This is a genomic window from Paenibacillus ehimensis NBRC 15659, from assembly GCF_004000785.1.
Taxonomy (GTDB): Bacteria; Bacillota; Bacilli; order Paenibacillales; family NBRC-103111; genus Paenibacillus_G; species Paenibacillus_G ehimensis.
In genome coordinates, this window is the sequence record NZ_BILX01000004.1 from 54,137 (window position 1) to 169,479 (window position 115,343).

107 protein-coding genes and 2 riboswitches (2 of these 109 running past the window's edge) are annotated in these 115,343 nt (G+C 56.9%); of the genes, 76 read left to right on the plus strand and 31 right to left on the minus strand.

All coding sequences use genetic code 11. The annotated features are described in order from the left end of the window. The 3 genes from PEH01S_RS03480 to hisC all read right to left on the minus strand — a co-directional run. Nucleotides 1-237, minus strand: partial view of a hypothetical protein gene (locus PEH01S_RS03480; RefSeq protein ID WP_127483974.1) — the beginning only. 276 nt of this gene lie to the left of the window's left edge; only the first 237 of its 513 coding nucleotides appear in the window; its start codon is at nt 235-237; its stop codon lies off the left edge, out of view. Between the two features lie 48 nt (nt 238-285). Then, entirely contained in the window at nt 286-621 is a 336-nt protein-coding gene (locus PEH01S_RS03485) for a hypothetical protein (RefSeq protein ID WP_127483975.1), read from the minus strand. Between the two features lie 132 nt (nt 622-753). Next, on the minus strand, nt 754-1,821 hold the full coding sequence (gene hisC, locus PEH01S_RS03490) for a histidinol-phosphate transaminase (RefSeq protein WP_127483976.1): 1,068 nt from the start codon (nt 1,819-1,821) through the stop codon (nt 754-756). A gap of 194 nt (nt 1,822-2,015) precedes the next feature. Between hisC and pdxR the strand changes: the two genes are divergently transcribed. The 18 genes from pdxR to PEH01S_RS03580 all read left to right on the plus strand — a co-directional run bounded on the left by pdxR (nt 2,016) and on the right by PEH01S_RS03580 (nt 22,164). Beyond that, entirely contained in the window at nt 2,016-3,473 is a 1,458-nt protein-coding gene (gene pdxR / locus PEH01S_RS03495) for a MocR-like pyridoxine biosynthesis transcription factor PdxR (RefSeq protein ID WP_127483977.1), read from the plus strand. 64 nt (nt 3,474-3,537) lie between these two features. After that, entirely contained in the window at nt 3,538-4,392 is an 855-nt protein-coding gene (locus PEH01S_RS03500; protein WP_127483978.1) for a hypothetical protein, read from the plus strand. 61 nt (nt 4,393-4,453) lie between these two features. Beyond that, nucleotides 4,454-4,645: a hypothetical protein gene (locus PEH01S_RS03505; RefSeq protein WP_127483979.1), complete on the plus strand. Its 192-nt coding sequence runs from the start codon at nt 4,454-4,456 to the stop codon at nt 4,643-4,645. Nucleotides 4,646-4,899: 254 nt separating this feature from the next. After that, complete coding sequence (locus PEH01S_RS03510) at nt 4,900-5,898, plus strand: asparaginase (protein ID WP_127483980.1); 999 nt, start codon at nt 4,900-4,902, stop codon at nt 5,896-5,898. Nucleotides 5,899-6,007: 109 nt separating this feature from the next. Next, nucleotides 6,008-7,591 (plus strand): glutathione ABC transporter substrate-binding protein, encoded by a 1,584-nt coding sequence (locus tag PEH01S_RS03515; RefSeq protein WP_025850972.1) that lies wholly within the window; start codon nt 6,008-6,010, stop codon nt 7,589-7,591. A gap of 95 nt (nt 7,592-7,686) precedes the next feature. Continuing rightward, a complete protein-coding gene (gene nikB, locus PEH01S_RS03520) occupies nt 7,687-8,616 on the plus strand; it encodes a nickel ABC transporter permease (RefSeq protein ID WP_025850971.1) in 930 nt (309 codons plus the stop codon). An 11-nt stretch (nt 8,617-8,627) separates the two neighbouring features. Beyond that, the gene (locus tag PEH01S_RS03525; protein ID WP_025850970.1) at nt 8,628-9,524 is read left to right on the plus strand and encodes an ABC transporter permease subunit; all 897 of its coding nucleotides are present in this window, start codon (nt 8,628-8,630) and stop codon (nt 9,522-9,524) included. 16 nt (nt 9,525-9,540) lie between these two features. Then, complete coding sequence (locus tag PEH01S_RS03530; protein WP_025850969.1) at nt 9,541-10,539, plus strand: ABC transporter ATP-binding protein; 999 nt, start codon at nt 9,541-9,543, stop codon at nt 10,537-10,539. Continuing rightward, complete coding sequence (locus tag PEH01S_RS03535) at nt 10,536-11,513, plus strand: ABC transporter ATP-binding protein (RefSeq protein ID WP_127483981.1); 978 nt, start codon at nt 10,536-10,538, stop codon at nt 11,511-11,513. The genes PEH01S_RS03530 and PEH01S_RS03535 overlap by 4 nt, the downstream gene beginning before the upstream one ends. Then, nucleotides 11,510-12,985, plus strand: coding sequence for a leucyl aminopeptidase family protein (locus PEH01S_RS03540; RefSeq protein WP_127483982.1), 1,476 nt, complete (start codon nt 11,510-11,512; stop codon nt 12,983-12,985). Before PEH01S_RS03535 ends, PEH01S_RS03540 begins: the two co-directional genes overlap by 4 nt. Before the next feature lie 515 nt (nt 12,986-13,500). Next, entirely contained in the window at nt 13,501-14,214 is a 714-nt protein-coding gene (locus PEH01S_RS03545; protein ID WP_025850966.1) for a 2OG-Fe(II) oxygenase, read from the plus strand. 304 nt (nt 14,215-14,518) lie between these two features. Continuing rightward, a complete protein-coding gene (locus PEH01S_RS03550) occupies nt 14,519-15,568 on the plus strand; it encodes a serine hydrolase domain-containing protein (RefSeq protein ID WP_036714647.1) in 1,050 nt (349 codons plus the stop codon). Between the two features lie 30 nt (nt 15,569-15,598). Then, the gene (locus PEH01S_RS03555; RefSeq protein ID WP_127483983.1) at nt 15,599-16,912 is read left to right on the plus strand and encodes an ABC transporter substrate-binding protein; all 1,314 of its coding nucleotides are present in this window, start codon (nt 15,599-15,601) and stop codon (nt 16,910-16,912) included. Between the two features lie 42 nt (nt 16,913-16,954). Further along, nucleotides 16,955-17,911, plus strand: a complete 957-nt coding sequence (locus PEH01S_RS03560; protein ID WP_246062778.1) for a carbohydrate ABC transporter permease — start codon at nt 16,955-16,957, stop codon at nt 17,909-17,911. A gap of 18 nt (nt 17,912-17,929) precedes the next feature. Further along, nucleotides 17,930-18,754 carry a carbohydrate ABC transporter permease gene (locus tag PEH01S_RS03565; protein WP_025850962.1) on the plus strand — a complete coding sequence of 275 codons (825 nt, stop codon included), beginning with the start codon at nt 17,930-17,932 and terminating at the stop codon, nt 18,752-18,754. A gap of 57 nt (nt 18,755-18,811) precedes the next feature. Then, nucleotides 18,812-19,732, plus strand: a complete 921-nt coding sequence (gene murQ / locus PEH01S_RS03570) for an N-acetylmuramic acid 6-phosphate etherase (protein ID WP_025850961.1) — start codon at nt 18,812-18,814, stop codon at nt 19,730-19,732. Between the two features lie 145 nt (nt 19,733-19,877). Next, on the plus strand, nt 19,878-20,909 hold the full coding sequence (locus PEH01S_RS03575; RefSeq protein ID WP_036714645.1) for an ROK family transcriptional regulator: 1,032 nt from the start codon (nt 19,878-19,880) through the stop codon (nt 20,907-20,909). A 31-nt stretch (nt 20,910-20,940) separates the two neighbouring features. Then, nucleotides 20,941-22,164: an MFS transporter gene (locus PEH01S_RS03580; protein ID WP_127483984.1), complete on the plus strand. Its 1,224-nt coding sequence runs from the start codon at nt 20,941-20,943 to the stop codon at nt 22,162-22,164. A 39-nt stretch (nt 22,165-22,203) separates the two neighbouring features. Here the strand turns inward: PEH01S_RS03580 and PEH01S_RS03585 are convergent, their stop codons facing one another. Beyond that, complete coding sequence (locus PEH01S_RS03585; protein ID WP_127483985.1) at nt 22,204-23,457, minus strand: MFS transporter; 1,254 nt, start codon at nt 23,455-23,457, stop codon at nt 22,204-22,206. Nucleotides 23,458-23,599: 142 nt separating this feature from the next. Between PEH01S_RS03585 and PEH01S_RS03590 the strand changes: the two genes are divergently transcribed. The 3 genes from PEH01S_RS03590 (at nt 23,600) to PEH01S_RS03600 (ending at nt 26,772) form a co-directional block, all read left to right on the plus strand. After that, nucleotides 23,600-24,502, plus strand: coding sequence for a LysR family transcriptional regulator (locus PEH01S_RS03590; protein WP_127483986.1), 903 nt, complete (start codon nt 23,600-23,602; stop codon nt 24,500-24,502). Between the two features lie 192 nt (nt 24,503-24,694). Continuing rightward, on the plus strand, nt 24,695-26,149 hold the full coding sequence (locus tag PEH01S_RS03595) for an FAD-dependent oxidoreductase (RefSeq protein WP_127483987.1): 1,455 nt from the start codon (nt 24,695-24,697) through the stop codon (nt 26,147-26,149). A 23-nt stretch (nt 26,150-26,172) separates the two neighbouring features. Further along, entirely contained in the window at nt 26,173-26,772 is a 600-nt protein-coding gene (locus PEH01S_RS03600) for an acyl-CoA-like ligand-binding transcription factor (protein WP_456320084.1), read from the plus strand. A 20-nt stretch (nt 26,773-26,792) separates the two neighbouring features. Here PEH01S_RS03600 and PEH01S_RS03605 read toward each other — a convergent pair whose 3' ends face one another. After that, nucleotides 26,793-27,542, minus strand: coding sequence for a response regulator transcription factor (locus PEH01S_RS03605; RefSeq protein ID WP_025850955.1), 750 nt, complete (start codon nt 27,540-27,542; stop codon nt 26,793-26,795). 206 nt (nt 27,543-27,748) lie between these two features. Between PEH01S_RS03605 and PEH01S_RS03610 the strand changes: the two genes are divergently transcribed. Further along, the gene (locus PEH01S_RS03610; RefSeq protein WP_246062779.1) at nt 27,749-28,609 is read left to right on the plus strand and encodes a cytochrome c oxidase assembly protein; all 861 of its coding nucleotides are present in this window, start codon (nt 27,749-27,751) and stop codon (nt 28,607-28,609) included. A 3-nt stretch (nt 28,610-28,612) separates the two neighbouring features. Here PEH01S_RS03610 and PEH01S_RS03615 read toward each other — a convergent pair whose 3' ends face one another. Beyond that, entirely contained in the window at nt 28,613-29,224 is a 612-nt protein-coding gene (locus tag PEH01S_RS03615; protein WP_025850953.1) for an SCO family protein, read from the minus strand. Between the two features lie 44 nt (nt 29,225-29,268). Continuing rightward, nucleotides 29,269-29,634 carry a c-type cytochrome gene (locus PEH01S_RS03620; RefSeq protein ID WP_025850952.1) on the minus strand — a complete coding sequence of 122 codons (366 nt, stop codon included), beginning with the start codon at nt 29,632-29,634 and terminating at the stop codon, nt 29,269-29,271. 258 nt (nt 29,635-29,892) lie between these two features. On the opposite strand from PEH01S_RS03620, the gene PEH01S_RS03625 reads away from it, so the two are divergent. The 3 genes from PEH01S_RS03625 to PEH01S_RS03635 all read left to right on the plus strand — a co-directional run bounded on the left by PEH01S_RS03625 (nt 29,893) and on the right by PEH01S_RS03635 (nt 33,968). Next, entirely contained in the window at nt 29,893-30,540 is a 648-nt protein-coding gene (locus tag PEH01S_RS03625) for a response regulator (protein ID WP_025850951.1), read from the plus strand. Nucleotides 30,541-30,743: 203 nt separating this feature from the next. Next, nucleotides 30,744-32,468, plus strand: coding sequence for an ABC transporter ATP-binding protein (locus tag PEH01S_RS03630; protein WP_127483989.1), 1,725 nt, complete (start codon nt 30,744-30,746; stop codon nt 32,466-32,468). 267 nt (nt 32,469-32,735) lie between these two features. Continuing rightward, entirely contained in the window at nt 32,736-33,968 is a 1,233-nt protein-coding gene (locus PEH01S_RS03635; RefSeq protein ID WP_127483990.1) for an RICIN domain-containing protein, read from the plus strand. A 187-nt stretch (nt 33,969-34,155) separates the two neighbouring features. On the opposite strand, the gene metE is transcribed toward PEH01S_RS03635, so the two are convergent. The 6 genes from metE to ahlS all read right to left on the minus strand — a co-directional run bounded on the left by metE (nt 34,156) and on the right by ahlS (nt 40,820). Continuing rightward, nucleotides 34,156-36,450, minus strand: a complete 2,295-nt coding sequence (gene metE, locus PEH01S_RS03640; protein ID WP_127483991.1) for a 5-methyltetrahydropteroyltriglutamate--homocysteine S-methyltransferase — start codon at nt 36,448-36,450, stop codon at nt 34,156-34,158. Between the two features lie 158 nt (nt 36,451-36,608). Further along, nucleotides 36,609-36,806, minus strand: a riboswitch (cobalamin riboswitch). A 53-nt stretch (nt 36,807-36,859) separates the two neighbouring features. Next, nucleotides 36,860-37,711, minus strand: a complete 852-nt coding sequence (locus PEH01S_RS03645) for an energy-coupling factor ABC transporter ATP-binding protein (protein ID WP_127483992.1) — start codon at nt 37,709-37,711, stop codon at nt 36,860-36,862. After that, entirely contained in the window at nt 37,708-38,511 is an 804-nt protein-coding gene (gene cbiQ / locus PEH01S_RS03650) for a cobalt ECF transporter T component CbiQ (RefSeq protein ID WP_127483993.1), read from the minus strand. Before cbiQ ends, PEH01S_RS03645 begins: the two co-directional genes overlap by 4 nt. Continuing rightward, nucleotides 38,508-38,792: an energy-coupling factor ABC transporter substrate-binding protein gene (locus PEH01S_RS03655; RefSeq protein ID WP_054973892.1), complete on the minus strand. Its 285-nt coding sequence runs from the start codon at nt 38,790-38,792 to the stop codon at nt 38,508-38,510. The genes cbiQ and PEH01S_RS03655 overlap by 4 nt, the downstream gene beginning before the upstream one ends. Beyond that, nucleotides 38,789-39,556, minus strand: a complete 768-nt coding sequence (locus PEH01S_RS03660; RefSeq protein WP_127483994.1) for an energy-coupling factor ABC transporter permease — start codon at nt 39,554-39,556, stop codon at nt 38,789-38,791. The genes PEH01S_RS03655 and PEH01S_RS03660 overlap by 4 nt, the downstream gene beginning before the upstream one ends. 141 nt (nt 39,557-39,697) lie before the next feature. Further along, a riboswitch (cobalamin riboswitch) is annotated at nt 39,698-39,889 on the minus strand. Nucleotides 39,890-39,971: 82 nt separating this feature from the next. Then, nucleotides 39,972-40,820, minus strand: coding sequence for an AhlS family quorum-quenching N-acyl homoserine lactonase (gene ahlS / locus PEH01S_RS03665; RefSeq protein ID WP_127483995.1), 849 nt, complete (start codon nt 40,818-40,820; stop codon nt 39,972-39,974). Nucleotides 40,821-41,011: 191 nt separating this feature from the next. Here ahlS and PEH01S_RS03670 point away from each other — a divergent pair, with 191 nt between their 5' ends. From PEH01S_RS03670 to PEH01S_RS03695, 6 genes are all read left to right on the plus strand, one after another. Next, nucleotides 41,012-41,893 carry a helix-turn-helix transcriptional regulator gene (locus tag PEH01S_RS03670; RefSeq protein ID WP_127483996.1) on the plus strand — a complete coding sequence of 294 codons (882 nt, stop codon included), beginning with the start codon at nt 41,012-41,014 and terminating at the stop codon, nt 41,891-41,893. A 91-nt stretch (nt 41,894-41,984) separates the two neighbouring features. Then, a complete protein-coding gene (locus PEH01S_RS03675; RefSeq protein ID WP_127483997.1) occupies nt 41,985-44,318 on the plus strand; it encodes a X2-like carbohydrate binding domain-containing protein in 2,334 nt (777 codons plus the stop codon). A gap of 242 nt (nt 44,319-44,560) precedes the next feature. Further along, complete coding sequence (locus PEH01S_RS03680; RefSeq protein WP_025850941.1) at nt 44,561-45,514, plus strand: ABC transporter permease; 954 nt, start codon at nt 44,561-44,563, stop codon at nt 45,512-45,514. Beyond that, complete coding sequence (locus tag PEH01S_RS03685) at nt 45,504-46,454, plus strand: iron chelate uptake ABC transporter family permease subunit (RefSeq protein ID WP_127483998.1); 951 nt, start codon at nt 45,504-45,506, stop codon at nt 46,452-46,454. Before PEH01S_RS03680 ends, PEH01S_RS03685 begins: the two co-directional genes overlap by 11 nt. Continuing rightward, a complete protein-coding gene (locus PEH01S_RS03690; RefSeq protein ID WP_127483999.1) occupies nt 46,448-47,206 on the plus strand; it encodes an iron ABC transporter ATP-binding protein in 759 nt (252 codons plus the stop codon). The genes PEH01S_RS03685 and PEH01S_RS03690 overlap by 7 nt, the downstream gene beginning before the upstream one ends. A gap of 67 nt (nt 47,207-47,273) precedes the next feature. Then, nucleotides 47,274-48,245, plus strand: a complete 972-nt coding sequence (locus tag PEH01S_RS03695) for a siderophore ABC transporter substrate-binding protein (protein ID WP_127484000.1) — start codon at nt 47,274-47,276, stop codon at nt 48,243-48,245. Between the two features lie 82 nt (nt 48,246-48,327). On the opposite strand, the gene PEH01S_RS03700 is transcribed toward PEH01S_RS03695, so the two are convergent. After that, on the minus strand, nt 48,328-50,559 hold the full coding sequence (locus tag PEH01S_RS03700) for a helix-turn-helix transcriptional regulator (RefSeq protein ID WP_164827663.1): 2,232 nt from the start codon (nt 50,557-50,559) through the stop codon (nt 48,328-48,330). Nucleotides 50,560-50,897: 338 nt separating this feature from the next. On the opposite strand from PEH01S_RS03700, the gene PEH01S_RS03705 reads away from it, so the two are divergent. The 8 genes from PEH01S_RS03705 to yhfH all read left to right on the plus strand — a co-directional run bounded on the left by PEH01S_RS03705 (nt 50,898) and on the right by yhfH (nt 58,238). Continuing rightward, nucleotides 50,898-51,827 carry an ABC transporter permease gene (locus tag PEH01S_RS03705; protein ID WP_246062785.1) on the plus strand — a complete coding sequence of 310 codons (930 nt, stop codon included), beginning with the start codon at nt 50,898-50,900 and terminating at the stop codon, nt 51,825-51,827. 12 nt (nt 51,828-51,839) lie between these two features. Then, on the plus strand, nt 51,840-52,721 hold the full coding sequence (locus PEH01S_RS03710; protein WP_025848879.1) for a carbohydrate ABC transporter permease: 882 nt from the start codon (nt 51,840-51,842) through the stop codon (nt 52,719-52,721). A gap of 53 nt (nt 52,722-52,774) precedes the next feature. Beyond that, a complete protein-coding gene (locus PEH01S_RS03715; RefSeq protein ID WP_127484002.1) occupies nt 52,775-54,409 on the plus strand; it encodes an extracellular solute-binding protein in 1,635 nt (544 codons plus the stop codon). 57 nt (nt 54,410-54,466) lie between these two features. Continuing rightward, a complete protein-coding gene (locus PEH01S_RS03720) occupies nt 54,467-54,649 on the plus strand; it encodes a hypothetical protein (protein WP_025848877.1) in 183 nt (60 codons plus the stop codon). Between the two features lie 234 nt (nt 54,650-54,883). Further along, on the plus strand, nt 54,884-55,057 hold the full coding sequence (locus PEH01S_RS34455) for a hypothetical protein (RefSeq protein ID WP_161782235.1): 174 nt from the start codon (nt 54,884-54,886) through the stop codon (nt 55,055-55,057). Nucleotides 55,058-55,134: 77 nt separating this feature from the next. Next, a complete protein-coding gene (gene aceA / locus PEH01S_RS03725) occupies nt 55,135-56,421 on the plus strand; it encodes an isocitrate lyase (RefSeq protein WP_025848876.1) in 1,287 nt (428 codons plus the stop codon). 13 nt (nt 56,422-56,434) lie between these two features. Beyond that, on the plus strand, nt 56,435-58,036 hold the full coding sequence (gene aceB / locus PEH01S_RS03730) for a malate synthase A (protein WP_025848875.1): 1,602 nt from the start codon (nt 56,435-56,437) through the stop codon (nt 58,034-58,036). A 19-nt stretch (nt 58,037-58,055) separates the two neighbouring features. Beyond that, entirely contained in the window at nt 58,056-58,238 is a 183-nt protein-coding gene (gene yhfH / locus PEH01S_RS03735) for a protein YhfH (protein ID WP_025848873.1), read from the plus strand. Between the two features lie 60 nt (nt 58,239-58,298). Here yhfH and PEH01S_RS03740 read toward each other — a convergent pair whose 3' ends face one another. Beyond that, complete coding sequence (locus PEH01S_RS03740; RefSeq protein WP_025848872.1) at nt 58,299-59,054, minus strand: MerR family transcriptional regulator; 756 nt, start codon at nt 59,052-59,054, stop codon at nt 58,299-58,301. 446 nt (nt 59,055-59,500) lie between these two features. On the opposite strand from PEH01S_RS03740, the gene PEH01S_RS03750 reads away from it, so the two are divergent. The 3 genes from PEH01S_RS03750 (at nt 59,501) to PEH01S_RS03760 (ending at nt 62,804) form a co-directional block, all read left to right on the plus strand. Then, nucleotides 59,501-60,118, plus strand: a complete 618-nt coding sequence (locus PEH01S_RS03750; RefSeq protein WP_127484003.1) for a PadR family transcriptional regulator — start codon at nt 59,501-59,503, stop codon at nt 60,116-60,118. 45 nt (nt 60,119-60,163) lie between these two features. Beyond that, nucleotides 60,164-61,372 (plus strand): FAD-dependent oxidoreductase, encoded by a 1,209-nt coding sequence (locus PEH01S_RS03755; RefSeq protein ID WP_025848870.1) that lies wholly within the window; start codon nt 60,164-60,166, stop codon nt 61,370-61,372. 109 nt (nt 61,373-61,481) lie between these two features. Further along, entirely contained in the window at nt 61,482-62,804 is a 1,323-nt protein-coding gene (locus PEH01S_RS03760) for a DRTGG domain-containing protein (RefSeq protein ID WP_127484004.1), read from the plus strand. A gap of 79 nt (nt 62,805-62,883) precedes the next feature. On the opposite strand, the gene PEH01S_RS03765 is transcribed toward PEH01S_RS03760, so the two are convergent. From PEH01S_RS03765 to PEH01S_RS03780, 4 genes are all read right to left on the minus strand, one after another. Continuing rightward, entirely contained in the window at nt 62,884-63,135 is a 252-nt protein-coding gene (locus PEH01S_RS03765; protein ID WP_127484005.1) for a hypothetical protein, read from the minus strand. A 98-nt stretch (nt 63,136-63,233) separates the two neighbouring features. Beyond that, nucleotides 63,234-64,211, minus strand: coding sequence for an electron transfer flavoprotein subunit alpha/FixB family protein (locus PEH01S_RS03770; RefSeq protein ID WP_025848866.1), 978 nt, complete (start codon nt 64,209-64,211; stop codon nt 63,234-63,236). Nucleotides 64,212-64,232: 21 nt separating this feature from the next. After that, nucleotides 64,233-65,000, minus strand: coding sequence for an electron transfer flavoprotein subunit beta/FixA family protein (locus PEH01S_RS03775; protein ID WP_025848865.1), 768 nt, complete (start codon nt 64,998-65,000; stop codon nt 64,233-64,235). A gap of 44 nt (nt 65,001-65,044) precedes the next feature. Next, on the minus strand, nt 65,045-65,629 hold the full coding sequence (locus PEH01S_RS03780; protein ID WP_127484006.1) for a TetR/AcrR family transcriptional regulator: 585 nt from the start codon (nt 65,627-65,629) through the stop codon (nt 65,045-65,047). A gap of 193 nt (nt 65,630-65,822) precedes the next feature. On the opposite strand from PEH01S_RS03780, the gene PEH01S_RS03785 reads away from it, so the two are divergent. The 7 genes from PEH01S_RS03785 (at nt 65,823) to PEH01S_RS03815 (ending at nt 76,300) form a co-directional block, all read left to right on the plus strand. Then, nucleotides 65,823-68,006 (plus strand): (Fe-S)-binding protein, encoded by a 2,184-nt coding sequence (locus PEH01S_RS03785; protein ID WP_174807094.1) that lies wholly within the window; start codon nt 65,823-65,825, stop codon nt 68,004-68,006. A 170-nt stretch (nt 68,007-68,176) separates the two neighbouring features. Further along, complete coding sequence (locus PEH01S_RS03790; protein ID WP_127484007.1) at nt 68,177-70,573, plus strand: 3-hydroxyacyl-CoA dehydrogenase/enoyl-CoA hydratase family protein; 2,397 nt, start codon at nt 68,177-68,179, stop codon at nt 70,571-70,573. Between the two features lie 23 nt (nt 70,574-70,596). Beyond that, entirely contained in the window at nt 70,597-71,781 is a 1,185-nt protein-coding gene (locus tag PEH01S_RS03795; protein WP_127484008.1) for an acetyl-CoA C-acyltransferase, read from the plus strand. Nucleotides 71,782-71,973: 192 nt separating this feature from the next. Next, nucleotides 71,974-73,755, plus strand: a complete 1,782-nt coding sequence (locus PEH01S_RS03800) for an acyl-CoA dehydrogenase family protein (protein ID WP_025848858.1) — start codon at nt 71,974-71,976, stop codon at nt 73,753-73,755. Nucleotides 73,756-73,771: 16 nt separating this feature from the next. Then, complete coding sequence (locus tag PEH01S_RS03805) at nt 73,772-75,469, plus strand: AMP-binding protein (RefSeq protein ID WP_127484009.1); 1,698 nt, start codon at nt 73,772-73,774, stop codon at nt 75,467-75,469. A 33-nt stretch (nt 75,470-75,502) separates the two neighbouring features. After that, nucleotides 75,503-75,928, plus strand: coding sequence for a PaaI family thioesterase (locus PEH01S_RS03810; protein ID WP_025848855.1), 426 nt, complete (start codon nt 75,503-75,505; stop codon nt 75,926-75,928). Between the two features lie 51 nt (nt 75,929-75,979). Next, entirely contained in the window at nt 75,980-76,300 is a 321-nt protein-coding gene (locus PEH01S_RS03815; RefSeq protein WP_025848854.1) for an SCP2 sterol-binding domain-containing protein, read from the plus strand. 61 nt (nt 76,301-76,361) lie between these two features. Here PEH01S_RS03815 and PEH01S_RS03820 read toward each other — a convergent pair whose 3' ends face one another. From PEH01S_RS03820 to PEH01S_RS03855, 8 genes are all read right to left on the minus strand, one after another. Further along, a complete protein-coding gene (locus tag PEH01S_RS03820; RefSeq protein ID WP_127484010.1) occupies nt 76,362-78,281 on the minus strand; it encodes an FtsX-like permease family protein in 1,920 nt (639 codons plus the stop codon). After that, entirely contained in the window at nt 78,256-79,026 is a 771-nt protein-coding gene (locus PEH01S_RS03825) for an ABC transporter ATP-binding protein (RefSeq protein WP_025848849.1), read from the minus strand. The genes PEH01S_RS03820 and PEH01S_RS03825 overlap by 26 nt, the downstream gene beginning before the upstream one ends. A gap of 28 nt (nt 79,027-79,054) precedes the next feature. Continuing rightward, the gene (locus PEH01S_RS03830; RefSeq protein ID WP_127484011.1) at nt 79,055-79,819 is read right to left on the minus strand and encodes an ABC transporter permease; all 765 of its coding nucleotides are present in this window, start codon (nt 79,817-79,819) and stop codon (nt 79,055-79,057) included. Nucleotides 79,820-79,836: 17 nt separating this feature from the next. Further along, nucleotides 79,837-80,628, minus strand: coding sequence for an ABC transporter permease (locus PEH01S_RS03835; protein WP_127484012.1), 792 nt, complete (start codon nt 80,626-80,628; stop codon nt 79,837-79,839). Further along, complete coding sequence (locus tag PEH01S_RS03840; RefSeq protein ID WP_127484013.1) at nt 80,625-81,353, minus strand: ABC transporter ATP-binding protein; 729 nt, start codon at nt 81,351-81,353, stop codon at nt 80,625-80,627. Before PEH01S_RS03840 ends, PEH01S_RS03835 begins: the two co-directional genes overlap by 4 nt. Nucleotides 81,354-81,521: 168 nt before the next feature. Continuing rightward, nucleotides 81,522-82,520 carry a sensor histidine kinase gene (locus tag PEH01S_RS03845; RefSeq protein ID WP_127484014.1) on the minus strand — a complete coding sequence of 333 codons (999 nt, stop codon included), beginning with the start codon at nt 82,518-82,520 and terminating at the stop codon, nt 81,522-81,524. Beyond that, complete coding sequence (locus tag PEH01S_RS03850; protein WP_127484015.1) at nt 82,517-83,227, minus strand: response regulator transcription factor; 711 nt, start codon at nt 83,225-83,227, stop codon at nt 82,517-82,519. The genes PEH01S_RS03845 and PEH01S_RS03850 overlap by 4 nt, the downstream gene beginning before the upstream one ends. A 178-nt stretch (nt 83,228-83,405) precedes the next feature. Beyond that, complete coding sequence (locus PEH01S_RS03855) at nt 83,406-83,885, minus strand: Lrp/AsnC family transcriptional regulator (protein ID WP_025848837.1); 480 nt, start codon at nt 83,883-83,885, stop codon at nt 83,406-83,408. A 243-nt stretch (nt 83,886-84,128) separates the two neighbouring features. Between PEH01S_RS03855 and PEH01S_RS03860 the strand changes: the two genes are divergently transcribed. The 21 genes from PEH01S_RS03860 (at nt 84,129) to PEH01S_RS03955 (ending at nt 103,593) form a co-directional block, all read left to right on the plus strand. Continuing rightward, nucleotides 84,129-85,040, plus strand: a complete 912-nt coding sequence (locus PEH01S_RS03860; protein ID WP_127484016.1) for a DMT family transporter — start codon at nt 84,129-84,131, stop codon at nt 85,038-85,040. A 37-nt stretch (nt 85,041-85,077) separates the two neighbouring features. Beyond that, a complete protein-coding gene (locus PEH01S_RS03865; protein ID WP_025848835.1) occupies nt 85,078-85,776 on the plus strand; it encodes an aspartate/glutamate racemase family protein in 699 nt (232 codons plus the stop codon). Nucleotides 85,777-86,147: 371 nt separating this feature from the next. Then, nucleotides 86,148-87,314 (plus strand): ROK family transcriptional regulator, encoded by a 1,167-nt coding sequence (locus PEH01S_RS03870; protein WP_051570347.1) that lies wholly within the window; start codon nt 86,148-86,150, stop codon nt 87,312-87,314. Between the two features lie 258 nt (nt 87,315-87,572). Beyond that, a complete protein-coding gene (locus PEH01S_RS03875; RefSeq protein WP_025848831.1) occupies nt 87,573-89,315 on the plus strand; it encodes a methyl-accepting chemotaxis protein in 1,743 nt (580 codons plus the stop codon). A 103-nt stretch (nt 89,316-89,418) separates the two neighbouring features. Beyond that, nucleotides 89,419-89,652 (plus strand): hypothetical protein, encoded by a 234-nt coding sequence (locus PEH01S_RS03880; RefSeq protein ID WP_127484017.1) that lies wholly within the window; start codon nt 89,419-89,421, stop codon nt 89,650-89,652. Nucleotides 89,653-89,845: 193 nt separating this feature from the next. After that, entirely contained in the window at nt 89,846-90,490 is a 645-nt protein-coding gene (eutL, locus tag PEH01S_RS03885; protein ID WP_025848828.1) for an ethanolamine utilization microcompartment protein EutL, read from the plus strand. A gap of 27 nt (nt 90,491-90,517) precedes the next feature. After that, the gene (locus PEH01S_RS03890) at nt 90,518-91,039 is read left to right on the plus strand and encodes a BMC domain-containing protein (RefSeq protein ID WP_127484018.1); all 522 of its coding nucleotides are present in this window, start codon (nt 90,518-90,520) and stop codon (nt 91,037-91,039) included. A gap of 18 nt (nt 91,040-91,057) precedes the next feature. Next, the gene (locus PEH01S_RS03895) at nt 91,058-92,554 is read left to right on the plus strand and encodes an acetaldehyde dehydrogenase (acetylating) (protein WP_025848825.1); all 1,497 of its coding nucleotides are present in this window, start codon (nt 91,058-91,060) and stop codon (nt 92,552-92,554) included. A gap of 73 nt (nt 92,555-92,627) precedes the next feature. Next, a complete protein-coding gene (gene eutM, locus PEH01S_RS03900; RefSeq protein WP_010499900.1) occupies nt 92,628-92,915 on the plus strand; it encodes an ethanolamine utilization microcompartment protein EutM in 288 nt (95 codons plus the stop codon). A 5-nt stretch (nt 92,916-92,920) separates the two neighbouring features. After that, complete coding sequence (pduL, locus tag PEH01S_RS03905; protein WP_127484019.1) at nt 92,921-93,709, plus strand: phosphate propanoyltransferase; 789 nt, start codon at nt 92,921-92,923, stop codon at nt 93,707-93,709. A gap of 6 nt (nt 93,710-93,715) precedes the next feature. Then, nucleotides 93,716-94,582, plus strand: a complete 867-nt coding sequence (locus tag PEH01S_RS03910; RefSeq protein ID WP_127484020.1) for a hypothetical protein — start codon at nt 93,716-93,718, stop codon at nt 94,580-94,582. Nucleotides 94,583-94,588: 6 nt separating this feature from the next. Next, on the plus strand, nt 94,589-94,870 hold the full coding sequence (locus PEH01S_RS03915) for a EutN/CcmL family microcompartment protein (protein WP_025848820.1): 282 nt from the start codon (nt 94,589-94,591) through the stop codon (nt 94,868-94,870). A 10-nt stretch (nt 94,871-94,880) separates the two neighbouring features. Beyond that, nucleotides 94,881-95,222 (plus strand): ethanolamine utilization microcompartment protein EutS, encoded by a 342-nt coding sequence (gene eutS / locus PEH01S_RS03920; RefSeq protein ID WP_010499896.1) that lies wholly within the window; start codon nt 94,881-94,883, stop codon nt 95,220-95,222. 3 nt (nt 95,223-95,225) lie between these two features. Further along, complete coding sequence (locus PEH01S_RS03925) at nt 95,226-95,666, plus strand: EutP/PduV family microcompartment system protein (protein ID WP_025848817.1); 441 nt, start codon at nt 95,226-95,228, stop codon at nt 95,664-95,666. A gap of 108 nt (nt 95,667-95,774) precedes the next feature. Next, entirely contained in the window at nt 95,775-97,217 is a 1,443-nt protein-coding gene (locus tag PEH01S_RS03930) for a sensor histidine kinase (RefSeq protein ID WP_025848816.1), read from the plus strand. 53 nt (nt 97,218-97,270) lie between these two features. Beyond that, nucleotides 97,271-97,864 (plus strand): ANTAR domain-containing response regulator, encoded by a 594-nt coding sequence (locus PEH01S_RS03935; RefSeq protein ID WP_025848815.1) that lies wholly within the window; start codon nt 97,271-97,273, stop codon nt 97,862-97,864. A 19-nt stretch (nt 97,865-97,883) separates the two neighbouring features. Beyond that, a complete protein-coding gene (locus tag PEH01S_RS03940) occupies nt 97,884-99,362 on the plus strand; it encodes an ethanolamine ammonia-lyase reactivating factor EutA (RefSeq protein WP_127484021.1) in 1,479 nt (492 codons plus the stop codon). Then, nucleotides 99,359-100,720, plus strand: coding sequence for an ethanolamine ammonia-lyase subunit EutB (locus PEH01S_RS03945; protein ID WP_025848811.1), 1,362 nt, complete (start codon nt 99,359-99,361; stop codon nt 100,718-100,720). Before PEH01S_RS03940 ends, PEH01S_RS03945 begins: the two co-directional genes overlap by 4 nt. Before the next feature lie 36 nt (nt 100,721-100,756). Then, nucleotides 100,757-101,734, plus strand: a complete 978-nt coding sequence (gene eutC, locus PEH01S_RS03950; RefSeq protein ID WP_025848810.1) for an ethanolamine ammonia-lyase subunit EutC — start codon at nt 100,757-100,759, stop codon at nt 101,732-101,734. Nucleotides 101,735-101,834: 100 nt separating this feature from the next. Then, entirely contained in the window at nt 101,835-101,963 is a 129-nt protein-coding gene (locus tag PEH01S_RS35760; protein ID WP_275452150.1) for a hypothetical protein, read from the plus strand. A gap of 58 nt (nt 101,964-102,021) precedes the next feature. Further along, complete coding sequence (locus tag PEH01S_RS03955; RefSeq protein ID WP_025848809.1) at nt 102,022-103,593, plus strand: amino acid permease; 1,572 nt, start codon at nt 102,022-102,024, stop codon at nt 103,591-103,593. Between the two features lie 73 nt (nt 103,594-103,666). Here the strand turns inward: PEH01S_RS03955 and PEH01S_RS03960 are convergent, their stop codons facing one another. Then, complete coding sequence (locus PEH01S_RS03960) at nt 103,667-104,578, minus strand: LysR family transcriptional regulator (RefSeq protein WP_127484022.1); 912 nt, start codon at nt 104,576-104,578, stop codon at nt 103,667-103,669. A gap of 164 nt (nt 104,579-104,742) precedes the next feature. Here PEH01S_RS03960 and PEH01S_RS03965 point away from each other — a divergent pair, with 164 nt between their 5' ends. After that, a complete protein-coding gene (locus tag PEH01S_RS03965; protein ID WP_127484023.1) occupies nt 104,743-106,017 on the plus strand; it encodes an MFS transporter in 1,275 nt (424 codons plus the stop codon). A gap of 43 nt (nt 106,018-106,060) precedes the next feature. On the opposite strand, the gene PEH01S_RS03970 is transcribed toward PEH01S_RS03965, so the two are convergent. From PEH01S_RS03970 to PEH01S_RS03980, 3 genes are all read right to left on the minus strand, one after another. Further along, the gene (locus PEH01S_RS03970) at nt 106,061-106,618 is read right to left on the minus strand and encodes a PadR family transcriptional regulator (RefSeq protein ID WP_164827665.1); all 558 of its coding nucleotides are present in this window, start codon (nt 106,616-106,618) and stop codon (nt 106,061-106,063) included. A 385-nt stretch (nt 106,619-107,003) separates the two neighbouring features. After that, nucleotides 107,004-108,305, minus strand: a complete 1,302-nt coding sequence (locus PEH01S_RS03975) for a hypothetical protein (RefSeq protein ID WP_127484025.1) — start codon at nt 108,303-108,305, stop codon at nt 107,004-107,006. Between the two features lie 292 nt (nt 108,306-108,597). Next, the gene (locus PEH01S_RS03980) at nt 108,598-109,284 is read right to left on the minus strand and encodes a DUF3995 domain-containing protein (protein WP_127484026.1); all 687 of its coding nucleotides are present in this window, start codon (nt 109,282-109,284) and stop codon (nt 108,598-108,600) included. A gap of 423 nt (nt 109,285-109,707) precedes the next feature. Here PEH01S_RS03980 and PEH01S_RS03985 point away from each other — a divergent pair, with 423 nt between their 5' ends. The 5 genes in view from PEH01S_RS03985 to PEH01S_RS04005 are tightly spaced (at most 57 nt apart) and all read left to right on the plus strand, a layout consistent with a single transcriptional unit that may run on beyond the window. Beyond that, nucleotides 109,708-110,706, plus strand: coding sequence for a P1 family peptidase (locus PEH01S_RS03985; RefSeq protein ID WP_127484027.1), 999 nt, complete (start codon nt 109,708-109,710; stop codon nt 110,704-110,706). Then, nucleotides 110,703-112,445, plus strand: a complete 1,743-nt coding sequence (locus PEH01S_RS03990; protein ID WP_246062780.1) for a CocE/NonD family hydrolase — start codon at nt 110,703-110,705, stop codon at nt 112,443-112,445. Before PEH01S_RS03985 ends, PEH01S_RS03990 begins: the two co-directional genes overlap by 4 nt. Before the next feature lie 20 nt (nt 112,446-112,465). Next, the gene (locus PEH01S_RS03995) at nt 112,466-113,158 is read left to right on the plus strand and encodes an HAD family hydrolase (RefSeq protein WP_127484028.1); all 693 of its coding nucleotides are present in this window, start codon (nt 112,466-112,468) and stop codon (nt 113,156-113,158) included. Between the two features lie 57 nt (nt 113,159-113,215). Further along, on the plus strand, nt 113,216-114,790 hold the full coding sequence (locus tag PEH01S_RS04000) for an ABC transporter substrate-binding protein (RefSeq protein ID WP_246062782.1): 1,575 nt from the start codon (nt 113,216-113,218) through the stop codon (nt 114,788-114,790). A gap of 15 nt (nt 114,791-114,805) precedes the next feature. After that, a protein-coding gene (locus PEH01S_RS04005) for an ABC transporter permease (protein ID WP_127484029.1) crosses the window boundary here: on the plus strand, nt 114,806-115,343 show its 5' portion. Its footprint extends 410 nt past the window's final position; only the first 538 of its 948 coding nucleotides appear in the window; the start codon lies at nt 114,806-114,808; its stop codon lies beyond the right edge, outside the window.

The window sequence follows — 115,343 nt, forward strand, 5'->3', positions numbered from 1 at the left end:
CCTAACGGCGGCCCATAAGGCTAAAAGCGAATAATGAACGAGCCCGCTCGTCTCCCCGTTTTTGAAAACCGTCACAAGCGAAGGAATCGCACCGGATATATTGACGCCGCTGTCCGCCAGCCTCCAGTGAATGCTGCAAATATATTGTTCCGTTGCCTTATCCTTTACATAGCGCTTGCCCGCAACCAGGATAAGCCGTACCGCTTCGTCCGGAAAAGGGACTTCTGCGGCCAGCAAGGCATCGAGCAGGGCGGCGGCGCGGTATTGAAGATAAAGCTCGGTATCTTATTTCGCCGATTCCTTCCGGTCGAGATGATGAAGCCGTGCAATTGAGGTTATGCATCCGGATAAATCCCCGCCTGCTTTAAGGCAGCGGTGAAGGATTTCGATCAGCGCGACAACCCATTCCGGATCGCTGACGTGCAGATAGGTGCCCAACTCGCCGGTCTGGTGATCCTTTAATGCGTTTTCCAAGCTGTCTTTAGCTAGGGAGAAGGCTATTGACGACGTTTCGGGAGTCGTTATTTCTTCGATGATTTCCTTTGCCGTGCGTCTGCGTTCGGTCAAATCCGTTGCTGCGTTAAGCTGCTGCATCATGTGTTCCATACTGCTGGCGTTCATAGGAAGCTTCCTCCGTTATCCGTAACTATCGGCAAAATCATAATATGAATAGTAAGATTATAGCATCGAATCCGCTTCGATCGCGAAAAAAGCTCCCGATCCCCTGCGAAAAGGGGCGGGAGCTTCATGACTTTAAGCGAGCAGTGCGCGCAGCACAGCGGTAACGGCAGCCATTTCTTCGTCCGTACCGATGGAAATGCGCAGCTTGTCGGCCAGACGGGGATGCTCGAAATGACGGACGTAGATGTTTCGTTCCAGCAGGCTCTGATACCATGCGCGGGCATCGGGCTGTCCCGCTCCCGCCGGAGGCGTGCACAAGACGAAGTTGGTTTGCGAAGGGATGACATCAAATCCGAGGCTGCGAAGCTCGGCGATGAAGCCGTCCCGCGTCGCCTTGACTGCCGCTACGGTGCGCATCGTGTATTCGCGGTCTTCCAGAGCCGCTAAGGCAAGCTTCCGGCTGATGGCGTTGATGTTGTAGATGTCCTTGCTCTTCTCCAGCGCGGCGATGAGCGGCTCGGCAGCGATGCAGTAGCCGACCCGCGCTCCGCACAGGGCGTACGCCTTGGAGAACGTCCGGACGACGATCACGTTAGGATAGCGGTCCACCAGCGGGATGGCCGTTGCGTTGGGATCGGCGAAGTCGATGTAGGCTTCGTCGATGACGACCAGCCCCGGGAAGCGGTTGACCAGCCGTTCCACTTCTTCGAGCGGCATCAGGTGTCCGGTAGGCGCATTCGGATTGACCAGCACGATTGCGTCCGCTCCGCTGTCCATCAGCAGCCCCGGATCGACGGTATAGTCGTTTCGCGTCGGGACTGCGATGGAAGAAGCCTGATAAGATGCGGCCACCGTGTGATACAGCGAGAACGACGGATCAGGCAGGGCCAGCCGACGGTTCGGGCCTATGAAGCCTTTGACGATCAAGGAAATGATCTCGCTCGAGCCGTTCCCGCAAAAGATTTGCTCGTCCTTGACGCCATGCAGCTGCGAAAGCGCAGCGCGCAGCTGCATGCAGCGGGCGTCGGGGTAACGGCGAAGCTCTTCTTCGCCAAGCGTACGCAGCGCCTCCAGCACGAGCGGAGAGGGCGGGTACGGGCTTTCGTTCTGATTCAGCTTGATTGCGGCGCTTCCTTCCGGAGGGAGGTCGCCCAAGGCGTATGGGGTGAGCCGTTCGATATGAGGCAGAATAAGGGTCATCGGTTTGCTTCCTCCTGACATCCGGCTGACGGGGTCAGCCCGTGATTTTTTGATGTACGGAACGTCTTCCGCTTTGCGCAATGGGATGATAAGATGAGCATAATCGCATTTTGACATTAGTAAAATAGTCAGTTTCATAATTTTTCGAGTGACAGTTTGAAGGAACGAACATTTCACGAAAAGGGAGAGCCGGGATGATCGATTTGATGCCGAGGCTCGACGAAACGTCGGGCGAAGCGCTGTATATGCAGCTGTACCGCTATATCCGCGACGAAATCGCCGCCGGCCGCATTCCGGCGAACGAGCGGCTGCCGTCTATCCGTACGCTGTCGGCTTACCTCGGCGTGAGCCGGTCGCCTGTCGCTCTTGCCTACGAGCAGCTGCTCGCCGAAGGCTATGTAAACAGCAGGCCGCGCAGCGGGCTTTATGCCGCCGAGCTGGACACGTCCGCCACCTTGCTGCGGGTGCAGACCGAAGCGGCAGCGGAACGTTCCGCCGTTTCACCGTCGCCGAAGCGCGCGTACCACGCTTCCCAGGATGAGCCGGTCCGTTACGACTTCGGCTACGGCAGCGTCGATATTACCGGCTTCCCGCTGGCGAAATGGCGCCGGCTGATGAACCGGTGCCTCCTGCCGGAAAACAGCCGTCTGCTGCTGTACGGCGATTTGCAGGGCGAGCCGGAGCTGCGCGCCGAAATTGCCGCCTACCTGCATCACATGCGCGGGGTGCGCTGCCAGCCGGAGCAGATCGTCGTCGGTGCGGGCACGTACCACTCGCTCGATTTGCTGTTTCAATTGCTGCGCGAGGACGTCGTCCGCATCGCTTCCGAAGAAGCGGTCAACGACGGGGTGAAAGCGCTGTTCGGGCAGTTCCGGTTCGATTGCCGGCCCCTCCGGCTGGAAAGCGACGGCATCTGCCTCGAAGAGCTGCAGGCCAGCGGCGCGCAGGCCGTTTATGTGACCCCGTCGCATCAGTTTCCGTACGGCATGACGCTGTCGGCGGGCAAGCGGATCAAGCTGCTCCAATGGGCGAAGGAACGGCGCGCCTACATCGTTGAGAACGACTACGACGGCGAGTTCCGCTACAGCGGCCGGCCCATTCCTTCGCTGCAAAGCCTCGACGACGACGGCCGGGTCATCTACGTCGGCACGTTTTCCCGGGCGCTGACACCGGCGTTCCGGCTCAGCTATCTCGTGCTCCCTCCGGCGCTGCTGGAGAGGTTTCGCGACCGCCGGCACAGCTACGACCAGCTCGCTTCGCCGATCTTCCAGAAGACGCAGCAGTTGTTCATGCAATCCGGCGACTTCGGGAGGCACGTGCGCAAAATGCGCAGCGTCTACCACAAAAAGCGCGATGCGCTGCTGCACGCGGTGCGCGATGCTTTTCCGGCGGGCGTCGAGATGATCGGCGCGGACTCCGGGCTGCACCTGCTGCTTCGGGTCCGCTGCGGAATGGACGAAACCGGGCTTGTGTGCGCGGCCGCCCGGGAAGGGGTCGGCGTCTATCCGGCTTCGGCTTACCGGCTGCGGCCGGAGGCGGACGAGGCTCCGACCGTGCTGCTCGGCTTCGGCGGCCTGTCCGAAACAGATATCCGGGAAGGAATCGGACTGCTGACGCGGGCGTGGAAAATGGAAGCTTTTCTAAAGAAATGAAAGAATATGGACGATAAATCCAGTAGGATGTCAATTTTCTTTTATTTTGAAGAGGAGGGGTAGCATGAAAGTTTCCGGCGGAGGAAGCAGCGTCTTGAACCTGTACGCGCTTCGGGATCAGGAGGGCAAGCCCGGCCTGAGACCGGGATCGATGGCCGGCTTGAAGCATGATACGGTCGAAATTAGCCCGACCGGCCGGCAATTGGCCGAAGGCGCAATCAAGCACCGCGTGGGCAAAGTGTTCGTATCGGCCCAAATCGGCGAATCGCTGAACCGGCTGCTCGAAGGAAAGCCGCAGGAGGTAAGCGATGCGGTGCATACGATCATCGGGTCCAATCTGCTGCCGGGCGGCTCCGTCTCGGACGAAGGGGAGCGATCCGTACTGCGGGAGGCGGGATTAGCGCAGGCAAATTATGTGGCGGACCATTATATGTCGGGCGGCGAAGCGTCCGAGTTGATGGCGGTCATGAATCAAATTGCCGTCATCGGCGCGAAGGGAACGGTAGATCCGGCCACGGGAAGCGTCTCCTACCAGATGCCGCCGTCCCGGCCGATTGGGGCGCCCGAAGACTATGTGGACATCAACGAGCTGATGAAGCGATTCGAACCGGATACCTACAAAAAGCTGCGCGAAGCGGTAGCCGGTGGCGGCGACTGGGGCAGTATTTTGTTTTCGTTTGTTGAAAAAATCCCGCAAAACGGGCAGTGGGTGACTAAGTATCGCGAGGAAACGGGGCAGCTGATGCAGGAGCTGAAGACGACGAAGCTTGACAACCGGTTCGCAGGCGCTAATACGACCGGTATGGCCTCTTTCCTGCTGGACATGAACCGTAAGCTGGACCAGGCGCCGCTTGCAAAGACCGACGCCCTGATGCGAAATATGGCTAATTTTGCACGGCTATTCGGGCATCGGGTCTAAGGAGACGTCGGTGAGCCGCCGGATAAAGGCAATCGGTCAAGCCCGGGAGAACGCACAACGCATGGATAACGGCAATCTGATTGAAATCCGGGAAGACGCTCGACGCACGAATGGCGGCCATCCGCTCGAAACTCGAAAGACCGTACGCCTCCCGGCCAAATGGCTTGGGGGGAGGGACGGTCTTTTTGCTGTACAGAGGACAAAAACGACAGGAGATGAAATTAATACCGTCACTGGAATAAATGAAACTTAAATTCTTCCATCCCCTCCCGGAAATCGCAGTTTTTCTTCACAATTTATTCAAATATTTATTGACAAGCGAAAAAAACAGCTGTTATTATTAACATCAGTGGTGAAAATAAACGAATTAAACTTGTTCGAGGAATCATGTTAAGCGGTTCCGGACCCGACGAACCCAACTTGAAAGCGTTAGCAATCAGGGGACTTGGACCGTTAACCGCAGCGGAACCTCTTGAACTTCACATGCCGAAAGGAAATGAGCTACTTATGGGCTTCGAACGATTGGTGGAAGAATACCGCGGAGGCGTGCTGGAAAATGTACATATGGGCCTCGTCTGCGGAATGGACGAGAACGGCCGGATCGTATATTCGGTCGGCGACGAACAGCATATGACGTTTTTGCGTTCGGCGGCGAAGCCGTTTCAGGCGATCCCGGTCATCAAGCACGGCATCGACGAAAAATTCAAGCTGAGCCCGAAGGAAGCGGCTCTGTTCGCCGCCTCGCACCGGGGAGAAAAGTATCATATCGAGGCGCTTGAGTCGATTTTGCAGAAAACCGGGCTGAAGGAAGAAGACATCCTGTGCTGTCCGACTTATCCGCTCAACGAAGCGCCCCGGGCGGCCTGTCACTGGGAGCATCTGGAGAAGCGCAAGCTGTATCATAACTGCTCCGGCAAGCATTCCGGCTTTCTCGCGCTGTCCAAGGAGCTCGGCTACGACCTCGGAACCTATTGGAGCATCGATCACCCGGCACAGCAGCTCAGTCTGGAAGCGATGGCCGAAATGGCCGACTACCCGAAGGAAGACATCCGCATCGGGGTGGACGGCTGCGGCTTTCCGGTTTATGCGATGCCGCTGCACCGAATCGCCCGCGCCTATCTGAAGCTGGCCTGCCCGGATCTGATAGCGGATGCCGGTACGAGAGCGGCGGTGACGAAAATCGCCGGTTATATGAACGCGAACCCGGAGATGATCGCCAGCCACGACTTTATCTGCACCGCGCTGCTGACCGATCCGAACATTGTCGCCAAGGGCGGCGCCAAAGGGGTATACGGCTTCGGGCTCAAAAAGGAGCGCATGAGCTTCGCCTTAAAAGTTCTTGACGGCTCGGAGCTCGTGTGGCCGATTATCGCCGCTTCGATTCTGGAGCAGATCGGCTACGACAACCGCGATACGATCGACCGGTTGTATGCGCTCGCTCCGAAGGAGATCAAGAACGATAACCACATCGTCGTAGGCGAGCGAAAAACCGTATTCCGGTTCTAAGCGAGCGCATCACCGAACCAGGGTAACGATCTTCCCTCTTTTGGACGAACGGCTCGTTCGTTCCGCAGGAAGATTTAGCATAAATCAATGAAAAACGGGGGGATTTTCCATGAAAAAACGTTTCGCAGCTTTTACGGCAATGGTGCTCGCAGGCGCGATGTTTGCAGGCTGTAGCGGCGGCGCGGGCAAACCGCAGCAGCAAGGCGCGGCCGAGCAGCCGACGGCCAAGAAGGAAGGCAACGGCATCACGATCGCGGTCAATGCCAACTTCGTGACGCTGGACCCGCACAACGCGGCCGATACGCTGTCCATTTCCGGCTACCGCACGATGTATCAAGGTCTGCTCGGCTTCGATCAGGATATGAAGGTCGTGCCTGTGCTGGCTGAATCGTACGAAGTGAGCCCGGACGCCAAGGTATACACGTTCAAGCTGAAAGAGAACATCAAGTTCCACGACGGCACGCCGTTCAACGCCGAAGCGGTCAAAGTCAACCTCGACCGGGTGAAAAACAAGGACAACAACCTGAAAATGGCGCGCAGCTTCGCCGCCGTAGAGAAAACCGAAGTCGTCGACGCCAAAACGGTAAAAATCACGCTGTCCCAGCCTTACTCGGCGATGCTGAACAAGCTGGCCATGCTGATGATCATCAGCCCGCAGGCGCTGGAGAAGTACGGCAAAGATATCGGCCAGCACCCGGTAGGCACCGGTCCGTTCAAGTATAAGGAATGGGTGCAGGGCGACCGGATGACGATCGAGAAGAACGCCGATTATTGGGAAAAAGGGCTGCCGAAGGTAGATACCGTCACCTTCAAGCCGGTACCGGAGAACGGTTCCCGCGTCGCGATGCTGAAAACGGGCGAAGCCGACTTCGTCTATCCGCTGCCGACCGAGCAGGTGGAGCAGGTGAACGGGAAGAACGGCATCGTCGTGGACAAAACGCCTTCGACGATTGCGCGCTACATCACGATGAACATGACGAAGAAGCCGTTCGACGACGTCCGCGTCCGTCAGGCGATCAACTATGCGATCAACAAAGACGCTTATATCAAAGTCGTCAAATCGGGCTTTGCCGAAAAGCTGGACTCGACCATGTCGTCCAAAACGCAATTTTATGCGAAGCAAACGCCGTATGACGGCAACGTGGAGAAAGCGAAAGCGCTCCTGAAGGAAGCCGGCCTCGAAAACGGCTTTAAAGCCGAAATCTGGGGCAGCTCCGACTCCGAGACGGTGAAAGGCATGCAGTTCGTTCAGCAGCAGCTGGCAGCCGTAGGCATTACGCTCGACGTGAAGCCGATGGAGGAAGGCACGCTCTCCAACGAGATCAACTCGGCCAAAACGCCGCAGGAATCCAAGGTGCAAATGTGGTACGTCAGCTGGTCCCCGTCCTCGGCTGACGCCGACGCGGCGACGCGTCCGCTCTTCGCGAGCGAAATGTTCCCTCCGAACGGAGCGAACACCGCCTACTACAAAAACGATAAAGTAGACGAACTGATCGCAAAAGCGAACAAGCTGTCGAATGCCGACGAGCAAAAAGCCGTTTACGCCGATATTCAAGCGCAAATCTACAAAGACGCTCCATGGGTGTTCCTTGCCGTCGACCAGATCGTATCCGGCAAGAAAAACTACCTCGAAGGCGTGAAAGTATATCCGGACGGCTCGATCAACGTCCGCGAAGCCGAAATCAAGAAGTAAGTCCTGACCTGATGCTGTGTTGACCCGCCCTCCGGTGCGGTGCTCACCACAGCATCTCGCCTAATGGCAGGTTTTCAGAGGAGGAGTGTAAAAGCTTGGCTCAGTATGTGCTTAAACGATTGGTTGCCGTCATTCCGATTCTTTTCATCGTTTCCGTCTTGATCTTTCTGTTCATTCACCTGATTCCCGGCGATCCGGCGCGGCTTGTGGCCGGCAAGGAAGCCACGCTCGAAGACATTCAGCGCATTCAGGCCGAGCTCGGCCTCGACAAGCCGCTCTGGGAGCAATATTTCATCTATATGTCGCATCTGCTGCAGGGAGATTTGGGTCAATCGCTCAAAACCGGCCAGCCGGTGACGGAGATGCTCGCCTCGCGCATGATGCCGACGATCTGGCTGACGATTTTCAGCATGGGCTGGGCGCTTCTGTTCGGGATCGTGATCGGCGTCATCTCCGCGACGAAGCGCAACCGCTGGCCGGACTATTTGAGCATGCTGACCGCGGTCTCAGGCATTTCGGTGCCGCCGTTCTGGCTCGGCCTGCTGCTCATCCAGCTGTTCTCTGTGCAGCTCGGCTGGCTGCCGACCGGAGGCGTCGATACGTGGCAGGGCTACGTGCTTCCTTCGATTACGCTCGGCGCGGGCATCATGTCGATGCTGGCGCGCTTCTCCCGGGCATCCCTGCTGGAGTCGCTGAAGCAGGACTATATTCGGACCGGCCGGGCCAAAGGCTTGAACGAGCGCACGGTCGTCTGGGGGCATGCGATGAAAAATTCGATGATCTCCGTCGTTACCGTAGCCGGGCTTCAGTTCGGCTTTCTGCTCGGCGGCTCGGTCATTGTCGAGACCGTGTTCAGTATCCCGGGGCTCGGGCGGCTGCTGATCGATTCGATCGCCTTCCGCGATTATACGGTCATTCAAGCGGAGCTGCTGCTGTTCGCCGTCGAATTCATTCTGGTCAACTTGCTCGTTGACGTCCTGTATGGCGTTCTTAATCCTAAAATTCGCCTGTCGGGCCAGAACTGAGGAGGACCACCATGAGTCAAAACATCGTCATCGACCATTCCGCGGACTCGGCTATTCCGTTAACGAAAAGCAGTCCGCTCCGCGATTTCTGGATCAAAATGAAAAAGCAAAAGCTCGCGTTCGCCGCAGGCCTGTTTATCGCGCTGCTCGTCGTCGTCGCGGTGATCGGTCCCGCGCTTGCGCCTTACGATCCGTCCGTGCCGGACTACGACAACATTTTGTCCGGCCCGTCGGCGAAGCATTGGGCCGGTACGGACGAGTACGGCCGCGATATTTTCAGCCGCATTCTCGTCGGCACCCGGCTGTCGCTGTCCGTCGGCCTCAGCGCCGTTCTGATCGGCGCGGCCATCGGCACGCTGCTCGGGCTGGTCAGCGGCTATTACGGCGGCTGGCTTGACCGGCTGATCATGCGGAGCAGCGACGTCATGTTCTCGTTCCCCGATCTGCTGCTGGCGATCGGCATCGTTGCGATCCTTGGGCCGGGGCTGATGAACGTCGTCGTCGCCGTTGCGATCTTCGGCATTCCGTCGTTCGCAAGGCTGATCCGCAGCGCCACCCTGGAAACGAAGGAATCGCTGTATGTGGAAGCGGCCCGTTCCATCGGGGCGAACAACGTGCGGATCATTGCCCGTCACATTTTTCCCGAAACCGTTCCGAGTCTGATCGTTTACTTCACGATGCGGATCGGGACGACGATTTTGGCCGCATCGGGCCTGAGCTTTCTCGGCCTCGGCGCGAAGCCTTCGGACCCGGACTGGGGGGCCATGCTGAGCATGGGCCGCGATTACCTCAGCATTGCGCCGCATGTCGTTTATTTTCCGGGCGCCGCCATTTTCCTGACGGTTCTCGCCTTCAACATACTGGGAGACGGTTTGAGAGACGCGCTCGATCCGAAGATCAAGAATTAGAACAGGAGTAACGCGAATGACTCAAAAACTACTTGACGTGAAAGGCCTCAAGACACAGTTCACCCGGGATCAAGGCAAGGTCAACGCGATCGACGGCGTCGATTTTCATGTGAACAAAGGCGAAGTGCTCGGTCTGGTCGGAGAATCCGGCTGCGGCAAAAGCGTCACGTCCTTGTCCGTCATGCGGCTGCTGCACGGCACTCCGGGGAGCATTGTCGGGGGAACGGTCCGTTTTCAGGAGAAGGATCTGGTCGCGCTGTCCGAAAGCGACATGCGCCGTATCCGGGGCAAAGACATCGCGATGATTTTCCAGGAGCCGATGACGTCGCTCAATCCGGTGCTCAAGATCGGCAAGCAGCTCGTGGAGGCGATCCGTCTGCACTTGAAATACGACAAAAGCAAGGCGCGGGAGCACGCCGTTCATATGCTCAAGCTGGTCGGCATTCCGCGCGCCGAGGATGTCATCGACGAATATCCGCACCAGCTGTCGGGCGGCATGCGGCAGCGGGTCATGATCGCTATGGCGATGTCCTGTAACCCGCAGCTCCTCATTGCCGACGAGCCGACCACCGCGCTGGACGTGACGATCCAGGCGCAAATTTTGGACCTGATGAAGAAGCTGAAGGACGAGAACGACATGTCCATCATGCTGATCACCCACGATTTGGGCGTGGTGGCCGAAATGTGCGACCGCGTCATCGTCATGTACGCCGGACGCGTCGTCGAGGAAGGGAATGTGCTGGACATCTTCGACGACCCGCAGCATCCGTATACGAAGGGGCTTATTCATTCGGTGCCGAAGCTGCGCCAGAATCACCGGCGGCTCGAATCGATTCCCGGCAACGTGCCGGACTTGACGAACATGCCGGCTGGCTGCAAGTTCGCTCCCCGCTGCTCGGCGGTGATGGATATTTGCCGCGAACGGGAGCCGGAGCTGGTGCAGACCGCCGGCGGCCGCAAGTGCCGCTGCTGGCTCTATGAGAACGATAGCGCGAAGGGAGAAGGGGAAGCGTGACGAAACCGCTGGTGGAAGTGAAAAACCTGCGCAAAGTGTTTCCGATCAAGAAAGGGTGGTTCGCGAAGCCGGCTTTGCTGCAGGCGGTGGATAACGTATCTTTCTCCATCCGCAGGGGCGAGACGTTCAGCATCGTCGGCGAGAGCGGCTGCGGCAAGTCGACGACAGGCCGCCTGATAACGCGGCTGCTGGCGCCGAGCGAGGGCGAAATCTGGTTCGACGGGCAGGAGATCGGGAAGCTGGACGAAGCCCGCATCCGTCCGCTGCGCCGTCAGATGCAGATGGTGTTCCAGGACCCGTATGCGTCGCTTAATCCGCGCATGAAGATCAAGGACATCATCGCCGAGCCGCTGCTCATTCACGAGAAGATGTCGGCGGCGGAGCGGGCGAAGGACGTGCAGCGGCTGCTTGAGGTCGTCGGCTTAAGCTCGTTCCACGGCGAGCGCTACCCGCACGAGTTCAGCGGCGGCCAGCGCCAGCGCGTCGGCATCGCCCGCGCTTTGGCCGTGAAGCCGAGTCTGATCGTAGCCGACGAGCCGGTTTCCGCGCTCGACGTGTCCATCCAGTCGCAGGTGCTGAACCTGCTGCAGGATTTGCAGGAGGAGTTCGGGCTGACGTACTTGTTTATTTCCCACGATCTGAGCGTCGTCGAGCATATCAGCGACCGCATCGGCGTCATGTATCTCGGCTCGATGGTCGAGCTGGCGGATAAGGACGCGATGTACGAAAAGCCGCTGCACCCGTATACGCAGGCGCTCTTTTCTTCCGTGCCGGTCCCGGACCCGCGGCTGAAGCGCGAGAAAATCGTGCTGAAGGGCGACCTGCCCAGCCCGGTCAACCCGCCGTCCGGATGCCGGTTTCATACCCGCTGCCCGGCGGCAATGGACGTCTGCCGGACGAAGGCGCCCGTGTTCCAGGAGCAGGAGCCGGGCCATTACGTGGCTTGCCACTTATATGGGGAGAGCAAAGGATGAAGATCACGACAGGATTCGTTCAAACGGCGGATGTCACGGTTTATCTGTGTCCGGAGAATGCCGGACAGCCGGTTCCGCGGCTGGAGCTGCGGCCGGCGATGAAAGCCCGCGGCGCGGTCACTTGGTTTTACGGCCGGGGCGAAGAGGCGCATGTGCTGATCGTCGGACTCGGACCGGAAGCGAAGGTCAATGCGGAACGGGTGCGCGAAGCGGCCGGGAATGCGGCCAGAGCGGTTCATAAGGAGGAAGGCTTCGCGACGACGGTGTCTGTCATGCTGGAATCGTTCGTCCGGGCGCTGAGTGGCGCGCTATCCGAGGAAGAGGCGGTACGGGCTTGGACGGAGGGCTGGTTGCTTGGCTCGTATGCGTTCGACAAATACAAGTCCCGCAAGGAAGCCCGTACGGTAGAGCGTCTGCACCTTGTATGCGCCGAGGCCGGGGAAGCTTCCTATGAGCAAGTGCTGCAGCAAACGGCCATTCGCGCAGAAGGGGCAATGTTTGCGCGCGACCTGTGCAACGAGCCTCCGAACGTGCTGCACCCGGAATCGCTTGTCGAGATCGTTCGGGAGCGGTTTGCGGAGCGGCCGGTGGACGTTCGTGTCTACGGGGAGCGGGAGCTCGCGGACCTGGGCATGAACGGGTTATTGACCGTCGCGCAGGGAAGCCGGTACAAGCCCGCGCTCATCGAGCTGACGTTCTGCACCGACCCGTCGCAGCCGCTGCTGGCGCTCGTGGGCAAAGGCATTACGTTCGATATGGGCGGCATGAACGTCAAGTCCGGACGGGATATCAGCGACGCGCGGTTCGATATGGGCGGCGCCTGCGCCGTGCTTGGTGCGATGGATATGATCAGCCGGTCGGAGCTGCAAGCGAACATCGTCGCGCTGGTCGCGGTCGCAGACAATATGCCCGATGCGGCGGCATTCGTCCCGTCCACGGTAATCGCGTACCCGAACGGTCTCTCCGTGCAGGTCGGCAACACCGACGCGGAAGGCCGCCTCGTACTGGCCGATGCGCTGCTGCACGCCGGGCGTCTCGGCGCCCGGGAAGTGGTCGACATCGCGACGCTGACGGGCAACGTCGGCGAAGCGCTTGGGCTGGGCGTCGCCGGGGCGTGGGGCGACCGCAAGCTGGTCGAGACGCTGGCGGGCATCGGCGAGCATTGCGGAGACCGGCTGTGGCCGATGCCGCTGGTCGACGACTACGAGGAGCTGCTGCGCAGCGATTACGCCGATATGAACAACATTCCGCCGATTTCGTACGGCGGAGCCATTGTAGCGGCGCTGTTCCTGCGCCGCTTCGTGGCCGATGCGATGCGCTGGGTGCACATCGACATGGCGAACACGGTGCAGGCCAAGGCCGCGCGCGGCTATTACCCGGCCGGAGCGACCGGCTACGGCGCGCGGTTGCTGGCCGATTTTGCGGTGAGCCGGGCCGAAGCGAACCGGAACGCCGGGGGCGGCGAGGGTTGAGGCCAGCCGCCGGCTGGGCGCGGACAGCGCAGGCTTGATGCGAGATGAGCGGGTTACTGATAAGGGATCGTCCCATGGCAGACATTTTGCCGAGGGGCGGTCTTTTTTTTGGGGGAGGGTGCGAGGATTGGCGCGAATTGAAGCCGTTGAACGACTCGGCTTGAAAATAAAGGAACGATAGTAAGCTAATGAGGCTTTTGACGCGCATTTTCGCGAATAGAGGAACTGAGGTGACTAAATCGTGTCGAAAAAAATTCATTCCCCCTGATTCGGAGGCGTTTACGCACCACAGGTTCGCTATTTTGCGGAGATGGGCCTATTGGGCGGAAATAGATGCGGTTTCGTTCCGCTAATTTTAGCGAATCCTAAGAGGATGATTTGTACCGCGTTTGTACCGTGTCTGTACCGTGTCTGCCGTCGCCCCAAATAGGTAAGCATGATATGGAAAGACGCTGCCCGGGCTTTTTGGTTATGATGAAGGCAGCCGCTAAACCATCACGGAAGGAGCCTTTGATATGACGGATTCAATAACGAAGCGCGTCGCAGGGTTGGATTGGCCTTCGATCCAACAAGCGTTGGACGAGCAGGGCTTTGCGGCGCTTCCGCCTTTGCTGCGGAATGACGAATGCCGCGAGCTCATAAGCATGTATGAGGTGGAGTCGCATTTCCGGACCAAGATCGACATGGCCCGCTACCGGTTCGGCATCGGAGAATACCAATATTTTCAGGCTCCGCTGCCGCCGCTGCTGCAGGAGCTGCGCGTCGCGTTTTATCCCCGGTTGGCCGAAGCGGCGAATCGCTGGCAGACGCAGCTTGGTCAGGATGCCGACTACCCTCCCGAACTGGAGCAATTTCTGGAACGCTGCCATGAGCAGGGGCAGACCCGCCCGACGCCGCTGCTTTTGAAGTACGGGACAGGGGGCTATAACTGCTTGCATCAAGATATGTATGGGGATGTGTTTTTCCCGTTCCAGGTCGTCTTTGTCTTGAATCAGCGGGAAAAGGAGTATGCGGGAGGCGAATTTTTGCTGGTCGAGCAGAGGCCGAGAGCGCAATCCAGAGGCCATGCGGTTGCGCTGGACCAAGGAGCCGGGCTTATCTTTCCGACGCAGCATCGTCCGGTGCAGGGCACGCGCGGGATATACCGGACGACGCTTCGTCACGGCGTAAGCACAATTACGTCGGGGACGCGATACAGTTTGGGGCTTATTTTTCATGATGCGAAATGATCAAGTTCCTTACCTTTACTTGAGGTGGCGGATACCGCTCCAGCGGATGCCCTTTCCCGGAAAAACGAGGCAACTCTTCGAAACGGGTGCCGACCCATCCCGGGGACCTTATATTCATCCCTAATCAGCGATTAACACTTCATCCTTGCGCTTCAGGTGCAGGGATTTTTTTTGCTTGGAAATAAAATTTCATGTAACTATTTACAAAATGAAATAATATTTTATAATAGGAGTATGAGGCTAATGATAGCGTTTACAAAAGGGTTGCCATAAAAATGTCAGAGAGAGGGGCGGCGGTGGAGAGATGACCGATTCTAGCAAATGGAATGAGATAGACCGGCTGATCCGGCGCTGGGTGAAGGAAAAGGCGATTCCCGGAGCCGTCGTGGATATCTCGCTGGGGGGTGACGTTCGATGGAGCCAAGCTTACGGGTCCTATTCGGACGGCACTGCCAAGTGCCAAGTGACCGAGCGGACGATGTTCGACGTCGCATCGTTAACGAAAGTGACAGTGACCTTGCCCGTCATCCTGGCGCTGGCAGAGCGGGGAAGACTTCGGCTGGACGACCCCGTCCAGGCGTATATTCCCGCCTTCCGCCATCCGAACGTGACGCTGCGCCACCTGTTGATGCATACTTCAGGGCTTTCTCCCGAGCTACCTTATGCCAAGCGGACGGAGCGCCGGGACGTCATTCCTCTCGTGCTGAAGCAGGAGCTGGTAACGGAGCCTGGGGAGCAGGCGCTCTACAGCGACCTCGGGATGATCCTGCTCGGGGAAGTCGCCGCCGTCGTATCCGGGCAATCGCTTGATGCGTGCGCGCGCCGGTACGTGTTCGACCCGCTGGGGATGGCCGATTCGACGTTCAATCCGCGTCCTGAGCTGCTTGGACGAATCGCCGCCACGGAGCCGCTGGAGGATGGTTACGGGTACGTGCACGGAGTCGTCCATGACGAGAAGAGCTATCATCTGGGAGGCGTCAGCGGCAGCGCGGGACTGTTCACAACGGCGGACGACCTGCGCAAGTACGCCCGGGCATGGCTTGACCCGGACGACGGCGGACTGCTGAGCAGGGAAACGATCGACGCTTGCTTCCGCAATCCGTATCAAGGCCGGGCGCTCGGCTGGGAAATATGGCACGGTCAGGAGCGGGCGCCGTCTTGCGGAGCGTCTTGGCCGCACGGCAGCTTCGGACATACCGGCTTTACCGGAACGAGCCTGTGGATCGATCCGTTCCACGAGCTGATTGTTGTGTTCTTGACGAACGCAGTGCATTTCGGACGAAGTCCGATCATGCGGGAGCTGCGGCCGATTCTGCATACGGCGGTTTATACCTCGCTCATCGGGGATAAATAACGAATCATCATCCAAGGGAGGGCTTAAGTTATGAAGGGGACAAAGACAACGAAATCGGCTATCGCGCTCGCTGCCGCCATATCGCTTATCGCAACGGGCTGCGGCAGCCCGGCGAAGGACGGGGCCCAAGAAGCTCCGGCGGCAAACGGCGGAGGACAGAAGACGGAAGCCCAGAAGGTCAAGCTGACGATGGGCAGCTGGCGGACGGAAGACAAGGAAGTGTACGAGAAGATCATCAAAGCGTTCAACAAGACGAATCCCGACATCGAGATCGAATTCAAGCCGACCAAAAACACCGAATACAACACGGTGCTGAATACGGCGCTGCAAACCGGCAGCGGCCCCGACATCATCCATCTCAGGCCGTATGCGGCCGGCATCGCGCTTGCCGATGCCAAGTATCTGGAGCCGCTCGATAGCGTCAAGGGGCTCGAAGCGATTCCGAAGGAAGCGAAAATGGCCGCCACCGGCAAGGATGGCAAAGTATACGGCGTACCGACGGTATACAGTTCGACGCAAATTTTTTATAACAAAAAGCTGTTTCAAAAGTTTAACCTGTCCGAACCGAAAACTTGGGACGAGCTGCTGAAGGCGGCCGATACGCTGAAGCAAAACAAGATAACGCCGTTTGCCTTCGGCTCCAAGGAAGGCTGGATTTTATCCCTGACCCACGGCGCGCTCGGACCGCAATTTTACGGCGGCACCGAATTCGTCAACAACCTGCTCGCAGGCAAAACGAATTTTAAAAGCAAAGAGTTCGCCGATTCGATCACAATGCTCCAAGGACTGACAAAATATTTCCCGGAAAATTATACGGGTCTGGGCATGGATGACATGCGCAACCTGTTCGTCACTGAGCAGGCGGGCATGATCGTGATGGGCGACTGGGAAATTGCAGTCATGAAAAAGATGAACCCGGAGCTCGATCTGGATCTGTTCCCTGTTCCACCGGTGAAGGCGGACGGCAAGGCCAGCGTGACTAATTGGGTGGACGGTTCGTTCGCCGTGAACGCAGCGTCCAAGAACAAGGAGGCGGCCTTGAAATTTATCGAGTTCATGACGACGAAGGAATTCGGCAAGATGGTGGCCGACGATCTGAAGAAGCCGAGCACGATTCCGGGTGTGGAATCCTCCGACCCGCTCGTCGCGAAAATGATTCAGCTTGCTGCCGCCAATTCGACGCCGTATGCGATGGTCGTGCACTTCAGCGCTGGCAATCCGACAACCAAGGCTACGCTGGAGACGGCTCTCCAAGGAATGTATCTGGGCAAGGAAAAACCGGAGACGGTGACGGATCTCGTGCAGAAGAGCGCCGATTCCTGGTTCAAGCCCGCGGCCAAATAAACCGGCCGGTCGGCACAAACTTTATCGAAAGGGCGGGGCGCAATGAATCGAGAAGCGGCGGTATGGGACCGCACGAGCAAACGGCAGCCGGGTTTAAACTGGAAACGAGGGATCATCCACCTGTTCCCGGTTCCCGCCCTCGCCGTCTACACCCTGTTTGTCGTGTATCCGATCGCGGCGGCTTTCAGCTACAGCTTGTTCGACTGGAAGGGACTTCAGAAAGGCGCTTTTGTCGGCATCGACAATTTCGTCAAGCTGTTTACGACGGAGCCGTTCAACGGGCTGTTCTGGAACGCGTTCGGGCATAATGTTTACTATTTTGTACTGGAAATGATCGTCCAAAATGGAATCGCTTTCATTTTGGCGTACATTATTTACACGAAAGTGAAGGGCGCCGAGCTGTTCAAAATGGCCTATTTCGTGCCCCGGCTGCTGTCGGTCATCGTGGTCGGCTTCCTGTGGAAGCTGATGCTGAATCCGAATTCCGGCGTCGTGAACTTCGCGCTTAAGAATATCGGTCTCGCCGAATGGGCGAGGCCATGGCTGGGCGAGCCAGGCACGGCGCTGACGGCGATCATTCTCGCGAACAGCTGGTTCGGCGTCGGCTTCGCGGTGCTGATTCTGCTTGCAGGTCTGCAGTCGATTTCCCAAGAGGTGATCGAGGCGTCGAGGCTTGACGGGGTGCAGGGCTTCCGCTTGATCCGCTCGATCATTCTGCCCATGATGACGCAGTCCGTCGTCATCCTGACCGTATTCACGTTCATCCACGCGTTCGAAGCGTTCGAGCTTGTGTATGCGATGCAAGGCTCGCAAGGAGAGCCGTATCATTCGACGGATACGCTCGCCGTTTTCTTTTACCGTACGGCTTTCGGGGGCTCGTCGGGCGACGGCGTGGCGGTCGGCCTGGGGTCGGCGCTGGCGGTCGTGCTGTTCTTGATCATCGCGACACTGTCCGCATTGTTTATGGCCTATGTTCGCAAGCGGGACATGGAGTATTAGAAAGGGGGTAGACGCTTCGTGAAAACGAACCCGCTCTTGCGCGCGTCGCAATATGTTACCGCCTGTCTGTTCGCGCTCCTCAGCCTCTATCCGATCGTTCTGATGCTCTTGTCCTCGTTCAAGACGAACATCGACATTTTCAAAAATCCGATCGGGCTGCCGAAGGCATGGAGCCTTGCCGCCTATAAGAAGCTGCTGGACCAGCTGCCTTACTTCGATTATTTCTGGAACAGCCTGACGGTCAGCGTCGTCTCCGTTGTCCTGATCCTGCTGTTCGGGTCGCTGGCTTCGTTCTATATTGCCAGATACCCGTTCCGCTGGAATCCGGCGCTGTTCTTCTTTTTCCTGCTCGGCATGATGATTCCGGTCAAGCTGGGCATCGTCCCGCTGTTCATGCTGATGAAAAATTTGGGGCTGATGAACACGGCGACTTCGCTGATTCTGATGTACACGGCCATCGGCATCCCGATGTCGGTCTTGATCTTGACCGGATTTTTTCGGACGCTGCCCAAGGAGCTGGAGGAAGCAGGGCGGATCGACGGCTGCTCCGATCTCCGCCTGCTGCTGAGCATCGTGGCGCCCTTGATGAGACCGGCGCTCGGAACGGTCATGATCATGAATTTCATCACGGTGTGGAACGATTTCTTCTTCCCGCTGATCTTCATCCAAGACGAAGTGAAAAAGACGATTCCCGTCGGCATGCTGACGTTGTTCAGCGAATACTCCACCGATTGGAGCGTGCTGTTCGCGGGCTTGACCTTGTCGTCGCTGCCGATGATCGTGCTGTTCGCCGTCTCCTCCAGGCAGTTTATGGACGGCATGACGGCGGGCGCGGTCAAGTAAGGCGGGACGAGAAAGGCAGCTAATGCGATCAGGGAGCCGAGAAGGGAAGGAGATTTTATGACGCACAACGAACAACAGCAGCCGGTAACGGAGCAGCGCAACGCGAAGTCCGTCCATTTGGACCGAATGAGCGTGCGGGAAATTATCGAGACGATCAACAGCGAGGACGGTACGATTGCCGCTTCCGTGCAAGCCGCGCTGCCGCAGATCGAGGAAGCCATTGCCGCGATTGCGGAGCGGCTGAAGCAGGGCGGCAAGCTGTATTACATCGGGGCCGGCACGAGCGGCCGGCTTGGCATTCTGGACGCCTCCGAATGTCCTCCGACGTTCGGGGTGGATTCGTCGCTCGTGCGCGGCATTATTGCCGGGGGCGAGACGGCGATGGTGAACCCCGTAGAAAATGCGGAGGACGATATCGAAGCCGGGGCAACCGATATCGCGCGCTATGCGACGGCAGCGGACGCGGTCGTCGGCATTACGGCGAGCGGCCGGACGCCGTATGTGCTGGGGGCAATCCGTGAGGCCAACCGCATCGGCGCTTTAACCGTCGGCATCTCATGCAACACGGGCACCGAGCTGAGCAGGGCGGCGGCATACGGCATCGAGGTTCCGGTCGGACCCGAGGTGGTCACCGGTTCGACGCGCATGAAGGCCGGCACCGCGCAAAAGATGGTGCTGAACATGATCAGTACAACGGTTATGGTTCAGCTCGGCAAAGTGTACGGCAACCTGATGGTGAACGTGCAGGCGACGAATGCCAAGCTGCGCGAGAGGGTCGTGCGCATCATAGGCGAAGCGACGGGAGCGGACCGGACGGTGGCGGAGGAGCTGGCCCTGCGAGCCGACGGCGATGCGCGTCTGGCGATTCTGATGCACCGGTTTCAAATTGGCAGGGAGGAAGCGTCGGCGGCTTTGGAGCGGTCGGGCGACCATTTCGGAGAGGCGGTCCGCCGGCTGGAAGGCCAATGGATCAGATAACAGAGCTTCCCGCAACCGCCGAAAGGCGGCTCGCGGGAAGCTTTTTTTAGTTAATCAATGTTTAATTCATTCGTTGTGCCCCGGATGAATCTGTGATACACTCGGAAAGTAATTAAAGAACTTTAATAAGTTGGCGGTGAGTGCCATGAAGCTTCCTTTCGTTCAACCCAAGATGATGGGGGAAATGATTCGTCGGCAGATTCGTGCAGTGCTGTATCGCGATTCGGTATCGACCACGGCCGAGCTTGTACAGAGAACAGGCATCAGCTTTCCGACGATCAGCAAAACGCTGGACGAAATGAACGACCAAGGAGAGGTTTTATTGACGGGACTGGGAGTATCCAGCGGAGGCCGGCGTCCGAAGCAATACCGGTTAAACGCCGATCATATGGCGGGGCTCGCCGTAGGGCTCGAAAAGGATTATTCCTGCTATGTGCTCCTTAATTATGTGGGCGAGGTGATCGGGCGGGAGAAGCTTCCCGGCGTTTTGCACGATGGACCCGAGCGGTTGACCGAACAGATCGAAACGTTCGTAAAGCGTTATCCTCATTTGCGAGCTCTGACCTTGGGAGTCCCGGGAGCGGTAAATAACGGGCGCGTCTTTCATATCCCCGATTACGAAAAGTTCAAGAACTTCGATTTCAAATCGTTTTATGAAGAACGCTTATCGCTCCGGGTCCAAGCGGAAAATGATATGAACGCCACCGTTCTTGGCTATCACGACCGCTCGGGAGGCGACCAAAACCGCTCTCTGGTCTACCTGTATCTGGGGCAGAACGGTCCCGGCGCCGGGATTATGGTGAACGGCGACGTAGTAAGAGGGAGCAGCTTTTTTTCGGGCGAAGTTTCCTTTTTGCCGATTTACGATTCGCGCAATTTTTTTCAAGCGGTTCAAGACCTGTCTTCCGCACAGAACGGCAAGGACAGGCGTGCGAAACTTATTGATGCGATGAGCCGTTTGGTCGCCGTTTTTACGGCCACTCTGAATCCGCATACCGTCATTTTTTGCAGTACGGATATGACCGAAAGCGATCTTACCGATGTCCGGAACGGATGCGCCTCCTATGTTCCGCCAGACAACTTGCCGTCCCTTATTGTCCGGGATTGGGAGGAAGATTATTTCCACGGGCTAAATCAACTCACGATCAGAACGATGCTGGGTATCGGAATCGATTGATTGCGCAGCCGGCTTGAAAAGGAGAATTGGCATGGAACATTCGCTAAGCAGCCGCCAAATTCAACTATGGCGGATTGCCATCTATTTTATTTTCGCGCTGCCCGGTTTTGCGCTTGCCACATGGGTTTCGCGCACTCCCGCGATCCGGGATTCGTTAGGCGCTACTACCGCCGAGATGGGATGGATTATTTTTGGCTTGGCCGTCGGCTCCATTGTCGGCCTGTTCAGCGCAAGTCATCTTATTGCAAGCCGCGGAGGGCGCTTTGTCATGATGGCCGGATTGCTGATCAGCTCGGCTGGACTCGGGATCGTGGCGTTGAGCGGGGGATGGCTTGCCGGCGGGATGGCAGTGTTTCTGGGACTGGCCGTTTTCGGGTTCGGGAACGGAATATGCGACGTGGCGATGAATGTCGAGGGGACGGCCGTCGAGCGCGCCGCGCAAAAATCGCTTCTGACCGGCTTTCATGCCGCCTTCAGCGTAGGCAATCTTATGGGGGCCGTTGCAGCTTGGGCAGCGATTGGGGCAGGTCTGTCCGTCTTTGTTCATTTGTCGCTCGCCGCGGTCGTCGTGCTTTTGTGCGCCGTCTACTTATACCGGTTCGTCCCCGCCGGAACCGGGCAAGAGCGTGCCGCGGATTCGGGGGAGCCGCCCATGACCGCGCGGGAGCGCATGGCGGTCTGGAAAGAGCCGCGCACCATTTTGATCGGCATCGTTGTCTTGGGAATGGCGTTTGCGGAAGGCTCCGCGAACGACTGGCTTCCGCTGGTCATCGTGGACGGTTACCACGTCTCCCCGGCGACGGGCTCGTTTGCATTCGGCTTGTTCGTGGCCGCCATGACCATTGGCCGCGCAGCGGGCGGGATGCTGCTCGACCGGTTCGGCAGAGTCGCCGTCCTGCGGGCTTCCGCGCTGTCCGCGATTGCGGGGCTGCTCATCGTCATTTCGGGACAAAGCTTCACGACTGCCGCTATCGGCGTTGTGCTGTGGGGATTCGGCGCGGCGTTCGGATTTCCCGTAGGCTTATCCGCCGCAGGAGACGATCCCCGCGGGGTCGCTGCGAGGGTGGGCGCCGTGTCGACGGCCGGATACCTCGCCTTCCTTGTCGGTCCGCCGATCCTGGGGGTGATCGGCGAGTCCGTCGGCTTGCTTCGCGCCTTAATTATCGTGCTGATCGGCGTTGTGGCGGCCGGATTGTTGTGTCATGCCGCGAGGCCGATCGGAGCGCAGGCAGAGAATACGAACTTCAAAGCCTAGAGCCGGGAGTCATCCCCAGTCCGGTGTGCTTGACGCGGTTCATTGCTTCGCGAACGGCTTCGCAACGAAGAAATAACAGCACAGTCCGAACCACATCACCGCCGCCCCCCAATAAACGGCAGAATATCCTGCATGCTGCACCACCCAGAACGAGACGGCCGGACCGAGCGCCGCCCCTATATCCAGCGTGACGGAATAGGCCGTCATGACGGTTCTTCGGTTGCGCATGCTTAGCGTGCCGGAGACGGAGCCGGCCAAGGCATCCATAAGCGTCGTCGTGCAGGTCGATGTTATCAAAAGCGCCACGGCCGCAGCCATCCAGCCCCAGGTCGGCAAAGGCAGCGGAAACAAAATCAGCAGGGCGGCTGCTATGCCCATCGTACCCGTCAGCAGACGGGCTTTACTCGATTGCCGATCCGACAGGCTGCCGATGAACGGCGACAGGAAGGGACCCCAGCCCCACCGCAGCGCCTGCAGTCCCCCGGCGATAAACGCGCCGCCGAGCGTAAAGCCGAGGACCGTAATCGAGGCCTGTCTCGTTTCGGCATAATTGCTGAGCGTGGAGGTCAGCATCCCTTCGTAAATCATGGCCGAGCCTAAGGCGGCGGCGAGCAGCCAAGGGACGTCTTTGGTTTTCAGCACGGTCAGGAATGCGGCGCCTCCGGAGCGCTGCTGCGGAATCGGAACGGAAGCCTCCGCCTGCCGGACGGATTTCTTTTGCGCATCGTCTATTCGCAGGCCCCGCAGCAGGAAAGGGACGCCGCAAACGGCAGCCGCACTAAGGAGCCATGCTACGGCACGAAGCCCCAACACCTCGGCTACGGTGCCTCCGAGCAGCATTCCGACGAGGCTCCCCAGCCGGTAGTGACCGTTATACAGGCCGAACAACCGGCCTTCGTTGCGGTTCCCGCAAAGCTCCAAGATGGCGTAATAGGCGCCGAGCCTTAAAAATGACCAAGCGAGGCCCCAGACGCACCGCGCTGCAACCCAGAGAGGGAATGTGTGAATGAACCCGTACGAGGCAGTTGTCAGGATCGCCAGCACGACTGCTGCCAGCATGCCTTGCCGCAAGCTGATGTGACGGTAAATCCGGCTGACGACAGGGTTCAGGGGCAGCCGTACCAGACGGTTGACGGACAAAAGAAGCCCGACCTGAACAAGGGAGTCCAGTCCGGCTTCCTTCCAGTGCAAAGGCAGTACGATGTACAGCATCGAGTCACCCATCAAACAAAGCGCCGTAATCCATGAGATCCGCAGCACTTCCTTTTTTCCGCGGAGCATTGTCTTATCCATTGCGTATTCACTCTCTTCCTCAAACGGTCCTTAGCGTTAGCCGGTCATACTCAAAATAATTCACCCCCTCGCAAAAAACTAATATATAATGATAACTAACCGATAAGTTGTGCTTATGAATTCCGCGTCAAGGGGGATGGCTGTGAATTTGCATGCGCTTAAAGTATTTCATGCCGTAGCCCGGAGCGGTCATGTGACCCAAGCGGCGGAGGAGCTTCGGATCAGTCAGCCTGCCGTTACCCAGCATCTAAGAAATTTGGAAAAGGATATCGGCCTCAAGCTCGTTCGGCCGGAGGGAAGAGGCATTGCTCTGACGTATGCGGGGCGGGAACTGTATGCTTTATCCGGCAAGCTGTTCGCAGCGGAGCGCGAAATCGAGAACCGGATGCGAGACATCGCGGCGGGAAGACGGGGAGAACTGACGCTTGCCGTTACCAACCTCCCCGGAACCGTGCTGCTTCCAAGATGGATCGCGTATTTCAAAACCCGGCATGAAGACGTTGCCATCAATGTCATTACCGTCAATACCTGCGAGGCGTTCGCCCTCCTGAGCGAGCATCGGGCAGACGTGGCGGTTATTGCGGGAGGCTGGGAACAGCCCCGAATGAAATGGGAGCATCTGTTTGACGACGAGCTTTGGTTTATCGTTCCGGCCGGGCATCCTCTGGCGAACCGCGAAGCTTCTTTAAAGGAAATGATGGAAGAAACGTTCGTCATCCGGGAAGAGGGAAGCTCGACCCGAGAAAGGTTCCTCTCGATGTGCCGGACCTATAACGTAAGGCAGCCGAAGATCGGGATGCAGTTTAACGGGCTGCACGAGACGATTCGAGCGGTCGGCGCCGGGTACGGGGCAAATCTCATCTCGGCGATGGCGGTCCGCGAATATATCGAGCGGGGCGAAGTAGCCCGGGTGTATGTCCGGGATGTCGAGCTGAAACGGCCGATTGCGATATGCACGGCCGAGGATCATCCGCTAACGCCGGTCGCAGAATCGTTTGTCCGGCTCATTCGAAGAAAATTAAGAGCAGAAGAGATCGAAATCTAGTTGGGTTGGGGTCATCCGTTCAGCGGATAATAGTCGTTTTTTTTGGGGTCAACCGTTCCTTCCGGGGAGCGGTTTTCTTTTTTTTGCTGCACGGGAGCTAAATTAAAATTTGACAGTTACTATCAAAAGAAATATACTATCATTACGAAGTTAGTGTCAGAATTATCGACCATCTAAAAAGGAGCTGCGAACATGAATAACAATCCCAACGAAAAAAGAGCGCTGGTCATCGGAGGCAGTATGGCGGGCATGCTGGCTGCGCGGGTGCTGTCGGAGCATTATGACGAAGTTCTGGTCGTGGACAAAGACGACTTTCCGGATAAGCCCGGGAATCGTCCGGGCACGCCTCAGGCATATCACCCGCATCGGCTGCTGCCGCGGGGCAAGCTTATTCTGGAGAGTCTGTTCCCCGGCTGGCAGGACGATTTGCTGGCGCAAGGGGCTTTCGCAAAAGAAGGCAAGCGCATCCGGTCCGTCAGTGTTTACGGAACCATGGAAGTGATTGACCGGAAAGATGCGGGCGCCAGCCGGGCTCTGCTGGAATGGGTCATTCGCCATCGCCTTCAAGCGATCTCCAACGTGCGGTTTGTGAACGGGCAGGAAGCGACGGGACTCCTTATGGATTCGGGTGGCACAAAAGTAACGGGCGTTACGATTCGGGAACGGGGAAAGACGACGCAGCCTGCAACGATCGAGGCGGATCTGGTCCTGGACGCTAGCGGACGATCCTCCAAGCTGGTAAAATGGCTTCAGGCTCTCGGCTATCTTGTGCCGGAGCCGGAATGTCTGAAAGCCTCGCTCGGCTACAGCACGCGCTATTACCGAATCCCTCCGCACGTCGCGGAGCAATGGAGCGTGATCGTCACCGAGAGCGTGCCGGCCAAAGGAATCGGCACCGCCGTATTCGGACCGGTTGAACATGATACGGCCGAAGTCGTACTGTATTACGCGGGCGGGAAACGTTATCCGACGACCGATGCCGGGCTGTACGAACAGGAGCTGGCCGCTCTGCTGGACCCTTCGATTGCCGAGCTGCTGCAAGCGTGCGAGCCTCTGGGACCGCCGCGAGGCTACCGGGTGCCGGAATGCTTCCGGCAGCGCTTTGAGCGGATGGAGCGGTGGCCGTCCGGGCTGCTTGTGATGGGGGACGCGCTCTGCAACTTCGACCCGATTTACGGCCAAGGGATTACCGTCGCTGCCATTGAAGCGGAATTGCTGGCGGCTCAACTGCGCGAACGGCGCACCCGGCCGCAGCCGTTCTTCGAGCGCGAAGCGATCAGGCGGATGCAGGAGGCAATCGATCCCGCCTGGTGGCTCACGGTCGTTGCCGACTTGTGCTGGCCCGGCGTGGAATACACCGGATCGCATTCGCGGGAAGGGATAGCCTTCGCCCAAAACTATTTTGAGCTGTACCGCAAGCAAGCCGTCGGCAAGCCGGATATGGAATTGTTCGGAAAATACATGATGATGAACGGCTTGCTCTTATCGCCGCGGGCATTATTGAACGCGGAAGCGGTCCGTGCGGTGCTGGCAGCCGATGCAACGGGCGAGGGAGAACGGCTGTTAGCCGAAATTGCCATGAAGGATCGGGATCATCAGCTTGAGCAATTTCTGGAGCGGACGATCCCGGCGGGAAGCTATAAATAAAATAAGATCGGAGAGTGAGCAAGGTGTCGCCGGATGATAAACGAACCATGGGGCTGCGCGAGCGCAAAAAAGCAAAGACCATGGCAGCGGTTCAAATGCACGCGCTGCGGCTGTTCCGCGAGCTGGGCTATAACGCCACGACGGTGGAGCAGATTGCGGAGGCTGCGGAGATTTCGCCCAGCACCTTTTTTCGGTATTTTCCCACCAAGGAGGACGTGCTGCTGCGAGACAATTACGATCCTGTCCTCGTCGCCGCATTCGAAGCCCAGCCGTCCGACCTGAGCCCTCTGCAAGCGGTCCGCAGGGCCTTTGTTTCGGCGATTGCCGACATGTCCGCCGATGAGCTTGCCATGGTGCGCGAACGAGATCAGCTCATCATGTCGGTGCCGGAGCTGCGGGCGGCGGCGTTGAACAACCTGACCCAGACGATGCAGCTGATCGCGGAGCTGGTCGCCAAGCGCGTCGACCGCAAGCCGGACGACGCAGCCGTGCGAACCTTCGCCGGAGCGGTTATCGGCGTCAACATCTCGGTCATGCTTTACTATGCGGAGCGTCCGGATGCGGACTTTGCCGGATTGCTGGACGAAGCGCTGAGCAAGCTGGAGGCGGGCCTGCCGTTGTGAAAAGGGAAAAACCGTTATCGTCATCGTTCGATAACGGTTTTTTGCTTGTTCAGCGCGAAGGAAGCGGGCACATCCAAGCGGTAGCCTATCCCCCAGACGGTGCGGAGCATCGAGGCGGCAGACGGCGAGACGGCGTGCATTTTTTCCCGGATGCGCCGGATATGGGAGTCCACCGTCCGAAAATCCACGATCACCTCGTACTTCCATACCTCCTTAAGCAGCTCTTCGCGAGTCAGCGTCTTGTTCTCGTTCAATGCGAAATAACGCAGCAGGTCGTACTCCTTCAACGTCAGGGTGATCTCGTGACCGTCGATCAGCACGCGCCGGGCCAGGTGCTCGATGACCAAATACGGCAGCACGATATCGTGCTGCGATTTGTTCTCCAGCCGGAGCCTCCCTGGAGCGGTGCGCTTCAGAATGGCATGGATGCGGCAGATCAGCTCGCGCGGACTGAACGGCTTCAGCACATAATCGTCCGCTCCGGCTTCGAAGCCGAGGAGGCGGTCGCTTTCGTCTCCCTTAGCCGTGAGCAGGATCACCGGCGTCGTCTTGACCTGTTTGAACAGCCGGCAAATCTCGGGGCCGTTCAAGCCGGGCATCATCCAATCGAGCAGCAAAATGTCGTAATCGCGGTCTAAAGCCATTTGCAGCGCCTGCGCTCCGTCTCCGGTTTCGTCCACGGCGGCGCCGTCTTTATTCAAATACAGGCTCAATATGCGGCGGATCCGGTCCTCGTCGTCGGCGATGAGCATCTTGTAAGCTAGTGTCATGACAGTTCCTCCTTCACGCTTCTCATTGTAGCCTTAGGCGGGCCGGACGGCATGCCTCAAACGAGTCATTTCGTCGTCGGTACGGTGAACAAAGCTTGTCTCCTTTGTGACAGCGAGATGGCACTTTCGTGTCATAGGAACCGGGGCCAAAATTAGGTAAGATGGAGGGGATGCCAGAAGACGAACAAGTAAAGGAGGCTTTGAGCTTGGACTTTCAGTTGATGATGGATACGTACGGATTGCGGGTGGTGTGGGGGCCGGAGATGCTTCTGACGGTTGCGCTGGCGGCCGTGTTTTACATGCGCTACAAGGGCGGCACGGTGTCCGGGCGGCAGACGGCGAGCTTTTTTGTCGGGCTGTTCCTGCTGTACTTTGCGCTCGGAGGACCGCTGAATCTGGGCGGGCACTTCTGGTTCAGCATCCATATGCTTCAGCAGTCCGTGATGTACCTGATCGTTCCGCCGCTGCTGCTTCGGGGGATGCCGGGAGGCTTTTTCCGGGCGCTCAGCGACAATCCGTGGAGCCGGAGGGTGATCCGTGTCTTCGGGAACCCGATCTTCGCGATGTTTTTGTTCAACGGCGCTTTTTCTTTCTATCACATTCCGGTCATTTTCGATGCGGCGATGTCCAATTATGCGCTTCATAATGCGCTGCATTTGCTGTTGTTCTTCTCGGCGTTCGCTTTATGGTGGTCCGTGTTCAGTCCGGCCGGGGCGATCTATGCGATGAGCGAGCTGAAAAAAATGGGGTACATTTTCTTGAACGGCATTTTGCTGACACCGGCCTGCGCGCTCATCATCTTCGCCAAAGCGCCGATGTACGAGACCTACACGGCCGGCGGGCAGCTGCTTTGTCTGCCGTTCTATGCGATTCCGGTGGAGCCGGTGGCGTTCTCAAGCCCGTGGCTTACGCCGCTGTCCGACCAGCAGCTGGGGGGCGTGATCATGAAGATCATGCAGGAAATTTCGTACGGCTGCCTGCTTGGTCTCGTATTCTTCCAATGGTACCGGAGAGAAAAAGACAAAGCAGAGGACCTTCCCGATCCCCTGCTTGAGCCGGCGCCGTAAGCGTTATTTTGATCCGGCGATTTGCCGGATCATTTTCAGAATCTCGTCGTTGTCCATCGCTTCGCCCATTGTAAAAATTTTGCGGATTTGGCCTTCCTGGTCGACCAGGAACAGCGATGTGACCGTATGCACGAACTCGCCGTCCTTCATTTTTTGCACCATCACGCCAAAATCTTTCGCGACGTCCGCCGTTTCCTTCTCCGTCCCGGTCAGGAGCGTCCAGCCGCTGTAATCCATTCCCATTTTGTCTCCGTACGTTTTGAACACTTGGGGCGTATCGCGTTCGGGGTCGAAGGTGACCGATAGAAAATGGACTTTATTTCCCCACAGGCCGTCTTTTTTTAATTCGTTCTGCAGCTTGACCATGTTGTACGTCGTTGCCGGGCAGACGTCCGGGCAATTGGTGAACAGGAACTCGACCAGACGCACTTTGCCGTTCGAATCGCTTAAAGAAACCTTCCCGCCATCCAGCCCGCTCAGCTCAAAGTTCGGCGCCTGCTTCAGGACCGGCAGGGGCGGCCCTTGGTTGAACCAGGTAAACAGGGAGACCGCAAGGGCAATCAGCAGGAGGGAGACCGTCAATTTAAATCCGTTCTTTTGAATCCATGGCTTCATTCGTGAATTGTTCAACCTCCGGTTTCGTTATCCTTTTGCGCGCGTTATTTCTTTTCAGCCAGCCAGCGGGCGACGTTGGCCATCTCCTCGTCCTTCAAGCTGCTCTTGAACGCCGGCATGCCTCCGCGGCCGTTCTGGATCACTTTGTACAGCTGCTCGGTCGACAGCTTGCCGCCGACCTTTTGAAGATTCGGTCCCATTTTGCCTTCCAGGTCGTTGCCGTGGCAGGCGATGCAGGACTGCTTGTAGACGGCTTCGGCAGCTTGGGCGTTCAGCGGAGCATCGGGAAGGGCCGGAGCGGCCGCTTCCTGCTTGGCCTCGCCCGAATGCCGCTGCACCTCGGCGAACAAAAATCCCATGCCCAGAACGCAGGCAATTCCGCACAGGGACACCATAATCCATCGATGCATGACATGCGCCTCCTTTCATTTTCACGATAATCCTAGCACTTTCGTTTCCGGCTTGTATATAGCACTTTGGAGTCAGAGTGAAGCGCTTCATCCAGGGATTTGTCACGAAATTGTCGATCGTCCGCCGGGAAATAGCCCGACCGAGTCATGGGGGTTTGCAGCCGGGTATGGTTAGATGGAATCACAGGAATACGATCGTTGACCGGACGGCGAGAAGGAACCGAGCGATCGCCGCCGGAAGGGAAGAGAGGGGATTCCATGAGTCAACCGATTCGAATTATGCTGGCCGACGACCATGCGCATGCGCGTCAGGCGATGCGGGAAATTATTCAAGCGGACCCGGAGTTCGAGATCATATGCGAGGCGACCAACGGAAAAGAAGCGGTACAGCTGGCGGAGCAGTGGATGCCCGATGTCATTCTGATGGATATCCGGATGCCCGAATTGGACGGCCTGGAAGCGACCAAGCTGATCAAAGAACGGTTCCCGTATGTCAAAATTGTCATGGTTACGGTATCGGACGATATTACGCACTTGTTCGAGGCGTTGAAAAAAGGGGCGCAGGGCTATTTGCTGAAAAACCTTCACCCCGCGTCCTGGCATGAATACTTGCGGGCCGTCGCGATCGACGAAGCCCCGATGTCCCGGGAAATCGCCGTGCGTCTGCTTCAGGAGTTTTCCTCCGTCAGGCAGAGCATTCCGGATCATTCGCCGCTCACCGGGCGGGAAAAGGAAATATTGGAGTGCGTGGCCAAAGGGAACTCCAACCGGGAAATCTCGGAAATTTTATCCATCTCCGAGCATACGGTGAAAAACCATCTGAAAAATATTTTGCATAAGCTGCATTTGGACAACCGGGTGCAGTTGATGCGCTATGCCTATGAGAAGGGCTGGATCAGGGGATAGGGAGCTTCGCCAAGCGGAAAAAATGATTTTAACGATTTAAGTGATTGGTCATTTGTTATAGGCCATGGTAAATTGAGGATGTTGTTAGAAAACTGAAGAAATGAGTGAGGAATATGAGAATAACAGGAGTAGCCCCAACCCAAACGAAAAAAACTTGGAGGGTCACGCTGCGTTAACCCTCCGACATATTGGAGGAAAGCGACTTGAATACCCGGTTCAAGAAATTTTTATCTTATTACAAGCCTTATTTAGGTTTGTTATTTGCGGATCTGGCTTGCGCGTTTGTGGTATCCGCCGTTACTCTGGCACTTCCGTTATGCGTCAGATATATCACCGTAAACGTTTTGGAAGAAGGCGGACCCCATGCGCTGGAGCAAATCTACGCGATGGGTGCGGTCATGCTGCTTCTGGTCGCCTTGCATACGTTTTGCAATATGTTCGTTTCCTATCAAGGGCATGTGATGGGGGCGAAGATGGAGAGCGACATGCGAACCGAATTGTTCGATCATTTGCAAAAGCTGTCGTTTCGTTTCTATGACGAACAAAAAACAGGCCAACTTACGACCCGGGCAACGAACGATATTTTCTCCATGACGGAATTGTTCCACCACGGTCCGGAAGATATTGTGATCTCGCTCCTGAAGTTTGTCGGCGCCTTCATCATCCTGTTCCATATCGACGTGAAGCTTACCCTGATCGTTTTTTTCTTCCTGCCCGTCATGGCCGTTTACGCATGGCATTTCAATAAAAAAATGAACAGGGCGCTAAGAAAAAGCAGGGACCGGATCGGCGATATTAACGCGCAGCTTGAAGATACCTTATCGGGAATCCGAGTCGTACAATCCTTTACCAACGAATCGGTGGAAAAGCAGAAGTTCGCTTACGAAAACAAGCGGTTTGTTCAAAGCCGAAGCGACGGCTATAAAAGCGAGACCTATTTTCATGAAGGGTTGATCGCGCTTACGCAGCTCATTACCGTCGCCCTGCTGGTCTTTGGCGGAGCCGCAATCGTGAACGCTTCTTTGGCGCTGGGCGATCTGCTTACTTTTTTTCTATGCATCGGTATCCTCATCGAGCCGATTCAGCGATTCGTGAATTTCGCCAGGCTTTATCAAGAAGGCATTACCGGATTCGAACGATTTATGGATATTTTGGAAGTGGAGCCGGATATCCGGGATGCGGAGAATGCCATCGAACTGACGCACGTTCGGGGAAGCGTGGAATTCAAGAATGTGAGCTTTAAATATAAAGAAGACCACGACCATGTGCTCAAGGACGTTTCTCTGCATATCAGGGCCGGAGAATACATTGCGTTGGCCGGGCCTTCGGGTGCCGGCAAAACGACCCTCTGCTCGTTGATTCCCCGCTTTTACGAAGTCAGTGCGGGGCAAATTCTGCTTGACGGGACGAATATCCATGAGGTCAGCTTGCATTCGCTCCGGAGGAACATCGGCATCGTCCAGCAGGATGTTTACTTGTTTGCCGGAACCGTCGCGGACAATATCCGCTACGGAAAAAACGATGCAAGCAGGGAAGCGATCATTGAGGCTGCCAAAAAGGCGAATGCGCATGATTTTATCATGTCGCTGCCGGATGGTTATGATACGGATATCGGTCAACGCGGCGTGAAATTATCCGGGGGACAAAAGCAGAGATTGAGTATTGCGCGCGTTTTCCTGAAAAACCCGCCCATTCTCATTTTTGATGAAGCGACCAGCGCCTTGGATCATGAAAGCGAGAAGGCCGTTCAAGATTCCTTGGAGAAGCTGGCGGACAATCGCACGACCATCGTCATCGCCCACCGGTTGTCCACCGTCAGAAATGCGCAAAGAATTGTCGTGTTAACGGACCGTGGGATGGAGGAGCAAGGAACGCATGAAGAGTTAATCGCATCGGGCGGTACCTATGCGAATTTATATAACGTGTAATTTAAAATCTGACGGATTACGGTCAGGAAAAAAATAAAGCGGCAGTCCGGGACTTCATGTTATGCCCGAGGCTGCCGCTTTATTTGTGCTTACTGCCAAAGTCACTTTAAAGTGACTACGGAACATCCTTCAAAATGTAAATAAAACCATATTTTAGGTTGATCAACCGGTTAGAGGACGTTTATAATGAAATTACATCTTGTGTAATCGTTGTCATTTTGTGCTTCTTTTGGACGAAATCTTTAATCCGAAAATGAGGAGGGAATTATGTTGAAAAGAGGAAAGCTGCTAAGTTTTTTTCTGCTGTTCACTCTTCTGGTCGCCTTGCTGCCCGTCGGCCATGCGGGTGCGGCTCCGAACTGGAATCTGGTCTGGAGCGACGAATTTAACGGCAATGCTTTAAATTCCGCCAACTGGTCTGCGGAGATCGGCACAGGCCAGAACGGGTGGGGAAACAATGAGCTGCAGTATTATACAAACCGGCCCGAAAATGTGCGGGTTGCGGACGGGAATCTCGTGATTACGGCGCGCAAGGAGCCGTATGGCGGCATGAATTACACCTCTGCGCGAATCAAAACCCAAAATTTGAAGAGCTTTACTTACGGGAAAATCGAAGCACGCATCAAGCTGCCCTCCGGACAAGGGCTCTGGCCGGCATTCTGGATGCTGGGCTCGAACATCGATGCGGTGGGGTGGCCTAAATGCGGCGAGATCGACATTATGGAACGGGTCAACAACAACCCGCATGTCAACGGCACCGTACACTGGGATGCGGGAGGACACGCCGATTACGGGCGGGTTTCCGGCAATCTCGATTTTTCCCAGTATCACGTGTACAGCATAGAGTGGGACTCCAAATACATCAGGTGGTTTGTGGACGGCCAGGAGTACAACGCATTTTATATTGAAAATGGCACTGGGAACACGGAAGAGTTTCAACGGCCGTTCTTCCTCCTCCTGAATCTTGCCGTGGGCGGCAATTGGCCCGGCAGCCCCGATCCTTCCACACCGTTCCCGGCGCAAATGCTCGTTGATTACGTACGCGTGTACCAAGCTCAGCCGGGCATTGTCAACGGAGGCATCTATACGATCGCCTCCAAGGCCAGCGGCAAGGTGATGGATGTCGTGGACGTCTCGACACAGAGCGGGGCCAAAATACAGCAATGGACCAACTATACCGCCAATAACCAGAAGTTCAAAGTGGAGAGCACCGGGGACGGTTACTACAAGCTCACAGCCGTTCACAGCGGAAAAGTGCTGGATGTGCCCAACTCATCGACTTCCAGCGGCGTGCAGCTGCAGCAATGGGACGATAACGGCAGCGCTGCGCAAAGGTGGAGGATCGTCGATGCAGGCGGCGGCTATTATAAGATTGTTTCAAAAACAAACGGACTGGTCGTGGACGTATCCGGTTCTTCGACCGCTGACGGGGCCGCCGTCCAGCAGTGGAGCGACAATGGGACGGATGCGCAAAAGTGGTCGTTTATCAAAGTCGACTGATCCCGATCCGTCGGAGCTAAGCACACAACGATAAAGGCAGCCGTTTTTGACGAAGGAATGGCTGCGGCAATCAAGAAACCGTCTCCTTTACAATGGGGTCTTGCTCCATTGCACAAAGAAACGGTTTCTTTTTTTTGTCATTTTTCGAAGCCGGGAGCCGTAAGTCCTTCCAGGATTTACGTACGGGCTATGCTTTCGCGAAGCGCGCCCGGAACTGTTCGGCGGCGGCGACCATATTGCGCAGGGAAGCGACCGTTTCTTCGACGCCTCGCGTCTTGAGTCCGCAATCCGGATTGATCCAGAACAGCTCCGGCTCCAGCACAGACAGCGCGCGCTCGATCGTGCGGACCATCTCGTCGACGGACGGCACCCTCGGGCTGTGAATGTCGTACACGCCCAGACCGATGCCCTGATCGTACGTGTGCTCGTCGAAGCTCTGCATCAGCTCGCCGTGGCTGCGCGACGTTTCGATGGAAATGACGTCCGCATCCAGCGCGCGGATCGCGTCGATTATGTCATGAAATTCGCAGTAGCACATATGCGTGTGAATCTGCGTCGCGTCCTTCACGGCGGCCGAGGTCAGGCGGAAGGCATGCACCGACCAGTTCAGGTAATGCGGCCAATCCTGCCGCTTCAAGGGCAAGCCTTCACGGAGCGCAGGCTCGTCGATCTGAATCATGCCGATGCCTGCGTTCTCCAGCGCTTCCACCTCTTGGCGCAGAGCCAAGGCGATCTGGTAGGCGACTTGCTCCCGGGGGATATCGTCGCGGACGAACGACCAGTTCAAGATGGTGACCGGACCGGTAAGCATCCCTTTGACCGGCTTGCCCGTCAAGGACTGCGCATAAACCGTTTCGTCCACCGTCATCGGCCGGACGAATTCGACGTCGCCGTAGATGACCGGCGGCTTGACGCAGCGGGAGCCGTACGATTGAACCCAGCCGTTCCGGGTGAACAGGAAGCCGTCCAGCTTCTCGCCGAAAAACTCCACCATGTCCGTCCTTTCGAATTCGCCGTGCACCAGCACGTCCAAGCCGAGCTCTTCCTGAAGCTTGATCCAGGTTTGAATTTGCTCCTGAATGAAGGCGCGGTACTGCGCTTCGTTCCATTCCCCGGTTCTCCAGCGTTTGCGCGCTTGTCGCACTTCCGCGGTTTGCGGGAAGCTGCCGATCGTTGTGGTCGGCAGGAACGGAAGACGGAATTGTTTTTGCTGGAGAATATGGCGCACGGAATAAGGGCTCTGTCTGGACGAAGGCCGCCCGGCAATATGCCGGGTAGCCGCTCGCACGGTGGCCCGGTTGCGCAGCGGGGAGGCGTTCAGCTCCCGGACGAGGCGCGCGCTGGCTTCCAGCGCGGACCGTACGGCGTCCGTCCGTTCTCCGGCCGCCGCCTTGCTCAGCAGAACGACTTCATCCAGCTTCTCGTCGGCAAAGGCCAGGAAGGGCAGCAGGTCGGCGTTCGCCTGCTCTTCCGTCCGGGTCGTTACCGGAACGTGCAGCAGGCTGCAGGAGGGCTGAACGATCAACGTCCCCGACGGGACGAGAGCGGACACCTCATCCAGCAGCTGCAGCTTCGCTTCGAGGTCGGCCAGCCATACGTTGCGCCCGTCGATCAATCCGACGCCCAGCGCTTTGCCGGCCGGGAACCCGTGCGCCCGCAGAGCGGCGAGATTCCGCTCCGCTCCGTGGACGAAATCGAGCCCGATGCCCTGAACCGGCAGGGCGACCGTCCGCTCGTAGTGCTCGACCGAATCGAAATACGTCTGCAGTATCAGCTTTAGACCGGGAGCGGAAGCGTGCAGCTGCGCGTAAATGTCTGCAATTCGCTCCATATCGGCCTCGGATAAAGAAGTAACCAGAATCGGCTCGTCGAGCTGCACCCATCCGGCGCCTTCCTGCTCCAGCTCGGCCAAAATTTGTTTGTACAGCGGAAGGAATATTTCGATGAGGGCATCCAGTTGCTCCGGCGCATAGCCTTTGGACAGCTTCAGGAACGTATACGGCCCGATCAGGACGGGCTTCCCGTCGATGCCGAGCTTGCGCTTCGCTTCGCGGTAAGCCTCCAGCGGCTTGTTCACGGTCAGTACCGGAGTCCGACCGTTCAATTCGGGCACGATGTAGTGGTAATTTGTATTGAACCATTTGGTCATCTCGCACGCCGGAGCGCCTTGGGTTCCGCGGGCCATGGCATAATAGGTGGCGAGAGGGACCGGACCGCCGTCGTAAGCCAAACGCTGCGGAACGAGCCCGAACATCGCCGCCGTGTCGAGCATATGGTCGTATAACGAAAAATCTCCTACCGGAATCAGCCCGATTCCTTTTTTCTGCTGAACCTTGAGATGCGCCAAGCGGAGCGTTTCCAGCCCGCTTACGAACTGCTCCTCCGGCAAGCCGCCCGCCCAGAACGATTCCAGAAGCTTTTTCCATTCCCGTTGTGCCCCGATACGCGGGTATCCGATATTGCTACTGACGATCCGACTCATGTTTAGAAGCCTCCCGAGATTTTTTTGTTTGCTATTTTTCATCTTGAAATACAAAAAAAGGCATCTTTACCCTGAAGCGAAAAAGGATAAAGATGCCCCTCGTCTGATACACACGGCGGCTGCCATCTTTAACACCTCCCTATCTCCCGTAGGTAAAAGCAGTGCTGTCAGAACAGGCAGGTCTCCTGGCTCCGGAATCATGGTCTTGCGCCGGCCTTCCCAATCCGCGGATCAGTGGCTAAAGATGGCGTAAAACTCCTCCGTTACAGTGGCGGGACCGCGCCGGCTTCTCACCGGCTTCCCTTTTAAGCTCCGATACGCGAACGTAGGGGAGCACCTGTTCCCACGATATTCAGTTGTGATTCTGTACCAATATACAACTAAACCGATCGATGATACAAGCATTATTTTAAACGCTGATCGTTTTCATATAACCGGTTTGTAAAAAAGCTTTCATCGCTTCGACGCTGCGGGGCGGGGCATGGCCTTTGCGGACGGCGGCCGGGAGCGCTTGCCAAAGCTCCAGCAGCATGGGCGGCTCCAACCCAAGCCGGCGCAGCTTCTCTTCGTCGGCGAACACTTCATGCGGCGGACCGGCCATACAGCATGCGCCTTGGTCCATGACCAGCACCCAATCGGCCCAAGCGTAGGCCAGATTCATATCGTGGGTCGCCATCGCGACCGTAATCCCCTGCTCTTGGGCGAGGTCCAGCTCCTCCAGCAGCTGCCGCTCGGACAAGCGGTCGAGGTAGGCCGTCGGCTCGTCCAGCAGCAGAAGCTCGGGCTCCAGCACGAGCACGCCCGCCAGCGCGACGCGCTTCTTTTGTCCCAGACTCAGCTGGTGGAGCGGGGTGTCGGCGAGAGGCTTCAGCCCCATGGAGAGCAGCATCCGCTCCGTGCGGACGGCAATCTCGCTCTCCGGCAGCCCGGCATTGCGCAGACCGTAGGAGATGTCTTCGAATGGCGTATTCAAGATCAGCTGCTGCTCCGGGTCCTGGAATACAAGACCGACCTGCCGGCGAAGCCGCAGCAGGTCGTCGCGGCGGTACGATAAGGGCACGCCCTTCAGCTTCAGCTGTCCCGAAGCGGGGCGGTGGATGCCGATCGCATGCAGGAAAAAGGTCGATTTGCCCGACCCGTTGTGACCGCAAATCGCCGTCTTTTTTCCCTGCGGTATCGTTAAGGTCAAGCTGCGCAACGCTTCCTCCCGGGTGCCGGGATAGCTGTACCGGAGGTCCAGCGCTTCCATCATCGGTTTCATACGATTCCCCTCCAGCGGAGCCAACACTCCAGCAGTAATAAGATCGCGACGCCGATGCCGCTTTCGAGGCGGTATCGGACAGGGACCGCGCCAGCCCGGTAAGGGGTGGGACGGATCTCCTCAGTAAATCCTCTGGAGACGAGACCGTGCGACAATCCTTTGTAGCGGTGCATCGTCTTGACGAACAGCCGGACGATCAGCAGCGCCGTGTCGTTCAGCCTGCCGCGAAAGCCGTTATGTCCTCCGCGGGCCATCTGCGCGGTATACAGATCGTGCGCCGTCTCCGTCAAAATAAACAGGAAGCGGTACGTGATCAGCATGAGCTCAAGCGCCAGAGCCGGAACCCGCAGCCGTTTCATCACTTGAAACAGCTCGGCCACCGGGGTCGTAAACATGACGAACGAAACGGCCGACAAGCAAGCCGCCGCCCGCATGAACAACGCCGCAGCCGTATGCAGCCCTGTTTCGGTGACATAGACGGACCCGTACGGCCGGGACCACAGAACGAACACAGAGGAGCCGGGAGCGGCGATGCTTCCCGGCTGGATCTCGACGAGCAGGGCCGGCAGGCTGGCGATAAAAAACAGGCAAGCCGTTCCCAGCATAACCAGATGAACTTTCAGCGGAATTCGAGCATACCGGACGACCCACACGATCATCCAGGCGAAAATCGCCGCCTGAACGGGAGGATGCGACCCATACGACAGCATGAACAGCGCGGCTGCAAAGCCGCATTTCCACATCGGGGAGATGCCACGAAGCCGATTGCTGTAAGAAAGCGAATCGATCAGCCGGATCATTGCGGTTTCGACTTGGACGCCTTACCCCGGAACAGGCCGATCACGTACCCGATAAATCCGGCTCCGATGGCGGCCTGCAGCGCGAACAGCATACTTTCGGTTTCGGCTGGCGGCTCCAGCAGCGACGAGAACCAGGGCTCGTAGGACGGCTGGATCGTCTTGATCATTTCTTCGGCGGCGCCGTCGGCACCGCCGAACTCCGCATTCACGAAGAGCAGCGGCAGCACGGCCAGCAGGACGACGGCGACAAGCAGCAGGATGTTTTTGGTTGCGATTTTCACAGCTCGCGCGCTCCTTTCATTTTACGCTGCAGCAGCGACAGCTCTTCCGAGCTGTAGGCTTGCAGCCAGTTCCAGATTAATACGGTCAGCAGTCCTTCGCTGATCGCCAGCGGAATTTGCGTTACGGCGAAAATGCCGCCGAATTTGAGAAGCGAGGCCGCTACGCCGCCTTGCTCGGCCGGAAAAGCAAGCGCCAGCTGAAGCGATGTCACGATGTAAGTGGACAAGTCGGCGAGGGCCGCTGCTGTGAAGATGGACAGCTTCTGCCTGCCGGTCGACTTCATCATTCCCTTGTAGACCATGTAACCTACGAACGGACCCGCGACGGCCATGGAGAACGCGTTGGCTCCGAGGGTCGTCAGCCCGCCGTGGGCAAGCAGCAGAGCTTGAAACAGCAGCACGATGGAGCCAAGCACGCTCATCGGCAGCGGACCGAACATGACCGCTCCGAGCCCCGTGCCCGTCGGATGCGAGCTGCTTCCCGTCACGGACGGAATTTTCAGCGCCGACAGCACGAAGGTGAAGGCGCCGGCCAGTCCGAGCATAATTTTCAGCTCCGGCGTTTCTTTCGTTATTTTCCGGAGCGCCCGCAGCCCGAGAATAAAGAAGGGCAGAAAGGCGGCCCACCAGAAAACGGCCCAGCCGAGCGGAAGAAATCCTTCCATAATGTGCATGGCGTAAGCGGATTCGGGCGCGTTCAACGACAAATACAGCGTCAAACCGCTTACCAAAAGCAGGGTACCGATCGTCTTTTTCTTTTTCATAATTTTCCTCCTGAACGATACTCGTAAACCAAAAAAAGACCGATCCTGTAGGATGGGTCTCGGGTACGCACGCCGATAAACGACAATGCGCGCAGGTCATTGTCCGGCTCTGTTCGTACACCTCTCCTTTCCGCGAAGGCTTTGGGGTGCCTCGATAAGGTAGGTCTCCTGGCTCTCGGATCGTCGCGTTCTTTCGCCTTCCCCGACGGATGAATCGAGTGACGTGATGGAAAGAAAACTCCCCGAATACAGTGGCGGGACCGCTCGGGATTTGCACCCGATTCCCTGTTACCCTTTGCTATGAGCAAAGGCACCTTATCGATCAAGTATGCAGTTGTCTGGTGCTTGCGTAGAATGTCGATACAAAACTATTCGATACAACCGGAACAATTTCCTTTCGAAAGTCCAAAAATATTTACTCGTAATAGCCTTCGGTCGATTTGCGGAACGTTTTGAATTGATTCGCATCATGCCCGAACCATACCTGGGACTTCGTCTGGGCAGCCAGCGTGCGGATTTTCTCCACCGCGCTCCGGTAACCGAGCGAATCGTACAGAATGCCCGGCGGCTTGACCGGCGGGCCGAAGCTTTCCGCCGTATAGACGGCATCGGATGCAAGAATGATCCGGCCCGTTTCCGGCATGTCAACGTGCAAGCCCAGCATGCCCCAAGCATGGCCGCTTCCAAAGTTAAGAACCTTGATGCCTTCGGCCAGCTCCAAGTGATCTTCATGGCGTTTGACCGTTCTCCACTGCAAATGGTTTTTGATCCACGCATCGATGTCCGCCCAAATATAGCCCCCGTTTTTTTCATTGCGGGCATAGGACTGCAGCGCGCCGTTCAGCTCGTCCTCGTGGACGATAATCGTAGCTTTTGTGAACATCTCCAAGCATCCGGCATGGTCCAGATGCAAATGGGAGGCAATCACGTACTTGATGTCCTCGGGTCTTACTTTCAGCTGCTCCAGCCGGTTAGGCAGGTAGCATTCCTCGCTCGCCGTCCACGGGAACAAGTGCTGGGTCGATTGCGTCCAGCGTCCTTGGGGGCCCATCGAGTTCGGGTTGCAGGACGTGTCGAACAAAATTTTCCCTTCCGGATGATCGATCAATACGGTGTAGATCGGAAATTCCACGAACTGGGTCTGCGCATTGGGGTTGTTGACCGTCGCCGGATTGTGCATGGCGATCAGCCAGTTTTTGTCCATGCTCATCCGGCCGTTGTCCATCACGTACAGCTTGGGCCGGGCTTTCATCAGATTTGACATGTTCATTCCTCCCATTCGTAAACAAATATATTCGCTTGTACGCCCGCTCATGCCCGGGATTTCAACTTTGGCGGGCGGGATGGACATCCATATCGTAGATAAACTAAACTTACAAAAGCAGGAACATTTTGGACAAAAAGCATGATGGCGTTCCTTAACATCGAGACGACGGCCAAAAGGGAGGGACGGGATTGGATACGGCAAGAGCGCAATTGATCAACGGCCAGCTATCGAATTTGCGGGTTCAGCTGCTGCTCGCCAAGCTGTCGGTATGTGCGCGGGATTGGAGAAGGCTGCACTTCACCCCGTTTTACAACAAGCTGTATTACATATGCGATGGAGAAGGCTGGATTCAGGTCGGCGATGAGCAGTACCGTCCGGTGCCGGGCGAGTTTATGTTCATCCCCGGCGGAACGGAGCAATCGTTTTCCGTAACCGAGGGGACGCCTTATACGATGTACTGGTGCCATTTCGGCTCGAATATCCGGCTGGGAACCGTGTTCCGGCTGCTGGGCATCTCCCATCTCGTCAAGCCGGAGAACCCGGCATTGGTGCAGCATCATTTTCGCGACCTGATCCGGCATTTTAACGAGACGGGGCCGACGTCCGCGGTCCATATCCAGGCGGCTCTGTATTCTTTGATCGCGTTGTTTCTGGACAAGGCGCCCGTCAAGCCGCAGCACGGCACATCCTCGGCCGCCGAACGGAAATTGATCGACTCGCTGCGTTATATCGATGCGCATTTATCGAGCGAGCTGACCATCGAGCAGTTGTCCGGCCACGCGCATTTTCACCCGAATTACTTCATTCGCCTGTTCAAAAGACATATGGGCATGCCTCCGATGAAATATATTCATGAACGGAGGCTGGAGAAGGCGCAGCAGCTGCTCGCTTCCACCGATTTGACGGTAGGGGAGGTCGCTCACCGGTCGGGCTTTAACGACGTGTCCTACTTTTCCGCATCGTTCAAGAAATATGCCGGCGTCACGCCGAAAGATTACCGGAATGTCCTGCAATGCGGCGGGGAGACGACGGAAGCTTCGACAGGTTTGTTTTACAATAATAAAGGTTAGGCTGGCAGCTTCTTCTTCCAATGTAAGCGCTATATGATGAAAAAGGCGGGCTTGCCCGGCTCAACACATCGTATAGGGGAGGTCGAAGAGGATGCGATTATGGAACAGATTGGCGGTGCTGGCGGTGGCAGGCGCGCTGGCGTGCGGAGGGTGGGGCTCTGCCGGACAAGCGCAGGAGAACCGGACGCCGGTGCAGCTGTACGTAGCCAAGGACGGCAGCGATGCGAACGACGGATCGTTGAACCGCCCGTTTGTGACGCTGGAACGGGCGCGGGACGCGGTGCGCGCGCTGAAAAGCGGCGGTGCCTACCCCGAAGCGGGAGTAAGCGTCAACATTCGGGGCGGAGAGTACCGGTTTACGAAGACGTTTCAGCTGGAGGCGCAGGATTCGGGAACGGCGCAAGCGCCCGTGGTATACCAGGCTTACCCTGGGGAAAAGGTCACTTTTACCGGTGGCGACAAGCTGGACGCTTCCTTGTTTCAACCGGTGACGGAGCCTGCTGTGCTGGCAAGGCTCCCCAAGGAAGCCGGCGGCAAAATCGTTCAAGTCGATTTGCAAGCTCTCGGCATAACGGACTACGGCGTTCTCGGCATGAACACGGCAGTCGCTCCGGAGCTGTTTTTTAACGGCAACGTCATGACCTTGGCGCGCTGGCCGAACAGCGGCTTCACGACGATCGATCAGGTCGTGAAAACGCCGGAGGGGGGATCGGGGTACACGTTCACGTACAAAGGCGACGGACTGCGGCCGTGGAGCAGCATCGAAGACACATGGATGCTCGGATACTGGGGCAACGATTGGGCGACGAACGATCTGGAGATCCGATCGATCGACCAAGACCGCAAAACGATCGAGACGAGCAAGGCATCGTCCTATGCGATGAAGGCCGGGCAGCGGTTTTATTTCTACAACATTCTGGAAGAGCTGGATGCGCCGGGGGAATGGGTTTTGGACCGCAAGGCGGGCAAGCTGTATTTTTACCCTCCCGTTCCGGTGCAGGGAAATACCGTTCAGCTGTCTTTATTCGATAAAAATATGATTGCGCTGAACAACGTGTCCCATGTCGTGTTCAGCGGGTTAACGATGGAAGTTCACCGCGGCAATGCGATCGATATCAACGGCGGGGAAAACAATGCGATCCGCTACTGCGAGATTAGCAAAATGGGCGGCTACGCGGTCAAAATTAACGGCGGCCGGTCCAACGGCGTCTACGGCTCGCGCATTTACAGCATGGGTAACGGAGGCGTCCTGCTGAACGGCGGCGACTTCAACACGCTCACGGCGGCCGGAAACTATGCGGACAACAACGAGATTTCCAATTACGCGAGAGTGAAACTGACTTATACGTCGGCGGTGGAGCTGAACGGGGTAGGCAACCGGGCGACGCACAACAAGATCCACAATGCGCCTCATTTGGCGATCCAGTTCCGGGGCAACGACCATGTGATGGAGTATAACGAAATTTACGACGTGGTCAAAGAAACGGCCGATGCGTCGGCCATTTATTCCGGCAGAAGCTTCGTCTGGCGCGGCAACGTGATCCGCTACAACTATTTCCACGATATTGTGGCGAACGATCTTTGCGTATCGACCGCGGCGATTTATTTGGACGATTATATGAGCGGCGTGGAGATGCGCGGCAACGTGTTTTACCGGATCGGCAAGCAGGCGTTCAAGCTCGCGAACGGCCGGGAGAACATAGTCGAAAACAACATCGTGATCGACTCGGGCACGGCGGTTGCCTTCATGAACCGCAACTATAAGCCGGGCGAGAAAAATTACAATTCGCTGATGAGCAAATTCGATCAGGTTCCCTACCAGAGCGAAATCTGGCACGAGCGTTACCCTACGCTTTCCGGCATCTTGGGCGATGAGCCGCTGCTGCCGAAGTACAACGTCGTGCGCAACAATGCTATCGTGAGCAGCGGTCCGATCATGGGAGACAACCGCAATATGGAGCTGGGGACGGTGGAGAATAACGTCACGTTTGCGGACAAAAGCGAGCCCGGCTTTGCCGACCCGGCGAACCTCAACTTCGAGCTGCGGGACGATGCGGCATTATTCGGCAAGCTGCCGAAGTTTCAGAAGATTCCGTTCGCCGACATCGGCCTTAAGGCGACCGGCTTGCCGCAGGCGCATTCCGAGCTGGCCGTCATGTCGATGAATTACCCGCAGAACGGGGGAGACAGCAGCGTAGGACTTCGTCTGAACGGCAATACGCTGGTCTCGGTTTCCGATGCCGACGGCTGGTTGACCGAAGGCACCGACTATGTGAATCAAGGGACATCCATCCTGCTGAAACAAGACTATTTGGCCAAATGGCCGCAAGGCTCCCATGCGCTTCAGTTCGCATTCAGCGCGGGCAACAGCGTTCTATTGACCGTGCATGTCAAGCCTTCGGCCGATCCGCAGCCCGGTGCTTGACGCTATAGCACGAGACGGCTGAATACCGGCACGAAAAAGGCAATCGCTCAGGCGGTTGCCTTTTTGTATGGGGGGGGGCCGCTTCCGGTAAATTACGAAAAAAATCTTGACTGCCGCAATCTTGTTGTCTAATATAGTTTAAGATTGTTCATTAAGAATGATTCTCAATATCGGTCGCTTGTTCATTGATAATGAAAATCATTTTCGGAAGAGCCATTACTAAAATCATGTAGGGAAATGCTATGAGAAAAACTTATTTGGTCCTTGCCCTGATTGTTTTATCCGTTGTCTCATTATTCATCGGGGCGAAAGATTTGACGCTGACCGACATTCTGCAGTGGAACGAGGAGAAGGTCGAGGTGCTGATGATCAGCCGGTTCCCGCGTTTGATCAGCATCCTGATCGCCGGCATGAGCATGAGCATCGTGGGCCTCATTATGCAGCAGCTCAGCCGCAATAAATTTGTCTCCCCGTCGACCGCGGGCACGATGGATTCGGCCAGTCTGGGCATCCTGGTCGCCCTGCTGGTCTTCACGGAGGCGACCCCGCTGCAGAAGATGTCCGTCGCTTTTATATTTTCACTGGCCGGCACGTACGTGTTTATGAAAATTCTCGACCGGGTGAAATTTAAGGATACGATCTTCATCCCGCTCGTCGGTCTCATGCTCGGCAATCTCATCGAATCGATGACGACCTTCTTCGCTTATAAATATGATCTGATTCAAAGCATGACGTCGTGGATGCACGGGGACTTCTCGGTTGTGCTGAAAGGCCGCTACGAGCTGCTGTACATCAGCATTCCCGCCACGGTGCTGGCTTACCTGTTCGCCAATAAGTTTACGGTCGCCGGGATGGGGGAGGATTTTTCCGTCAACCTCGGATTGAATTACAGACAGGTGGTCAACATCGGGCTTATTATTGCGGCCCTGGTGACCTCGGTCGTCGTGCTGACGGTCGGAATGATTCCGTTTCTCGGCTTGATCATTCCGAACATCGTCACGATTTATCAAGGGGACAACCTGAAAAAAAATCTTCCCCATACCGCTTTGCTCGGAGCCGTCTTCGTTCTGGCCTGCGACATTTTCGGGCGGGTGATCATTTATCCGTATGAAATTTCGATCGGATTGACCGTGGGGGTTATCGGAGGCGGGATTTTTCTCTACCTGCTTATGAGGAGAAAGAAATATGAGCAATAAAGTCAAGTTGATCTTGCTTGCCGTTATAGCGGTCGCTTTAGTTGTGCTGTTTATGGTCATTCAGTCTGGCGGCAATTGGGATTATATCCTTCCCCGCCGGGGCAGGAAGGTGCTCGCGCTGCTGCTTACCGGCTTCTGCATCGCCTTCTCGACCATGGTGTTTCAGACGATTACGAACAACCGGATATTGACGCCCAGCATGATCGGGCTCGATTGGCTCTACATGCTGCTCCAAACCGCCATCGTCTTTATTTTCGGCGCAGCCAGCCTGACGACGATCAGCAATCAATGGAATTTCGCGCTGTCCGTCGGATTGATGGTGCTGTTCGCGCTTCTGCTCCATAAGCTGATGTTTCGCAGAGAGGGAACGAACATTTATTATTTGCTGCTCGTCGGCCTTGTTCTCGGGACGCTGTTTCAAAGCTCGTCCTCGTTCATGCAGATGCTGATCAACCCGAACGCGTTTCTGGTTTTGCAGGGCAAGCTCTTTGCCAGCTTCAGCAGCGTCGATCCGGATATTTTGACGATCTCGGTCGTCGTGGTGCTGGTCATTACGCTGTATTTTAAGAAGCTTCTTACCTATTTGGATGTGATTTCGTTAGGCAAAGAGCATGCGATCAATCTGGGCGTGCCGTACGACAGCATCGTGAAAAGGCTGCTGATCGTCGTCGCGATTCTGGCGTCGATCGCTACCGCGCTGGTCGGCCCGATTACGTTCTTCGGGCTGCTTGTCGCCAACGTCACGCACCAATTTTTGCGCACGTACCGGCACAGCCAGCTTATTCTCGGAGCGGTCCTGATCGGGATGATCGCCTTGGTCGGCGGGCAGCTGATGGTGGAGCGGGTGTTCACCTTTACGACCACGCTCAGCGTCATTGTGAATTTCATCGGCGGGTCTTACTTTCTATATCTTCTGTTAAAGGAGAATAAGTCGTGGTAGAAGTACGGAACGTAACGAAAACCTACGGGAACAAGCGCGTCGTCGATCAAGTCTCCGTCAAGGTCAACAAAGGGAGCATCACCGCTTTTATCGGGCCGAACGGCGCCGGCAAAAGCACGCTGCTGTCCATGATGAGCCGCCTTCTGACGAGGGATGAGGGAGAGGTATGGATCGAAGGCAAAGAAATCGGACAGTACAAGAGCGGCGAGCTGGCCAAAAAGATCTCGATTCTCAAGCAGTCCAACCATATCGGCATCCGCTTGACGGTGCGCGAGCTTGTCAGCTTCGGACGCTTCCCTTATTCGCAGGGCAAGCTGACGAAGGAGGATTGGGCGTACGTCGACGAAGCCATCCGCTATATGGAGCTCGAAGACATGCAGCACAAATATATCGATCAATTGAGCGGCGGCCAGCGGCAGCGGGCCTACATCGCCATGGTCATCGCGCAGAATACCGAGTACATTTTGCTGGATGAGCCGCTCAACAATCTGGATATGAAGCATTCGGTCCAGATTATGAAGGTGCTGCGGCGGCTGGTCGACGAGCTGGGCAAGACGATTGTCATCGTGATCCACGATATCAATTTTGCCTCCTGCCATGCCGACTACATCGTGGCGCTCAAGGACGGGAAGCTGGTGCGCGAAGGCCCGACGGCCGAGATCATCGAGGAATCCGTGCTCAAGGACATTTACGACATGGATATCCATATCGAGGATATCAACGAGAACAAGATTTGCGTCTATTTTACTTAGCCAGATTGTCCAAGGGGCGCCATGCCGTCCTTTGCAATAAATATTACGATTATCGAGGTGGTCAAAGATGAAAAAAGTTTCATGGATGCTCATGATGCTGCTGCTGGCCGTTATGGTTGCGGCTTGCGGATCGAACGGTTCGGGCGGCGCCAACAGCGGCGGCGATGCGAAGAACGCGAACACGGCCGCACCGAAAGACAATGAAGAGCTGACGGTTAAACATAAGCTTGGGGAAACGAAAGTCAAGAAGAACCCGAAAAAAGTCGTGGTGTTCGACTTCGGCACGCTGGATTCGCTGGATAAATTGGGCGTGGAAGTGGCCGGCGTTCCGTCGAAAAACCTGCCTTCCTATTTGTCCAAATACAAGGACGCCAAGTATGCGAACGTCGGCGGCCTGATGGAGCCGGACTTTGAGAAAATCAACCAGCTCAAGCCCGATCTGATCATCATTTCCGCACGGCAATCGACGAAATACGAAGAGTTCAAAGCGATCGCGCCGACGATCTTTATGGGCGTAGACGAGAAAAACTACATGAAATCGTTCGAAGACAACGTGAAGCTGCTCGGTCAAATTTTCGGCAAGGAAGCGGCAGCGGAGAAAGAGCTCGCCGCCATTAGCGACTCCGTCAAGAAGCTGAAAGAAAAAGCGTCCGCAGGCGGGAAAACCGCGTTGATCATCCTGACGACCGGCGGCAAAACGAGCGCTTACGGCCAAGGCTCCCGCTTCGGCATTATCCACGACGAATTCGGCTTTGCGCCCGCAGATAAAGATATCAAGGTCGAGACGCACGGCCAGAGCGTAACGTTCGAATACGTGGCGCAAAAAGACCCGGACTACCTGTTTGTCGTCGACCGCGACGCCGTTGTCGGCAACGGAACGCCGGCGAAGCAAATCGTGGAAAATGAACTGACGAAGAAGACGAAAGCCTACAAAAACGGCAAAATCATTTACCTGGATTCGAACTACTGGTACCTGTCCGGCGGCGGCTTGCTTTCCGTGGCCGAGATGGTGAAAGAAGCGGAAAAAGCGGTGCAATAACCGCTGCCCATACAGCCTGTTTAACCAAACTCCCTTTATTGCCAAACCGGCGATAAGGGGAGTTTGGTTTTGTTTCGAACGCTTATCCCGGAGTTTGGCAGCGCCGGAATTCGCCCGGCGTCTCTCCGGTCAGCTTCTTGAACATCCGGATGAACGAGGTGACATTCCGGTAGCCGATTCGCTCGCCGATATGCTGAATGTTCAGATCGGAGCCCGTCAGCAGCTCCTTCGCTTTTCGAATACGGATCCGGTTCAGGTGCTCGATGAAATTGTCGCCGGTTTTCTCTTTGATGTACACGGATAAGTAAGCGCTTGACAGGTTCAGCTCGGAGGCGATCAGATCGAGCGAAATGTCGTCGGAGTACCGGCTCTCCAGCGTCTGCATGACGAACTCGATCACGCCGTCTTTCGCTTCTTTCTTTCCTTGGACGTTCCCGGCACAGGCCGGGACGAACGTATCGAAGAACCGCTTGAATTCGTCCGCGGTGAAGCAGATCTTCAGCTCCTTCAGTGCCGCTTGGGCTTGCTGAACGGCGACGCCGCCGATCCGGCGCTGCTCCATCGCCTTTACGATCCGGGAAGCGAAGCTCTCGGCAAAACGGCGGCATTGGGAGAGCGTGGCCCCTTTCCGGTCCATCGTCTCCAGCATCCGGTGAAGTGCGTGAAGCGTCATTTTGACGTTTCCGGCTTCCATATGGGCATAAAGCTCTTGCTCCTGCTCGGCGGGAAAGACGAACGCATCCGCTGCGGCGGCCGTTTCGAGAATAATTTGCGTTTCGTCCACCGGGCGGGCTTGCCCGAGCATGGCGGATACCTGCTCGTAGGCCCCGTGCAGCTCCGCCGATTGAACGTACGTGGAGCTGACGGCGATCGTGACCAGACAGGTGCCGCGTTCCGTGTCCAGCGTCTGCTTCAGGCGGCGCAGCGCTTCCGGCGCGCGGTCCGGTCCGTTCTGGCCGAAGACGACGGAGACGATCTGGTCGTTCTCGATCTGAAACGTATACGCGCGCAGCCCGTGCTCGGACAGCACGATGTCGACGTATTCGCTGATCGTGCGCTTCGTCGCTTCGCTAAGCGGCTCCAGTTTTCGGTTGTTCAACTGATACAGCACCAGAAAGAAAGGCCCTTCCTCCAGCATGAAATCGCGCCACTCGGTAATGCCGGTATGCAGCGATTTCAGCTTCGCGATATAGCTGTAGTTGGTCAGCAGAGACTTGCTGCTCCGCAGCTCGTCGTGGATCCTCGCGCGCTCCTCCTTCCATTTGCCGATATGGTCGCTGATCGTATCGAACTCGTGAATTTCCGTTTCCACCCGGGGCAGGTTTTCTTCCCGCTGCTGCAGCGAAGCGATGATCCGCTTTACCGGGGATTGCAGCCGCCGGCTGAACCAATACGACAGGCCGAGGGCGGCCGCAACCGATGCGAGCTGAACGGCCGTTTGCGTCGTCCGCAGCTTGGACAGTTGAGCGGCGACGGCGGCGTAAGGAACGGCCGTAATGTAGCGCAGCCGGTTGTCGGGGTCCGTATGGACGAAAAAGTAATGGTCCTGAAACAATTGGTAAGACTCGTCCGCGGCGAAGACGGGAAGCTCCCGTATGGCAGCCGACGCCGGGGAGCGGTACAGCATGCCGCCGTCCTCCGTTTGAATCAGAAACGGTACGTCGCCGAGCATCGCTTCGTTCATTTTGTCCGCATCCAGCATGGCGATCATCATATAGTTGCTGCCGGGCAGCTTGAACGAGAACGGAATCAGCGGCTTCGCTGCCGTGCCGAAGCGGTCCTGGGGATACGCCTGCGCCGGATGCAGACGGTAATTGCCCGCCCGGTCGAATTCCTCTTCCCAATATGCGGATGTATAAGGGGCGTGGAAGGCCGGGAGCGCATCCAGCCCGGTCCGGCTGCTGCTGCCTTCCTTGTCGGCCATAAACAGGTTGGAGCGGTAAAGCACGATCAGATTATCCAGATAAAACAGCGGATTGGTCGCAGACTCCCGCAATCTCCGCACGATATCGACCACGAGAAAGTAATTCGCATTCTCTTTTTCGGCCGGGAGCAGCTGACTGTTGAATTGGGCGATTGCGCTGTCGTTATGCGCTTGAAAAAGCACCGTTTTCAGCCGGTCAAAATGCGTGTGATACCGCTCGGCCGCTTGATCCAGGATCATCCGGTTCGAGGCGATGAGCTCCTCCCGGATCTTTTGCTGGAAGAATGAGAACAGCACATAGTTAAAGGCGGAAAGCAGCACGATGATGGCGAGGAAGCTGACGAATAGCCGGACGAGCAGCGATCTGCGCTTTTGTTTTGTGCGATCCACGGGCATTCCCTCCTGAGCGTATCCTTCTTCTGAAGTCCGGTGAAGAACAGGCCGCTGCGCTCGTTATTCACGGACTTCTCAACTTGATGCTAACAAGAAGCGAAAGCAACAATCAACCCCTTTACGAAACCTTAAAACGCTGCGCCAAAATCGTGAAAACGCTTGCTACGTCTGGCTTCACCCGTGTTTTTACCCGCCGGCGACCAAAGAAAATGTGTGTTGTCTAAAAAAGTGTAAATTTCATTTTCCGGCGGCACAGGCTACGATCAGATCGAAACACGACGCAAAGGAGGTGTGAATCCTTGAAGCAAGCGGCGCTGAACCGCCGGGCCGGAGCGATCAGGAACGCGCATGGGAGCCGGTGGAGAAACCGGTGGAAGGGAATCAAGCGCAACTGGGAATTGTATCTGCTCATCTCTCCGGTACTCGCTTTCTTTATCTTATTCGAATATGTGCCCATGTACGGGGTGCAGATTGCGTTCAAAAACTTTTTCGTGACGAAAGGAATCTGGGGGAGCCCATGGGTCGGGCTGGAGCATTTCGAGCGGTTCTTCGAAAGCTTCTATTTCTGGCGGCTGCTCGGCAATACGCTGTTCATCGGCTTGTATCAGATCGCGGCGGGGTTCCCGGTTCCGATCCTGCTGGCGCTTATGCTTCACGAGGTCGGGCATAAACGGTTCAAGCAGGGGATCCAGACGATTTTGTACGCCCCGCATTTTCTGTCGACGGTCGTTGTCGTCGGGCTGCTGCTGATCTTTTTGTCGCCGCAGTACGGTCTGGTCAATCATGTGCTGACCCTGATGGGATGGCAGCCGATCGCTTTCCTGACGCAGCCGGAATGGTTCAAGAGCGTCTATGTGCTGTCCGGCGTGTGGCAGCAGATGGGGTGGAACTCGATCATTTATTTGGCGGCGCTGGCGGCGATCGATCCGCATCTGCACGAAGCCGCGCAAGTCGACGGGGCAAGCCGATTGAGGCGCATCTGGCATATCAATTTGCCGGGCCTCCGGCCGACGATCGTCATTCTGCTGATCCTGAATATGGGGACGGTGCTCGGAGTCGGCTTCGAAAAAATTTATTTGATGCAAAATTCGCTCAATATGCAGGCTTCCGACGTCATTGCCACGCACGTATACCGCAGCGGCATTATTGGAGCCGAATACGGCTTCTCCGCCGCCATCGGCCTGTTCAACTCGGTGGTCAATTTTGCGGTGCTGGTGACGGTGAACGCCATCGCCCGGAAGGCGGGCGAAACCAGCTTATGGTAGAGGAGAGTACGAATGAAACAAAGCGTGTCGGACCGAATCTTTATCGTGACGGTGTATGCCGTTCTCGGATTGACGGCGCTGCTGGTGCTGTATCCGCTGTTCTTCGTGCTGATCGCTTCGGTCAGCAGCCCGCAGCTTGTGCTAAGCGGCGACATCTGGCTCTGGCCCCGGGACATCACGTGGAGAGGCTACGAGAAGCTGTTCGCGAACGAGGAAATCATGCGGGGCTACGGCAATACGATTCTGTATACGGCGGCAGGCACCGCCGTCAATGTGGCGATGACGGTGGCGGGAGCGTTCCCGCTGTCCCGGCGCGATTTTATCGGGCGGCAGTGGATTGCGGGGATGATGGTGTTCACGATGTTTTTCAGCGGCGGCCTGATTCCGACCTATCTGCTGATCAAGCAGCTCGGCCTGCTGAACACGTTCTGGGTCATGATTGTTCCGGGCGCCGTTTCCGTATGGAACATTATCTTGATGCGGACGTTTTTCCAAAACGGGCTGCCGTTTGAGCTGCAGGAGGCGGCGGCGATTGACGGCTGCACCAACCTGCGCATCCTGTGGCGCATCGTGCTTCCGCTGTCCGCGCCGATTCTGGCCGTGATGGTGCTGTTCTACAGCGTAGGCCACTGGAACGCCTACTTTCAAGCGTTGATCTACTTGTCGGACCGGGACAAATACCCGCTGCAGCTCATTTTGCGGGAAATTTTGGTGCAGGGCGAGACGAAGGACATGGTCGACGTGTCGGAAGGATCGCTGTCCGGCTCGGTGCTCGATGTGGAGTCGATCAAGTACGCCGCCGTGATCGTGGCGAATTTGCCTGTCCTGCTGCTTTATCCGTTCCTGCAAAAATATTTCGTCAAAGGCGTCATGGTCGGCGCGATCAAAGGTTGACAATTCGCTGAATTTTGATCACATTTGTAAATATAACAGGAGGCTTGCAAACGATGAAAGCGAACAAGATGACGGCTCTGACGATGTCGGCGGTGCTGACGCTGGGAGTGCTGAGCGGCTGCGCAGGCTCGAAGGAAAGCGGCGGCAACGCCCCTGCGGGCGGCGGACAATCGGCGCAAAATGTCAACCCGACCGGCATGCCGATTGTGAAGGAGCCGGTCAAGCTGAAATTTTTTACCGGCAAATCGCCCCAGACGGGCAACAAGTTCGAGGACACGCTGGTGTGGAAGGAATACGCCAAGCAGTCGGGCATCGACGTGGAATTTCAGCTCGTCCCGTTCGAGAGCCTGACTGAGAAGCGGAATCTCGCGCTGGCCAGCGGCGATTATCCGGATGCGTTCTATTCGGCGAGGGTGCCGGTGGCGGACTTGATGAAGTACGGCAGCCAAGGCGTATTCGTGAAGCTGAACGATCTGATCGACAAGCATGCGCCGAACCTGAAGAAGCTGCTGGAGAAATACCCGGATTTGAAAAAAGGGCTGACCATGCCGGACGGCAACATTTATTCCTTCCCGTCCTTTTACAGCCCGGAATTTTTGCCGATGCTCATCGGCACGCCGCTGTGGATCAACCAAACGTGGCTCGACAAGCTGAACATGAAGGAGCCGGAGACGACGGAGGAGTTTTACGCTTATTTGAAGGCGGTGAAAGAAAGCGATCCGAACGGCAACGGCCAGAAGGACGAAATTCCGCTCAGCGGCATGTTCGGCATTCAGACGATTCAGCGGTATATCGGCGGTGCTTGGGGGTTCGGCAACCGCGGAGCCGTCGCCCATCCGTATGTGGACATGGACCCGGACGGCAGCAAGCTTCGGTTCTACCGCCTCGATCCGAAGTACAAAGAAGTGCTGCAGTATATGAATAAGCTGTATACCGAAGGGCTGATCGACAAGGAGATTTTTACGCTGAAGGATACGGCGCTGTATGCCAAAGGGGAAAAAGGGCTATTGGGAGCCGCCTTCGTGCCCCATCCGCAAGCGGTCATGAACCAGAAGGGCTACGTCGGGCTCGGCGCGCTCAAAGGGCCTCACGGCGACCAGCTGTTCGTGTCGGTCAAAAACCCGATCGCCTGGCCGGGAGCGTTCGTCATCACGGATAAAAACAAGCATCCCGAAGCGACCGTCCGCTGGATCGATCATTTCTACGGAGACGAGGGAGCCACCTTCTATTTTATGGGACAAAAGGATGTCACCTACACCCAGAAGCCGGACGGCCAGCTGGAATATGTGGACGATATCAAAAAGAACCCGAACGGGCTGACGCTGGACCAAGCGGCGGCGCGGCATTTTACATGGCCGGGCGGAAGCTATCCGGGGTATGTGCAGGAGAAATATTTCAAGGGCTCGGAAAGCTTGCCGGAATCGATCGAGGCGGGCAAAAAAGCGTCCAAGCATCTGGTCAAGGACATGTGGTACAGCTTCAACTTCACGGAAGAGGAAACGGCGTTCATGAATTCGAAGGGCGCGGATATTCACAAGCTGATCACCGAAACCGAAGCGAACCTGATTAACGGAACGGCGTCGTTCGACGATTGGGACAAATATGTCGCCACCGTGCAGAAGATGGGCGTCGACCAATATTTGAACATATACCGGGCGGCCTATGAGCGGTATTCCGGGCAAAAGTGAATAATTATCGCGCCGGGCGTCAACCCTATCCTCATCTGAACAGGTGGAGGTTTGGCGATGGACCCGGAAGAACAAAAAGAAGGCTATTTCGAACACTTTACGAATAACAGCATTACGACGCCTCCGGACCAGGAGGATATGGCAGCGACCGATGGCATCAGCAAATTCGTGGAGCGGGTGATGGATGGCCTCGCCGGCGAAGCGGAGGACTCCGGTACGGAGCGGCCCCGCTCTTCGTAGCCATAACGCAAGCGATTGGGTCTGAGGAAGCGGCTTTTCCCGAAAAGGGAGGAGCCGCTTTTTTCGCGTTGTACCGCGGGTTTGGGGCATGCAGCAAAGCCTGTTTCGCATTGTCTGTTATAAAACAGTAAAAAAATTTTAAAAACAGTATTGAACAGTTTGGATTGTTGTTATATAATAAGCTCATCAAACAAAAACACTGTACTATAATAAAAGCAAATGGAGGTAGTTCACATGGATTGTCCGATATGTCACGGTCACGGCGAAATTGAATCCCCTAACTTTCATTCCGGCGGCGTATCTGCGAACGACGAGAAGCAAGCTCCGGAATTACGGGACGCCTTCGGCACGAAGGTTACCATCTGCTTCTGGTGCTGCGGCAACGGTTACGTAGAAAGCCACGAGTAGTTTACACGAGTTTCCAATCGCTCATCATCATTCGAATGATTCATATTACTTATAACCATTTCAGGAGGGTAAAAGGGATGACAACAAATAATCGTAAAGCGCAATCGGAACAGCTTCAGCAAAAATGGAATTCCAAACGGTTTGAAGGGGTAAAGCGCCCTTACAGTCCGGAAGACGTGCTTCGCTTGCGGGGCTCGGTACTGATCGAGCACACGCTGGCGCAGCGGGGAGCGGAGAAGCTCTGGAAGCTGTTTCATACGGAGGATTATGTTCATGCCCTGGGCGCCCTGACAGGCAATCAAGCTCTCCAGCAGGCGAAGGCCGGACTGAAGGCCATTTATCTCAGCGGCTGGCAGGTGGCGGCGGATGCCAACCTGAGCGGCCAGATGTATCCCGACCAAAGCCTGTATCCCGCGAACAGCGTACCTGCCGTAGTCAAGCGGATCAATCAAACGCTGCAAAGAGCGGATCAGATCCAGCACGCGGAAGGGAAAGAGAACATCGACTTTTTCCTGCCGATCGTGGCCGATGCCGAAGCGGGCTTCGGCGGACCGCTCAACGTCTTCGAATTAATGAAAGCGATGATTGAAGCGGGGGCCGCGGCCGTACACTTCGAGGATCAGCTTTCCTCAGAGAAAAAATGCGGACATATGGGCGGCAAGGTGCTGCTGCCTACCCGGCAGGCGGTCCGCCATCTGATCGCCGCCAGACTTGCTGCCGACGTCATGGGCGTCGATACGATTATCATCGCCAGAACGGATGCGAATGCGGCGAAGCTGCTGACCAGCGATATCGACGATAACGACAAGCCGTTCCTGACGGGCGAGCGTTCGCCGGAAGGCTTCTATTATGTCAAAGACGGACTGGAGCAAGCCATTTCCCGCGGTCTCGCGTACGCTCCTTATGCCGATCTCGTCTGGTGCGAAACCGCCGAGCCGAATCTGGAGGAAGCGCGACGGTTTGCGGAAGCGATCCATGCGAAGTACCCCGGCAAGCTGCTCGCGTACAACTGCTCGCCTTCGTTCAACTGGAAGCGGAAGCTGGACGATGCCACGATCGCAGCGTTCCAGCGGGAATTAGGCAAGATGGGCTACAAATTCCAATTCGTGACGCTGGCCGGCTTCCATTCGTTGAACCACAGCATGTTCGAATTGGCCAGAGGGTATCGCGACCGGGGAATGGCCGCTTACTCGGAGCTGCAGCAGGCGGAGTTCGCCAGCGAGCGCTACGGCTACGAAGCGACCCGGCACCAGCGCGAAGTCGGAACCGGCTACTTCGATGAAGTGTCGCTTGTCCTGTCCGGAGGCGATTCCGTGACGACGGCGCTCACGGGTTCGACGGAAGCGGAACAGTTTGCGGGCTAAGGAGGCCAAGGCGATGACTTATCATGCGGTTTCACAAGGCGTGCTGCTGAAGGGCCGAATGCACAGCCCGGCTTATTTTGAAATCTTGACTCCGGGTGCGCTGGAATTTGTGGCGGAATTGGAGAAGAAATTCGGTCATCGGCGTCTCTCCTTGCTGAAACAGCGGGAAGAGCGGCAGCAGAGAATCGATGCGGGGGAGCTGCCCGATTTTTTGAAGGAGACGGAGGACGTCCGCAGCGGGGATTGGCGCATTGCGCCGATCCCGCCCGATCTGACCGACCGCAGGGTCGAGATCACCGGGCCGGCCGGCGACCGGAAAATGGTCATCAACGCGCTGAACTCCGGCGCGAAGCTGTATATGGCGGATTTTGAAGATGCGAACTCGCCGCAGTGGAGCAATTGCATCGAAGGGCAAATCAACATGCGGGACGCCGTGCGTCGAACGATCCGCTACGAGTCCCCGGAAGGCAAGACGTATGCGCTGAACGAGCAGACGGCCGTGCTGAAGGTCCGCCCCCGGGGCTGGCATTTGGAAGAGAAGCACGTATGGATCGACCAGCGTCCGATGTCGGCGGGACTATTCGATTTCGGCCTGTTCTTCTTCCATAACGCGCAAGCGCTGCTGGATCGAGGCAGCGGACCGTACTTCTACTTGCCGAAGCTGGAAAGCCATCTGGAAGCGAGATTGTGGAACGATGTCTTCACCTTTGCCGAAGAGAAGCTGGGCATTCCCGTAGGCACGATCAAAGCGACGGTGTTGATCGAGACGATTATGGCGGCTTTTGAAATGGACGAAATTTTGTATGAGCTGCGGGAGCACAGCGCAGGTCTCAACTGCGGACGCTGGGACTATATTTTCAGCTATATCAAAAAGCTCAGAAACCAGGAGCATGTCATTTTGCCGGACCGCGGCCTGGTGACGATGGAATCGCCGTTCATGCGGGCCTACTCGCTGCTGGCGATCCAGACGTGCCACAAGCGGGGAGCGCCCTGCATCGGCGGCATGGCCGCGCAAATTCCGATCAAGGACGATCCCGAGGCCAACGAGGAGGCCATGCGCAAGGTGCGCGCGGATAAGACGCGCGAAGCGACGCAAGGGCATGACGGAACCTGGGTCGCCCATCCGGGCCTTGTGCCGGTCGCCCGGGAAGTGTTCGACCGCCTGATGCCGGCGCCCAACCAGATCGACCGGCAGCTGACGGGCATCGAAGTGACGGCCGCGGATCTGCTCGAAGTTCCGCGGGGACCGATTACGGAAGCCGGCGTGCGCACGAACATTCATGTCGGACTTCATTATCTGGAAGCTTGGCTGCGCGGCTATGGCGCGGTGCCGATCCGCAACCTGATGGAGGACGTAGCCACCGCGGAAATTTCGCGGGCGCAGCTGTGGCAGTGGATTCATCATCCGAAGGGCATTCTGGAGGACGGGCGCAAAGTAACGGAAGAGCTGTTCAAAGAGATGCTCGAAGAAGAACTGAAGGCGATCCGGGAGCGTGTCGGCGCCGACCGGTTCGAGCAAGGACAATACATGCTGGCGAAGACGCTGTTTAGCGATATGACGACGTCCCCGACCTTTGAGGACTTTTTAACGATCCCAAGCTATGCGCATTTATAATGAATGGAGGAGAAGGAATATGCTTCAATCATCGACGAAGTTTTACGAGCAGCTTCCGGCCAAATGCTGCAGCCGCTGCGGCGAAACGGTGGAGGAGCTGGCGGACTGCTATCACACGGAGTGCTATAAATGCTCGGAAACGGTATTTTATCCGCTGTCGCCCATCTTTCTGAGCATGTACAATTCGGCGATTCAAGAGTAGCGGGCCATAGAAAACAGCTCCTTTCCTCGCGGAAGGGAGCTGTTTTTCCTGCTTGCCCATTCATTCATGTTCCGCTGCCGCGTAGGACTCGGCTGCCGCGGACAGGTAATACGCCAACCCGGTTTGCTGGCCTTCCAGCATGCGAAGATGAAAGTCGTCGCCGAGGAAAAAGCGCGTTTGCGCCGCAAAATCCGCAGCGGTGACGGTATGCCCGTGCTTGTTCATAAAGTGAAGGTGGTCCCGGATCAGCCGCTGAATTTCCGCGTCACTGTGCTTGATTCCCGTTCGCAAGGCTTCTGCCATACGATTCATAAATGCCGCCGCCTCTAGAGCCTGCTCGTTCATGCTTTGCGCGTCAATTTCTGCGGAATCGAGCATGTCGTAGCCGTAGGCTTCCTTCAAATGCCGATTTTGCTCCTCCAATGCCTCTTCCCACTCCTGCGCGTTCTCGAACCCGTTGAACATATCTTTGCTATTCATGGTTTCTCCCTTCTCCATGCTGGCCATGGATTGCCGTAAAGTTTGAATGATGGTTTCCAGCCTTTGCTTGCGGAGCAGAAGCAGCTCCTCCTGCTGCGCGAGAATCGAGTGCCGTTCAGGGTCCTCCTTAAGCAGACGCGCGATTTCCTTCAATGGAAAGTCCAATTCCCGGTAAAACAAAATGTGCTGCAGACGTTCCAGCTCTTTCATCCCGTATAACCGGTATCCGGCTTCGCTGACTGCGCTCGGCGGCAGAAGACCGATTTTGTGGTAATGATGCAGCGTCTTGACGGTTACGCCGGATAAGGAAGATACTTCTTTAACCGTATAGAGCATGTCGTGTTCCTCCCTTCGCATTTAGTGTACATACTCCTCCAAGGGGAGGGTCAAGAACATGAATGAAAAAAGCCGCGATATTCGCGACTGAAAATAACGTGATCGTCACTCCAACGTCAAGGATAATCGCCAAAACAAGCAAGATGCTGTACGAACGAACGGGAAAAGAACCTATGTAGGCAATATATTGATGCAATCCGGCCACTTCTTTCTGCGTTAGTATGATGTTGAAAATAATAATTGAGTACGATACGTATTTTCAAGTAAGGATGGAACCCGCAGCAAAGCAATGCTTCAAATCGCGGAAAAAAACGGGGACGCATCGCAGCTCAGTTCATTCAACCATCATACTCGTCAGGAGCTATCGCCTTCTCTTCGCCATAGCATCAAATGAAAGGGATGAAATCATTTGACATAGTTATAAAATTAATAGTAATATTATAACTATGAAAAAGTCAAATACAATCCAACGTTCCCCTGTCGCCCTAGCCATACTTGCACTTCTTGCGGAAGAACCGATGCACCCGTACCGAATGCAGCAGCTGCTTAAAGAAAGAGGAAAGGATGAAGTGATTAACGTACGCCAACGTACGAGTATTTATCAAACGATCGATCGCCTGCTGCGGGACGGATTGATCGCTGTTCGTGAAACGTTGAAAGAACCCGGAAAACCCGACCGTACGGTTTACGAATCTACAGAGGACGGTCGGAAGCTGTTTCGGGAATGGCTTCGGGATATGCTGTCTGTGCCTTCTCAAGAGTTCCCCGATTTTCCCGTTGCCGTATCTTTTCTGTCGCTATTGACCCCGGATGACGTCTTGAAGCAGTTGGAACGAAGAGCGCTTCTTCTTGAAAAAGAAATTCAACGCGTGAGCTCGGATCTGCAAACCTACAAAGATATCCTCCCCAGACTGTTCATGCTTGAAACCGAGTATAAGCGGGCCGTGCTGACGGCCGAATGGCAATGGGTATGCTCCGTCAGCGACGATTTGCGTAATGGAGAGCTCGACTGGGATGAGGAGTGGCTGCGTGAAATTGCGTTGCGCCTCAACAGTAAAGAGTAGCTGTCATACACCATCATCACTCATGCGTGGAAGAGGAGAGGTACTATGCGGACAAATCCTAAAGCAAAAAAAGCGCTGATCATCGGAGGCGGAATTGCCGGACCCGCGCTCGCCCTGTTTCTGAAACGAGCGGGCATTGAGGCGGAGATTTACGAAGCCCGAACATCTTCGGAAGGGTTCTCGCTTACGTTATCCTGCAACGGGTTGGCTGTCCTGCAGGAGCTCGGACTTGACCAAGCCGTCTTGAAGGAAGGATCTGCGGTAAGTAAATGGAAGATGTGGAATGGAAGGGGGAAGCATTTGGGCGGCGGCGTCTTGGCGGGAGGAGGCTTGAAGAGCGTCTTTATCAAGCGCGTTCCTCTAGGCAGCATCATCTCGGATGAAGTCGAACGCCAGGGCATCCCCATCCTGCGCGGCAAAAAGCTGGAAGATATTAAGGTGGCGGCGGAAGGAGGAGCCGTTGCGACTTTCCAGGACGGCACCAGAGTCTCCGGGGACTACCTGATCGGCTGCGACGGCGTTCATTCGCGAACCCGTCAGATCCTCGATCCGGGATTTCAAGGCCCGGCCTTTACCGGGTTAATCAACAGCGGAGGATATACCTCAGGTGTTGAAGTTCCCAGCGAGCCGGAAACGATTCACTTCATTTTCTGCAAACGGGCCTTTTTCGGATATCACGTCAGCCCTACCGGTTTCATTTATTGGTATACGAATTGGCCGCAAGCGAATGAACCCGCCAGAGATGCATTCAAAGACATCACCGATGCAGAGCGTAAAAAGATGATGCTGGACATTTACAAAGACGACCAGCCTATGATCCGGAAAATCATTGAGGGAGCGGAAACGACGTTTCCATTTTTCTCATCCTACGCTCTTCCCCGGCAACCCTCCCATTGGCACAAGAGACCGATTGCTCTGGTCGGCGATGCGGCGCACGCGATTTCCCCCAGCTCCGGTCAAGGGGCCTCGATGGCGCTGGAGGATGCCATTGTTCTGGCAAAATGTTTGCGGGACATCCCTGACGCGGAGCATGCCTTCGCAACCTACGAGCAGCTCAGGCGCGCGCGCACCGTCAAAATGTACGACGTGGGGCGGCGCGGCGATTCCGGCAAGCATGTAACGGGTTCGCTCCAACAGTGGTTCCGGGATCTGACAACACCGGTGTTCCTCAAACTATTCGCGAATCCGAAGGCGTCCGACTGGATGTACTCGTACAGAGTCGATTGGGAGAAGAACGTATCGGCGAGCCGGTGAAAATTGAATTCTAATCACTCTTATCGTCATGCGGGGCTCTGTTTTTGTGCATCCGCTTATAGTATAATTGTTAAAGATTGTTACTGTTGTAAACTAGGCGGGTGAAGCGATGCAGGAAGAGACGCTGACCAAGCATGAGCAGATCATTCGATATATCGAGGAATTAAGCGTAGGAACGCACATTTCCGTCCGTAAAATTGCCCAGGCCCTCGAAGTCAGCGAGGGAACGGCCTACCGCGCGATGAAGGAAGCGGAAAGTCTGGGCTATGTCAGCACGAAGGACCGTATAGGCACGGTGCGGGTGGAAAAAAAAGAACCGCAGCCGATCGACAAGCTGACGTTCGCCGAGGTGGTCAACATTGTAGACGGCGAGGTGCTCGGCGGCGCGGGCGGCCTTCATAAGTCTTTGAATAAATTCGTGATCGGGGCGATGCAGCTCGAAGCGATGAAACGCTACATTGAGCCGGGCAATTTGCTCATTGTCGGCAACCGCACCCAGGCGCATCTCTATGCGCTGGGACAAGGCGCCGGCATCCTCGTGACGGGCGGCTTCCAGACGCTGGACGAGGCCAAGGAGCTGGCCGACGAGCTTGAGCTGCCGATTATCAGCACCAGCTACGATACGTTTACCGTGGCGACGATGATCAACCGCGCGATCTACGACCAATTGATCAAGAAAAAAATTATGCTCGTCCGCGACATTATCCGGACGGATGCCCGAGTCTATTCGCTGCGCGCCGAGGATACCGTCTCGGATATGCGCCATTGGATGGACGAAACCGGACATACCCGTTTCCCGGTCGTGGACGAACGGAACAAGCCGATCGGCATGGTGACGGCGAAGGACGTCGTCGGAGCCGAAGCGGCACAGCCGATTCACCAGCTCATGACGCTGGACCCGCTTACCGTGAGTGATCAGGCGCCCGTCGCTTCGGTCAGCCATACGATGGTGTGGGAGGGCATTGAGCTGCTTCCTGTAGTCGGCAAGGACGGAAAAATGGTTGGCGTGATCAGCCGTGACGATGTGCTCAAGGCGATGCAGTATTTACAAACGCAGCCGCAGCACGGGGAAACGCTTGAGGATCAAATCTGGTCCGGGATGGAGAAGGTGCGGGGCAAGGACGGCGAATTTTATTACCGGGGAACCGTTACCGCCCAGATGACCAATCCGATCGGGACGGTGTCGGAAGGCATTCTGACGACTCTGATGAGCCAGGTGGCGATCCGCACGATCCGCGAACAAAAAAGAGGCGACTTGATCGTGGACAGCTCCTCGAATTATTTTCTGCTGCCGATTCCGATCGACAGCGTGATCGAATGCGTGCCGAACGTGCTGGAGATGAGCCGCAGGTACGGGAAGATCGAAGTGGACATTTTCTGCGACGGGAAGCGCATGGCGAAGTCGACGTTTACTTGCCGTCTGACGGATTGAGGGGTGATCTGGCGAATAGGAACTAATGCGCGGGCGGAACTAGGTTCCGCCCGCTTTGTTGCGCCATTCGCAGGACTTTCTAGCTCGGTTGCGGAGAATCGGCATACCATGTATCGTACCTTTGATAAGGCGGAAACGTTTCGTTAACCTCCCAGGACTCAACGATTCTGTGGGCGGTTTGCAAATCGTATCCTCTTCCCATCAAATAAGTGATGGCGGCGACCTCATACATGGCATGCTCAACGGACGTATAGGTCATTTCGTACAAACCGTACCGGACGACGGGAGCTACGGAGCCAAGCACAAAATTTCTGAGCGCAGGGTCTATCATCGGGCTACCTTCCTCTCCATGAACTGGGCGTTTCTCACAGTCCATGATATTCGCCCTGGGAAAGAGATGCCCCGGCACCAGCCTATTTATACCAAAACTTAAGCCAGCACTTTCTTGAACTCTTGGGTGAGCAGCGGGACGATCTCGAACAGATCGCCGACGATGCCGTAATCGGCAATTTTGAAGATCGGCGCTTCCGGGTCCTTATTAATCGCGATAATGACGCGCGACTGGCTCATTCCGGCCAAGTGCTGAATGGCGCCGCTGATGCCGCAGGCGATGTACACTTCCGGCGTTACAACTTTGCCGGTCTGTCCGATCTGCAGCGCGTAGTCGCAGTAGCCTGCGTCGCAAGCGCCGCGGGAGGCGCCGACGGCGGCGTTCAACGCTTCGGCCAGCGGCTCCAGCGTGCGGAACCCGTCGGCGCTCTTGACGCCCCGGCCGCCGGACACGACGATCTTCGCTTCCGTCAGATCGACCTTCCCCGACGCTTTGTGCACCACGTCCTTCACGACGGAACGCAGGTCGGCAGCGGGGGAGAAGGGAGTGGCGGCCATTTCCGCCTGCGAGCCGGGGACGGCTTCCGCGGCGGGCACGTTATTCGGCCGGATTGTGATCACCATCGGGCCTTGGGTAAACCGTTTCTTCTCGAACGCTTTGCCCGCGTAGAGCGGACGCGTCAAGGAAAGGCCGTCGCCCGTCTTCTCCAGCGCGATGACGTCGGAAATTTGCCCCGCCTGCAGGTGAGCGGCGATCTTGGGCGCCAGGTCGCGGCCGATGGCCGTGTGGCCGAACAGAACCGCGTGCGGATTCGCCGTGTCGAGAATGCCTGCCAGTGCAGAAAAATACGTCTCCGGATTATAGTGGGCGAGCTCCGCATGGTCGACGGACACAACCTGATCGACGCCATAACCGGACAGCTCTTGGGCAAACGCGGACAGTCCGTGGCCGAGAAGCGCCGCCACGATCCGGTCGCCGTCGTCTTTGGCCAGCCGGGCCGCTTGAATCGTTTCGAAGGTCACTTGACGGAGCTTGCCGCCCCGGATTTCCGCGAAGATTACATAGGTTTTGCTCATATCGATTCCCTCCCTTTGGCATTAAAGCGCTTTGGCTTCCGTACGAAGCAGATGAACGAGCTGCGCGACTTGCTGCTGCGGATCGCCCTGCAGCACTTGTCCGGCTTTGCGCTCCGGCGGGAGCGTGAGAGAGTCGCGCGCCGTCTTCGGAGCGATATCCGCTTCGCTTAAGCCCAGGTCATCCAGCGTCAGCTGCTGGAACGGTTTTTTCTTCGCTTTCATGATGCCGGGCAAGGAAGGATAGCGGGGCTCGTTCAAGCCTTGCTGCGCCGTGAACAGGGCGGGCAGTGCCACCTCCACCGTCTCGGTGTCTCCTTCGGCGTCGCGCTGCGCCGTCGCCCGGTCGCCGCTCAGCTCCAGCTTCACGACGGAGGATACGTGCGGGATGCTCAGCAGGTGGGCGACGCGGATCGCGACCTGTCCTGCGCCGTTATCGACGGAGAAGTTGCCGCCGAGCACAAGATCGTACGCTTGCTTCCCGAGGTATGCGGCCAGCACCTTGGACACGGCGTACTCATCGCCGGGAATGCGATCGTCCGAGATCAGCACGGCTTCGTCCGCGCCCATCGCCAGCGCGGTCCGCAGCGCTTCGGCGCAGCGCTCCGGGCCGATCGAGACGACGACAATGCTGCCGCCATGCTCTTCCTTCAGCCGGATCGCTTCCTCCACGGCATATTCGTCGTACGGATTGATGACGAATTTCGCCCCGTCCTCGGATACCTCGCCGCCCTGAATGACGATTTTCTCCTCCGTATCGAACGTTTGCTTCATCAATACATAAATGTTCATAAGTCCCAAGCTCCTCCCATACAAAATAAAGACAATATAACGTATTAAGCCTTCAACCCTTGTATGAAAAACTCTACGGTTTTATCGACCTGCGCCGCGAGCGAATATTTGCGGCCGGCGATCAACCATGAAGTGACTACCTCGTCCATGGAGCCGAACACGAGCAGGCGCGTCAGCTTAACGTCCAGATTGGCCCGGAAAATGCCTTCTTCGATGCCTTGGCGCAGCACCTTTTCGATCAGCTCGATATACGTCTTGACGACAAGGCCGATTTCCTTGCGCAGCTCCAGCGAGCTTTGGCGCAGCTCGATTTGGGTGACGAACGCGAGATCGACGTTTTGCTCCAGCATCGTGTAATGAATCTCGCATATTTTGCGCAGCGCCTCGTCCGCGGAGTCCGTTTCGTTGATGCTGCTGTGAAATTGACCAACCAGGTCGCCCAATTTTTTTTGGAAGAGAGAAATAAGAATGTCTTCCTTGTTTTTAAAATATAAATAGATCGTTCCGTCCGCTACGCCGGCTTCCTTGGCAATCCGGGAAACCTGCGCGTTGTGATAGCCGTTTTCGGCGATGACTTTCAGCGCCGCATCCAGTATCAAATTGTACTTCTCCATTTTTTTGCTTGCCATCCAATCACCACCATGTTATTATTCAGTCAGAAACTGAATGAGCATTCATTCATTTCAATTTCATCTTATGGGAAACGCTGCTACTTGTCAATGTGTTTTGCTCATAAGATTTTTATGGGGGCCTAATGTTATCGCTTTCAAACAAGCATGCCACAGCTTGGACCTAATCGGACGGAAAGGATGGATGTAACAAATGATGTGGCTCATCGTGAACCTGCTTGCCTTTCTTGCTGTAACAGCGTACGCAGTCTTCCTGTTTTGGAAAGCCGTATCTCACCGCTACGCGTATATGAAGCTCGGGCAGCCCGTAGATTTCCGGCAGCAGAGCAAGGAGCGGCTGGGCGAGTTTATGGCCGAGGTGTTCGGCCAGAAGAAGCTGCTGAAGGACAAAAAAAGCGGAATCATGCACGTCATTATTTTTTACGGCTTCATCATTCTGCAGTTCGGCGCCCTGGACCTGATCGTGAAGGGGCTGCGCGGAGGGGAAAGCGTATCGTTTCCCGGGTACGCCGTCTTCGGTCTGCTGCAGGAAATTACGGTGTTCTCGATCCTGGTGGCGATGGGGTATGCGGTCTACCGCCGCTATGTAGAGAAGCTGCCCCGCCTGAAAAAGGGCTGGAAGCCGAGCATCGTCGTCTTCTTTATTTTCGGCTTGATGCTGTCCGTGCTGCTGTCGCTCGCCTTCGAGCGGTTGTGGCTTGGCCCGCATACGAGCGCAGCCTACGCTCCGATCTCCTCCGCGATTGCGGCGGCGTTCGAAGGCATTTCCGCCCAGACGGCGGCGGTGCTGTTCTATATATGCTGGTGGCTCCATCTGCTGATCCTGCTCGCTTTTCTGGTATATGTGCCGCAATCGAAGCATTTTCATATTTTGACCGCGCCCATTAATATATGGTTCCGCCGCAAGGAGCCGGTCGGACGGTTGAAAAAGCTGGATCTGGAAGACGAGGAAGCCGAATCGTTCGGCGTGGGCAAGATCGAGGATTTTACGCAGAAGCAGATGCTCGACTTCTACGCTTGCGTCGAGTGCGGACGCTGCACGAACGTATGCCCGGCCTCGAACACCGGCAAGACGCTGTCGCCGATGCACCTGATCGTCAAGCTGCGCGATCATCTGACGGAAAAAGGCACCGCCGTGACGTCCAAATCCCCATGGGTGCCGGAGTACGCGTTCCCCGCTGCGGGCGCCCATTCGATGGAGGCGGCGGCCGAGCCGGGTGTCCGCTGGGAGACCGAAGGGATCACCGATATTCGTCCGACGCTGGCCTGGCAGCAGAACGCCTGGAAGGTGCGGGATAAGCCTGCGGAGGAAGCCGAGCTGATCGGCGATGTGATGACGGAGGACGAGATCTGGTCCTGTACGACGTGCCGCAACTGCGAAGATCAATGTCCGGTCGGCAACGAGCACGTGGACAAAATTGTCGATCTGCGCAGGCATCTCGTCCTGATGCAGGGCAGCATGCCGCACGAGGGCCAGCGCGCGATGCAAAATATCGAGCGGCAGGGCAATCCGTGGGGACTCAGCCGCAGCGACCGGGTGAAGTGGACCGGCGAGATCGACGGCATCGCGGTCCCGACGGTCAAGGAAAATCCGGATTTCGAATATTTGTTCTTCGTCGGCTCGATGGGCTCCTACGATCTGCGCAGCCGCAAAGTATCGCGGGCGTTTGTCCGGCTGCTTCACGAAGCCGGCGTCAGCTTCGCGATTCTCGGCAACGAGGAGAAAAATTCCGGCGACACGCCGCGCAGGCTCGGCAACGAGATGCTGTTCCAGCAGCTGTGCGCGGAAAATATCGCCGTTTTCGAGAAATATGGCGTCAAAAAAATCGTCACCGCTTGCCCGCATACGTACAACACGCTCAAAAACGAATACCCGGACTTCGGGCTGGAAGGCGTGGAAGTGCTCCATCATACGGAGCTGCTGGACCGGCTTATCCGGTCGGGCAAGCTGACGCCGCGCCATGCGGTGAACGAGCGGATTACGTATCACGACTCGTGCTATCTGGGCCGCTACAACAACGTTTACGAGCAGCCGCGCAACGTGCTGCGCGCGATCCCCGGCGTCGAGCTCGTCGAGATGGAGCGCACCCGCGAGAACGGGATGTGCTGCGGAGCGGGCGGCGGCATGATGTGGATGGAGGAAACGTCGGGCAAGCGCGTCAATCTGGCGCGGACCGAGCAGGCGCTCGAAACGAACCCGACGGTCATCAGCAGCGCGTGCCCGTACTGCCTGACGATGATGGAGGACGGCACGAAGATGAAGGAAGCGGAAGACCGCGTCAAGGCGAGAGATATCGCCGAAATACTGGAGCAATCCGTATTCGGCGAATCCCATATACAACCGGCGAACGATGCAATCGGCGTGGGCGGATCATAAGACCGGCCCCCGCCATCCCCGCAAGGCGAGAATGCTTGGCGGGGCCGGCGGGCGCCGACATATTGCGCCATGAGATTCGCCTGCCCGGCTGCAAGACGCCGCCGAATGCTTTACTCGCAGGTTTGTTCAAGCAATCCATATCAAAAACGTATTGGGAGGTAAGCAATATCATGATGAGATCGATACGCAAAGCAGCAGTCATCGGGTCGGGTGTCATGGGCTCCGCCATTGCCGCCCATCTGGCGAACGCGGGAATTCCCAGCCTGTTGCTCGACATCGTTCCGAAGCAGCTGACGGAAGAGGAAGCGGCCAAAGGGCTCACCTTGGAGCATCCGGCCGTGCGCAGCCGGCTGGCCGTTCAGGCGATTGCCAAGCTGAAAAAGACGAAGCCGGCGCCGCTGTACGACGATACGTTCGCAGAGCGCATCACCCCGGGCAATCTGGAGGATCATTTGGCGCAAATTGCGGACGTCGACTGGGTCATTGAGGTTATCGTTGAAAATTTGGACGCCAAGAAGCAGCTGCTCAGCAAGATTGAAGCGCACTGGAAAGAAGGCACCGTCGTCAGCTCGAATACGTCCGGCATCTCGATCAATGCCATGTCCGCCGATTGCGGCGAAGCGTTCAAGCGCCATTTTCTCGGCACGCACTTTTTCAATCCTCCGCGTTATATGAAGCTGCTCGAGGTCATCCCGGGCGAGCATACCGATCCGGCCATCGTCAGCGGCATGAAGCAATTTTGCGAGAACCGCCTCGGCAAAGGCGTCGTATTGGCTAAAGATACGCCGAACTTCATCGCCAACCGGATCGGCACATATGGGCTGCTCGTCACCCTGCAGGAAATGCAGGAGAAAGGGTACCGCGTCGAAGAGGTGGACGCCGTGACGGGGCCTGCGCTCGGCCGCCCGAGAAGCGCGACGTTCCGCACGCTTGATCTCGTCGGACTCGACACGTTCGTGCATGTGGCGAATAACGTATACGAGAACGTCTCGGACGAAGCGGAAAAAGCCGTGTTTGCCGAATCGCCCGTGCTGCGCGGCATGGTGGACAAAGGCTGGCTCGGCGAGAAGTCGGGACAAGGCTTTTATTTGAAGAAAAAAGGGCCGAACGGCAGCGAAATTTTGTCGCTCGACTTCTCGACCATGGACTACGTGCCGCAGAAAAAAGTAGCCTCCGCCTCGCTGGAAGCGGCGAAGCTGGCGAAGGGCGCGCGGGAGAAAACGAAGGCGCTGCTCGGAGCGGGCGACCGCTACTCGGAGCTGGCGTGGAATATTTTGAAGAAGGTGCTTGTTTACTCCGCCGCGAAGCTTGGCGAAATTGCCGATTCGATCCGCGAAATCGACGAAGCGATGAGATGGGGCTTCGGCTGGGAGCTGGGACCGTTCGAAACGTGGGACGCGATCGGACTGGTCCGGTCGGTCGAGCGGATGGAAGCGGAAGGCACGGCCGTTCCCGGCTGGGTGAAGGAGTGGATCGCGCAGGGCAACACGTCCTTCTACAAGAAGCAGGACGGCGCAGCGTTCTACGTGCACGGCGGACAGTATAAGGAGCTGGAAACGGCGCCGGAGGTTATCTCGCTGCGCAGCCTGAAGGAGCAGAACCGCGTGGTGAAATCCAACAGCGGCGCCAGCCTCATCGATATCGGCGACGGGGTTGCGTGCCTCGAATTCCATTCGCCGAACAATGCGATCGGCGCGGACATCCTGACGATGATCCAGCAAAGCCTGGACGAGGTGCGGAGCAACTACAACGGGCTCGTCATCGCCAACCAGGGCCGGAACTTCTGCGTGGGCGCGAATCTGATGATTTTGCTCATGGAAGCGCAGGACGAGGAATGGGACGAAATCGACAGCATCATCCGCCTGTTCCAGAACACGATGTATAAAGTCAAGCGGTTCGAAAAGCCGGTCGTGGCGGCGCCGCACCGGATGACGCTTGGCGGCGGCGTGGAGGCGTGCATGCCGGCAGATCAGATCGTCGCTTCGGCGGAGACGTACTTCGGCTTGGTGGAGGTCGGCGTCGGCCTGATTCCGGCCGGGGGCGGCTGCAAGGAGATGGCGCTCCGCATAAGCCAGCATGCCGCGCATCCGGATGCCGACCTGCAGCCGTACTTGAACCAGGCGTTCGAGACGATCGGCACGGCGAAGGTGTCGACCAGCGGCCACGATGCATTCAAGCTGGGGCTGTTCAAGCCGACGGACCGGATCGTCATCAATCAGGATCACTTGATTCACGAAGCGAAGCAGTCCGTGCTGCGCATGGTGCAAGCAGGCTACGAGCCGATTCGCGAAGAAAAAATCCGCGTCGCCGGTTCCGACGGCAAAGCGGTGATGCAGCTCGGCGCTTATTCGATGCGGCAGAGCGGCTATATCAGCGAGCACGACGTGAAAATTGCCAATAAGCTGGCCCACGTGCTGGCCGGAGGCGATGTGCCGGCAGGCTCGCTTGTGACGGAGCAGTACATGCTCGATCTGGAGCGCGAGGCGTTCCTGAGCTTGTGCGGCGAGCCGAAAACGCAGCAGCGCATGCAGCACATGCTGTCCAAAGGCAAAGCGCTGCGGAATTAATAATCCCGGGAGAGGTGAAACCCATGAGAGAAGCTGTAATCGTATCGGTTGCCCGCACCGCGGTCGGCAAAGCGAAAAAGGGCCGTTTGGCCCAAACGCGTGCGGAGGATCTGGGCAAGGCCGTGCTCGAAGCCGCTGTGGAGCGGGCGCCCGGTCTTAAGAAAGAGGATGTCGAGGATGTCATTATCGGCTGCGCCATGCCGGAAGGCGAGCAGGGGCTTAACTTTGCCCGCATCATGTCGCTCTATGCCGGTTTTCCGGTGACCGTGCCGGCGCTCACGATCAACCGGTTTTGCTCGTCCGGCCTGCAATCGATCGCTTTCGCGGCGGAGCGGATTATGCTCGGGACGGCCGACGTGATCGTCGCCGGCGGCGTCGAGAGCATGAGCCACGTGCCGATGACCGGATTCAAGCTGTCGCCGAATCCGAAGATCGTGGAGCAGATGCCGGAGGTCTATATCGGCATGGGCCATACGGCCGAAAATGTCGCCGAGCGGTTCGGCATTTCCCGCGAAGATCAGGACCGGTTCTCCGCGCGTTCCCACGAAAAAGCGGCGGCGGCGATCCGCGACGGGAAATTCCGCGACGAAATCGTTCCGGTGCAGACGCAATGGACGCAGGTGGACGACAGCGGGAAAGTCAAGAGCGAGTCGTTCGCGTTCGATACCGACGAAGGCGTCCGCGCCGATACGACGGCGCAGGTGCTGGGCAAGCTGAAGCCGTCCTTCAAGCTGAACGGTACGGTGACGGCGGGCAACTCGTCCCAGATGAGCGACGGCGCAGCCGCAGCCGTGGTGATGAACAAGGAGCGCGCGGGAGCGCTCGGCTTGAAGCCGCTCGCGACGTTCCGTTCGTTCGCGCTGGCTGGGGTGGACCCGGAAATTATGGGCGTCGGGCCGGTGGAGGCGATCCCGAAAGCGCTCCGGATGGCCGGACTCTCGATCGGCGATGTCGATTTGTTTGAAATCAACGAGGCCTTCGCGTCCCAATGCGTGCACATCATCCGTCAGCTCGGCTTGGACGAAGAGAAGGTCAATGTGAATGGCGGCGCAATCGCGCTCGGTCATCCGCTCGGATGCACGGGCACAAAGCTGACCGCGACGCTGATTCACGAGCTGCGCCGCAGAGGCGGCGGCATCGGTGTCGTCTCCATGTGTATCGGCGGCGGCATGGGCGCGGCCGGTGTGTTTGAGGTTCATGCGGGCTAAACAACCAAGTGAAAAATGGCGGAGGGAGCGGAATCATTCTGGAGAAGCGTCAGCGGTAGCCTTTGACCCCGGATTCTAACCACTAAATGGGTTATGTAATCAAAGAATCCGGGGACAACAGCTATCGGAAGAATGATCCGCTCGTGCAGCCTATTTTCACCTATCCCAAATAAACGAAGGAGAGATTCGGACATGAGCAAAATGATGAGCAAAGTGGTCGGCGGAAGCTTTATTATCGAAGATATCGATTTTACCCGGGTCGTGACCCCGGAGGATTTTACGGAAGAGCATCGCATGATCGCGCAGACGACGGAAGACTTCGTGGCGGGCGACATCGCCCCCCACGACGAAGAGATCGAGAAGCTGAATTACGAGCTGTCCGTGAAAATGCTGCGCAAGGCCGGGGAGCTCGGCCTGCTCGGCGCCGACGTGCCGGAAGCGTACGGCGGGCTCGGCCTTGACAAGGTCAGCTCGACGCTGATCAACGAGCGGCTGACGAAGGCTTCCGCCTTCGCGCTGACCGTGGGCGCTCACGTCGGGATCGGCACGCTGCCGATCGTGTATTTCGGCACCGAGGCGCAGAAGAAAAAATATTTGCCGCAGCTGGCGACCGGTGAGAAAGTCGCCGCTTACTGCCTGACGGAGCCTTCCTCCGGCTCCGACGCGCTGGGCGCGAAAGCGACCGCCGTGCTGTCCGAGGACGGGACCCACTATATCCTGAACGGGACGAAGCAGTTTATTACGAACGCCGGCTTTGCCGATGTGTTCATCGTATACGCTAAAGTAAACGGAACCGACTTCAGCACGTTCATCGTCGAACGGACGATGGAAGGCGTAAGCATCGGTCCGGAAGAGAAGAAAATGGGTATCAAAGGCTCATCCACCTGCCCGCTCATTCTGGAAGACGTGAAGGTGCCGGTGGAAAACCTGCTGTGGGAGGTCGGCAAGGGTCACCTGATCGCCTTCAACATCCTGAACATCGGCCGCTTCAAGCTTGCCGCAGGCTGCGTCGGCGCCGCCAAGGATGCGATTGAGCTTTCGGCCAAATATGCCAACGAGCGGACGCAGTTCGGCCGCAAAATTTCGTCCTTCCCGCTGATCGGAGCCAAGCTGGCCGACATGAACACCCGCTCGTACGTGCTGGAAAGCATGGTGTACCGGACGGCAGGCTTGTTCGACGAAGGCTTGAGCGAAGTCGATCACGGCAGCGCCAACGTCGGGCAGCAATCGGCCAAAGCGATCGCCGAGTATGCGCTGGAGTGCTCGATCAACAAAGTGTTCGGCTCCGAGACGCTGGACTTCGTGGCCGACGAGGGCGTGCAAATTCACGGCGGCTACGGCTTTACTCAGGAGTACCGGATCGAGCGCATTTACCGGGATTCCCGCATTAACCGCATTTTCGAAGGCACGAACGAGATTAACCGGCTTCTGATCCCCGGAACGCTGATCAAGCGCGCCATGAAAGGGGAGCTGCCTCTGATGCAAAAAGCGATGGGGCTGCAATCCGAGCTGCTGTCTCTCGTGCCGGGGCAGACGTTCGAAGGAACGCTGGAGCAGGAAAACCATCTGCTGGCCATGGCGAAAAAAATATTTCTTATGGTCGGTGCGCAAGCGGTGCAAAAATATCAAACGAAGCTGGACCAGGAGCAGGAAATTTTGAGCCACCTGGCGGACATCATGATTGCCGTTTTCGCGATGGAAAGCGCGCTGCTGCGCACGAAGAAGCTGATCGCCGCAGGCGGAGAAGGAAAAGCGCTGAACGCCATCGACATGACGACTGTCTTCGTACACGAATCGTTCGCACGGATTGAGGAGTGGGCGAAAGAAGCGCTGGCCGCGATGGAATCCGGCGACATGCTGCGCACCCAATTGTCCGTCCTGAAAAAACTGACCCGCAAAACCCCGATCAATGCGATCGAGATCAAGCGCGAAATCGCTTCCCGCGTCATCGAAGCCGAAAAATACGTAGTTTAAGCTTGAAACCTGACAAATGGGGTGGTCGAACTTGTCCGACAAGCCATGGTTAAGACATTATCCTGTCGAAGTGCCATCGACCTGCGAATACCCGAAGCAAAACTTAGCGCATTTTTTGGTACAAACGGCTTCGGACTATCCGAACCATACGGCCTTATACTTTTTGGGCAAAAAAATATCGTATCGTCAATTGCTTCAATCCGCTTACCGCTTTGCGAACGCCCTTGCGAGCCTGGGCGTTCGCAGGGGGGACCGGGTCGCGGTGATGCTGCCCAATTGTCCGCAGGCAGTGATCGCCTACTACGGAACGCTGCTGATGGGCGGCATCGTCGTCATGACCAATCCGATGTATATGCCGCGGGAGCTGGAGTACCAGATGAAGGACTCCGGCGCCCATGTGATCGTCACGCTCGATCTGCTGTACGAGCGCGTCGCGAAGGTGGTCCCGCTGACCGGGATCAAGCATGTGATCGTCACTTCCATCAAAGACTATCTTCCTTTTCCCAAGAACGTGCTTTATCCGTTAAAGGCCAAAAAAGACAATCTGAAACGCGACGTTGTCTACGGGAACGGCGTCGCAGCGTTTATGGAGCTGCTGGAGCAGGCGACGGCCGCGCCGCACGAGGCGAAGGTCGATGCCGACCGCGATCTGGCGCTGCTTCAATATACCGGCGGCACGACCGGCATTCCGAAGGGCGTCATGCTGACGCATACGAATCTGATCGCCAATACGATTCAAAGCAGGCTTTGGTCGTACCGCTCGCAAATTGCGAAGGAAACGTATTTGGCGGTCCTGCCTTTCTTTCACGTATTCGGGATGACGGTGCTGCTGAATCAAGCCGTGTATACGGCGGGCACCTTGATTTTGATTCCCCGGTACGAGGTAAATCAAGTGCTGCAAACGATCGATAAGCTGAAGCCGACCGTTTTTCCCGGTGCGCCGACGATGTATATATCGCTCATTCACCATCAGAACATCAAGCGCTTCGACTTGTCGTCCATCCGGTTCTGTATCAGCGGTTCGGCTTCTCTGCCGTTGGAAGTGCAGGAATCGTTCGAATCGATTACGGGCGGCAAATTGATCGAAGGGTACGGCTTGACCGAAGCGTCCCCCGTGACGCATGCCAATAACATTTGGGAGAAGCGCAAGCTCGGCTCCATTGGGATTCCGTTCCCCGATACGGATGCCCGGATCGTGAACCCGGAGACGGGCGAGGAAATGCCCGTCGGCGAAATCGGAGAGCTGACGGTCCGCGGCCCGCAAGTTATGAAGGGCTATTGGAACAAGCCGGAGGAAACCGCGAAAGTATTGAAGGACGGCTGGCTGTATACGGGAGATTTGGCCCGGATGGACGAGGAAGGGTATTTTTATATTTTGGACCGGCGTAAGGACATGATTATTGCGAGCGGTTACAACATTTATCCGCGCGAGGTCGAAGAAGTATTGTACGAGCATCCCGATGTCGAGGAGGCGGTCGTCGCAGGAATCATCGACACCTACCGCGGAGAAACGGTTAAAGCGTATATCGTGCTCAAGCCGGGGGCGAAGGGCGATGCCGATGCGTTCAAGGCTTGGTGCAAGGAGCGGCTTGCGGCCTACAAGGTGCCGAAGCAGTACGAGTTCCGGGACAGCTTGCCGAAAACGATCGTCGGGAAAGTGCTTCGCCACAAGCTGGCGGAGGAAGAAGCGGAGAAGCTCAAGAAAAACGGCTAGGACGCTTTCATTCTATTTCCGGGAGGGCCTGGTATGGACAATCAAGCATCGGCATTTATCAAACGCCTGGAACAAGCGGCACGCGGATCGTTCTGGGAACATATCGGAGCCCGGATCGATACGTTCGCTCCGGATCGGGCGGCCGTATCGCTGAGCATCCAGCCGCATCATCTGAACTTGATCGGCATCGTACACGGCGGCGTCCATGCTACGCTGCTCGACTCCGTCATGGGTTTGGTCGCCATGGCCGCCAAGCCGAACGAGAGCGTCGTCACGACGAACCTGAATCTGCATTATATGGCCCCAATCGCCAAGGGGGAGATGAAAGTCACAGCGGAGATCGTACACAGCTCGGGGCGGATGATCACTACGCAAGGGCACGTGTATAACGAAGAAGGGCAACTGTGCGCGTTCGGCACCGGGACGTTCCGCATCGTCGAATGGCGGGGGACCCAATAAACCGGATTGACAGGGCATTATCATTTGGGAGAAAGGAGGGAAGGGCGTTATATGACGGTCAAGGAAAGCTTGCAGGAGTTGGTGGAGCGGATGCAGGCGAATCCGGAGCCGATCCGGCCGCTTCATTACGTGTATCAATTCGATCTGGACGATCACGAGCCGTTTCAGGTCCGCTTCGATTCCGGCACCGTCGAAGTGCTGGAAGGAACGCCCCATCCGGCCGACTGCACGCTCAAGCTGTCGGCGTCCAATTTCGTTAAGCTGCTTCGCAACGATTTAAACACGACGATGGCGTTTATGCTCGGCTCGCTCAAAGTGGACGGGCGTGTAGGCTTGGCTTTGAAGCTTCAGGAAATTTTGAAGGCGTACTGAATCGGCGGCCGCCCCCGGCATTTCACCGGGAGGCGGCTTTCGTTCATTTGTACGGTCAGGGTCAGACCGTCATTCTTTTCAAGCGGTGCAAATAGCGGGAGCGGACAAGGAAAAAATACAAGGTCTGGGCAGCCAGAAACGCTGCCGAGACAATAAAAACGGGCTTGTATACGGAATAAACGTACATCGTTCCGAGAACGGGCCGCATCACGATCAGCGTTTGCACGGTGGAGATCACGATAGGAACAAAGAACAGCAGGCCGATCTGCAGCGTGGCCGACGTTCGCATCTCCGATGCGCTCAGGCCGATCTTGGAAAGCGCATGATACATTCTGCTGTCCGCAGCAAGCTCGGTATACAGCTTAAAATACAGAAAGCTGGCGGACGACACGGAAAACAGGAAAGCGATGAAAATCCCGATGAAGCTGAATAAAGCCGTTGCCTGCTTTAAGCTTAAATAGCTCCCGATCCGGATGGAAAAAGAGTTAGAGGTTCCATACTGCTCACGATTTTCCTGCAGCCGTTTCTTCAGCTCGGCGCCGATGACGGCCTCGGCACTGTCCGTCCCGGACGGAGGCCTACTATTCCACTCCGGCACATGATATACAAAAAGGACGCTGCTCTTGGCATCCCCCTGTATCGTGCGATACGAATTGTCATTCACGACCAGAATGCTTGCCCAGCTCATGAACGGTAAAGCTTCGCGTTCGAAGACTTCCGTAACGGACACCGTGTGGCCGGAATCGAGCGTGATTTTGTCCCCCGGGGTCATATGGCCGTGTGACGGTTGAGCCGGGCTGCTTATCAGGATCGCTTCTCCGCTGTCCGGCGCCGCTTCCGGGAGATTCATCGCAGCCGCGAGCTGATTAAAGCGGCTTGCGGCGATGACTTCGACGGAAGGAACCGCGTCGTGAACCGTTCGCCGGTAAAGGTTCTCCACCTTGACGGACCGGTAAGACACTCCCTCCCTGTCCAGTAATTCGTTAATGGCAGCCAATTCTTGTTCCGTATGCTGCTCGTCGAAGCTGTAGTATTCGATGGCAAAAGGATTGTTTTCGTATTCCTTCCGATTCGTTTCGTCAACGGCCAGCACAAAGCTTGCGCTCATACTGGCGATGGAGGTCACCACCGTGACAAGAAACAAAATCCGCGCGTTATCCTTCATCTTATAGGCCAATTCCGATACCCAGAGCAGGTTCGTCCCCCGCCATAAAGCCTTGCGGCTTCGCTTCAACAGACGGATGACAAGCACCGAGAGCTGAGAATAAAAAAAGTAGGTGCCCGCGATCCCTGTCGCCGCCGCAAGGAGGACGAGATTAGGGGACAGCTTTCCCGCATAAAGCGCCAGAAAGCCGACGGCGATTAGCGCCGCCCCGGTTACCGTGAAGAAGAGCGAAATCCTCGGCTCTTTTTTCGGTTTATGGCTGCCTTGCAGCAGCTCCGCGACGTTGCTTTTGCGAAGGAAGAACAAGGTAAACACCGAGATGCCCGCGAACAGCAGCGAAAAGGAAACGGCGGTAAGCCATATCGCTGCTGCCGGCCAATAAAAAGGAAGCTCCCGGATCTCCATCATTCGGGTGCCGCACAGCAGGAACAGCTTGGACAGAAGCAGTCCCCCAGAGATTCCGGTAACGATGGAGCCGGCGCCGATCAACATGTTTTCCATAAAGACGAGCCGGTTGATTTGGCTTGATCTTGCGCCTAAGACAAGCAAGAGTCCGAATTCCCGCTGGCGGGATTTCAAAAACATGCCGATCGAATACAGCACGAAGACGATGGCGAATACGAAGATGACACCTTCCGAAATCTGCAAAACTGCGCGCTTGAGCGGTCCCATCGGGATCTGCCCGATCTCGGGATGATACACGAAGACGGCAAACGTGAAAAAGATCATCACCATAAAGGCGCTGCTTAGAAAATAGGCGAAGTAAGCCCGTGCGTTTCGCTTGACATTATTAAACGCGAATTGAGGAAAGCTCATGCGTATGACCTCCCCAGAAGGACAGCGTGTCGATGATTTTTTGGAAAAATGTTTGCCGGCTGTCGCCCCGGTGGATTTCAGCCGCCAGCCGTCCGTCCTTAATAAACACGATCCGGCTGCAGTAGCTGGCGGCAAGCGGGTCGTGCGTCACGAGCATGATGGTGGTCCGCTCCTGCCGATTGATGCTCTCCAACGATTCCATGACCACGCGGGAAGCGTTGGAGTCGAGTGACCCCGTAGGCTCGTCGGCGAGCAGCAGCGCCGGAGACGTGACGATCGCTCGGGCAATGGCGGTGCGCTGGCGCTGACCGCCCGAAATTTCGTAGGAGCGTTTGTTCAAAATATCGCTGATGTTCAGCCGGTCGGCCACCTGCTTCAGCCTGGCTTCCATCTCGGCGAGCGGCTTGTTGTCAAGCGTCAGGGGTAGCACGATATTTTCCGCAATCGTCAGCGTGTCGAGCAGGTTGAAATCCTGAAAGACGAATCCGAGCTGTCTTCGCCGGAACACCGCCAACTCGTCTTTTTTCATTTGATAAGGGTCGGCGCCGTTAATCAGAACTGACCCCGAGCTTGGAGCGCCAATGGTCGACACCATGTGGAGCAGCGTCGTTTTCCCGCTGCCGGACGGCCCCATAATGCCGACGAACTCTCCTTTTTCAATAGTCAGGTGAACATCGGTGAGGGCATGCGTAGCGATATTGCCCGGGTATACTTTGTTCAGTCCGTTCACGTAAACCATGCTCATTCATACCATCCCCCGATCTTAACCGGCTTTAAACGATTTTCCTCTGCCATCGCACAAGGCTGACTGCCGCAAAAGCAACCATCGACCCGAGCAAATAAAACCAAAATTTCGGCGAACCGTCCGGACTGAGCGCCCTAACGATTGGGTAAAACGGATCGAAATAAATCGAGAGCTCATTGACCGCATAGATCATGGCTATCGAACCGACGAAGAGAACGATAAAGGCGACCAGCGGCCGGGGAACGAACTGGCATACCATACTGCTCATCAGAAGCTTCGCCAGACACACGAGCGCAAACAGCAAGTAAAACGTTATCGTATACCACATGGCCTCCGCGGAGCCTACGGGCTCAGTCGCCCCGTATTTTACGAGAGTCTCGCTATGCGGAAAGAACAGCCTGGCGCTAACGGTCGAGAGGAAGCCGGTGACTCCGACAAAGATCAGAACCGTCGCCGCCAGCGCCAGCAGCTTCGCAAGCCAGAGCTGAAAGCGGCTGTAGGCCCGCAGCATGTAGAGCCGGTAGGCTCCCGAAAAGATCTCACCGCCCAAATGGTCCACGAACAGGATCGGGAATATCGCCAGAACGAGCAGCAGCGAGATTCCTTCCATCGCGAACCACGGCGTATTTAAGTCATGCAGCAGTTCGCGGCCCCCGAATCGGTAATCGCCCCATCCGCTGCTGTGCAGCATACTCGTATTGAAGATCCATAGCAGGAAATAAATACTGCCCAGAACGAGCATCATTTTTCGTTTCCAGATTCGTTCCATTTCGCTTAGCCATAGTCCGAACATGGGATATCCTCCTTAGTTTAATGCATATAATCCTCCGCGACAAAGCGGCGATAAGCGATGGCGCTGCATACAACCACATGCAATAGCAATATCGTGGGAATGGCCCAATTCACGGACGCGTTCCCGGATAACGCTTCATTTAATCCGGTGTGCTGCATGAATGGAATCCATCCATAAGCGAGCAGATCGCGCACATAGGGCCAAGCCGAGAACAAAGAAGCGACCTTCAAATACAGGCCGTCAAACAGGAGCGATACCAAAATATACGTCATGCATACGCCCAGGGCAAGCGTCACATTCTTGCTGTACATCGCGATAAAAGAGAAGAGGCAGCTAATTCCGGCCAGCGTGGCGTAAGCGAGCAGATAGTATACGAACGCATACCCCATCAAAGGCCAGAACCGGCCGGCTTCCTCTTGCGGAAAGCGAAGCATGCCGACCACCGCCAAGGATATTCCCAAGACGAGCAGCAGAAGCAAGATGGAGGCTTGGAGGACGAACAGCTTGCTAAAAAAGATTTGCCCTTTGGAAAACCGGCGTAAAAACAGAAGGCGCAGCTGTCCGCTTCGAAACGGTTCCGTATAGACGGCAGCCGCAAGCGCGGCGACGGCAATATTGCACGGCAAAAACAACATTTCACGAAGCCCTTGAAAAAGAAACAAGACGGATGATACGTTGTGGCCTAACGAGCTTACCCATATAAAATAGCTCCCTTGCAAATAGGCAAGGAAGGGAGCGGCGAGGATGACTAACCAGAGCCACCTTTGGCTCCACAATCGGGTAAACTCGCTGTAGATCAAGGGCCTCATGAATACATCAGCTCCATGAAGGCGTCCTCCAGCCGCTGCCCGTTCGCGACCAATTGCCCGGTCGGTCCCTTCCAAAGGATGGAGCCCTCCCGAATGATAATCAGCTCGTCGCACATTTGCTGCAACTCGTCAAGCAAATGGCTCGATATGAAAAATGCGTAATTGGCCGTATCGCGCAAGCGGAGAATAAGGTCGCGCAGCTCCCGCATGCCCATCGGGTCAAGCCCGTTCGAAGGCTCGTCCAGCAGCAACAGCTCCGGGCTTCCGAGCAAGGATTGGGCGATCCCGAGACGCTGTTTCATCCCGAGCGAGTAGGCTTTTACCCGGTCGTCCCCCCGGCCGGAAAGCCCTACCGTGTGCAGCACCCGCTCGATATGCGGTTCTCTCTCCGCAGTCGGTATGGAAGGATGCAGCCGCGATAAATTGCGCAGCACCTGTCTGCCCGTCATATATTCGAAAAAGACCGGGGATTCGATAATCGCGCCGACTTTGGACAAGGCCTGCACGCGCTGCGTCTGCACATCGAACGAGTCGATGCGGATGCGACCGCTTGTCGGCCGGATGAGGCCTGTCATCATGCGCATCATCGTCGTTTTACCGGCTCCGTTCGGCCCGATGAACCCGTAGATTTTTCCTATTTCGAGTGTAAAAGAGCATTCCGCGATTACATTGCGCTGGCCGATATTTTTGGTGATTCGATCCACTTCGAGAATAGGGCTGCCCATTGTCGGTTCCTCCTGAATGTTTTTCTGCATTCCTAATGTACAGGAGAAGGAGTCGCCCTGCTATGGATTTACCTTAACCGAAGCTTACATTTTGTTTAAGGTTATGTTCGGTTCGAACGAAAAGAAGCCATCCGCATCATGAGTGCGAATGGCAGGAGTGGCGAACATTCATGATACACACACTGGCCGCGTGTCGAATCGGAGCCGCACCACCGTCCCCACCTCCGGCTCCGATTCCAATTCCACCCGATGTCCGAGCCGTTGGCACACCTCCCGGACAAGGTACAGACCCATTCCTGTGGACTCGTGATGCCGCCGTCCGCGTTCGCCCGTAAAATACGGATTGAATACGCGGTTCAAATCTTCTTTGACAATCCCGATGCCTTCATCGCGAATTTCCAGGATCGTCGCCGCTTCGCGCTCGTAAGCGCGCACGAAGACGCTTTTGCCAGCGCCCTCCGTATAATTGGCCGCGTTGATGAGAAGCTGTCCTACCATGAACTGCAGCCATTTGGGGTCGCTGTAAACCGCCAGGCTTTCATCCAGTTGGATGCCCGGCGTAATTCCCTTGCGTATAAACAGCCGGCGATTCTCCGCCAAGGCTTGGTTGACGACTTGCCGCAGCGGCGTTCGGTCGACCATAAAATCCTGCTCGAAACGCTCAAGCCTGGACGTGTAAATAACCATTTCCAGCCCTTTTCTAAGCCGTTCCAATTCTTCCATGATGCTGTCCGCGGCCGCGTCGTCGAGCTCCTGCGCCGTAAGTTGGATGACGGATAATGGCGTCTTCATCTGATGCACCCAGCGGTGAATAAAGACGACATGCTGCTCCATGCCGCTCCGGTGATGGTGCAGCTGCTCTTGATAATAGCGGTCGTAGCGGTCCAGAAGCTCACCGACAGCTTCGGGGAGCGGCGTTTCTCCCATCGGCCGGAGACCTTCGCTTCCCTTTGCGGGCGGGTGACTGAGCTGCCGGTACAGCTCTCTATGGCTAACATAGCGGTAGCCCAAATAAACCGCCAGCACCGAGGCGCTGAGCAGCATCCCGTAAAGCACGATCGCAAAAGGACGCCCCTCGCCTGTAAGCCAATACAGCAGAGGCACCAGCAGCATTTGAGCAAAATAGAACAGCAGCAGCGGAACGTGCTCCTTCCAAAACAGCCTCATCCCGCCCCTCCGATCGCGGAGCCCAGACGGTATCCCGCCCCTCTGACCGTCTCCACCGCTTGATCCGCGCCCAGCTCTTTCAGTTTTTTACGCACTCGTGTGATGTAGACGTTCAACGTATTATCGTCGATAAAATGGTGCTCCTCCCACATCAGATCAAGCAGCCGGTCCCTGCTGACGACGCGCCCGGCTTTGTTCATGAGCGCTTCCAGCAAAACCGCTTCTTTCTGCGTCAGCTCGGCTGCGGACTCTCCGTGCATCACGACGAATCGCTCCGGATATAAAACGAGCCCTTGCGCCTCGATCTTCCTCTCCCTCTGTCCTGCGGAATAAGAACCGTAGACTCTTCTTAAGTGGCTGCGGATTTTGGCCATGACCACTTCGTAGTGAAAAGGCTTCGTAATATAGTCGTCGGCCCCGTTGTCCAGCGCCATGACCTGATCCATTTGACTTTCCCGGGCGGAAATGAACAGAATGGGGCAGAGCGAGTGCGTGCGAATAAGCCGGCACCAATAATACCCGTCGTATTTGGGAAGGTTGACGTCGAGCAGCACCAGATGGGCGCCGGATGAGCGGAAGCTTGCCAGAACGTCGTCGAAGTTGTCGGTTTCCTTGGCTTCAAAGCCGTATTTTGTTATGTAAGATCGAAGCAGCCCGGACAGCTTGGCGTCGTCTTCGACAATCAGGATCGTGTACGTCGTGTCCATCGCCCTCTTTTCGGTGCCTTTTTCTCCATAAACTGGATGATTTCAACCTATCATGTCCCATTGGACAAGTCAACGAACCATACGGAACTTGGAGCTCCAAAAAACAAAAAGGCGTTTCGGAAAACGAAAGGTCTCGGCCTCAGGCATCATGGCTTGGGACGGGACCTTTTTACATCCATTATTTTTCCCATATAGGCAACACGGTAGAATATTTAATTTCTCTCAGCGCCAGGCTCGTTTGAATTCGCGCGATGCCGAGCTTATTTAACTTTCGGATAAAGCTCTCCAATTCCTTGCGGTCTTTGTTCATTACCTTTAAAAGATAGTCATACTCTCCCGTTAAACAATGACACTCCAATACTTCAGGCATGGAGCGTAATGCCTTCTCCAGAACTTCCAGTTGTTCGGCTTGATGGATATTCGTACTCATAAAAATAAAGCATAACAGATCGAAGCCAAGTTTCTCCTGATTTAAGATGGCGACTTGGCGCTTGATGAACCCTTCGCTTTCCAACCGTTTTACCCTGGCATGCGTAGCCGGCGGAGACAAGTTCACCCGCCGTGCAAGCTCGGCATTGCTTAACTGCGCTTCTTTTTGCATGCTATCTAAAATTTGAATATCGACCTCATCCAAAACTTTGCTTACAAAAGATTCCATGCGCTCTTCTCTCCCTTTACAATATTCGGAAAACAGGACGTTTTCTATTTGGAAAACGAATATAATTCAATGAAACGATATATTTAACTTATATTATTTTGAATTATCTACATATTACAAAATGATGTACAGTCTGATCAATAAAAATGGTATGATCGTTAGTGAATTCGATGTAAATGTCATTGTGCACAATGGCTTCTACTTTTTCGCTGTAACGGTGAAAAATTTAAAGGAGCTAATGACATGCCGAACAGGTACGTTTTACTGCTGCTTTTAACAAGCTTGCTGTGGGGAGGAAATTTTGTAGTCGGAAAATCGCTTGTGGGTCATGCGTCTCCGATGACTTTGACGAGCATCCGCTGGGTGATTGCCGTGTTGTGTCTCTTTCCCGTCGTCTGGTGGAAAGAAAAAACGATACTCCCCTCACGAGCAGCCCTTCTTCCGTTGTTGTTAATGGGAATTACAGGCGTTGTTCTATTTAACCTCTTTCAATTTATGGCGTTGGAACGGACAACGGCGACGAATGCCGGATTAATTTCCGCATTGAATACGATTTCGATTTCCGTTTTTTCCTTTTTATTCCTAAAGGAAAGAATCAACATGCTGCAAATCCTTTCGATGATCTTCTCGCTGGTTGGCGTGATCCTTGTTCTTTCCAAAGGAAATGCCGGTCTGCTTCTGTCTTTTCATTTAAATACGGGCGATTTATGGATGATGGGCTCCGTCTGCGTGTGGGGAATTTATTCCGTTTGCAGCAGATGGGCCATGTCGAAAACCTCGCCCATGAAGTCTACACTTTACTCCGGGGTATTTGGGCTGATCGTTCTTCTTCCGTTTAACCTCTCTGACTTCACCGTGTCCAATCTAAACGGTTCGTTCATCCAAGCCATTTTATATACAGGCGTGATCTCTACCGTAGTCTGTATCGTGTTTTGGAATATCGGGGTTCAAAAATTAGGTGCGACAACAGCGGGGATGTTTTTGAATTTTAATCCGGTATTTACGGCGGTTTTGGCGTTTTTATTTTTAGGGGAACAAATGACGTGGAACCAAGGGATCGGGGGCTGCATGGTGATCCTGGGGTGTTATTTATTCTCAATCTTCAAAACAAAAGCGGTCCCGGAAAGCAATCAACGGCACGATCTTGCTCATTAGGGAAGCAATAGCTTAAGATGGAACAGAGGTGCTTATCATGAAAACAATAGGTCTTATCGGAGGCATGAGCTGGGAATCGTCCTTGCTCTATTACCAAATCATCAATCAACGCGTTAAGGAAAAGCTGGGCGGACATCATTCTGCCAAGAGTCTCATGGTTTCGGTAAATTTCCAAGAAATCAAGACGCTTCAGCATCAAGGAAAATGGGATGAAGCTACAAACATCATGATCGATTCGGCGCGCAAACTGGAAGCTGCCGGAGCCGATGTCATCGTCATATGTACGAATACGATGCACAAGATGGCCCAAGAAGTAGCGGAATCGGTTTCGATCCCGCTGCTGCATATCGCGGATGCAACGGCAAAAGAAATCGTGAAGGATGGCATGAAGAAAGTCGCTTTACTGGGAACTTCTTTTACGATGGAACAAGATTTTTACAAAGGCAGACTCATGGAAAGGTTCGGACTTGAAGTTATCGTGCCAAATGAAACCGATAGAAAAATGGTACATGACATCATCTATCAAGAACTTTGTCTTGGAATGGTGAATGAATCATCCAAGAAATCTTACTTAAGGATCATTCATAGCCTTACCCAGCAAGGAGCCGAAGCCATTATTCTCGGATGTACAGAAATAACGATGCTTATATCGCAGGAGGATTGCAGTATTCCACTGTACGATACAACAAGAATCCATGCGGAATGTGCCGTCGACTTTGCTTTAAGCGAGGACTAAGCCATAATGCCGTAAACCATCGATCCGGCCCCCTTCTCGGGGCTCTGGATCGATTTTTTTTCGCCGGCAGCGGCGGCAGCGCTCTTCCGGGGCATAGCGACTTGCTCTTGAATGTCGACGAGAGCGAAGTGAGGAGACGGCTTTACCGGGCCGGGGTCATTTGACATCTTCCATGATTTACAAACAAATATTGACAAATGAAAAATCCATGCTATGATTCAATTATTAACACCAATGGATTAATTATATAAGTCCTATTAATTTTAACCGCTTTCAGTTTGGCGGTCCTCATTTTTATGTCTTGCAATGACTTGGGAGTTGAGCTCTCCAAGACTCTGATTAACATGGGTGGAATAAAGAGGTTTCGGCGTATGAAAAAAATTGTGAAGCACGATCAAGACGTCATCCGGCAGCATAACAAGCAGATGATTCTTGATATTATTAAGGAAAAGCGGCCCATTTCGCGGGCGGAAATCACGAAGATCACCAAGCTCAGTCCGACCTCCGTCGGACGCATTGTCGGCGAGCTGTGCGAGCAGGGGCTCGTCCGGGAAACGGAGCTTTCGTCCGGCGGCGTCGGGCGCAAGGCGATTATGCTCGATATCGATCCGCAGGCCGTTTTTTCGATCGGCGTCGATATCGGTAAGAAGATCGTTCGCTTCGGCGTGATGGAGTTCAGCGGCAGGCTGCTGTACGAGCTTCCGGTCGGACATACCGCCATTGAAACGGAAGCCGGGCGCACGATCGATCTCATTGCCGAGACGATCAACCGGCTGGTGAAGGAGCAGGGGCTGGACAGCTCGAAATTGACTGGCATCGGCATCGGCGTGCCCGGCGTTATCGATCACGAGCGGGGTGTCGTCCAATATTCGTCGACGCTGGGTTGGAGAAATGTGCCGCTTGCCCGCCATATCAAGGAGCGGACCGGGATCGATACGGTGATCGACAACGACCTGAAGGTCAAAATATTGGCTGAATACTTGTCCGGCTCCGCCCGGGGCTCGAAAAAAACGGCGCTCATCGAGCTGGGCACCGGGGTCGGCTCCTCGCTTATTATCGACGGAGAGATTTTTCGCGGCGGCTCGAACAGCGCCGGAGAGCTCGGACATACGACGCTCGATCCGAACGGCAATTTATGCGAATGCGGCAAGCGGGGCTGCCTGCAGACGTACATCGACGAATCGGCGATTTTGCACGAAGCGAACCGGATCGTCGAGGTCGGCGATATCGGCCAGCTGTTCGAAGCGGCCCGCAGCGAGGAGAGCTGGGCGAAGGAGATTATTTCGCGGACCTCGCTGTATATCGGCATTGCGATCAACAATATCGTGTGCATGTATAACCCCGACGCTGTCATTTTGAGCGGCAACATGGTGGAGAATTACAGCGATATCGTCCCTTTGATCGAGGAGCAGTGCGCGCAGGTCGTATGGGAGCCGTTCCGCGGCGGATTCAAAATCCTCGCTTCCGATTTAAAAGAGCGATCCATTGTTATCGGTGCGGCTTCGCTCGTGCTGAACAACTACGTGAACCAAAGCTGATTTGGAAGACAGGACGTCCTTCCTTTTGCCCTACTGAATAAGACAGGCTGTCTGCTGGCTGATATGCCGGCAGGCAGCTTGTTTTTTTGTAGTGCCGGGGTTCCAGGATGAAATTTTTTGAAATTCCATCGACTCCCATCTAAAATTCCATCCGATTTTCAACGATATATAGTAGTACATCGCTTTCGCGAGCCGAGTCCGGGAACCCCGGCCTATCACAAGCGGGCGTGTACAAATGAGCTTTAAGGAGTGCATGCTATGAAAAATCGCAGTTTAGTCGTGAAAGCCGGATGGGTGCTGGTCGTCCTGCTGATCGCCATGTCGGCCGCATTTACCTCGATGTCGTATCTTCGTGAAAGAGCCATGTATTTTGAATCGCTAGCGTATATTCAAGAAGCGATGGACGCTCAGCTGGAGCTGCAGAGCGCAGATATCCAGGCGGCCGGACAGAAGATGTCGCTCAGCTACGACAAGTACATGGCCGACCCGGCGAACGTTCGGATTCAGGCGCAGCTGGAGAAAATGCTCACAAGCAATATCGTCACCAACAGCTACTTGATGTCAAGCGAGATGATTACGAAGGACAATAAGAACTATGCGAAGATGATGCAGGCCAATCGGGCGTTGAATGAACACGGAGCGAAGGTTTTGGAGGACTACGAGCTGTCGGCTCAGTTTCAGCGGGCGTATGAGGATGCGATGAAGAAGGGGACGGGCATGACCGACGTGTATACGGATGCCTCGGGCACGTGGATTTCCATTCTGAGCTCCATTCGGACGGATAAGGGCGAGACGGTCGCCGTGTTCGGCCTCGACTTCGACTACGGCTCGATTCAATCGGATTTGAACCACGCGCTGCTGCTCAATATTTTGATCGGCCTTGCCATTGGCGGTCTGTTTATCGGGCTGATGATTTGGCTGCTGATTCGGACGGTCCGTCCGCTGAAACGGATGGCGGAAGTGTCGAAGCTTGCCGCCGAAGGGGATTTGTCCGTTTCCGTGCCGGTGAACGGACGCGACGAGATCGGGCTCGTCTCCGAGCATTTTAACCATATGGTCGAAAGTATCCGCAAGCTGGTGGCCAGTATCAAAACCCATTCCGACGAAGTGGCGGAATCGTCCGATCTGCTGACCGTCAGCGCGAAGCAAACGGCCGAAGCGACCGGCGAAGCGGCCCGTGCGGTCGAACAGGTCGCCGCAGGCGCCGAGAATCAGCTGCAGAGCGCCGAGGAGTGCAAGCGGGCGATGATGGAGATGGCCACAGGCATCGAACGGATTGCCGAATCGGCGGGCGTCGTCGCCGATCTGTCCGCCGAGACGTCGCGCGACGCGGCGCAGGGCAACGAAGTCGTGCAGCAGATGATTGCGCAGATGAACCGCATCGAGTCGGTCATGACCGAGACCGGCGGCGTCATCCACGAGCTGCGGAGCCGTTCGGAGGAAGTCGGCGAGATTATGGCGCTGATCGCGGATATCGCGAATCAGACGAACCTGCTGGCGCTCAATGCGTCCATCGAAGCGGCCCGGGCGGGAGAGCACGGCAAAGGGTTCGCCGTGGTCGCCGTTGAGGTGAGGAAGCTTGCGGAGAAGTCGAAGGAGTCGTCCGAGCATATTGCCGCGCTGCTGCGGGAGATCGAAGCCAACACGAAGCGGGCGGTCGCCTCGATGGAGACGGGCGTGAACGAAACGTCCAAAGGAACGGCGGCCGCGGGGCAAGCCGGCGAAGTGTTCGGACGCATCCTGCATGCGATCCAGCAGGTGGCCGGCCAGGTGCAGGAGGTGTCGGCGGCTTCCGAGGAAATGTCGGCAGGCACCGAAGAAGTCGCCGCTTCGCTGGAAGAGCTTGCCCGCATCGCCCAAGAGGCCGCGGACAATACGCAGAATGTGGCGGCATCCTCCGAAGAGCAGCTGGCGGCTATGGAAGAGATTTCTTCCGCTTCGAGCCATTTGAAGGAAATGTCGGTGCTGCTGCAGCGGCAGGTGAATGCCTTCAAGCTTTAATGCAGGCGGAGGCAGCTGCGCTTCTCCCACACAGATTCTAAAGCCTCTTTTCCCCGAATATGCTGTAGTATGGAGTGTTCGGAAACGGGGGGGAGGAACGGAAATGAAGCGAATCACGGCACGGCGGATCGGATGGGTCATCTTCGGCTGCATGCTGGCCTCCGCCGCCGTGCTGATGTATCTGCAAATCATCGGCGAGCTGATGCTTGGAATCGCGCTGGTGGGCATAACGTTCGCGCTATCGATGGGCTTGCTGTGGATGTCCGAGCTTGAAGACGAGGCGGCCGAGCGGGAGAAGAAAGAAACCCGAATGAGCCGGTTCGGGCGATCAAGGTAAAATTTGTGGCGGGGCCACCGTCGTGATAACGCTTGCAAAATAATGTGATTTGTTTTACAATTCAATTATCAACGCCAATAAAAAAATAGCATGAAGGCAACGGTGCCTTTGGATCGGAGAACGCGTTCGCACGTTCTTCGGCCCGGGGGCGCCTTTTTGTCGTCTTTTGATGGATGCAGCGGAGGTGAACCAAGTGAAGCAGCCGATTCGTGCCGTGCCGCTGGCTGTCCGGATCATTCCGAATGTCGATCCGGAGCTGGCCCGGCAGCTGGAGCTGAAGCCGGACATCCGGAGTTTGGGGATGTTAACGTCGAGTATCGACGATGTCGGCTATACGGCGCTGGACGAGGCGACCAAGAAAGCGGCGGTGGAAGTGGTGTATGCCCGTTCCTTTTACGCGGGGTCGGCGCATGCCTCGGGCCCGCTGTCGGGGGAATTTATCGGGATGCTCGGCGGCCGGACGCCGGCCGAAGTGAAGAGCGGATTGGACGCGGCTATCGCTTTGATGGAGAACGGCGCGTGCTTTTATTCCCTGAACAGCGAAGGCACGCATGCGTACTACGCTCACGTCATTTCGCGAACGGGTTCCTACTTGTCCCGGGTGGCGGGCATCGCCGAAGGCGAGCCGCTCGCGTATTTGATCGCGCCGCCGCTTGAAGCGGTGTACGGCTTGGATGCCGCATTGAAGGCGGCGGACGTCAGGCTGTGCCAATTTTACGGCCCGCCGACGGAGACGAACTTCGGCGGCGGTTTGCTGACGGGCAGCCAGTCGGCTTGTACCGCGGCGGCGAGCGCTTTTGCCGATGCCGTTCTCAGCGTCGCGCGGGAGCCGAAATAATCTGGTTAACGAAAGCGGGTGATGGAGATGACACAGTCGATAACAGCATTGGGACTGATCGAGACGATCGGCGTGCCCGCCTTGATCGCTGCGGCCGATACTGCGGCGAAGACGGCCGACGTTCGGGTCATGACTTATGAAAAAGCGGATGCCGGACTTATTACCGTATATATCGTAGGGGATGTCGCTTCCGTCCGGGCAGCGGTGGAAGCAGGCGCAGAGGAAGCCCGCAGGGTAGGCAAGCTGGTCGGGACGCATGTGATTCCGCGGCCGGATCTTTCGGTTTCGGCGATGCTGGAAAGCATATGGCGGAAGGAAGCCCCGGCGAAGCCGGAGCCGGGTGCCGCCGAGGCGGCAGCGGACGAAGCGGAGAGTCTTTCCGGAATGGGAAGCGGGGATGCGGCATCCGCAGAGGCGCTGGCGAAGCTTTCGCTGCAGCAACTGCGGGAGCTTGCCCGCAATACCCCCGGATTCCCGCTGAACGCTTCCGGCATCGGCACGGCGGCGAAGGCCGAGCTGATCCGGCTGCTTACGGAGAAGAAGGACTGAAGGGAGTGAGAACCCGATATGAAGCTGGACGCCGATTTGCAGGCGATACAGGAAGTGCGCAGCCTTCTGCAGGAGGCGGGTCAGGCCCAGAAGCTGCTGGAAAAAATGACCCAGTCGCAGATAGACGACATCGTCGCTGCGATGGCCCGGGCGGCCGAGGCGGAAGCCGTACGGCTGGCCGAAATGGCCGTGGAAGAGACCGGGTACGGCAAAGTTGCCGATAAAACGGCTAAAAATCTTTTTGTCGCCCGAAACGTTTACGAGTCGATGAAAGACATGAAGACGGTCGGGATCGTCCGCAAGGATGACGAGCGCAAGGTGTGGGAAGTGGCGCAGCCGGTCGGCGTCGTCGCCGCGATCATCCCGTCGACCAATCCGACGTCGACCGTCATGTTCAAGTGCATGATCGCGCTGAAGGCGCGCAATGCGATCGTCATCAGCCCGCATCCGTCGGCGCTGCGCTGCTCGCAGGAAGCGGCCAAGGCGATGCGGCTGGCGGCGGAGAAGGCGGGGGCTCCCGCCGGTTTGATCCACTGCTTGTCGAAGCCCTCGGTCGAGGCGAGCAATGAGCTGATGAAGCACAAGCGGACGGATGTGATCCTGGCGACCGGCGGCACGGCGATGGTCAAGGCCGCTTACAGCTCGGGCAAGCCGGCATATGGCGTCGGACCGGGCAACGTTCCGGTGTACGTGCACCACAGCGCGAACCTGTCCCGCGCGGTCAGCTTGATTTTGCAAAGCAAGACGTTCGATTACGGCACGATTTGCGCTTCGGAGCAGGCGATTGTCGCCGACGCCTCGATCAAGCCGCAGCTCGTCGAAGAGCTGAAACGGCAGGGCGCCTATTTTCTGGACGAGGAGCAGAAACGCAAGGTCGGTTCGATTTTGACGATCGGCAAAGGGTTGAACCCGAAGGTCGTCGGCCGTTCGCCGCAGGTGATCGCGGAGATGGCGGGCTTTACCGTTCCGCCGGAGGCGAGGGTCTTGATTGCGGAAGAAACGGGCGTCGGACACGAGTACCCGTTCTCCGTGGAGAAGCTAAGCCCGGTGCTGGCGCTCTACACCGTAAAGGATTGGCTGGAGGGCTGCAGCCGCTGCATGGAGCTGCTGGAGCTCGGCGGGCTCGGGCATACGCTCGGTATCCACTGCGAGAACGAATCCGTCATCGAAGCGTTCGGGCTGGAAAAGCCGGCCTCGCGCATCGTTGTCAACTCGGGCACGACGTTCGGCGGCATCGGCGCCACGACCGGCATTACGCCGTCGTTTACACTGGGCTGCGGCTCGTTCGGCAACAATATTACGTCGGACAACATCGGTCCGCAGCATCTGCTCAACATCAAGCGCGTCGCCTTCGGCATCCGCGAGATGGATATCGCCCCCGCGGCGGCGCAGGCGGTGGAGCGGACGATGGAAAAGCTGCAGCCGGAAGCCTCGGGCAATCCGGGGATTTCGCGGGAGGACGTTCTGCAGATCGTCCGCAGCGTGTTGTCCGAACTGCAGCTGGAGGCCAGGTAAGTTCGTCGAAGCTTGCTGACTTAGCAATTTTCAATAATCTAATAAAAATTATTATTCCAGGGAGGAATAGACAATGGCAGGAGAATTGGCGGCACTCGGTATGGTGGAAACGAAAGGACTCGTAGGATCGATTGAAGCGGCGGACGCGATGGTGAAAGCGGCGAATGTCAAGCTGATCGGAAAAGTGCATGTCGGCGGCGGTTTGGTGACGGTTATGGTGCGCGGCGATGTAGGCGCAGTGAAAGCGGCTACGGATGCCGGCGCGGCAGCTGCGGAAAAAATCGGCGAGCTGGTCTCCGTACACGTCATTCCGCGTCCTCACACGGATATTGAATTCATTCTGCCGAAGCTTGAAGGCTAATCCCTATGGCGCTGATTACGGAAACGAGTCTTCGCAGCCGGCTGGCGCAGGGGCTCCCGAATCCGTATCCGATCGCGGCCGGGGACCTGCTGACGCCGGCGGCCAATGATTTTCTGAAAAGCCGGGGCATTGCCATCCAGCGTCTGAAGGCCGAAGCTCCGGCGGCCTTGCCTGCGGAGCCGGCGCCCGAAGCGCCGCTCCTTCCCGTCGGCGTCTCGGGCCGGCACGTGCATTTGTCGCCGGAGCATGTCGAGGCGCTGTTCGGCGAGGGCTACCAGCTTACCCCGCTGAAGGAGCTGTCGCAGCCCGGACAATTTGCCGCGCAGGAAACGGTTACGCTGATCGGTCCGAAGGGCGTTCTGCAGAACGTGCGCATTCTCGGACCTTCGCGCGGGGCTTCGCAGGTCGAGATATCGCGGACGGACGCCTTTGCGCTTGGCGTGAAGCCTCCCGTCCGGCTGTCGGGCGATCTGGAAGGCACGCCCGGCATTACGGTGGCCGGCCCGAAGGGCGCGGTCGTGCTGGCGCAGGGCTTGATCGTCGCCAAAAACCATGTCCATATGTCGCCTGACGACGCCCGGAGGTTTCAGGTGTCGGACGGGGACCGCATCATTCTGCAGACCCGCGGCGACCGGCCGCTGGCGTTTACGGACGTTGTGGTCCGGGTAAACCCGCGCTATGCGCTTGACGTTCATCTCGATACGGACGAAGCGAACGCCGCTCAATTGAACACCGGGGACACGGTGCAAATGATCGGCAAAAACGGCGTTTTCACGCGTGCGGAAAGGGGGTAGCGAAGGATGGAGATCAAACCGATGATCGAATCGATCGTCCGTGAGCTGGTGCAGGCGATGCAGGCGGAGCAGGCGAAGAAGCCCAAAGTGCTGTATCTGTTTTGCGACAGCACCGCGCACGAGGCGTTCACGGACCATTTTATATTGCTCAAAAACAGCGGAATCTGCTACGATCTGCTGTTTCTCGACGGGGAAACATCTTCATGGCTCGGCCTGCATAAAATCGAATGCGGCGGTCCGGGCAAAATTATCGCCGCCGACGAGTATGCGCCTGCGCCGCTGGAGCTGCCGCTCGAATACGACGGAATCGTCATTCCCGAGATCGATGTGGATAATGCCGCGCGGGCCGCGCAGGGGTTGAAAGGGACGGTGAAGGCGGAAATCTTGTTTTCCGCGCTCGTCTTGAATAAGTTTGTGCTGATCGGGGACGATATACCCGGATTGAAACGGGCGGACCGGCGTACGCTGAAAACGCTGACGCTGCCGAAGCCTTACGTCAAGCTGTTCGAGCGCTATAAGCGCGAGCTTGCGGCCCTCGGCGCGGAGTTCGCTCCGCAGAAGCTGCTTGCGGAAGCGGTCGTGCGCAAATGCGGCGCGGCGCAGCGTCAGCAGGCGCAGGATGCGCCGGCTAAGGGAACATCGTCGCCGGAAGCGGCCGGCACTCAAACCGTAGTTGCGACCGGCAATACGGCAACCGCTGGCAGCGCCGCGTTCGAAGGCAAGCTGCTGACCGCCGAATGGGTGAAGCGGCAGACGGATAGCGCGCCGGACGTGCGGAAGCTGATCCTCGGCAAAGGAACGATCGTTTCGCCGCTGGCGGCGGATTTGCTGAGGGAAAAAGACGTCACGGTCCAGTATGCGGATAAAGGGTGAAGTCCTATGTTTATGGGAAAAGTGATCGGCAGCGTGTGGGCGACGCAGAAGGAAGAAGGCATGGACAACCTGAAGCTGATGGTTGTCCAGCCGATCGATTTCAAGGACCGCGAAGCGGGGCAGCCGGTCATCGCCGCAGACCGCATCGGAGCGGGTGTCGGCGAGAATGTGATCGTTTCCCGGGGAAGTCCGGCCCGCGTGCTGTTCAGCGGTAAAATGGTGCCCATCGACGCCATGATCGTCGGCATTGTAGACAGCTTCGAGGTCGGCGACGACAGCGGCGGTTAGGAGGAGGCCTATGGAACAGGAGAAACAGCGGGTTATTCAGGAATATGTACCCGGCAAGCAGCTCACGCTGGCGCATGTCATCGCCAATCCCGATCCCGTGCTGTACACGAAGCTCGGGATCGAGAAGGCGAGTGCGATCGGCATTCTGACGTTGACGCCGACGGAAACGGCGATCATCGCGGCGGATATTGCCACGAAAGCGGCGAACGTCGATATCGGCTATTTGGACCGCTTCACCGGCTCTCTGGTTATTGTGGGAGACGTATCTGCGGTCGAAATGGCGATTGAATCGGTCAACGACTTTTTGCACGAGAAGCTGAAATTTTCAATCGCTCCTTTGACGAGGTCGTAAGCCATGCGTAAAGTGATGATCATCGGCGCCGTCGGCGCCGGCAAATCGACGTTGGTCAAAGCGCTGATGGGCGAGGAGGAGCCGGCGGTTAAAACGCAAAGCCTCGTGTTCCGCGACTGGCTGATCGATACGCCCGGCGAGTACAGCGAGAATCCGCTCTACTATCGCTCGCTGATGGCGACATCGCATCAAGCGGCGGCGATTTTGCTCATACAGGACGCGACCCGTGACCGGAACTATTTTCCGCCCGGGTTTGCCGGAGGCTTTCCGATTCCGGCCATCGGGGCCGTCACGAAAATTGATCACCCCAAGGCCGATCCGGACCGGGCAGTCTCGCTGCTCCGGTCATCGCTGCCTAAAGGCGAGATTCTCCTGACGTCGGCGGCCGGCGGCGAAGGAATCGAGGAGCTGAAGACGCTGCTGCTCGGCATCGTCAACCGCTAGCAGGAAACAGGAAGAAATTTACCTTGTGTAAGGGCTTTCTTCGCAGCGCGGTTTGTGTGACAATAAAATCGGTGCATGTACAAATCGATACTTCGTGAGGGATTGCTTATGCCATCGATCGCCGAACTGTGTGCGGGGCGTACCCCGTTATCTGCGGAAGAAGTGGAAGTTATTATAGATTTGTCGCGGCATTTGCAATTGTTCGCCGACGTGTTCCAGTCGGACGTGTTCATCGACTGTCCGCTTGCGGATCAAGGCACGGCGCTCGTCGTCGCCGAGGCCAAGCCGACAACGGCTCCATCGCTCTACCGCTCGTCGGTCGTCGGCATGCACGCTTATGCGCACAACGAGCCGGCCGTCATGTTTTGCCTGCTCTCCGGCCAACCGGTCATCGGTTCCCGGGGGATCTCCCAGGAGCAGATCGCGATGCGGCAAAATGTCGTCCCGATCCGTGCCAAAACCGGCCGCGTGATCGGCGTGCTGATCATGGAGCAGGACATTTCGGAGATCGTCGAGCAGGAAAAAAACGTGGAGCGGCTGCGCGAAACGACGGAGCAGCTCAGCGAAACGCTGCTTGCGGTCGCCTTGTCGGAAAGCAGCGTCCAATCGCTCATGCACGAGGGCATCGTGCTGTTCGACGGGCAGGCGAACGTCACCTATGCGAACCCGCGCGCCCGGGAAATGCTGCAGGAGCTCGGGCACAGCGGCGCGCCGGAAGGCTCAAGTCTCGTCGAGCTGTTTTACGGCAAGCTTGATCGCGCTTCGCTGCTCGCGCCAACCGGCATCGTCCGTCAGGAGCTTGTGCTCGGGCATGTCGCGCTGGAGCTGAAAACCGTCTCCATCAACCGGCAGCAGCAGGGAGCCCTCGGGCTGATGCTGATCCGGGACATCTCGGACCTGAAGGAAAAGGAGAAGCAGCTCGTCATTAAATCGGCCGTCATCAAGGAGATTCACCACCGGGTCAAAAACAATCTGCAAACCGTCTCCAGCCTGCTTCGGCTGCAAATGCGCCGCACGAAGCTGGAAGAGGTCGAGAAAATATACCGCGACAGCATCAACCGGATCAACAGCATCGCCGTTATCCACGAGATGCTGGCCTACGACGGGCTGGAAACGATTCAGTTCAACGATGTGCTGGATCGGATCGCCAAAAACGTCGTCTCCTCCACGGCCAAGCCGGATCAAGCGATTCGCGTCGCCATTTCGGGGGACACCCTGACGCTGCCGTCCGACATGGCCACCACGCTGGCGCTCGTCTCCAACGAGCTCGTGCAAAATTGCGTGACGCATGCATTCGTCGACCGCGAGCAGGGTGATATTCGGATTTCGCTGTACTGCAGCGGGCAGATTGTCCGCATGGAAGTAGCGGATAACGGCATCGGGCTGCCCGCCTCGGGCGATATCGCCCGCAAAGGCCATCTCGGCTTGAAAATTACGGAAACGCTCGTGCGCGAAAATCTCGGAGGCCTCCTGCAGATGGCTTCCACCGGGGAAGGCACGCAGGTCACGATCACGTTTCCGCTTTTCCCGGCGGAGCCGAAACCGGTCTAAGCGCCCGCTGATCAAGCGGCGTCTATTCGCCGGACTTATGAGGAGGTGTCAGGATGAAGAACTCGATCGTCGTCGTGGATGACGACCCGATCATACGAATGGATATCCGCGAAATGCTGGAGGAAGAAGGCTATGCGGTGGCTGGGGAAGCGAAGAACGGCGAGGAAGCGATCGAGCTCGTCGCCGCGCTCAAGCCTGACCTGGTCATTATGGATGTGAAAATGCCGGTGATGAACGGCATCAAAGCGTCCCGTATCATTCGCAGTCTGCATGACACGGAAACGTCCGTCCTGCTGCTGACGGCGTACAGCCAGAAGGAGCTGGTGCAGGACGCCCGCAGTGCGGGGGTTGCCGCCTATTTGGTCAAACCGGTGTCGGAGGAGGACTTGATTCCGGCGGTCGAAATTGCGCTCAGTCAGAAGGAACGGATGGACTCGCTCAAAAAAGATCTGGAGCAGCTCAAGCAGTCGATCGAGGAGCGGAAACGGATCGAGAAAGCGAAGGGGCTCGTCATGAAAACCTTCGCGCTGGATGAGGAAGAAGCGTACCGGAAAATGCGCGCGGCCGCGATGGCGGACAGCATGCCGCTGGTCAAGCTGGCGGACGGAATTTTGAAGGACGGGCCGAAGCGCTGGCTCGGTCCGTGAAAGAGCGGTGAGCGGACGCATGGAGCCACAATGGATTGCCAGCGTAGGCATCGATATCGGCACGAGCACGACCAAAATGATCGTCAGCCGTCTGAAGCTGGTGCGGACGTCAGGCGCGCTCAGTCTTCCCCGCTATGACATTGCGCAGCGGGAATTGATCTACGCGAGTCCGATCTACAGCACGCCGCTGCTCGGCGAAGAAGAGGTGGACGCGGAGCGGATCTGGGCCATTCTGGCCGAAGAGTACGAGCGGGCCGGCGTCCGCCCGGAAGAGCTGAAATCGGGAGCGGTGATCATCACCGGCGAGACGGCGACGAAAGCGAACGCGCGCCGGATCGTGCACCTGCTGGCCGAGCGGTCCGGGGACTTTGTCGTCGCGACAGCCGGGGCCGATCTCGAAGGGCTGCTCGCGGGCAAGGGCGCCGGGGCAGACCGCCGCTCGCTGGAGGTGCGCGGCGCCGTCGCCAATATCGACATTGGCGGAGGAACGGCCAATGCGGCCGTGTTTTACCGGGGGAAAGCGGTCGGCACGGTGACGTATCACATCGGCGGACGCCTGATCGAGCTGAACGCCGGGGGAACGGTGACGAGCGTCTCGCCCTCGATCCGCCCGTGGCTGGAGGCCGCCGGATACCGGCTGGAGCCGGGGCATACCGTCAGCTACGCTCTGCTTGAGGACCTGTGCCGGGCGATGAGCCTCGCCATGCTGGACGATTTGGCGGGCATGACGGCTCCCGAAGAGCGCGATGCGGTTCGCAAGCTGACGCTCGGCGCTCCGCTGCCGCAGGTGCCGCCGATCGAAGAATGGACGATATCCGGCGGCATCGGGCGGCTCATGGAGGAAGCGAAGCCGCAGAGCTTGGCCGAAGCCGCCAGGCATGGCGATATCGGACCGCTGCTGGCGCATACGCTCAAAGCATGCGCCGCGCGATATCCGATCCGGCTGGCGGTGCCCGCTCAGACCGTCCGGGCGACGGTCATCGGGGCGGGCATGCAGAGCACGGAAATCAGCGGGGCCACCGTGCATTTGGACCCTTCGCTGCTGCCGATCCGCAACCTCCCGGTATGCAAGCTGGAGCTGTCGCTTTCGCTGCTCGAGCAGCCGGCCTCGCTTGCCGCGGTCGTCGGACAGACGATGCAGAGCGGCGCCGCCTTGTTCGAGCGGGACGCTTCGCCGCCGTTCGCGCTGGCTGTGGCCGGGCTTGAGCATTGCGGCTACGCCTCGCTTCAGCGCTTGGCCGACCGGCTCAGCGAAAGCTTCGCCGCCTATTTTCCGGACAGCCGGGTAATGGTCGTCGTTTGCGACACCGACATCGCCAAGGCGCTCGGGCAGTCGCTTGAAAAAAGGTTAAAGGAACGGACGAAGGTCGTCTGCATCGATCAGATCAAGGTCGAGCACGGCGATTATATCGATTTAGGGGAACCGATCGCGGGCATTATGATTCCCGTGGTCGTCAAGACGCTGGCGTTTCACGGCAGAGAGGGGGACCGACGTTGAAGCTGAAAACCGCTTTGCTCGGCAAAACATTTCAATTTCGCGATTTAAAAGACGTGATGGCCAAGGCGAACGAAGAAAAATCCGGAGATCAGCTCGCCGGGATCGCGGCCGAGGACGCCAAGGAACGGATGGCGGCCAAGCTGGTGCTGTCCGAGCTGACGCTGGCGGACATTCGCAACCATCCGCTGCTGCCGCCCGAAACCGATGAAGTATCACGGGTCATCGAGGAAGGCATCAACGAGAAAATCTATGCGGAAATCCGCAACTGGACCGTAGCCGAGCTGCGCGAAACGCTGCTGCGGCACGAGACGGGCAGCTCCGAAATACGCCGCATCAGCCGGGGGCTTACCAGCGAAATGGTAGCGGCCGCCGCCAAGCTGATGAGCAATCTCGATTTGATGCAGGCGGCGTCCAAGATGGAAGTGACGACCCACTGCAACATTACGATCGGGCAGAAAGGCGTGCTTGCGGGCCGGGCCCAGCCGAACCACCCGACCGATAACATCCAAGGCATGAAAGCGTCATTGTTCGAAGCGTTAAGCTACGGAATCGGGGACGCCGTCCTGGGGATCAATCCCGTCATCGATTCGGCGGACAGCGTGAAGGAGCTGTTGAACGCGACCAAAGAAGTGATGGCCAAGTGGCAAATTCCGACGCAAAACTGTGTGCTCGCGCACGTGAAAACGCAGATGCGGGCGATCCGGCAGGGCGCCCCCGCCGACATGGTGTTCCAAAGCCTGGCGGGCACCGAAGCCGGCAACAAAGCGTTCGGCATCGATGTCGCCCTGCTCGACGAGGCGGACGACCTGATCCGGCGCGACGGGACGGGAACCGGTCCGAATCTATGGTACTTCGAGACGGGGCAGGGGTCCGAGCTGTCCGCCGAGGCGCATTACGGGATCGATCAGGTGACGCTCGAATCGCGCTGCTACGGACTCGCAAGAAAATATAACCCTTTCATGGTCAACACGGTTGTCGGCTTCATCGGACCGGAATATTTGTACGATTCGAAGCAGGTCATCCGCGCCGGACTGGAAGACCACTTCATGGGCAAGCTGCAGCAGCTGCCGATGGGCGTGGACGTCTGCTACACGAACCATATGAAAGCGGACCAGAACGATATGGATAATTTGTCCGTGCTGCTCACCGCCGCCGGCGTCAACTTCATTATCGGCGTGGCGATGGCGGACGACTGCATGCTGAATTACCAGTCCACGAGCTTTCACGATATCGCCACGCTGCGGGAAATGACGGGGCGCCGCCCCGCGCCGGAATTCGAGCGCTGGCTGGTCAAGATGGGCATTATGGAAAACGGACGCCTGACCCCGCTGGCCGGGGATCCGACCCTGTTCATGTAACCATTCGTTTAACGCTGCGAGAGGAGGAGAGACGCGATGACCATTTCATTGGACCGGCTCGTCGATCAAGTGATGGCGGAGCTGGAGAAGAAGCTTGGAGCGGGCGCGGCCGGCTTGGCGGGCACAAAAGATGCGCCGGCTCCCAAAAGCACAGCGGACGCAGGCGATTCAAAGCAAGCCACGGCTCCAAGCACGGGTGGCGGAAGCCAAAAGGATGCGCGCCAAACTCCTGCGATGGACGCCGGGTCCCATGCGGAGGAGCCGGGTATCCTTGGCTTCGGCGAACAGACGGCGCATAATGTCCCGAATCCGAAGTGGGCCGAAGGCATGAACGAGCTGTTGGCGAGCACGCCCGCGCGGATCGGCGTATGGCGGGCGGGAACGCGGCCGCTGACCCGGGAAATGCTCAAATTCCGCTGCGATCATGCCGCCGCCGTCGATTCCATTTACGGGGAGGTCAATCAAGCGGTGCTGGACGAATTCGGCATGTTTACCGTGGAGACGCGCTATGGGAACACCGAAAATTATTTGAAGCGTCCGGACATGGGCCGCATCGTAACGGACGAGGGCGTGGAGCTGATCCGCAAGCGGTGCGTCATGAAGCCGCAGGTGCAGGTGGTCGTCTCGGACGGCTTGAGCGCGAACGCGGTCGATGCCAATTTGCGCGACGTCTATCCGTCCTTGCTGGATTCGCTCGAGGCGTACGGCTTGAAAACCGGCACTCCGTTTTTCGTGCGCGGCGGGCGTGTGGCCGTTATGGACCAGATCGGCGAGCTGCTGCAGCCGGAGGTGCTTGTGCTCTTGATCGGCGAGCGGCCGGGGCTCGTGTCGTCGAAATCGATGAGCGCCTATATGTGCTTCCGGCCCCGGCAGGGAACGGTGGAAAGCGACCGTACGGTCGTGTCCAACATTCACCGTGGCGGCACGCCTCCGGTCGAAGCGGGAGCCCACATCGGCACGATCCTGAAAAAAATGATCGAACAGCAAGCAAGCGGAGTCCGGTTGGAAATCTAACGAGAAAACGTTTGCAAATAAAGACATGTTCACAGACGAACCCGCATAACCGTGAAGAGAGCTTGCCAATGGAGCGCGCCGGGGAGGGAGGTGAGACTGCATGGCTATGACGATCGGAATCGCATTGATTGCCGTCACTTGCTTGTTTGCTTTGTGGATTGTCCGGCTTGCCGGAAACAGCATTCGGACCTATGACGAAAGCGAGCATGAAAGCTTCCTCGGAAAATAAGCCGACCGGACCTTCCACTGTCATCCTGTTGTTATCCTTATGAAGGAGGCTGGGAACCATGAGCGAACATCTCCATCATCACGACAAGGACAAACAAGACTTGAACAAGTTCGGTTACGCGCAGGAGCTGCTGCGCAGTATGGGCGGTTTTTCCAACTTTGCGATTTCGTTCTCGATCATCTCCATCTTGACCGGCGCGGTATCTTTATACGGTCACGGCTTAACGTACGGCGGGCCGGGCATGATGGGCTTCGGCTGGCCGATCGTTGCGCTGTTCGTCATGTTCGTAGCGGCCGCTATGGCGGAGCTGGCTTCCGCAATTCCTACGGCCGGGGCGCTGTACCACTGGGCGGCGATCCTCAAAAACAAGCGCTGGGGCTGGTACACGGCGTGGATCAACCTGATCGGACAGATCGGCATCGTCGCCGGGATCGACTACTCCGTCGCGCTCTTCGCCGATCCGCTGCTTGCCGGCGTATTCGGCTACACCTCCAACAATACGACCGTCCTGATCGCCTTCACGGTCATTCTGCTTACCCACGGCATCCTCAATCACATCGGCATCCGAATCGTCGCCAAGCTCAACGATTTTTCCGCGTGGTACCACATTATCATTGTCGCAGTACTTGTCGTATCGCTGGCCTTTTTTACGAAAAACGGCTTGAACAGCGTCGATTATTTGTTCAAGGTGGGCGAGACGTTTTCCGACAAGCCGTACCTGTTCGCCTTCCTGATCGGGCTGCTGCAAGCGCAGTGGACGTTTACGGGCTACGACGCCTCCGCCCATACGATCGAGGAGACGATCAATCCCCGCGTCCGCGCGCCTTGGGGCATCTTCACCTCGGTGGCGTATTCGTTTGCCATCGGCTTCCTGATGCTCGCCTTCGTCACGCTCTCGATCAAGGACGCCGCGGCCGCCGCCGGCTCCGAGAACGCGTTTATTTATGTGATCAGCCAAGCGCTGGGCGGCACCTTCGGGTCCGTCGTGCTGTGGCTCGTTACCGCCGCGATGTGGTTTTGCGGCTTGTCCTCGATTACTTCCTTTTCCCGGATGATGTACGCCTTCTCGCGCGACAAAGGCATGCCGTTCAGCGGCCAATGGGCGCAAATCTCCAAAAAATTCCGCACGCCCGCCAAAGCCATCTGGCTGGCAATTATTCTTTCGTTCCTGCTGGCTTTCGTCGATTACATCATCAAGACGGTTAATCCGGACGCGGCCTATACGACGATCGCGTTTCTGACTGCCGTTAGCGTCGTCGGCTTGTACGTGGCCTATGGCATCCCGATTTGGCTGAAGCTCCGGGCGAAGGCGCAAGGACGGTTTCAGGAAAAGCATCTCGGCCCGTGGAACCTCGGCAAGTACAGCGATTTCGTTTCCGTGGTAGCCTTGATCTGGATCGTCTTCATCTGCATCGTGATGGTCATACCGCCTAACGAGACGGCCGGCTATGCGCTCGCCGCCATGCTTCTCCTGCTCGTGATCATGGATGTCGGGTATTACAAAAATCATTTCCCCGGTCCGCTGGCCGCGCTGAATACTTCGATGGAAGACATTTTGCGGCGCGAACGGGAATTGGAGCAAGCGGGAAGCCACGGCACCGGCTCAGGGATTTCGCACAAAGCTCGATAGGTCATAAGATGCAAAAAAAGCCTCATGCCCGGCGGAATCACCGGTGTGAGGCTTTTGAGCTTGCATGCGCGCATTAACCCGCATGCTCTTCGTAGGACCACTCCTTCGCATGTCTTAGCGTAATTTCGATAAACGCGGCCAAAGCCGGGGAGAGCCATTTGTTTTTATGATAAATCATTTGCGAGAACAGCTTGTTAAAGCTTCCTTCGACGGGAATGAGCTTCAGCTTATGCTCCCGCAGCTCTTCCATTACGGCCAGCAGGGGCAGGCAGGCGAATCCTAAGCCGCTGGCGACGCAGCGTTTCATCGCTTCGATGCTCCAGAGCTCCATAATGTGCGACGGGGTGATGTGCCGGTCTCGCAAATACTCTTCAAACATCGTCCGGTAGCTGCAGTCCCGCTCGTTGGCAATGAGGCACTCTTCCAGCGTCCGGTTGTGATAACGGCTGTCCAAGGCGGAGATCGGGTGGTCGGGACTTCCGACGACGACAATCGGCTCTTCCGCCAAGGAATGAACGACCAGATCGGATTCCTGAAGCTCCGGGAGGATGAGAAAGGCGACATCCGCGTCCCCGGTAAGCAGCGCTCGTTTGTTGGTCCGGCAGGTCGCGTTGCTCAGCTTGATGCTGACATGCGGGAATTGTTTTCGATACTCGCTTAAAATCGGCTCCAGACGATAGACGGTCAGCGATTCCGGGGCGGCGATCCGCAGCTCTCCTTTCAACTCTCCCGTTTCGTTGGCCATATTTTCGATTTTCTCATACGTTTTCAGCATTTCCTGCGAATACTGCAGAAGGCGGCTTCCGGTCTCCGTCAGACGAATTTTTCGTTCCAGCCGTTCGAACAAAGGGGCGCCCAAATGGGCTTCCAGCGCTTGAATGTGCGAGGTGACGGTAGATTGGGTGTATCCCAATTGCTCTGCCGCATGAGTGAAGCTGCCGCACTCGATAATTTTTTTGAACGTGACAAAATGACGTATTTCCATGGTTACACCAGCCTTACGGAAAGTTCTGGTCCCATCCTATCATAAAAATCAATGGATAGGTTCAATAATTTCAATTTTACCGATGACGCTAATTATCGTATCGTAATAATACCCTGCAAAGGAGCTGGCGGCAGAACGCATTTGGTTGACAAGGAGGGAAAATGATGGTGAAAAGCGGATCGGGGCCATCCAAAATATATTATGGGTGGATCGTTGTGTTAATCGTATTTGTAACTTTGCTGATATCGGCGGGAATCCGTTCCGTCCCGAGCCTGTTTATGCTTCCTTTTCAGGAGGAGTTTGGCTGGAGCCGTTCCGATATATCGACGGTCGTAGCGACCAATATTCTCTTGTACGGTTTAATCGGGCCTTTTGCGGCGGCATGGATGGAGAAGCTGGGGATTCGCCGGACGATGGCGGTCTCGCTGCTGCTTCTGGCCGGGAGCCTGTCCTTGACTCCCTTCATGACTTCTTTGTGGCAGTTTGAGCTTGTATGGGGGATCGTGGCGGGCATCGGAACGGGTACACTCGCCAATGTGCTTGGCGTAACGGTAGCCAACCGGTGGTTTGTCAAACGAAAAGGGTTAGTCGTTGGGATGCTTACCGCAAGCGCGGCTACGGGACAGCTGCTGTTCCTGCCTTTGCTTGCCAAAATCACGGAAGAGCTCGGCTGGCGGTATTCCGCTTATGCGGCGGTGGCCGTCCTTCTGGTATTGCTGCCGGTTGTCGTCATCTGGATGCGGAATCATCCGTATGAGGTGGGCTCCGCTCCTTATGGCGAGGAGCAATTGGTGAAGCCGAGTCCGTTTCGCGGGAACTTGTTCCTGGAGCCGCTGATCTCGCTTCGTTTGGCTTCCCGCAGCTTCACCTTTTGGCTGCTGGCGGGCACGTTCTTTTTCTGCGGCTTCACGACGAACGGGTTAATCGGGACGCATCTGATCCCCGCCTGCGGCGATTTCGATATTTCGATGGTAACCGGTGCCGGACTGCTCGCGCTGATGGGCGTTTTTGATCTGATCGGCACCACGTTGTCCGGCTGGCTTTCCGACCGCTTCGACAACCGGTGGCTTCTGTTCTGGTATTACGCACTCCGGGGTCTTTCGCTTATTTACTTGCCGCAGGCCTTGGGGCTGGGTCCGACGCATCTGCTTGTGTTCGCCGTATTTTACGGCCTCGATTGGATCGCGACCGTCCCGCCGACGGTGAAGCTTACGACGGATGCTTTCGGTAAAGAACGCGCAGGCATGATTTTCGGCTGGGTTGTGGTCGCCCACCAGATCGGCGCGTCGACGGCCGCTTATTCGGCGGGTGTTTTGCGCGATTGGCTGGGCAGCTATACGCTGACGTTTATGTTGGCGGGCGTGACCTGCTTCATCGCCGCTTTCATGTCCGTCAGGATTCAAGCCGCCGGCCGGCGGAACGTCGCTGCGGCCGGCTGACGATGCTGCCGCCGGTGTAAACGCCGGGCACAGCAAGTCCGGTTCAGAGCAGCAAGCCTTGCTCCAATTTGCCGACCATGGTTTCGATCCATTGCAGTTCGGCTTCCAGCCGCGCCGAGAAGAGCCGTAAATTTTCGCTTAAATAATGCGGAGAATTGGCGGGAAAAAGGTTGAAATCCGCGGTCGCTTTATAGCTCTCGATATCGGCGCGGAGCAGGTTGATCCGATGGCGGAAGGCGCCGAGCAGATGATCCTTGGAAATGCGGCTCATGAACATCAGCGCGATGTGGAACGAATCGAACCCCGGCTTGTATTCCCATATGGCCTTATCCAGCAGCCGTTCGAATTCCTGCCTTCCCTTATCGGTTAATTGATAAGCGATTCGGGCAGGTCCTTTTTTATTTTCGATGGTTTTCTCGGAAGTGGTCGTTTCCACAAGCCCTTCGGAAGCCATTTTATTCAGCGCAAAATAAATGGACCCGTACGCGATGTTCGCCCACTTGTCGGCATGCCAAACTTCCAGTTCCTTGCGTACGTCGTAGCCGTGAATCGGTTGACGTTTAAGCAGAACGCCCAGAATGAGCAGACGGGTTGACGACATGATGTTTCCCTCCGGAATGGATATGGTTGAACTATACTTATTAATCATATTGCAAAAATCACCATTATGCAAAAATTTTCCAAACTTGAATCCTTGAAGGCCGGAGCGCGTTCATAGGCAGGCATTCGCTGGAGGGGGCGGCATCGAAGGCCGAAAATCCGCTTGGCTACGCAGTGGCGAGAGAAAAAGAGATCGCGGGACTTGGAAGCGCTTTACAAGGAGGCGGCACGGCGAGACGATCGTTTGGGATGCGGGAGCAGTGGCATATTCCGGGGCAGTTTTGGCTGGCCGTCGGTCAATTTATAGACGCAAGTGCTGCCCCCTCAAGGGCGGCTGACGCTTGTTCGGCGCGGTGCGGAGGGAGCAGCCTTTTGTTTTTGCGACCTTATCGTTTGATGCCGTGCCGCTTCTCCAGATGCTCCGCGTGGGTGCGCAAATACGAGTGCGGCCCGAAAAACTTGTCGTAATAGTCCAAATCGAGATGATGCGTCTGCAAATACATCAGCGAGTACACGGAGGGCACCGTCGCCGGGAATTTGCCGAACGTGTCGTACACATACTGCGCGATATGCGCCACGGCAGCCCGGAACTGCTCATCGTGCGCCTGCGCGCTGCTTCTTACTTTGCGCGGGTCTTTCCACGGGCCCGGCGTGTCCGGATGGAACGGGCCGTTCGGGCCGAACTTTCGCTCGCAGAACGCGTCGACGGCGGTGCGCATGTCTTTGAAGTGAGGCGGCGTGTACGAGACGAATACGCCTTCGAGCCCGGTCGGATTCGGCAGCGGCCAGCGCTCGTCCGTATCGTACCGGAAGCCGAGTCCGGGCACCTCAGGGTCGCCGCTTGCGCCCAGCACCGTCAGCCGGTCGATGCCGTCGAACATCCAGCCACCAAGCCCAAGCGCCTGCTGCATCAGCATGCCCGCATAGGTGGCCGTAGACAATTCGGCCGACAATTCGGCCAGCGAATATTGGTCAAGGAACGTCAGGGGCAGCGGATTTTCCACGTCGATGATATCGGCAAATTTCTCGAGTCCCGGGATTTTCCGATTGTTGACGTCGTCGTAGATGCTCAGCCCGTTCTGCACGTAGAAGCACAGATTGGCAATCGTATGCTGCGCCAGATCGCCGACGGGAAACGCGAGGAACGTGCCGGGCCGGTTGGCGACCCAGGAATTGTGTCCCTCCATGTATGGCTCGTAGTTCGGAATGTGCAACCGCTTGTCCGAAATTTTGCGGATGCGCTTTTTGTACTTGTCGATGAGCTCGGCGATGCTGTGTCTGCCGTCTTCGTTACGCTCCGCTTCCGGCTTGGCGTCTCTCGTCTGGAAAATATACGTTCCCGTATCGTCCGTGAAAAAAATTTCCGACGTATGGAAGCCGGCGGCCGAAGGGAACGTCCTTCCCGAAGCCGATCCGGAATAATTGGACAAATGCGGCTTATACCGGTCGTGCCGGGTGACGGAATGGTGCCATCCGGTGACGCCCCCGACCGCAAGCAATATGAGCAGCTTTTCAAGATTGTCGAGCGGCAGCGGCTCGTGCCCGGATTTATAGGCGAGCGATCCGTCCGGAATTTCCGCTCCCCGGAAAAAACGCCGGGAACGGCGGCCGAACAGCGCTTCGACCAAGGGAAACTCGGCGATTTCCTTTAACCATTGCTCGTCGATTTCGATGTTGTCCAGCGACATGCTAATCCCTCCGCAGCAGATGAAATAAATGCGATCATAAAAAAAGATATCCATAGTACCAGGCGCCGAAAGCGGAACAAGCTTCGAAGGCATAGCACGATGATATCTCTCCAGTGGACTGGTCGATGATTAATAATTACGATGGAAATACTCGGAATATGAATCATATGTATCATAATCCGGGCTTGTTTTCGTTGTCAATGCCAAATTTGTCATATAAACTTTCACGGCAAAGGCGGACTAAAAAGCAGCCGCTTTCTCGGAAGCGGCGTTTCTTCGACGTTGCGGGCGGTTAAAAGCTTATTTTTTCGACAAAATCAAAAACGATAGAGCAGATGAACAGCGCGGTCAGGAGGACAACGAAAAGCAGGTAAAGCATCGTGCTTCGTTTCAAAGCGGACGGCGAAACCCCAGAAGCCTGCGCGTAGTGAGCGGCCGTTAGGCCGGACAGAAGGCCCATCATGAGGAACCACGGTTCGTAAACCAGGAGATCCCATAAAGCCATGTCGTGCAAATCCATGTCGATCCAGTACTGCTCCGGCAGATGGATATCGATGACACTGGCCAGAAAAAGGGCTCTCGTCACGATGCCGGCCGCTCCATGCGCAAGCAAGAACGCCGTGCAGAGAAGCGTGGGGATTAAAACAACCGCTCGGGGGATCGGTTTCCCCGCAATCCACGGCATCCATGCCGGGACGATTCGTCCCCATGGCTTGACGAGTCCAAGCAGGATAAATCCGCAAATGAGAATCAATACGCCCATAATGTAGCTTGCCATATACAACCCCGTTTCAGGGCTTCTGGGTTGACCCGACAAGCCTATAGTTCCGCCGGCCGCTTGATAGAACCGGACGAACACCGCATAGAGGAACGCCCAAACGCAGCCGGCGTAAGCAGGCCATACCGATCTCTTGGTGAAGCTCTCGAAGGCGCTCCATCTTGGGGATGACGTCATGTCATTCATTGTGATTTGCTGCATGGTTGCAGGCTCCTTTCTTCTTCGGCCAGGCGTATGCTAAGGCTTCCCGGCCCGCGAATCTCAGATCTTTCGATGGCGACATCTTGATGATACATCGGAGAAACCGGTTTGTGACGCGTCTGCAGATCTGTTCGCCGACAGGTCCGAAGGTCCGTTTTACGAACGGGAAAATGGGGGAGCGATTCTGACCGCAGCAATGCGGGGGGGAGTCCGTTTCAAGCAAAAGAGGAATGATCGGGGTGTTAAAATGATATTGACCGGAAGTTGACAGCTGTGCTAGTATGGATTTCAAAATAACCGACTAAATCGATTGGAATTTAAAAAAAGCGACCGGACCACCGGAGATGTAGTTTGCGCCCATAGGGCGAGCTGCATCTTTTTTTTGTGCTTTTTTTGTTCTCGAGATGTCTTGGAGGCGATGGAATGACAACGGCGGGTTCGCTTGTGGATGTACCCGGCACGAAGGTGGGACATGCGCATGATCCCCGGGCATGGACGGGCTGCACGGCCATTGTATGGGAGAAAGGCGCGCTGTGCAGCATCGATGTGCGCGGCTCGGCGCCCGGCACGCGGGAGACCGATTTGCTGGACCCTACCTGCCTGGTGGACCGCGTGCACGCAGTCTGCCTTAGCGGAGGCTCAGGCTTCGGCCTGGACGCGGCGACGGGCGTAGCCGCCTATTTGGAGGAGCGGGGCATCGGCGCCGACGTCGGCTATGGCATCGTGCCGATCGTCCCGGCCGCCGTGCTGTTCGATTTGTCCGTCGGCGATCCGAAAGTCCGGCCCGACAAGGCGATGGGCTATGCGGCGGCGAGCCGCGCCACGGACGCTCCGGTACAGGAGGGCAATGTCGGCGCAGGCTGCGGCGCTTCCGTCGGGAAGATCGGCGGATTCGCCAAAGCGATGAAGTCCGGACTCGGCTCGGCCTCCGTACGGCTGCCCGGCGGGCTGGTGATCGGGGCAGTCGTCGCCGTGAACGCGCTTGGCGAAGTACGGGACCCCGCGACCCGCGAAGTGTTGGCTGGACCGCTGAATCCGGATGGCCTTCTGGAGGACAGCCATGAGCTGCTGATCCGCCAGCCCTTCTCGTTCACCGGGGTGCCGAAGGGCACCAACACGACGCTGGCCGTCGTCGCGAGCAACGCGAATTTGACGAAAGCCGAGCTCAAGAAGGTGGCCGAGATGACGCACGACGGATTCGCCCGCACGATTTATCCGGTACATACGATGTACGACGGCGATGCCGTATTCGCCGCTTCGACCGGCGGGGTGGACGCTTCGGTCGACGTCGTCGGCGCGGTGTCGGCACAGGTGGTGGCGGAAGCGATCGCGCGCGCCGTCCGGTCGGCGGAGAGCGGAGGCGGCTTGCCGGCGCACCGCGATCTTAAAAACGTACGGCAGGGAGACGGAAGCAAGCCATGACCAATCGAATACCGATCGATAAAATCATCACCGAAAAAAATGTTCCCGTGCCGATGCGCGACGGCGTAACGTTATATGCCGATATTTACCGGCCGGATTCATCGGAGCGGCATCCCGTGCTGCTGATGCGGACGCCGTACAATAAGGCCGACGCACAGACGATGAATTATGCGCATCCATCTTGGTACGCGCAGCACGGCTATGTCGTGATCGTGCAGGATACCCGCGGGCGGTGGGAATCGGAAGGCGAATTTCAGCCTTACCGGACGGAGACGGAAGACGGGTACGACACGATCGAATGGGCGGCGGGGCTGCCCTATGCGATCCCGAAAATCGGGATGTACGGCTTCTCGTACGCTGCCGCCGTGCAGTGGCTGGCTGCGGTCGGCCGGCCTCCGCATTTGACCTGTATCGCGCCTGCAATGATCGGGTCCGACTCGTATCAAGGGAAAACGTACCGCAGCGGCGCGTTCGCCTTGGCCAGCATACAATCGTGGGTGCTGTTCGTCGCACAGGACACCGCTTTGCGGCAGGGCCGGACCGATTGGGCTGCTGAGCTTGCGGAAAATCTGGCCGGTATCCACGGGGTGTACCGTTCCCTGCCGCTGAAGCGGACGGCGGCGATCCGGGAGGAGCTGGCGCCTTATTATCGGGAATGGCTGGAGCATCCCGTCCGCGGGCCGTATTGGACAGCCCGCTCGTTGCGGGAGCGATACGGCGCAATTGAAGTGCCGGCGCTGCATGTCGGCGGCTGGTACGATCTGTTCGTCGACGGCACGATTGAAAACTTTAACGGCGTGCGGGAACAGGGAGCGACGGCTCTGGCGCGGGATAACCAGTACTTGGTCGTGGAGCCGTGGTACCATATGCCGTGGTCGAGGTACGTGGGGGAGCTTGATTTCGGGCCGGAGGCGGCCAACCGGATCGACCGGCTGCAGCTCGAATGGTTCGCCCGCTGGCTGAAGGAAGACGCCTCGCAATGGAGCGGCGTCGCTCCGGTACAATATTTTGTCATGGGCGACAACCGCTGGAAGCAGTCGCAACAGTGGCCGCCGCAACCTGCCGCCGGGACGCCCTTTTATTGGCGCAGCGCGAGCCGGGCCAACTCGGTGAGCGGAGACGGCGCGTTAAGCGCAGAGCCGCCCGAAGCCGAGCATCCGGACACGTTCGTCTACCATCCGTCGATTCCGGTGCCCGCGCTGGGGGGGCGATCTGGCGCCGTGCCGGAGCTGACGCCGATGGGGCCGAAAAACCAGCTGCCCGTTGAGGTGCGCAACGACGTCTTGGTTTACACATCGTCGGCGCTTGAGGAAGAGGTGGCCATCGAAGGAAACGTAACGGCCGTCCTGTATGCGGCGACGACGGCGGAGGACACCGATTTTGTCGTGAAGCTGGTCGACGTTCATCCGGACGGCCGGGCCTACAACGTGGCGGAGGGGATCGTGCGAGCCAGCTTCCGCCATTCGCTGGAGCATCCGGAGCCGGTAACGCCGGGGCAAATTGTCCGATATGAAATTCCGCTCGGCCCGACGGCGATCGTGTTCCAGAAGCGTCATGCGATCCGCGTGGACGTAACCAGCTCGCTGTTCCCGACGTTCGACCGTCATCCGAACCGGTTTATGCCGCCGGGGGAAGCGACGGAGGCGGATTTCGCGACCGCGACGCAGACGATTTATCACGACCGGCTGCATCCTTCGCACGTGCTGCTGCCGGTCGTCAATACCATAGAGGAGCTTTGATCCATCATCGGGAGGAACGCATGGGCAAATCGTTTGTTTGGTTCGATCTGGGCTATACGCTCGTTTATCAGCAAAGGGAGGAGGTCTACCGGCAGTTTGTGCAGGAGCAAGGGGCGGACGTTCCGTTAAGCGAAGTGGAACGGGCGTATCACTTGACCGACAAGCTGTTCATGCGGGAATATCCCGGGGCGCTGGGCAAAGAAGCGCAGACGTTTTTTCCCTGGTATTTGGGTGTCGTGAACTACAGACTTGGCTTTCACTTCGACCTGCACAGGCAGTGCGGGCGTATGCGCGAAATTCAGGGCTTGTCGCAGCGGAAATGGCTGTCGTTCCCGTATACAAGCACGGTGCTGGAACGGCTCAAAAAGCATGCCGTCGGCGTAGGCCTCATCAGCAATTGGGACGCGACCGCACGGCACGTGCTGGAGGATAACGGGCTGATCGGCTACTTCGACCACATCGTCATCTCATCCGAGGTCGGCTCGGAGAAGCCGGGCAAAGAAATTTTCCTCTGCGCTCTGCGGGCGGCGGACGTTTCGCCTGAGGATTGCCTGTACGTCGGGGACAATTATTACGACGATGTCGTCGGCAGCTCCCGGGTCGGCATGGACGCGGTGCTGATCAACCGGTTCGGCCGGTTCGGGATCGAGGAGCTTGCCCACGAGCCGACGATCGCTTCCATCGAGGCGGTGCCGGACATCGTGAACAGGTAAAAAGGTCGGAGTCGCGGTCATCAAAATCAGGCAAGAACGAGCGGGGGGACATGCACAATGAAACGTCAGCGAAATAATAGAAAGCATTTTACGGCCATGACCGGCCTGGCAATTATGATTCTGCTTGCCGCATGCAGCGGGAGCGGCAAGCCTGCGGCGGGCTCGGGCGGAGAAACCGCGCAGCCGGCCAAGGCGGCCGGGGCCGGGGAAAAAGTAAACGGAGGCAGCGTCGTCGTCATCGTTCCTCAAGACCCGGACTACCTGGACCCGCATCTGGCGGTAGCCGCCGGCACGTCGGAAATGATGTTCAACGTCTACGAAGGCCTGCTGAAGCCGAATGAAAAAGGCGAGCTTTACCCGGCCATCGCCAAGTCCTACGAGATTGCGCCGGACGGGCTGACGTACACGTTCAAGCTGCGGGAGGGCGTCAAGTTTCACAACGGAAACGCGGTGACGGCGGAGGATGTCAAGTATTCCTACGAACGGCTGGCCGGCCAAGAGACGGGCAAGCCGCTCTCGCCCGCGTTCGCCAGCGTGCAGTCGATCGAAGCGCCGGATGCGGCGACGGTCGTGATCAAGCTTAAGGAAAACAATGCGTCGTTCCTGACCTCGCTGACGGCGTCGGTCATTCCGAAGGGCTATCAGGACAGCAACAAAAAGCCCGTCGGCACCGGCCCGTTCCAATTCGTCGAATATTTGCCGGGGCAGCGTCTCGTTATTGAGAAAAACAAGAACTATTACGTCCAAGACGTGCCATCCTTGGATAAGATCGAATTCCGCATCATTCCGGATCAGGAGGCGGCGCTCGCGGCTTTGAAGTCGGGCGAAGCGGACATCTTCCCCCGCATCGGAACGGAAAAGCTGGACGGGCTCGGCCCCGAATTTCAAACCGTCAGCGCGCCGCAAAACCTCGTGCAGCTGATGACCTACAATATTGCCAGGAAACCGTTCGACGATATCCGGGTACGGCAGGCGATCAACTATGCGGTCGACCGGGATGAGATCATCAAGGGTGTCGCGCTCGGCAAAGGCACGAAGCTCGGCTCGAACATGAGTCCGATCATGAGCCGCTATTATTTGGACGGCCTGCAGGATACGTACAAGTACAGCACGGAAAAAGCGAAAAGCCTGCTCGCCGAGGCCGGCTACAAGGACGGCTTCTCCGCGACGCTGTCCGTGCCGTCCAACTACCAGTTCCATGTCGATACGGCGCAGGTGATTGCGCAGCAGCTCGGCAAAGTCGGCATCAAGCTGAAGATCGAGCCGGTCGAATGGGCGGTATGGCTGGACCGCGTGTACAAGGGACGGGACTACGATCTGACGATTATCGGGCTGGACGGAAAGCTCGATCCGAACGACATTTTGAATAAGTACGCATCGGATTCCAAAAACAATTTCTTCAATTACAAAAGCCCGGAATTCGACCAAGCGCTAAAGCAGGGCTTGACCGAGCTCGATCCGAACAAAAGGGCGGAAGCGTACAAGCAGGCGCAGACGATTCTGGCCAAAGAGGCTGCCGCCGTCTACATCATGGACCCGAACCTCAACGTCGCGCTCAAGAAGACGCTGTCCGGCTACAAGCAATACCCGTTGTACGTGCAGGACATGTCGTCGGTTTATTGGACCCGGTAGCAGGAGAGAGCGCCGATGGACTACAGATACGTGACGCGGCGGGTCATGACGCTGCTTTTGACCGTCGTATTCGTCATTTTGCTGACGTTCTCCGCTTTTCGGCTCGTTCCCGGCAATCCGGCGCTGGCGATCCTGGGGACGGAAGCGACCCCGGAGCAGGTGGAGGCGCTGCAGGCCAAGCTGGGCGCGGACCTGCCGCTGTCCGAGCAGCTTGCGCGATGGCTGAAAGGCGTCGCGGTGCTCGACTTCGGAGAGTCGCTGCGTTTTGCCACGCCGGTGCTGGACTTGATCGGCGGGCGCATTCCCGTCACTTTGTCGCTGGCGCTGATGTCGCTTGCGATGACGGTCGTCGTCTCGATCCCGCTGGGGATCGCGGCGGCGCGGGCGCGGGGGAAAGCGGCGGACCTGATCGTCTCGATCGGGACGCAGCTCGGGCTGGCCGTACCGTCGTTCTGGTCGGGCATTGTTCTCATTCTGCTGTTCGGTCTGACGTTAAAATGGATATCGGTCAGCCGCTTCGTCCCTTGGTCGGAAAATCCGTGGCTTGCGTTCA

Coding starts and splice junctions, on each gene's coding strand:
- PEH01S_RS03845 (WP_127484014.1), bottom strand. CDS start 82,520: ATGAGGCTGTTTTGGAAGGAGCACGTTCCGCTGCTGCTGTTCTATTTT.
- PEH01S_RS03675 (WP_127483997.1), top strand. CDS start 41,985: ATGCGATTATGGAACAGATTGGCGGTGCTGGCGGTGGCAGGCGCGCTG.
- PEH01S_RS03505 (WP_127483979.1), top strand. CDS start 4,454: ATGGATAACGGCAATCTGATTGAAATCCGGGAAGACGCTCGACGCACG.
- PEH01S_RS03960 (WP_127484022.1), bottom strand. CDS start 104,578: ATGGAAATACGTCATTTTGTCACGTTCAAAAAAATTATCGAGTGCGGC.
- PEH01S_RS03800 (WP_025848858.1), top strand. CDS start 71,974: ATGAGCAAAATGATGAGCAAAGTGGTCGGCGGAAGCTTTATTATCGAA.
- PEH01S_RS03860 (WP_127484016.1), top strand. CDS start 84,129: ATGCCGAACAGGTACGTTTTACTGCTGCTTTTAACAAGCTTGCTGTGG.
- aceA (WP_025848876.1), top strand. CDS start 55,135: ATGACAACAAATAATCGTAAAGCGCAATCGGAACAGCTTCAGCAAAAA.
- PEH01S_RS03740 (WP_025848872.1), bottom strand. CDS start 59,054: ATGCTCTATACGGTTAAAGAAGTATCTTCCTTATCCGGCGTAACCGTC.
- pdxR (WP_127483977.1), top strand. CDS start 2,016: ATGATCGATTTGATGCCGAGGCTCGACGAAACGTCGGGCGAAGCGCTG.
- PEH01S_RS03805 (WP_127484009.1), top strand. CDS start 73,772: ATGGGGTGGTCGAACTTGTCCGACAAGCCATGGTTAAGACATTATCCT.
- PEH01S_RS34455 (WP_161782235.1), top strand. CDS start 54,884: ATGGATTGTCCGATATGTCACGGTCACGGCGAAATTGAATCCCCTAAC.
- PEH01S_RS03585 (WP_127483985.1), bottom strand. CDS start 23,457: ATGGATAAGACAATGCTCCGCGGAAAAAAGGAAGTGCTGCGGATCTCA.
- PEH01S_RS03795 (WP_127484008.1), top strand. CDS start 70,597: ATGAGAGAAGCTGTAATCGTATCGGTTGCCCGCACCGCGGTCGGCAAA.
- PEH01S_RS03710 (WP_025848879.1), top strand. CDS start 51,840: ATGAAACAAAGCGTGTCGGACCGAATCTTTATCGTGACGGTGTATGCC.
- PEH01S_RS03880 (WP_127484017.1), top strand. CDS start 89,419: ATGAAGCGAATCACGGCACGGCGGATCGGATGGGTCATCTTCGGCTGC.
- PEH01S_RS03980 (WP_127484026.1), bottom strand. CDS start 109,284: ATGCAGCAAATCACAATGAATGACATGACGTCATCCCCAAGATGGAGC.
- PEH01S_RS03825 (WP_025848849.1), bottom strand. CDS start 79,026: ATGAGCATGGTTTACGTGAACGGACTGAACAAAGTATACCCGGGCAAT.
- PEH01S_RS03810 (WP_025848855.1), top strand. CDS start 75,503: ATGGACAATCAAGCATCGGCATTTATCAAACGCCTGGAACAAGCGGCA.
- PEH01S_RS03985 (WP_127484027.1), top strand. CDS start 109,708: ATGACAACGGCGGGTTCGCTTGTGGATGTACCCGGCACGAAGGTGGGA.
- PEH01S_RS03935 (WP_025848815.1), top strand. CDS start 97,271: ATGAAGAACTCGATCGTCGTCGTGGATGACGACCCGATCATACGAATG.
- PEH01S_RS03850 (WP_127484015.1), bottom strand. CDS start 83,227: ATGGACACGACGTACACGATCCTGATTGTCGAAGACGACGCCAAGCTG.
- PEH01S_RS03765 (WP_127484005.1), bottom strand. CDS start 63,135: ATGATAGACCCTGCGCTCAGAAATTTTGTGCTTGGCTCCGTAGCTCCC.
- PEH01S_RS03955 (WP_025848809.1), top strand. CDS start 102,022: ATGAGCGAACATCTCCATCATCACGACAAGGACAAACAAGACTTGAAC.
- PEH01S_RS03930 (WP_025848816.1), top strand. CDS start 95,775: ATGCCATCGATCGCCGAACTGTGTGCGGGGCGTACCCCGTTATCTGCG.
- PEH01S_RS03990 (WP_246062780.1), top strand. CDS start 110,703: ATGACCAATCGAATACCGATCGATAAAATCATCACCGAAAAAAATGTT.
- PEH01S_RS03830 (WP_127484011.1), bottom strand. CDS start 79,819: ATGTTCGGACTATGGCTAAGCGAAATGGAACGAATCTGGAAACGAAAA.
- PEH01S_RS03540 (WP_127483982.1), top strand. CDS start 11,510: ATGAAGATCACGACAGGATTCGTTCAAACGGCGGATGTCACGGTTTAT.
- PEH01S_RS03995 (WP_127484028.1), top strand. CDS start 112,466: ATGGGCAAATCGTTTGTTTGGTTCGATCTGGGCTATACGCTCGTTTAT.
- PEH01S_RS03660 (WP_127483994.1), bottom strand. CDS start 39,556: ATGAAAAAGAAAAAGACGATCGGTACCCTGCTTTTGGTAAGCGGTTTG.
- PEH01S_RS03530 (WP_025850969.1), top strand. CDS start 9,541: ATGACTCAAAAACTACTTGACGTGAAAGGCCTCAAGACACAGTTCACC.
- PEH01S_RS03715 (WP_127484002.1), top strand. CDS start 52,775: ATGAAAGCGAACAAGATGACGGCTCTGACGATGTCGGCGGTGCTGACG.
- PEH01S_RS03750 (WP_127484003.1), top strand. CDS start 59,501: ATGAAAAAGTCAAATACAATCCAACGTTCCCCTGTCGCCCTAGCCATA.
- PEH01S_RS03785 (WP_174807094.1), top strand. CDS start 65,823: ATGATGTGGCTCATCGTGAACCTGCTTGCCTTTCTTGCTGTAACAGCG.
- PEH01S_RS03720 (WP_025848877.1), top strand. CDS start 54,467: ATGGACCCGGAAGAACAAAAAGAAGGCTATTTCGAACACTTTACGAAT.
- PEH01S_RS03790 (WP_127484007.1), top strand. CDS start 68,177: ATGATGAGATCGATACGCAAAGCAGCAGTCATCGGGTCGGGTGTCATG.
- eutS (WP_010499896.1), top strand. CDS start 94,881: ATGGAACAGGAGAAACAGCGGGTTATTCAGGAATATGTACCCGGCAAG.
- PEH01S_RS03855 (WP_025848837.1), bottom strand. CDS start 83,885: ATGGAATCTTTTGTAAGCAAAGTTTTGGATGAGGTCGATATTCAAATT.
- PEH01S_RS03595 (WP_127483987.1), top strand. CDS start 24,695: ATGAATAACAATCCCAACGAAAAAAGAGCGCTGGTCATCGGAGGCAGT.
- eutM (WP_010499900.1), top strand. CDS start 92,628: ATGGCAGGAGAATTGGCGGCACTCGGTATGGTGGAAACGAAAGGACTC.
- PEH01S_RS03555 (WP_127483983.1), top strand. CDS start 15,599: ATGAAGGGGACAAAGACAACGAAATCGGCTATCGCGCTCGCTGCCGCC.
- PEH01S_RS03500 (WP_127483978.1), top strand. CDS start 3,538: ATGAAAGTTTCCGGCGGAGGAAGCAGCGTCTTGAACCTGTACGCGCTT.
- PEH01S_RS03695 (WP_127484000.1), top strand. CDS start 47,274: ATGAAAAAAGTTTCATGGATGCTCATGATGCTGCTGCTGGCCGTTATG.
- PEH01S_RS03550 (WP_036714647.1), top strand. CDS start 14,519: ATGACCGATTCTAGCAAATGGAATGAGATAGACCGGCTGATCCGGCGC.
- PEH01S_RS03545 (WP_025850966.1), top strand. CDS start 13,501: ATGACGGATTCAATAACGAAGCGCGTCGCAGGGTTGGATTGGCCTTCG.
- PEH01S_RS03525 (WP_025850970.1), top strand. CDS start 8,628: ATGAGTCAAAACATCGTCATCGACCATTCCGCGGACTCGGCTATTCCG.
- PEH01S_RS03485 (WP_127483975.1), bottom strand. CDS start 621: ATGAACGCCAGCAGTATGGAACACATGATGCAGCAGCTTAACGCAGCA.
- PEH01S_RS03925 (WP_025848817.1), top strand. CDS start 95,226: ATGCGTAAAGTGATGATCATCGGCGCCGTCGGCGCCGGCAAATCGACG.
- PEH01S_RS03965 (WP_127484023.1), top strand. CDS start 104,743: ATGGTGAAAAGCGGATCGGGGCCATCCAAAATATATTATGGGTGGATC.
- PEH01S_RS03515 (WP_025850972.1), top strand. CDS start 6,008: ATGAAAAAACGTTTCGCAGCTTTTACGGCAATGGTGCTCGCAGGCGCG.
- PEH01S_RS03605 (WP_025850955.1), bottom strand. CDS start 27,542: ATGACACTAGCTTACAAGATGCTCATCGCCGACGACGAGGACCGGATC.
- PEH01S_RS03575 (WP_036714645.1), top strand. CDS start 19,878: ATGAAGCTTCCTTTCGTTCAACCCAAGATGATGGGGGAAATGATTCGT.
- PEH01S_RS03760 (WP_127484004.1), top strand. CDS start 61,482: ATGCAGGAAGAGACGCTGACCAAGCATGAGCAGATCATTCGATATATC.
- PEH01S_RS03680 (WP_025850941.1), top strand. CDS start 44,561: ATGAGAAAAACTTATTTGGTCCTTGCCCTGATTGTTTTATCCGTTGTC.
- metE (WP_127483991.1), bottom strand. CDS start 36,450: ATGAGTCGGATCGTCAGTAGCAATATCGGATACCCGCGTATCGGGGCA.
- PEH01S_RS03975 (WP_127484025.1), bottom strand. CDS start 108,305: ATGTCGCTGGACAACATCGAAATCGACGAGCAATGGTTAAAGGAAATC.
- PEH01S_RS03940 (WP_127484021.1), top strand. CDS start 97,884: ATGGAGCCACAATGGATTGCCAGCGTAGGCATCGATATCGGCACGAGC.
- PEH01S_RS03775 (WP_025848865.1), bottom strand. CDS start 65,000: ATGAACATTTATGTATTGATGAAGCAAACGTTCGATACGGAGGAGAAA.
- PEH01S_RS03840 (WP_127484013.1), bottom strand. CDS start 81,353: ATGGGCAGCCCTATTCTCGAAGTGGATCGAATCACCAAAAATATCGGC.
- PEH01S_RS03625 (WP_025850951.1), top strand. CDS start 29,893: ATGAGTCAACCGATTCGAATTATGCTGGCCGACGACCATGCGCATGCG.
- hisC (WP_127483976.1), bottom strand. CDS start 1,821: ATGACCCTTATTCTGCCTCATATCGAACGGCTCACCCCATACGCCTTG.
- PEH01S_RS03870 (WP_051570347.1), top strand. CDS start 86,148: ATGAAAAAAATTGTGAAGCACGATCAAGACGTCATCCGGCAGCATAAC.
- PEH01S_RS03620 (WP_025850952.1), bottom strand. CDS start 29,634: ATGCATCGATGGATTATGGTGTCCCTGTGCGGAATTGCCTGCGTTCTG.
- PEH01S_RS03970 (WP_164827665.1), bottom strand. CDS start 106,618: ATGTCGTCAACCCGTCTGCTCATTCTGGGCGTTCTGCTTAAACGTCAA.
- PEH01S_RS03645 (WP_127483992.1), bottom strand. CDS start 37,711: ATGAAACCGATGATGGAAGCGCTGGACCTCCGGTACAGCTATCCCGGC.
- PEH01S_RS03635 (WP_127483990.1), top strand. CDS start 32,736: ATGTTGAAAAGAGGAAAGCTGCTAAGTTTTTTTCTGCTGTTCACTCTT.
- PEH01S_RS35760 (WP_275452150.1), top strand. CDS start 101,835: ATGGCTATGACGATCGGAATCGCATTGATTGCCGTCACTTGCTTGTTT.
- aceB (WP_025848875.1), top strand. CDS start 56,435: ATGACTTATCATGCGGTTTCACAAGGCGTGCTGCTGAAGGGCCGAATG.
- PEH01S_RS03685 (WP_127483998.1), top strand. CDS start 45,504: ATGAGCAATAAAGTCAAGTTGATCTTGCTTGCCGTTATAGCGGTCGCT.
- PEH01S_RS04000 (WP_246062782.1), top strand. CDS start 113,216: ATGAAACGTCAGCGAAATAATAGAAAGCATTTTACGGCCATGACCGGC.
- cbiQ (WP_127483993.1), bottom strand. CDS start 38,511: ATGATCCGGCTGATCGATTCGCTTTCTTACAGCAATCGGCTTCGTGGC.
- PEH01S_RS03770 (WP_025848866.1), bottom strand. CDS start 64,211: ATGAGCAAAACCTATGTAATCTTCGCGGAAATCCGGGGCGGCAAGCTC.
- eutC (WP_025848810.1), top strand. CDS start 100,757: ATGACCATTTCATTGGACCGGCTCGTCGATCAAGTGATGGCGGAGCTG.
- PEH01S_RS03510 (WP_127483980.1), top strand. CDS start 4,900: ATGGGCTTCGAACGATTGGTGGAAGAATACCGCGGAGGCGTGCTGGAA.
- PEH01S_RS03755 (WP_025848870.1), top strand. CDS start 60,164: ATGCGGACAAATCCTAAAGCAAAAAAAGCGCTGATCATCGGAGGCGGA.
- PEH01S_RS03865 (WP_025848835.1), top strand. CDS start 85,078: ATGAAAACAATAGGTCTTATCGGAGGCATGAGCTGGGAATCGTCCTTG.
- PEH01S_RS03835 (WP_127484012.1), bottom strand. CDS start 80,628: ATGAGGCCCTTGATCTACAGCGAGTTTACCCGATTGTGGAGCCAAAGG.
- PEH01S_RS03780 (WP_127484006.1), bottom strand. CDS start 65,629: ATGGCAAGCAAAAAAATGGAGAAGTACAATTTGATACTGGATGCGGCG.
- PEH01S_RS03895 (WP_025848825.1), top strand. CDS start 91,058: ATGAAGCTGGACGCCGATTTGCAGGCGATACAGGAAGTGCGCAGCCTT.
- PEH01S_RS03820 (WP_127484010.1), bottom strand. CDS start 78,281: ATGAGCTTTCCTCAATTCGCGTTTAATAATGTCAAGCGAAACGCACGG.
- PEH01S_RS03890 (WP_127484018.1), top strand. CDS start 90,518: ATGACACAGTCGATAACAGCATTGGGACTGATCGAGACGATCGGCGTG.
- PEH01S_RS03915 (WP_025848820.1), top strand. CDS start 94,589: ATGTTTATGGGAAAAGTGATCGGCAGCGTGTGGGCGACGCAGAAGGAA.
- PEH01S_RS03615 (WP_025850953.1), bottom strand. CDS start 29,224: ATGAAGCCATGGATTCAAAAGAACGGATTTAAATTGACGGTCTCCCTC.
- murQ (WP_025850961.1), top strand. CDS start 18,812: ATGACGCACAACGAACAACAGCAGCCGGTAACGGAGCAGCGCAACGCG.
- PEH01S_RS03815 (WP_025848854.1), top strand. CDS start 75,980: ATGACGGTCAAGGAAAGCTTGCAGGAGTTGGTGGAGCGGATGCAGGCG.
- ahlS (WP_127483995.1), bottom strand. CDS start 40,820: ATGTCAAATCTGATGAAAGCCCGGCCCAAGCTGTACGTGATGGACAAC.
- PEH01S_RS03560 (WP_246062778.1), top strand. CDS start 16,955: ATGAATCGAGAAGCGGCGGTATGGGACCGCACGAGCAAACGGCAGCCG.
- PEH01S_RS03910 (WP_127484020.1), top strand. CDS start 93,716: ATGGAGATCAAACCGATGATCGAATCGATCGTCCGTGAGCTGGTGCAG.
- yhfH (WP_025848873.1), top strand. CDS start 58,056: ATGCTTCAATCATCGACGAAGTTTTACGAGCAGCTTCCGGCCAAATGC.
- pduL (WP_127484019.1), top strand. CDS start 92,921: ATGGCGCTGATTACGGAAACGAGTCTTCGCAGCCGGCTGGCGCAGGGG.
- PEH01S_RS03580 (WP_127483984.1), top strand. CDS start 20,941: ATGGAACATTCGCTAAGCAGCCGCCAAATTCAACTATGGCGGATTGCC.
- PEH01S_RS03875 (WP_025848831.1), top strand. CDS start 87,573: ATGAAAAATCGCAGTTTAGTCGTGAAAGCCGGATGGGTGCTGGTCGTC.